The organism is Marinobacterium sp. xm-g-59 (assembly GCF_013283315.1).
In the GTDB taxonomy this organism is placed as follows: Bacteria; Pseudomonadota; Gammaproteobacteria; order Pseudomonadales; family Balneatricaceae; genus Marinobacterium_E.
Genome location: NZ_WBYR01000002.1, coordinates 1 through 114,039, shown reverse-complemented (window position 1 = coordinate 114,039; position 114,039 = coordinate 1). Strand labels below are relative to the sequence as shown.

Below are 114,039 nucleotides of genomic sequence, written 5' to 3'. Positions count from 1 at the left end.
TGCTACAGCTAAGCGTGCGGTATTTGGTGCTGTTGGTATCGATATGATTGCAGGACCTTCTGAGATTCTTGTGATTTGCGATGGTAAAACGGACCCGGATTGGGTTGCGATGGATCTCTTCTCTCAAGCAGAGCATGATGAAGATGCTCAGCCTATTTTGATCGCAACTGATGCCGATTATATTGATCGTGTTGAACAGAGTATTGCCAAATTGCTACCTACACTTGAGCGTGAGCAGATTATTTCGGCCTCTCTTGCGGATCGTGCTCTATTAATTGAAGTTGCTGATTTGGATGAAGCGGCTGCTCTATCCAATCGAATTGCTCCAGAACACCTTGAACTCTCTGTTGAAGACCCTGTCGCTTTGACTGAAAAGATTAAGCACGCTGGTGCCATCTTTATGGGTCGCTATACTGCAGAGGCTCTAGGTGATTATTGTGCGGGTCCGAACCACGTTCTGCCTACTTCTGGTACTGCGCGATTCAGTTCACCATTAGGAGTCTACGATTTCCAGAAGCGCTCTTCACTGATCATGTTCTCTGCTGAGGGTGCATCAGAGATGGGCAAAGTGGCTTCTGTTTTAGCGCGAGGAGAGGGTCTAACGGCTCACGCTCGTTCTGCTGAGTATCGAATCAAGGACAACACTTAACTTAGTGCTCCAAGCTGATGGTTATCGGCTTGGAGGTCTCTCACTGGTTGTCACCTCAAGTACCAACTCTTTGTTGTCCCTAAAGATCTTCATCTCTGTCACATCACCCGGTTTTACGCGAGCAATCTGATTCATTGATGCCACTCCGGAACCTTTAACGGGTTCACCGTTGATCGCTAATAAAACGTCACCCGGTTGCAGGCCTGCCAGCTCCGCAGGGCTATTGCGATAGATGCCGGTTAATAACAAACCTTTGATCTCTCGTTTCAGACCAGCGGCCTCCGCCTCATTTGGAAGCATCGGACGAGCTTCCACGCCTACCCAGCCGCGAATGACTCGGCCATAACGGACTAGATTGGATAGCACATCTATGACTTGTTCCGTTGGAATGGCAAAGCCAATGCCCTGTGAGCCACCTGATTTAGAAAAAATGGCAGTATTGATGCCAACCAGATCGCCGGTAGCCGTGATCAGTGCACCACCGGAGTTGCCTGGATTAATAGCAGCATCGGTTTGAATAAAGTCCTCATAGGTATTCAGCCCTAAACTGTGTCTGTCCATGCCAGAGATAATTCCTTGGGTAACGGTTTGCCCAACACCGAAAGGGTTTCCGATGGCCAGAACAACATCACCGATCGCTACACTGCTGGTTGGAAGCAGTGTTATGCCGGGTAGATTCTCCAGGTTTACTTTTAACAGTGCCAAATCTGATTCTGGATCGGTGCCGACAATGGAAGCCACTGCCTCACGTCCATCAATTAACGAAACGATGATCTGTTCAGCAGCAGCTACAACGTGGTTATTGGTCATGACGAAACCATCTTTGCTGATAATAACGCCAGAACCTAAACTTTGAGGAAGTGAAATCTGGTTGTTCTCATTAGTCTCTAATGAGCGTCCATAAATACTGACAACCGATGGCGCTGCCTTCTTCACGGCTTCAGAGTAGCTTGTAATCAATTGCGGCCCAGCTTGATCTGCGGGTGTGTTGATCAGCTTAATTTCGGTACTGTTAGAGCCGCTGAGCTGTGGGAAGAATTGAACGATCAATACTGCCGCTAGAATGCCAGCCAGTGTTGGCCAAACCAAGGTGTTCAGATACTTGCCCATGTTAAATTGCTCTTACCAGGTTGTATTGATTACTGATTATAAGGCGATAGCGGGGTAAGATGTAACTTGAACACTATTTTTCTAAGAGGTATCCAGTGTCTGTCGCGTTGAAAGATCTTGTCAGTTACTGCAACGACTATTTATCCGTTGATCGGTTTAAAGACTACTGCCCCAATGGATTGCAAGTTGAGGGTAAGAGAAATGTCTCGAAAATTGTCAGTGGTGTTACAGCAAGCAAAGCGTTGATTGATGCGGCAGTTGAGGCCGGTGCTGATCTTCTGTTGGTTCACCATGGTTACTTTTGGAAAGGGGAGTCCGAGCCATTGACCGGCATTAAAGGCAATCGTATTCGTACCCTGATGAAAAACGATATCAGCCTATTGGCTTATCATCTGCCTCTCGATGCGCATCCTGTTGTGGGAAACAATGCTCAGTTGGCTGAGATTATCGGCATTCAGATAGAAGATGGCATGGATCAGGGTAACCCGTTCAGTGTGGGGAATGTTGGGTCAATATTTCAACCAATGAGTGCTCAATCTTTCTCGGATCTAGTCTCCACGAAGCTTAGTCGTCAGGCTGAATTGATTCTGGGTGACGATCGTTCAGTGCAACGCATTGCCTGGTGCACCGGATCGGCAGAACGCATGATTGAACGTGCTGATCAGCTTGGGGCTGACCTCTTCATTAGTGGCGAGATCTCTGAGCCAGTGGTTCATTATGCGAGAGAAGCGGGTATTCACTACCTGTCAGCCGGACATCACGCAACGGAGCGATACGGTGCAAAGGCGTTGGGAGAGCATTTGTCGAAAACCTTTGGCATCGAACATCAATTTATCGATATCGATAACCCCGCCTGATTTTGACTGGCTGTTTAGGCAATAAAAAAGAGCGCTTAGGCGCTCTTTTCGTCTCGGTTGTAAACCTTGGCGGGGTCCGCTGGGTTCTCAACAATTTCAGAGTGAAGTCCAAAGCTATCTGACAGCGTGCCAGGTTCATCTTCTCTCTTCGGAGCGTAGTCTAGTGGCATAGAGAGAGTCGGTGGCTCTGCTTGAGTTTTAGAGGCTGTAGACTTGTCTTCCAGTTGACTGCCTGCACTGCTCTTTAGACTAGCAACCAATTTTTCATCACGAACCAGTGTTTCAGCACTTTCAGCTAAATGCTGATGCACTTTTTGGTATTGGTTGGTTAAGCCGTTCACAAGTTCAGCTGTCTTGCTGAAATGTTGGTTAACTTCATCACGGTAGCGCTCTAAATCAAGCTGAGCTTTCTCAAGATCGTTCGCAAGTTGTACTTCACGTGAACCGTTAGTGCCACTACGGCCAAACAAGAAACCCAATAAAGTACCGATAATAAGCGCAGCGATTGCAATAACCCAAACAGTATTCTGATCCACGTTAACTCCTTTGTGTGACTCAAGCTCTATCCGATAAGAATAAATGAAAGTCGCGCTAAAGCCCATGCTAAACTGGAGGCTTAATTCAATTATTGCTCAGTAATAAGTATTAATGAGGCTAGTTTTGCTGCTGCGCTTTCTGATTATTCTACTCATTCCTGCTTCGGCTCTAGCAGACCTTCGGTTGGTGGTGTTGTCGCCGGACCTGACTGAAAATATTTATGCACTGGGAAAAGGGGATTGGGTTGTTGGTAGGGTTTCTGCCGCTGATTACCCTAAAGAGCTTCTAGATATTCAAGTGATAGGGGACTACCAATCGCTCGATGCCGAAGCGATTGTGAAGTTAGATCCCGATTATGTATTGGCTTGGCAGGGGGGGAATCCCGAACGGCAGTTAACTTACCTTGAATCTCTGGGTCTGAAGTTGGTTCGGATTAAGGGGGATACTCTCGCTGAGATTCCTTCTCAGCTAACTGAGTTGGGTATTTTGCTGAATGCAGAGGCAGAGGCGAGTAATTTGATTGCCGAGTTTAATCGCCGCTTGGCCAGCAGCGCCGTCAAGGTAAAAGAGCCTAAGAGAGTCTTTTACCAACTATGGTCAGATCCGATGCTCACGCTTAACGCCCAATCGGTGGTTTCAGAAGCTGTGGACCATTGCGGTGGCGTTAATATTTTCAAAGATCGGCCTGAAATGGCACCGCAAGTCAGTATTGAATCAGTCATCAGTATGAATCCAGAGCTAATTTTAGCATCCGATGGTCTTCCTGATACTTGGCAAGAGGCTTGGCAGCAGTGGCCATTTCTTGAGGCGGTTAGGCACCAGAATCTCTATAAAATCAATTCCGATTATCTTCATCGTTTGACGATGAGAACCCTAGATGGAGTGGATGAGGTTTGTGAAATTTTGAGTCGCTCAGATTAATGACTAATCGGTCGACTCATCTTTGGGTTTATCGATCATCCCACCGATAAACAATTTGGTGTTTTCCCAAGCCTTTTTACCCAGATCTTTTGCTTGATCAGCCGTAAAGCCTTCAATAAAGGATTTCGACTCTTCTAGTGCTTCTTCACCAAACTCTTTCGCTTTACCCGCCCCGATTTTAGCCGAACAGAGAGTTCTTTCAGCAACGCAACGTGAGATACAGCCTGCTTTCTCTGCATCATTGGTAATGAAGCGAAGTTTACAGGATGCTTCGCACACATCTTGATCAAAGGCACAGTCTGCATAACTGGTTGTGGTGAATGTAAGAAACGTAAGAAGGGCCAGAAGGCGCATGGTTGGGTTCTCGATAGATTAATTTTTAGGTGAACGTTGTTGCCAGAGTATCTCTTCTTGTCCATCGCGTCGAGCTAGGACTCTGCCTAGTACAAACAGCAGATCCGACAGGCGGTTTATATAGGCTATGGCTTGCGGATTGACGCTACTCTCCTGTGCGAGCTCTACCAAGCCGCGTTCAGCTCGTCGGCAGACCGCTCTGGCGAGATGAGTGTGAGCCGCGTCGGGTGTTCCGCCTGGAAGAATGAAATTCTCTAGTGATGGAAGGGTGTCGTTGTAGTGATCCAACACCTCTTCAAGCCAATTAACCATCTCGGGTGAAATAACCACATAGCTGTCATCAGCAATGGCAATCTCACCACCAAGATCGAACAGATCGTTTTGAATTCTGCGAAAGATTGGCGATAGATCATCAGCTTCTGAAAGGTGTGAATCGACCACACCAATCAGACTATTTAACTCATCAACAGTACCCATCGCTTCAACACGCGGATGTGTCTTATGCACTTCTGCCCCAGTGGCGAGGCGGGTAGTCCCTCTATCGCCAGTGCGTGTATAGACTTTGGTAAGTCGATTAGCCATGAAGCACTCTCTTTTGACGTTGTTAGATAAGTTTACTTCGGTTGATATTGAATCGAAAGGAATGCTCCAAATGGAACGGCATCATAACTGTAAGCTAGTTGATACTCTTCATTGAAAAGGTTTTCGAATTTTAGCTTAGCACTCCAATTATTATTGATCTTTTTACTTACAGAAAAGTTTGTAACGGTATAAGACTTCAGAATTTGGTCATCCCAATACGAGTTATCTCTGTCACCCGAGTGAATGATTTGTGCTAGCCAATCATAGGAGTTGTACAAACCGCTTAGCTCTAATGTTGTGTAGTTCTTAGCTCTGCGAGAAAGTCGTTCACCTGTTTCATCCTTTGGATTTTGGATGACATGGCTTAATTTATAGTTAATCTGGTCAATTGATCCTGACAGATCAAACTCAAAACCCGCGTTATCGTAAGAAATATTCTCGTATCCATTGTTACTATAAATGATGGCATTTGAACTTCGATTTCTAAAATAAGTTAAACCGCTTGTCCAGTTGGAAGATTTGTAATCAATTCCAAGCTCGTAACCTTTGTGTTCTTCTGCGTTTAGATTCGGATTCCCGGCAAATTCATCTGCAGTTGGTACCGCGAAAGAGGTCGAGTAAAGTGCAGTTGCTCGAATAGATTTATGCAAGTCATACCCGCTCCCCAAAAGCCATGTATTTGAGCTCTCTTTTTGGCTGGTTGAAGAGATTTTGTTGTCTGTATCAATCGAGTCATGACGAATATTTAGCTGATAGTCGATAGATTCGCTTAGGTTTCCATTAACACCAGCAAACACACTTTGAGTTATTCTATTAACCGTGTTATAGGCATCAGTGTAATCTGCATCGGATATTTCAGTACCAAAGGTAATAGTGCCTTTTTCCACGTTAACTGAATTGTTTACTGTAAAGACTGTTTGGTTTGCTTTTTTAGGTGTTTGGTCGTCGCCCTCGATAAATTCATGATAGCTATAGTTAGAGCGAGTTATGCTGAGAGAGGTTAATGATTTTTCTGTAACTTTTCCTGAGCCATAAATACTTAGAGAGTCACTTTCTTGGTTTGCGTAAAAATCGCCATCATTGTGGGCAACACTATTAGGATAAGTACCAACATAATATGTGCCATCATAGTCGATTCTGCCTGTTGATTTACTTAAGTTAATACCTAGCTTTTTATCAACTGATGGTGCCCATTCAATACGGCTACTAATTCCCGTGTTCTTGAATGGGTCGGTGTCAGAGTCGGTTGTTGGTTTTTGCAATGGGTTAATAGCAGATCTGTTTTCGGTACTAAACTCATTTACTGAGAGAGTATATGAAATGTCATCTGATTTACCACGGAATGATAGGTCTAGTTCTTGAGTATCACGCGATCCGTAAGTCACTTTAGCGTTGAAAGAATCTGCTGTACTGCCTGATTTGGTAAATATAAGAACGGCACCGCCAACAGCTGAGCTTCCATAAAGCGCACTCATGTTGCCACGTAATATCTCTATACGATCAATTTGGGATAGTGGAATGTTGTTATAGAGTACTGCCCCCAGCGCATTCGTTTGCAATCTTACACCATCCACAAAAACCGCAACGTTTTTACTAGCTTGTCCCCGCATAAATATTGAAGAGACCGTGCCTGGTCCACCATTTCGGCCAATTTCTATCCCAGGTTCAGATTGGATCAAATCAATCACCGTTGCTGCAGGCGACTGCTCGATTTCCCAGCGGGTTATTACGCTTGCTGACGGAAGTACTTCGGCTAAATCTTGCTCAACATTAGCTGCGCTGGTGATGGTTTTGGTGACGAGAATAGTCTCTTCAGCAACAGCAAAAGAGGAAGCAGTCGACGCTGCCAGTAAAAGGGTCGTAAATAATTTCATGATCTCTCTCGATGCGCCCACCGCGCATGGTTGGATGGAATTGAGAGTGGGCCGGTATCCGGGCTTGGAGGTCTCTATCTCAACGCCTTCCCAGCTGTCGCCAGTGGCATGATGTTGAAATAACCGTCCTTACCGTTGCGGGGGCAGCGTCAGTTTTTCACTGAACTTCCCGTTTAACCCCATTAAAGGGCACCTACTCCGATGAGTGACGCGCATTGTATCAGCGCGACTAGGTTAGGCAACTTGAATCGATTCAAGCGATGTTGAATGGCATTCACTCTGTTAACGTTCAGCAAGCGTTAGGCTTTGGATGGTATTAAGCATCTTTTTGTTACAGGGAACTTCGACTGCGTACTTTTTAGCGAGATCCACAATGGCCCCGTTAATATGCTCAACTTCTGTGCGTCGACCCTTTGCGACATCCTGTAACATGGATGACCGGTTTTTATAGGTTAATTCGGCAACGCTTCTAACTTCTTCAATCAGTGGAGTGTGACGATCAATCCCCATCTTGAGCTCAAGCAGCTCAATTTCCTTTGCCAGATTGGTTGTCACTATTACCCGCTCGTCTGTCGAAAATATTTCGCCATTGGTGCATTGATGTGTAGCAGTAACTGGATTTATACAGCAGTTTATCGCGACTTTTCGCCATAAGATGGTATCGATATCATCGATCCAGTCGGCCCCACAAAGCGATGATGCTTTACTATCTACTTTTTTATTAAGGCTTCCGATAAGCGTAGAGCCATTTGCCGCATGAACCGTATGGAAAGGTGCTAGATTAAAAGCACCATCGGTCGTACTGGCAAATAGAATGTTGTGATCTGGAAAGGTCTCTTGAATCGTCTGTTGTACACCGTAGCCATTAATCATAACGATGATGGTGGCATCACTCGCTAACTGATTCTTAACCCTGTTAATGGCATCAAGTGCATCAAACGCTTTAGTAGTGATTAGTATATGTGTAATGGTGTCTGAGAGATTTTCTGCGCAGGTCGCTTTGCATTGAACCACTCTCAACTCTTTATTAGGGCTCTCAACACGAAGTGATTGTCCATTGCGATTGAATGCGTCGACCTGCTCAGAGGAGCGGAGTACTAGTGTAATCGCTTCGCCTTGTCGATGTAATCGATCAGCCCAAAGGCTGCCAATCGCACCGGCACCAATTATATGCCAAGTCACACGTACCACTCCTAATGAAAAAAGGTATTATATCGACCATTCATTCGTTTTAAGAGAGGAGAGGGCGATGCCATCGTTCGATATTGTTTCTGAAGTAGATTCTCATGAAGTGGCTAATGCGGTCGATCAAGCGAATCGTGAGATCTCAACACGTTTTGACTTTAAGGGCGTGGATGCCAGTTTTGAGCTAGACGGTGAGTCGGTTAAAGCGGTTGCTGAAGCGGACTTTCAATTAAAGCAGATGATCGATGTGCTTCGAGCAAAATTGGTTAATCGAAAGATCGATCCAAACTGTATGGACATTCAAAAAGCTGAGCAGAATGGTAAACAGGCTCGCCAGACGATTGTTCTTAAGCAAGGTCTAGATCAGGCAGCGAACAAGAAGCTAGGTAAATTGATCAAGGACTCAAAGCTAAAAGTTCAGACTCAAGTGCAAGGCGAACAACTGCGTGTCACCGGTAAGAAACGTGATGACCTTCAAGCGGTGATGGCGCTGTTGCGTGAGTCAGATTTTGAGCTGCCTCTGCAGTACAAAAACTTCCGCGACTAGAGTTTACGCTCAATAAAAAAGCGACGTCTGAAAAGAGGTCGCTTTTTTGTTTCTTAAGAGTAGTGATCAGCTTTGCTCACGTTGATTCTGTTCTAGAGTCTTAGCTTGAGCTACCTCCAGTTTGTCGCGCAGCATCCACAACATGACCAGTGATGGAATGACCATCAAGAAGGTAATGACAAAGAACAGTGACCAGTTACCATCAAGACCATCTACCATGGTGCCACTGAAGCTCGCCAGCGTTGTGCGACCAAGGTTACCCAACGACGCGAGTAGGGCGTATTGAGTCGCACTGAATGCACGCCCTGTCAGTGCCGTTAGGAAGGCCACAAAGGCAACTGTTGAGAAGGCGGTAGTAAAGTTATCGACGATAATGGTTGCTGCAAACAGCCACTCTACCGGCCCAACTTCTGCTATCAGTGCGAACATTAAGTTAGATGCACCCATTGCGATACCACCAATCATAAGCCCTTTAAGCACACCAAAGCGAACGTTGATGGCACTGCCGATGAGTGTGAACACCACCGTCGCTATCCAGCCTAGCATCTTGGTGTATTCACCAATCTGCTCGTTGGTAAAGCCAACCTCTTTATAGAAGACCACTGACATCCGCCCCAAGAAAGCCTCGCCAATCTTAAACATAAAGATAAAGGCGATTAGGGTGATGGCTACCGATAGACCGTTTCGGCGAATAAAATCGGCAAAGGGTTCAATGACCGTAACTGCGAACCAGCTGGCGAAGCGACCTAAACCAAAGCGGTTTTGGTAGTTCTCTTCCAGTTTGCTCTGAAGGTTAGAGCGGCGATCGACCGGCTCACCCACTAACAGAGTAAATACCATTAATAGGCCCATGATCACTGCCATAACACCGTAGACACCGTTCCATCCCATTGAGTCGGCATTAACGAAGGCTAGGTAGCCTGGAAGCGAGTAGCCAGTCCACCAGCCGACAACGGCCATAGCTGAAGCGGGCGGCATCTTCGTGGTTTCATTGATATCAAACTGGTCGATACGGAAAGCATCCACTGCAATGTCTTGGGTGGCCGATGCGATGGCAATCATCAATGCGATCAGAGAGATATATAGCATGCCTGGCACTTTGCCAGATTCTGTGGTTGGTTCTCCCATCGCAGAATAGGCGCTGCTTGGGTCTGCCTGAGTGATCAGCAGAATCATAAACAGCATGATACCCTGACATAAAAATATCCAAGATCGGCGTTGTCCTAAACGGCTTAAAACCGGCAGGCGAACACGATCGACCAAAGGGGCCCATAAAAAGTTAAATGCATAAACGGCAAAGATAGAACCGAAGAAGCCGATGGCGGTTCGAGATAGGCCTTCATCTTTGAGCCAGCCACTCATGTTGGAGCCGATTAGAACCCAGGGGAAGCCGGAACTACACCCCATCAAGAAGACCCAAAGTAGGCGCTTATCTTTATAAACCCGAAGAGTGTCAATCCAGTTTGATAGCATTTTTATAGCTTCCTTAAAAAACTCTGTCAGATGCTATCAATTTGTGTATGAACGGTAAATGAAGCAATAAAAAAGCCGGCAGAAGCCAGCTTTTTTAGAGAGCGATTCGAATTAGATTCGAAGACCGCCATCAACCTCGAAACAACGACCTGATACATAGTCGTTTTCAAGGATGAAAGAGACTGTGTGAGCGATCTCTTCAGGTTTACCAAGACGTTTAGCCGGGATGCCCGCAGCGATTTTCTCGCGTGCTTCCTCTTTCATCGCCATGACCATCTCAGTACCGATGTAGCCTGGTGCAATCGATGCTGCACGGATACCGTATCGAGCAAGCTCTTTCGCCCAAGTAACGGCCATTGCTTCTACACCTGCCTTAGTCGCGGTGTAGTTGGTCTGGCCCATGTTACCACTGCGCGAGATAGAAGAGATGTTGATAATGCAGCCTTCTTGCTTGTTTTTGATCATTTGTGCAGCAGCTTCACGTGCACATAAGAAGGTACCAGTAAGGTTTACATCCATTACCAGGTTCCACTGATCCATGCTCATTTTCGAGACGATTTCGCCATCTTTTACTTTGATGAATAGACCGTCACGTGTGATGCCAGCATTGTTAACAAGACCGTTTAAGCCACCCATGTCGGCAACCACCGATTCGAATAGAGCTTCAACTTCAGCCTCTTTAGAGACATTGCATACGTAAGTGCGGCCATCGCTGCCAGCAGCTTTTACTTGATTGAGAGTCTCATCAAGGTCTTCTTGGTTAAGGTCTACCAGTGCAAGACGTGCACCTTTGTTTGCTAGCTCAAGTGCCATTGCACGGCCAAGACCACGACCACCACCAGTGATCACTACTACTTTATCTTTTAGATCCATTTCCGGACTCCTACCAACAATCTAATATTTTCAGCGCTTAACGCTGATTGCTGCCTGTTTTTATTTTGCGGTGCAATTATTTTTGCATAGCAGCTATTGCACTGCACAAACTAAGCCTTCTGCAGTGCAAAATCCATAGCTTTTGTGGAGTTTTTTAAAAATTGAAAAGAATTGTTTGCAGAGGTTCGGGTCAAACCCTTTTTTGTGCATTTAAGTAATTGAATTTATTGTTTATTCAAGTTGGTTATACCCGCCATCTAAGGTATTAGACATAGGTAAAAGATCACTGCACAAAAGTGATATTGCGCTGCAAAAGCCCAGTTGTAGTCCGGTTGTGGCTCGAATGTAGCCCATATGTAAATAGTTGCCTGAATGTAAATTTAAGTTAAACAATCAGCTGTTCACTTTAGATTTCTTCGCAGCCTTGATAGCCTTGGTTAAAACAGAGCGAGAACAGCATGCCAATACTCTTTATTATCTTTGTCGTAATCCCCGTTATTGAAATCACCATCCTTATAAAGGTCGGTCAAGCGATTGGTGGCTGGTATACCGTGGGCCTGGTTCTGCTGTCAGCTTTTATCGGGGTAAATATGTTGCGTTATCAGGGTGTGACGACTCTGTTAAAAGCTCGCAGTCGTATTGAGAGTGGAGAGATTCCGCTATCAGAAATGAGAGATGGGATATTGATAGCGATAGGCGGAGCCCTTTTGGTTACTCCTGGGTTTGTGACCGATGTAATTGGTTTCTCCTGCCTGTTGCCATTCACTCGTGGCCTGTTTTTTAATCTTTTCGGACAACGCATAAGTGATGCGTTTACTAAGAGTGGTGGGCAAGCACACTTTTACTCATCGACCCAGAACTCCCAGGATCCCTTCTCTCAAAATAGAAGTGACATCATTGATGGTGATTTTGTTGAGGTGAATGACCCATCAAGCAATAACGACGACAAACGGTTGCACTAATTTACACTGGGTTGTCCATTAATAAGTCCTGCACTTTCTGCTTATGGCTTGCTAAGACCTAAGTTGGAAATTTAAATTTTTTTCAGCTTGGGTGTTGAAATCTTTTCCCCCCTCCCCAATTAAATATTTCACCTAAGAATTGTCGGTGAATTATTGGTTCACTGGCTTTAAACAAAAAACCAACATCGTATTGGATCCTAGATTCAGGAGAAGAACCAGATGAAAATTCGTCCACTTCATGACCGTGTAGTAGTTCGTCGTAGCGAAGAAGAAGCTACTTCGGCTGGCGGTATCGTATTGCCAGGTGCAGCTGCAGAGAAACCAAACCAAGGTGAGGTTGTCGCAGTAGGCGCTGGTCGTGTCACTAATGATGGCCAGGTTGTTGAGCTGTCTGTCAAAGTCGGTGACAAAGTGATCTTTGGTCAGTACGCGGGCACTAACACTATCAAAGTAGATGGTGAAGAGCTGCTGATCATGCAAGAGAGCGAAATTTACGGCGTACTAGAAGCCTAATTCGTTTTACTGGTAAAGAATTGAATAAATTTAAAGGATTCTAAGAAATGTCTGCTAAAGAAGTACTCTTTGGAAATGATGCTCGTCAGGGCATGCTTGCTGGCGTAAACGTTCTAGCAAATGCGGTTAAAACAACTCTAGGCCCTAAAGGTCGTAACGTTGTACTAGAAAAATCATTTGGTGCACCAACAGTGACTAAAGATGGTGTCTCAGTCGCTAAAGAGATCGAACTTAAAGATAAGTTCGAAAACATGGGCGCACAGATGGTTAAAGAAGTAGCCTCTAAAGCTAACGACGTTGCTGGTGACGGTACTACGACTGCAACTGTTCTAGCTCAAGCGATTGTTAATGAAGGTCTTAAGTCTGTTGCAGCGGGAATGAACCCAATGGATCTTAAGCGTGGTATCGATAAAGCGGCTGCTGCTGTAGTTGCTCAGCTTGCTGAAATGGCTGTGCCATGTGCTGATTCTAAAGCGATTGCTCAGGTTGGTACTATCTCTGCAAACTCTGACGCTGAAGTGGGTAACATCATTGCAGAAGCGATGGAGCGTGTAAGCCAAGATGGTGTCATCACTGTTGAAGAAGGTTCTGGTTTCGAAAACGAACTAGACGTTGTTGAAGGTATGCAGTTCGATCGCGGTTACCTATCTCCTTACTTCGTAACTAACCAAGACTCTATGGTTGCTGAACTAGAAGATCCATTCATTCTTCTAGTTGATAAGAAGATCTCTAACATCCGTGAGCTGCTTCCAGCACTTGAAGGTGTTGCTAAATCATCACGTCCACTGCTTATCGTAGCGGAAGACGTTGAAGGTGAAGCGCTAGCGACTCTTGTAGTGAATACTATGCGCGGCATCGTGAAAGTGTGTGCTGTTAAAGCGCCTGGTTTTGGTGATCGTCGTAAAGCAATGCTAGAAGATATCGCTATTCTTACTGGTGGTCAGGTGATCTCTGAAGAGGTGGGTCTGAGCCTAGATGCAGTTGAACTTGAGCAGCTTGGTCAAGCTAAGCGCGTAGAGATTAGCAAAGAGAATACTACCATTGTTGACGGTGCTGGCGCTAAAGCAAACATCGACGCTCGTGTTCAAGCGATCCGTGTACAGATGGAAGATACTACATCTGAATACGACAAAGAGAAGATGCAAGAGCGTGTTGCTAAGCTAGCAGGCGGTGTTGCAGTGATCAAAGTGGGTGCTGCGACTGAAGTTGAGATGAAAGAGAAGAAAGCTCGTGTAGACGATGCACTTCACGCAACTCGTGCAGCCGTTGAAGAGGGTATCGTTCCTGGCGGTGGTGTTGCTCTGATTCGCTCACTTCAGGCTGTCGAGAGCCTAGAGGGTGACAACCATGATCAGACGATCGGTATTCAGCTAGCACTACGTGCAATGGAAGCACCACTTCGTCAAATCGTAGCAAACGCAGGTGGTGAGCCATCAGTGGTTGTCAACGAAGTTCGTAACGGTAAAGGTAACTACGGTTACAACGCGGGTACAGAAGTCTACGGCGATATGCTTGAGATGGGTATCATCGACCCTGTTAAGGTAACTCGTTCGTCACTTCAGGCGGCAGCGTCAATTGCGGGTCTAATGATTACGACTGAAGCGATGGTTGCTGAGATCCCAGAAGATAAGCCAGCTATGGGTGCACCTGATATGGGTGGCATGGGTGGTATGGGCGGCATGATGTAAGCATCCCCCAAAAATATAAAGCCCCGATCGGTCAGCCGATCGGGGTTTTTTTATGTCTACAATTCAGTAGTTGAAGAGGTTCTTTATACCGCTAAGTTTTTGTATTTGCTTTAATATTTTTACTTTGGTTATAGGTTGGTATGAGATTTCATATCTTGAAAGAGTTTTCCTAGTACATTGGTCTAAATCAACCTTTAGTAGGGTAGTCACTCAGTGTTGACTCTAGTACTTTGCAGTTTCCGATTGTAATAAAAACAAACCCAACAACGGAGTTACAAAGTAATGACTGATAAGACTCAAGGCGTTTCTCGCCGTACGGTACTTAAAGGCACTGCAGCTTCTGCAGCGGCTATCGCAGTACCAAGCTTCTACATCCCAACTGCTTCTGCTGCTGGTTCGTTCCGTAACGACCCTAAAGCTTCAGGTAAGTGTGTCCTAGGTTTTAACGTACCTCAATCAGGCGCTTACGCAGATGAGGGTGCAGACGAACTACGCGCATTCAAACTTGCTGTTAAACACCTTAACGGCGAAGGCGATGGCGGCATGATGCAAACCATGAAACCAATGAACCTTAAAGGTAACGGTATTCTTGGTATGAAAGTTGAGTACGTAACTGGTGATACTCAGACTAAGTCTGACGCAGCACGTGCATCGGCTAAACGTATGATCGAGAAAGATGGCGTTATCATGTTCTCTGGTGGTTCATCATCAGGTGTAGCTATCGCAGTTCAGGCTCTAGCTGAAGAGATGGGTACCATCTTTATGGCTGGTCTAACGCACTCAAACGATACAACTGGTAAAGACCGTCGTCGTCACGGTTTCCGCCACATGTTCAACTGTCACCAATCAGCACTAGCACTTCGTCCAGTACTTAAAAACGAGTACGGTTCAGATCGTCAGGTTTACCATCTAACAGCTGACTACACTTGGGGTTGGTCTCAGCAGGACTCTATCGAGAAAGGTATGGCTGCTGAAGCAAACTGGAACACAGTTGCTAACGTTAAAACACCAGTAGGTGCAGGTGACTTCTCTCAGTACATCACACCAATCCTAAACTCTGGTGCAGATACTCTGATCCTTAACCACTACGGCGGTGACATGGTTAACTCTTTGACTCAGGCGATTCAGTTCGGTCTGAAAGATAAGCAAGTTAACGGTAAGGACTTCCAGATCATCGTTCCTCTATTCTCTCGTCTAATGGCGAAAGGTGCTGGCGACAACATGAAAGGCATCCTAGGTTCTACTAACTGGAACTGGAAGCTAACTGACGAAGGTTCTAAAGCATTCGTTAAGTCGTTCGGTCAGGAATACGGTTTCCCACCATCACAGGCAGCTCACACTTGTTACGTTCAGACTATGCTTTACGCAGATGCTGTTGAGCGTGCAGGTACTTTCGATCCACAAGCAGTTATCGCTGCTCTTGAAGATCACGAGTTCGATGGCATGGGTAACGGTGCTTCTCTATACCGTAAAGCGGACCACCAGGTAATGAAGAATGGCCTAGTTGTACGCGGTAACATGAACCCAACATCTGACTTCGACCGTCTTGAAGTATTGGATGTGGTTTCACGTGAGAAGCTTACATACGATCCAAACGAAGGCCCATTCGCCGGCGGCGCTCAGTGGTCTTAATCCAAGTGTAATTTTAATTACACCTTGGCACGCGAAGGGGTCCAAGGGACCCCTTCGTTTTTTATTAGCTTTTTTGGAGATTCATAGCTGTGGATGCAATAATCCTCCAGATCTTGAACGGTCTAGATAAGGGTGGTGCTTATGCACTGATTGCCCTAGGTCTAACGTTGATTTTCGGTACCTTAGGTGTCGTGAACTTTGCTCACGGTGCTCTTTTCATGTTGGGTGCTTTCGTCGCAGTTTCAGTTCGCGAAGTACTTACTATTTCAACAAAAGTTAAAGATGAGTCGGTTACTTTCTTTGAAGCATTCAAAGAGATCCCATACCTAGAGCTCTGGCTCGGTGATACGGGTAGAGCCATAATCGACTGGTCTGTTCCTATATCGATTTTAATCGCTATACCTATCATGCTTGTGATTGGCCTGGTGATGGAACGTGGCCTCATTCGTCACTTCTACCGTCGCGCACACGCTGATCAGATCCTTGTAACCTTCGGTCTTGCGATCGTTATTCAGGAGATCGTCAAAGCCATTTACGGTGCAAACCCGATTCCACAGCCAGCACCAGAGATGTTTGAGGGTACAGCGAACATCGGCGCACTCTTCGGTCTAGGCGACAATATTGTCTATCCGAAATGGCGTCTTGTTTACTTGGGCTTTGCTGCGATAGTCATTGCTGCAGTGTTTGCCTTCTTGCAGTTTACAACCTTTGGTATGGTGGTTCGTGCCGGTATGGCGGATCGTCAAACGGTTCAGTTGTTGGGTATCAACATCACCAAACGTTTCAGTATCGTCTTCGGTCTAGCTGCTGTCGTCGCAGGTTTGGCAGGTTTGATGTACACACCAATACTCTCTCCTAACTACCACATGGGTATGGACTTCCTAGTTCTGTCATTCGTGGTTGTAGTAGTAGGCGGTATGGGTTCACTACCGGGTGCGGTAGCGGCAGGTTTCCTACTCGGTATCCTCCAATCGTTCGCATCGATGAACGAAATCAAACAAATCATCCCAGGTATCGACCAGGTAATTATCTACCTAGTTGCAATGATCGTACTGCTCGTTCGTCCACGTGGTCTAATGGGTCGCAAGGGTGTAATGGAGGACTAAGATGCATATTGATAAATTTACACCTAAATCAGACATGATGATGCTGCTGGGCTTTGCAGCAGCCGTCCTGCTAATGCCACTTTGGCTTCAGCCATTCGGTGCAGCCTACCCAGACTTAATGCAGCGTTTCGCTATCTTCGGTCTGTTCGCAATTGGCTTTAACATTCTATTCGGTCAGACAGGTTACCTGTCGTTTGGTCACGCAGCGTTTATCGGTGTGGGGTCTTACACAACGGTTTGGATCTTCAAGCTGTTTACACTGAACATCCTTCCAGCGATGGTTGCCGGTGTTGTGGTGTCAGGTATCTTCGCCCTAGTCATTGGTTTCATCTGTCTTCGTCGAACAGGTATCTACTTCTCGATCCTGACACTGGCTTTAGCTCAGATGAGTTACAACCTTGCTTACTCTGTACTCACACCTATTACCATGGGTGAGACAGGTCTGCAGGTTGAAGCGGCTGACCCACGTGCTTGGGATGCGCCTCTAGCTGAAGGTGCGGTACCTCGTACTAACCTATTCGGCATTGAGATGACAGACTTTGGTGGCCTAGCAGGCTTCTACATCTGTGCAGCATTCTTGATTGTTGGTTTTTATGTCGCTCTACGTATCACTCGTTCACCTTTCGGTTCGATGCTACGTGGCCTTAAAACTAACCAAAACCGTATGTCATACACAGGTTTGAACACTCGCCCATATGCACTGGCAGCGTTTGTAATATCAGGTATGTATGCGGGTCTTGCTGGTAGCTTAATGGCAGCGATGGACCCTCTAGCGGGTGCGGAGCGTATGCAGTGGACTGCATCAGGTGAGGTTGTTCTTATGACAATCCTTGGTGGTGTCGGCACATTGGTTGGCCCGTTCCTTGGTGCGGTAGCTATCAAGTACTTCGAGAACATCTTCTCTGCTATCGATGGTGCAGTTCTGACTAGTGCTCTAGATTTCCTACCAGACTTCTTGGTTTCTGGCCTTGTTCCAGTACTGTCTCTGTTCGTAGGTAAAGGTTGGCACCTAACGCTAGGTCTAATCTTCATGCTGGTCGTTATCTTCCTGCCTGGTGGCATCATGGAAGGTTACCGTCGAATCAAAGCTCGCTTCTCGAAGCAGGGCGAAGAGTAACTCAAGCTAACAGGATATTTATATGTCAGTACTAGAAATCTCTGGCGTAAACAAAACATTCGGTGGCTTGAGAGCACTGGATGACGTCAACTTAAAAATTGAAGAGAAAACCGTTCATGCGGTCATCGGTCCGAATGGTGCCGGTAAATCAACACTGCTGAACGCAGTCATTGGTAAGTTGATTCCAGATAACGGCACGATTTCGTTCTCTGGTAACAGCATGATTGGCCTTAAGCCACATAAGATTAACCAGTTGGGTATTTCACGCGTATTTCAGACTCCTGAGATCTTTGCTGATCTTACGATCATGGAAAACATGATGATCCCACTGTTGGCTCACCGCGATGGCGAATTCAAGCTAAATGCTTGGAAACGTTCTGATCAGGATGCAGACCTGCAAGAGAAGGCTGCTAAATACCTAGAGTATGTGAACATGCTAGGTAAATCTGATACTCACGCGGGCAGCATGAGCCGTGGTGATAAGCGTCGTCTTGAGTTGGCAATGTGTCTCTCTCAAGAGCCAAAACTACTACTTCTTGATGAACCAACCGCGGGTATGGCACGTGCCGATACCAACAACACCATCGATCTGTTGAAGAAGATCAAAGCGGATGGAATGACGATGGTCATCATCGAGCACGATATGCATGTAGTCTTCTCACTCGCTGATAAAGTGAGTGTAATGGCAGCAGGTCACGTGATCGTTGAGGGTTCTCCAGATGAAATTAAAGTGAACCCTAAAGTTCGTGAAGCATACTTGGGAGGAGCGGAAGTATGACCAATACAGTCGCAACTGAAGCCGTTAGAACTCAAAACCTGGGTACACCGGTTACCTACTGTTCTATCCACGATATTCATGGTTACTACGGTGAGTCTTACATCGTTCAGGGTGTGAGTTTCAATATCCATGAGGGTGAGATTCTTGCTCTACTTGGCCGTAACGGTGCCGGTAAAACATCAACGTTGCGTACCATCGCACGTTGTGATGACCCAGTATTAAAAAGCGGTGAGATCTGGTTGGATCACCAAAATATTCACGACATGACAGCGTATGAAGCGTCACAAGCGGGTATTGCACTGGTTCCTGAAGATCGCTGTATCATTCCTGGTTTGACGGTAGAAGAGAACCTGCAGCTGGCTCAAATTGCGCCTCCTAAAGGTTGGAATATCGAACGCATCTACGAGCTATTCCCTCGTCTGGGCGAGCGTCGTAACCAAGAGGGCGTCACTCTGTCAGGTGGTGAGCAGCAGATGCTTGCGATCGGTCGCGCGCTCTGTCGAGACATCAAAGTTCTTCTTCTTGATGAACCTTATGAAGGTCTGGCTCCTGTTATCGTTCAAGAGATTGAGCGTACTCTACGTGAGATCAAAGAGCTGGGTATTACTACCGTGATTGTCGAGCAGAATGCAATTGCTGCACTGAAGCTTGCTGATCGCGCAGTGATCCTTGATACCGGTAACGTTGTATTCGACGGAACCGCTCAAGAAGTTCTTGATAACGAAGCGCTTCGTAACGAGTACCTAGCGATTTAATCGCGCTCTTATCAGTACTCCACCTGTGCCCAGCTTTGCTGGGCACTCTTTTTTGGGGGGGATAAAACTGGTAATGTATCACTTTCTAATTGAGTAAGAACCCTCTTCAATGTCTGAACGTCGCGAACCAGGATTCAATTTAGATCAACTGGCCGAGCCAGTGCCCACTCTTGAACCTGAAAAGCAAAAACCTCAAGTGCCTAACAACCCCACTAATGCCGCCGTTAAGCCCTCTTCTAAAAGTAGTGGTTTAGCAACGGGTGTTGCTGTTATTGCACTGTTAGTGGCTGTGGCTATGGCTGTATGGAACTACCAACTGACTCAAAAGATGGATCAACAATCCGTTCTTCTGGAACAGATGAACTTATGGCTTGAGAGTACCGATGCAACGCTGACGAAGACAACGACTTCAGCGTCACAATCAGGTGAAACCCTCTCTTCTCGATTAGAGCAGCTTAATGGTCGTGTTGAAGATCGTATTAAGCATTTTGACTCTGAGATCGCTAAGCTTTGGACCGTTTCGTATCAGCGCAATAAGCCTCAGTTGGAGAAGCAGGGCAAGACGATTGAAGCACAAGCTAAACTGATTAAATCTCAGGCTGAATCGATAAAAAGCATTCAGTCAGGTGTGGATCAAGTTCAAGCACAAGCTAAAAAGAGCGAAGGGTCTGTTAATAAACTGTCCAAATCAGTATCAGAATTTGATAGCAGTTTGAAAAAACGTGACCAGCAACTATCAAAACTTAATGACCTAGTTGCCAGTAAAGATAAGCAGATCGCTCAATTAAGTGAACGGGTAGCTCAACTCAACAGTGACCTTGAGTTTCAGCTCTCTATTGAACGGGACGAGAGAGCAAGGCTTTCAGAGCAGCTTGAACAAGTTAAGGCAGGTTCCAATTCCAGTGATCTTGATGGCCGTTTAGCGACCATTGAAGATCGTCTCCGCTCCATTGATTCTAGTCGCCAGTCGGTCAATGCCGAACTATTGAACATCAAACAACAGCTCAATACGCTGCTGCTTGAAGGAGCTATTCGTTAGTTGAATTATTCGCAACTGATCAATACTTGTCCAAATCCTTGCCAATGGGCACAATACGCGCCACATGAAATGGAGCTGAGTTAAGACGTGAAGCTAAGAACCTTTTTTGCTTTACGCATTCCTGATAGAACGGCTCGAGAGCTCGCTAATCTTTCTGATGAGTTGTGTCAGTTTGATTTAGGGCTGGACGCAACCTGGTTTGATTCATCTGGCTATCACCTGACGCTCTGCTTTTTAGGAGATGTCAGCCTAGAACAGATAGAACAGCTCGAGAAACGTGCCACTCAAATAGATTTTGGTAGTCGTTTTACCGTTCAGCTAGATCAGGTCAGTTATTACGCCGTTAATCCGAGACTCTCCCTGATCGCGGCGATGACCGCGCAGAATAGTCAGCTAACGATGCTCCATGAGCAGTTAGTGGCGTTAGCCGAAGAGGTTGGCATTGTTTGTAAAGATCAGAACTTTATGCCCCACGTCACCTTGGCACGCTTGCCAGCGGACAATCGATTTGCTGTCGACAGAGAGTTGCCGCCTATCGATCATAGCCTGCCGGCTGACTCGATTGTGCTTCTTCAGAGCACTGAGGGTGATCATGGCAGTGTCTATAAGCCGCTTTTCGAAGTGCCACTTACACGCTAAACCGTTTAACCAATTTTGAGAACATGATGCGAAAACCCGAGCTATTGTCCCCTGCAGGGACCTTGCGAAATATGAAGTATGCCTTTGCCTATGGTGCTGATGCGGTCTATGCCGGTCAACCGCGCTATAGCCTTCGTGTACGTAACAACGACTTTACTCTTCAGAACCTTGAAGAGGGGATCAATATTGCGCATCAACTGGGTAAAAAGTTTTTTGTCGCCAGTAACATTCTGCCGCACAATTCAAAGTTGGGTACCTACATGAAGGATATTGATCCTGTTGTAGCGATGAATCCTGATGCCATGATCATGTCCGACCCTGGCCTGATTATGATGGTCAAAGATAAGTATCCAGATCTTCCGATTCACCTCTCTGTTCAGTCGAATACTATGAACTGGGCTGCAGTGAAGTTCTGGGAGCGAGCAGGTATTGAGCGAATCATCCTGTCACGTGAACTCTCGCTAGATGAAGTGGCTGAAATACGTCAACAGTGTCCGGATATTGAGCTTGAGGTCTTTGTTCATGGCTCACTCTGTATCGCCTACTCAGGTCGCTGTCTGCTATCGGGTTACATCAACCACCGAGATCCAAACCAGGGTACTTGCACAAATGCTTGTCGTTGGAAATACGATGCTCATGAAGCTCAGGAAGATGAGTCCGGTGATGTGGTTCCCGTTCAGAGCTTTGATCCAAGCGAAGAGAAGCAGCCTGCCCTAGGTGAAGGTAAGCCATCAGATCAGATCTACCTGCTCCAGGAGGAGACTCGCCCTGGAGAGTATATGCCGGCCTTTGAAGATGAGCACGGTACCTACATCATGAACTCAAAAGATCTGCGCGCCATTCAGCACGTGCATCGCTTGACGGAGATGGGCGTCGACTCTCTGAAAATTGAGGGACGCACTAAGTCGCACTACTACGTTGCCAGAACCGCGCAAGCTTACCGTCAAACCATTGACGATGCAGCGGCTGGTCGCCCATTCGACAAGGGGCTAATGGATGTCCTTGAGAATCTTGCAAACCGAGGATACACCGAAGGTTTCTACCGTCGTCATGTTCACGACGAATACCAGAACTATGAAACGGGTAACTCTGTGGGTGTGCATCAGCAATTTGTCGGTGAAGTGGTTGAGCGTGACGCGGACTCTGGCAAGCTTGTTATCGATGTGAAGAACAAATTTGAGGTGGGTGACACACTTGAGTTGATGACCCCTCAGGGTAATCGTCGCTTCAAGCTTGATGAGCTGTATGACAAGAAAGGTGCTCGAGTCCATGTTGCCCCAGGTTCAGGACACCGTGTGACACTACCACTCGATTTTGATACTGATATGGAATACGCGCTACTGATGCGTGATCTTCCAAACGCTCCAGAGAGGGCGTAAATGATAGCCGGCGACTGAGCCGGCTTTTTTGTCTCTATAGGTTCTGCTTAGCCGTTAGACAAAGTGTGGTCATCCCATCTGATTTGGATGATGTATAATCTGGCTGCACTGCAGGGGTGGAGCCCCCTGATCATCACTATAAATGGAGTTTTCCAATGAGCGTTATTCGCCAAGACGACCTTATTGATAGCGTTGCTGATGCGCTACAGTTCATCTCTTACTACCACCCAATCGACTTTATTGAAGGTGTGCACGAAGCCTACCTGAAAGAGGAGAACCCAGCCGCTAAAGATGCGATGGCGCAGATCCTAATCAACTCGCGCATGTGTGCTGAAGGTAAGCGTCCTATCTGTCAGGACACCGGTATCGTTACCGTATTCCTTAAAGTGGGTATGAACGTTCAGTGGGATGCTTCAATGAGCGTCACCGATATGGTCAATGAAGGTGTTCGTCGAGCCTACATGCACCCAGATAACGTCCTACGTGCCTCGATTCTTGCTGACCCTGCTGGCAAACGTCAGAACACCAAGGACAATACTCCTGCTGTTATCCACTACGAAATTGTAGAGGGCGATGAGGTAGAAGTTCATGTGGCTGCTAAAGGTGGTGGTTCAGAGAATAAATCGAAGATGGTGATGTTGAACCCATCTGACAGCATCGTGGATTGGGTGGTTAAAACGGTACCGACTATGGGTGCTGGTTGGTGTCCACCAGGTATGTTGGGTATTGGTATTGGTGGTACTGCCGAGAAGGCAGCAGTCATGGCCAAAGAGTCTTTGATGGACCCTATCGATATTCATGAGCTACGTGAGCGTGGTCCGCAGAACCGTGTCGAAGAGCTACGTTTAGAGATCATGGATGCGGTCAATGAGCTAGGTATTGGTGCACAGGGTCTTGGTGGTCTGACAACGATTCTAGACGTTAAGATCATGGACTACCCAACGCACGCGGCATCTTTGCCAATCTGTATGATCCCTAACTGTGCTGCGACTCGCCATACTCATTTTACTTTGAAAGGTGATGGGCCGGCCGTTCTCACACCGCCAAGCTTGGATCAGTGGCCAGAAGTGACCTTTGAAGTCGGTGCTAATACACGCCGCGTCAATCTAGATGAGATCACACCTGAGTCGGTTAAAGAGTGGAAGGTTGGTGAGACTATTTTGCTTAATGGTAAAATGTTGACCGGTCGTGATGCCGCCCATAAGCGCATGGTAGAGATGCTTAACAACGGTGAAGAGTTGCCAGTTGATCTGAAAGGGCGATTCATCTACTACGTGGGTCCTGTCGACCCTGTCCGTGATGAGGTTGTAGGCCCTGCTGGCCCAACAACGTCAACACGTATGGATAAGTTCACACGTCAGATTCTAGAGTCAACGGGCCTACTGGGCATGATTGGTAAATCAGAGCGTGGTCCAATCGCTATTGATGCGATCAAAGATAACCAAGCGGTCTACCTAATGGCTGTTGGCGGTGCTGCTTACCTTGTCTCTAAAGCGATCACTGACTCAAAAGTGCTAGCCTTCCCAGAGATGGGCATGGAAGCGATCTATGAGTTTGAAGTCAAAGATATGCCGGTGACTGTGGCTGTAGATGTGAATGGTGAGTCTGTTCATACATCTGGTCCAGCTAAATGGCACGACATAATCGTTAAAGCGAAAGGCTAAACGAAAACTCACATTAAGGGCCGCGTTTATCGCGGCTTTTTTGTTTGTGGAATATAGAAGGCTTGCCGTGTGTCACTATTCTCGCTAAAGTCCCTTGATTACATGACTGTTTGGTTAAGTTTTAATGTCTCAAGATTCACAACCCGCTACTGCGCTTCGCATGATCGATATTCATAAATCCTACGGATCCCTGAACGTTATCAAAGGGGTCTCACTGGAGGCGAAAGATGGCGATGTGATCTCTATTCTCGGTTCGAGTGGCTCGGGTAAGAGTACGCTACTGCGTTGTATTAACCTGCTTGAAAATCCAAGCAAGGGTGAGATCTATCTTGGGGATGAGAAACTTGAGTTGGTGCCATCTAAGAGTGGCGAGTTGCAGGCTAAAAGTCGAAAGCAGCTTGAAAATATGCGTTCGCGTATCGGTTTTGTATTCCAGAACTTTAATCTCTGGCCGCACCGTACTGTGTTAGAGAATATTACAGAAGCTCCCATTCAAGTTTTAAAACAGTCTAAAGATGAGGCGGTGGGGCAGGCAAAACTGATCCTAGAGCAGGTCGGTCTCGTAGATAAGATTGATGCCTATCCTAGTCATCTTTCAGGTGGCCAGCAGCAGCGTATTGCGATAGCACGTGCTTTAGCGATGGATCCACAGCTGTTATTGTTCGATGAGCCAACTTCAGCGCTTGATCCTGAGTTGGTCAATGAAGTGCTGGCGGTCATGCGGGATCTGGCCTCACAGGGACGCACTATGCTGATAGTAACCCATGAAATGCGCTTCGCACGTGATGTTTCGAGCCAGATTGTCTTTCTTCATGAAGGACATATCGAAGAGCAGGGAACACCAGAGAAACTATTCGAAAATCCTTCATCTGCAAGGGTGAAGGCCTTTATGTCGAGTCATCAATAGGACAGTAGATCCTAATAGGAGAAAATAATGAAATTAAAAAACCTCGTCGTTGGTCTTACTTTGAGTGCTGTTGCAGCCTCTTCAGCTTTCGCAGGCGATAAAATCCGTATCGCTACTGAAGGTGCATACGCGCCTTTCAATATGGTCGATGACAAAGGTCAGCTTCAGGGCTTTGACGTAGATATCGCTAATGCACTTTGTGCTGAAATGAAAGCAGACTGTACGCTAGTGGCACAGGATTGGGACGGTATTATCCCTGGTCTTATGAGCCGTAAGTACGATGCAATCATCGCATCAATGTCGATCACAGAAGAGCGTCTAAAAGTTGTCGACTTCACTAACCCATACTACTCAAACGTTCTCGCTTACGTGGGTCCTAAAGGTCAGTCTATGGGTGACATGAAGGGTAAAACGCTTGGTGCGCAGCGTGCGACTATCGCTGGCCAGTACCTTGAAGACAACATGTCAGGAAGCGCGAGCGTAAAACTGTACGATACTCAAGATAACGCATACTTAGACCTTGCTGCCGGCCGTCTTGATGGCATGCTGTCAGATAAGTTCCCAGCATACGACTGGCTACGAACTGATGACGGCAAAGGCTTTGAGTTCAAAGGCCAGGATATCGACATCGACGATAAGATCGGTATCGCAATTCGTAAAAACGATGCTCTAAAAGAGAAGTTCAACAAAGCACTTCAAGCGATTGTTGATAACGGTACTTACGCGAAAATCAACGCTAAGTACTTCCCATTCTCGATCTACTAATCGGGACAGGCTGTGCCTAAATGGCGCAGCCAATATCTTACTCTATGTTTGATCTTCACGGCTTCGGTCACCTTCTTTGGGAGGGTGCCTGGATAACTATTCAGCTTGCGCTCGCTAGCCTATTTTTTGGCCTTATTATTGGGCTTGCTGGTGCCTCTGCGAAACTATCCTCGATTGCGCCACTTCGCTGGTTAGCAACCGGATACACAACGCTGATTCGTGGAATACCGGAACTGCTTTTAGTGCTCACCATCTACTTTGGTGGCTCGATGCTGTTGATGGCTATCGCAGAGCGTTTTGGTTATACAGATTACATAGAGGTGGGTGCTTTTGCAGCGGGTGTCACGGCGCTCTCTATTGCATTTGGTGCCTACGCTACTGAAGTTTTTCGAGCGGCTATTCAAGCGCTCCCGAAGGGCCAGTGGGAGTCAGCCTATGCTTTGGGCTTGCCTCGCCTGACGACCTTCTATCGAATTATTCTGCCCCAGGTTTGGCGTCTTGCGCTGCCAGGTCTTGGCAACCTTTTCCAAGTACTTCTAAAAGATACCGCACTCGTCTCTGTTGTTGGTTTGAACGACATTATGCGACAGGCCTACGTTGCGACGGGGTCTACAAAAGAGCCGTTCACTTTCTACATGGCAGCCGCACTGATCTATCTTGGTCTCACGGCAATATCTACTTTGATAACTACTTATCTTGAGCGCGCATCAAATCCTGCTGAGAAGAGGGTTGCAGCATGAACTGGTCATGGGATGTGATCTGGGAATATTTTCCACGCCTCTTTGATGGCGTTTGGTTAACACTAGAATTGGTTCTCTATTCAGCCTTAACGGGGCTAGCGATTGCAGTGCCTCTTGCGCTGATGCGTGCCTCTAAAAATCGCTTAGTTTCTGCGCTTCCTTGGGCATACATCTATTTCTTCCGTGGCACGCCGTTATTGGTCCAAATATTTTTGATCTACTATGGCTCAGCTCAGTTTGATCTCATTCGAAATACATCCCTTTGGGAAATTTTCAGTGAACCCTTCTGGTGTGCACTGATAGCGTTAACGCTGAACACTGCAGCGTACAGTGCTGAGCTTGTTCGTGGTGCAATCCAGTCTATTCCAAAGGGGGAGATTGAAGCTGCAGAGGCTTTTGGTATGTCGAAACTGGTTCAGATACGACGTATCGTCCTGCCTCGTGCTTTCGGTATTGTGCTTCCTGCTTACGGGAATGAGTTAATTCTGATGTTGAAGGGTAGTGCGCTCGCCTCAACCATTACTCTGTTGGATCTTACGGGTATGGCGAGAACCATTATTGCTCGTACTTATACCCCGCTGGAGATCTTTTTTGCGGCAGGTATGTTGTATCTTGCTATCGCTGCGCTATTTATTTTGGCGTTCCGGTTTATTGAGCGCTGGCTAAATCGCTATCAATACCCGCGATAACTTTTATCGATTCTGAGCAGATCTTCTAACTGCTCTCACGTATAATTTCACCATACTCATTAGATCTCTGGATTGATCATGCAAGCCACTCCAACAATCACCTCGATTGCTCAGCGTAACGATGCTCCGCACGCACCGTTTTTGCCGCTGTCTAAAGCTGAGATGAAGAAGTTGGGTTGGGACCAGTGTGACATCATTATCGTGACCGGTGATGCCTATGTTGATCATCCATCGTTTGGTATGGCCATCATTGGCCGTCTGCTGGAGTCGCAGGGTTTCAAGGTAGGTATTATTGCTCAGCCAGATTGGCAGAGTGCTGAGGCCTTTAAAGTATTGGGTAAGCCTCGCTTATTCTTTGGTGTTGCGGCGGGTAACATGGATTCTATGATCAACCGTTATACGGCCGATCGTAAAATTCGTTCTGATGATGCCTATACGCCGGGTGGTAAAGCCGGTAGCCGACCTGATCGTGCCAGCATTGTCTACAGCCAGCGCTGTCGAGAAGCTTATAAAGAGGTTCCCATTGTATTGGGAGGTATCGAAGCGTCACTGCGTCGTATTGCTCATTATGACTACTGGCAAGACAAAGTTCGTCGCTCAATACTGCTCGACTCCAGGGCGGATATATTGCTCTACGGTAATGCTGAACGTGCCATTGTTGAAGTGGCTCAGCGAATGTCAGCCGGCGAATCGGTTGGCGACTTGACCGATGTCCGAGGCACCGCTTTTATTCGCACGGATACGCCCGAGGGCTGGATGGAGATAGACTCCACTCGTATCGATAGACCGGGCAAAATTGATCGAATGATCAACCCCTATGTTAACACCCGAGACCTTGAACAGTGTGCGTTGGAAAAGGGTTCCAAAGAGGAGCCTGAGGCTGATGAAGTTCAGGTTCTGCATATTGAACCTAAGGTGCACCTTGATCGCAGTAAAACAGTCATTCGCATTCCCCCATTTGAAAAAGTCTCTAAAGATCCTGTTCTCTACGCTCATGCGAGCAGAGTACTCCACTTAGAGACAAATCCCGGTAATGCTCGCGCGTTAGTCCAACAGCATGGTGATCAAGAGGTGTGGTTGAATCCACCTCCGATTCCATTGACCACTGAAGAGATGGATTTCGTTTTCGGGCTTAACTACGCACGTGTTCCACACCCGATCTATAAAGGGCAAGAGATCCCTGCCTACAAGATGATTCGGTTTTCGGTGAACATCATGCGCGGCTGTTTTGGCGGTTGTACTTTCTGCTCCATTACAGAACACGAAGGGCGCATTATTCAGAATCGCTCTCACGAATCGATTTTAAATGAGATTGAAGAGATCAGAGATAAAGTCCCAGGCTTTACAGGGGTTATCTCAGATTTAGGCGGGCCAACGGCCAATATGTATCGAATTGCCTGTAAGTCACCGGAGATCGAAAAGTCCTGTCGTAAGCTCTCTTGTGTCTACCCGGAGATATGCCACAACTTAAATACTGATCACTCCTCATTGACGGAGCTTTATCGCAAAGCACGCAAAACAAAAGGGGTGAAGAAGGTGATGATTGCGTCAGGTCTTCGCTACGATTTGGCTGTGGAAGACCCTGAATACGTGAAAGAGCTGGTGACCCATCATGTTGGTGGTTATCTAAAGATCGCGCCTGAGCATACTGAACGAGGTCCGCTCGATCATATGATGAAGCCGGGCATTGGTACTTACGATGCGTTTAAGAAGATGTTTGAACGCTTCTCTAAAGAGGCAGGGAAGGATCAGTATCTGATTCCTTACTTCATCGCTGCGCACCCCGGTACCACTGACGAAGATATGATGAATCTCGCTGTCTGGTTAAAGCGCAATGACTTTAAAGCGGATCAGGTGCAGGCGTTTTACCCTTCACCGATGGCGACCGCTACCGCCATGTACCATACCGGTCGTAACCCTCTGAAACGTCAAAGCTACAAAAAGTCTTCAGAGCGGGTTGAGACGGTCAAAGGTGAAAAACAGCGTCGTTTACACAAAGCATTCCTACGCTACCACGACCCTGAAAATTGGCCGCTGTTACGTGAGGCTCTGAAGTCGATGGGACGTGCTGACTTGATAGGCGATGGCCCTAATCATTTGATTCCTTCAAACAATTCAGAGGGTGATCAATATAAGAGTCCGCGCCGTAAGAACGTTAATAAGCAAAGTAAGAGTGTTAAAAAAGGTAGATTATTGACTCAGCATACAGGCTTGCCACCTCGTGGTAAGGCTAAAAAAGGGTCATCTAGCGTTAAAAAGCGGCAAAAAGCGTAACATTGATAAAAAATAGTTGTATTCGGCACTAACTGGATTAAACTTAACTCAGTTGTTTACGTTGTGGCGTTTGAAACGTCCAGAGAAACAAGTTGCACTAGAGCTTAACCCTAGGGTTGGCTGGAACACCGAAAGTAAAACTTCGCATCTGATCTTCTGCTCCTTATCCACTCTGAACTAAGCACTAATTTTGTTAGTTTTGAGTGTTGTGTCATCGTTTTGTCACTTCATCCTGCTAATAAATAACTGGGTTACAAGATAGGCTTGTAATTTAGTTCGCGGCACAGGTCGCACTCAGGCCAAGTCATTGACTTGGTAGATAACTCCCCTCGGGGATGCACTAAAGTTCCTAAATGGGACAGGATTAAGAGGCAAGAAATGTCAGAGCAGCTAACTGGTACAGTTAAATGGTTTAACGACGAGAAAGGTTTTGGTTTCATTCAGCAGGAGAACGGCCCAGACGTATTCGTTCACTTCCGTGCTATCAACGGTACTGGTCGTCGTACACTAGCTGAAAACCAGCAAGTAACTTTTGAAGTTACTCAGGGCCAGAAAGGTCCTCAAGCTGACAACGTAACTGTTGTAGCATAAGAGTAAGATTCTTAGAAAAAAGCGCCATATGGCGCTTTTTTTGTGCCTATCAGATTAATCCCAGACGTTAACCGGACTATAATCTAACGATCTTTTTCTGGAGCCTGATATGGATTTCGATCCTCAAGTCGATCAACTGATTGAGTGTTTTAATACTCTCTTTTTGGAATCCCTTAATACCGAACTGGTCCGGGGTGATGGGGAGCCCATCTACCTGCCTGCCGACGCGGATTATCCTCATCATCGAATTATCTTTGCACATGGATTCTTTGCGAGTGCGTTGCATGAGATTGCTCACTGGTGTGTGGCGGGGCCGAAAAGACGACAGCTTGAGGATTTTGGCTACTGGTATAAGCCAGATGGTCGAACAGAAGAGGAGCAGGCCGAGTTTGAGCGAGTGGAGGTTTCCCCCCAAGCTTATGAGTGGATTCTAACGGTATCGGCGGGTCGAAAATTTCATTTCAGTGCCGATAACCTCTCTCAAGGGTTAGGAGCTTCAGATAGCTTTAAAGAGGCTGTTCTTAACAGGGTGCATCAACTGCTCGACAATGGAATGAACCCACGCTTGAAAGCGCTCAGCGAAGCTCTGAGAACACTCTATGCTGTGGAGCCTCTGAGTGTCGATCAGTTCCAATTAGAGAGTTATTCGTGCGCCAGTTAAGCATCACTGCAACCGATTGGCTTTTACAGGCCAAAGGCAATGACTGGTCTCTCTTTGCTAGCGTTACTAATCGCTTTAACTATCTAAGATTGACGCTGCCGACAAAAGAGTATCTTTACGCTGAAGGTGAGCAGGAACTGGGTCAATCAGATCGAGGTGTGTGGGTGCTCGGTGTATTTGATCATGTCGAGCAGTTACAGTACTTTCTTGCGTTGCATAACGACAACCCATTAAAAGTGCCGGCGCTGAAAATTGAGCAGAGTTGGCCAGTGGTGGCATACCAAGAGCAATCTCTAATGGATTATCCACACTACTCAGGGGTCTATCGTGTCGGTTTCAAATCCTATCGGGTGACTCAAGAGATAGACGGATATCGGGTGGAGTATATTGACGGTTATAAAGCGGCACTGCTGGGAGTGTTGGAGTCAGAGGTTGATGCCTGTCTAGCACTCTACAGCCACTTCGACAGTCGTACCCGTGGCTGTAAGATGTGCTGATCGATCAATGCTGCATATCCTGCTTCATCTCTTTTTTCATACCAGGCTTTTGAATCATTTTGACGGGCACTTCTAATGCTTGGCTAGTTCCATCACTGAAATTTAATTTCAGATCGATTGTCTGATCGATGGAGAGTGGCTCCTTTAGTCCGATAAACATCACATGTAGGCCGCCTGGTTTCAAATGAGTGGTGCTGTTTGCTGGCAGATCAATGGCAGGAATTTTTCGCATACGCATCACTTCACCATCTTTGATATGAGTATGCAGCTCGACCACTTTAGAGATAGAGGACTCAGCTGAAACCACTTGAAGATCGGCACCACTGTTTTTGATATCCATGAATGCGCCGGTCATTTTCTGGCCCGGTGGAACAGCACGCACACGCGCATCTGAAATCTCGACCTCGGCCTGGGCAAGGGTGCTTGTTAAAAGTGACGCGATTAACAGTTTTTTCATCTTAGTTTCCTACTGCAAGATGGAACGGATTTTCTCAACAAGTTGGTTGGGATTGTTGTGTGAGACGCTTCCTAGAAACTCACCTTGTTGATCGATTAGATAGATTTTAGAAGAGTGGTCGACGGTGTAGCCCATCGCTGAATCAGGCTGCTCGACCATTCGATAGTAAGCCCCGTACAGTTTAATCGCGCTGTCGATCTGCTGACGGCTGCCGGTCATACCAAGAATGAGAGGCGAGAAAAACTGAGAGTAGACCTGTAGCTGTTCCAGTGAATCCCGATCAGGGTCGACGCTGTAAAAAATGGGTTGAATTTGGTTTAGTTGCTCATCATCGAGTTCATTGAAAGCAAACTTCATACTGGTTAAAGAGGTGGGGCATATATCGGGGCAAGAGGTGTAGCCAAAATAGAGCAGTACCAACTTGCCTCTGAAGTCACTCAGTGACAGATCGCCATCAATACTTTTACCCTGAAACTCACCACCCAGCTGAATCGGTTGGTAACTGTTATTGGGCTTTAGGTAAACCAAGCTAACAATGACGGCTGCCAATATCAGCATCACAATAACGAGTAGATTTTTATTGCGAGTCTTCATCGTGCGTCAAACCTCAATTCAACAATCTCTTGTTTCGAATCCGTTTCAAAAATCACCTTTGCTAGCCAGGTCATCGTCCCTGTGGTGCAGACGGCTAACTGAGTCCGTCCCTGCCAAAGGTGTTCACTCTTTTCCATTTCAAACTGGTTAACGCCCATGTACATATCGGCGCCTTGCAGATCGACCCAAACTCGATTGATCCCAGGTAGATCAGTTTCAGCCGTCAGAGTCATATTGTTCAGAGATCGAGCTGGCATCGGTCCCAGTGTAAAGCGGTACCGAATATCATCGTTAACGACTTCGCATCTGCCGCTGTTGATATCACAATGTGACACCGGTTTCGGTCCCAAAAAGAGTTGAGAAGCCCAAGTTAAAAGTACTATGGAACTGATCAGGAACAGACTGATAACGATTCGCTTAGGTGGATTAGTCACTTAAATTCCTAACTCTATTTTGCGTATGTTTTCATGCTCGAGCCTAACAGTGAACCAACTTTACGTTTATTTACACGGCTTTTTACACCGGATCAGTGGTATCAGTTCAGATCGCACTTTTATCGATAGGCCGTATAATACAGCTCTTCAAAAGGGGTGTTCATGATAAAGCTCAAAAAAGTCATTGTTGCAGATGAGAATATGCCGGCCGTTGAGACATTGTTCTCCTCCTTCGGTGAAGTTCGCCGTGTGGCGGGTCGCTCAATAGAACCCAGTCAGTTGGCTGAAGCTGATACGCTTCTCGTACGTTCTATTACCCAAGTTAATGCACAGTTATTGAGTGAGACTAAGCAGTTAGAATTTGTCGGTTCGGCGACCATAGGTATGGATCATATGGATTCTCACTACTTGACTGAGCGCGCAATTCCCTTTTCTAACGCAGCAGGCTGTAACGCCGATTCAGTTGTGGATTATGCGCTAGCAGCTATTTATGAATATGCCGAACAGAGAGCCTTAGATCCACGGAATCTCTCATACGGGGTGGTCGGTGCTGGTAATGTTGGCTCTCGGTTAGTTAGCCGTTTAACTGCGCTGGGGGTTAATGTCCTTGTATCAGATCCCCCTCGTGCTCTTCGGGACCCAACCTTTATAGATACCCCTCTCGCGCAGTTAATGGCCCAGTCGGATGTTGTCTGTTGTCATCTGCCGTTAACCAACAGCGGTGAGCATGCAACCCATCACTTGATTGGCGAGTCGCTTTTGCAGCAGCTGATTCCAGGAGCACTGCTTTTAAATGCAGGACGGGGGCCCACCATCGATGGTGAAGCGCTCTTAAGCTTTGCCAAGCAGAGAACCGACGTCACCTTGGTGATGGATGTGTGGGAAGAGGAGCCGACAGTCGACCGTGAATTGGCCTGTCGTGTGTTGATCGGTACGCCCCATATAGCGGGTTACAGTTTAGAAGGTAAGTTACGCGGAACTTACATGCTTTATGAGCGTTACTGTGAGATTTTAGGTCTTGAGGTTTCTGCGGCTTTCGACGGCCTTTTGACAGATTACCCGACCCCAAAACTTGAATTAACTCAACAGACAACGATTCAACTGGTGATTCAATCTGTCTACTCCATAAAGGAGGATCATCAGCGTTTTATAGACTCTTTGACCCCTGCGGAAAATCAACCTAAAGCCTTTGATCAATTGAGAAAGAGTTACCCGGTGCGTCGAGAGTTTTCATCGCTGAAGCTGACCGGTCAGACGACAGGCGCGATGAAAGTTCAGCTTGCAGCTTTAGGGTTTAAGGTGGATGAGGTGCAGGTATGAAGTTTCGCTTAGGCGTATTGGTCAACCCTTATGCCGGTATTGGTGGCAGTGTTGCATTGAAAGGGAGTGATGGTGAAGCGATCAGAGATGAGGCTTTAAGCCGAGGTGCTCAGCAGCTTGCTCCGGTCAAAATGCGTCACGCCCTTGAGGCCATAAAGAGTGATCAAATTGAGCTGTTTACCTGGGGCGGTGCCATGGGTGAAGAGTCAATTAAAGAGTTAAAGTTAGAGTGCCTTGTCTTAGGTTCACCGCAGCACTGGCCGACCAGTGCAGAGGATACGTTGATCGCTGCTAGAGCAATGGTTGACGAGGGTGTCGATCTCATTCTGTTTGCGGGTGGTGACGGTACGGCACGCAATATTTATGAAGCCATTGGGCAACAGGTGCCTGTCCTTGGCGTTCCGGCGGGTGTGAAGATTCATTCAGGCGTCTATACCCTGACCCCTTCGCTAGCAGGGTCATTAATTACTGATCTTATCGAAGGGCGTCTGGTTCGCATGGAGCAGGCTGAGGTTCGCGATATTGATGAGTCTGAGTTTAGGCAGGGCCGAGTTCGTGCAAAATATTATGGCGAACTGCTTGTGCCTGCAGAGCATCAGTATGTGCAGTCTGTGAAAGAGGGCGGCAAAGAGGTTGAAGAGCTTGTAGTCGCTGATATCGCGGCCGATTTTGTTGAGCAGATGGATCCCGAACTTCTCTATGTGATGGGATCCGGCACAACCGTCGCGGCGATCATGGATGAGTTGGGACTCGAAAATACGCTGTTGGGTACCGATCTTATTAAAGATGGAGAGGTTGTCGCTAGTGATTGTTCAGCACAGCAGTTACTTGAGCTAGTGGGGGATGCGCCTTTCAAGATTGTCATCACACCGATTGGCGGGCAGGGGCATCTTCTTGGTCGCGGTAATCAACAGTTGAGTCCTGAGTTGATTCAAAAGGTGGGACTGCAAGGTCTCTATGTCGTTGCGACACGCTCTAAAATCGTCGGACTTAATGGGCGCCCGCTTATTATTGACAGTGGTGACCCAGAGCTGGATCGAAAACTAACCGGTGTGGTGACGGTGCACACCGGTTATCGAGACGCCGTTATCTACCGAGTCGGTATTTAACGACGGTTTTGAAGAGCTTCAATACGAGCCGCTAAAGGAGGGTGGCTCGCAAACATCTCCATAAAGCCCTGCTTCTTGATGCTGCTGATGCCAAAGGCCGTTAGCTGTCCGGATAGCTCTTGCGCTTGACCCGATTCAGCCTGCAGTCTCTGAAGAGCATTAATCATGCCCTGCTTGCTTGCTAGGTCTGCACCTGCTTCATCAGCTCGGAACTCACGGCGACGCGAGAACCAAGCCACAATCATATGAGCAAATACGGCAAAGACCATCTCGGCGATAAAGGTCGCGATGTAAAAGCCTATACCAACACCGCCTGAGTTGTCGCCACGGCGCAAGAAGCTATCAACGGCGTAACCGACGATACGAGCTAAGAACATAACAAAGGTATTGATAATTCCTTGAATCAACGACAGCGTAACCATGTCGCCATTCGCAACGTGACCTACCTCGTGTGCCAGTACCGCTTTCACTTCATCGGCTTTGAATCGCGATAAAAGACCGCTACTGACCGCAACCAGTGCGTTGTTCTTATTCCATCCAGTCGCAAAGGCATTCGCTGCATTGGATGGGAATACCCCCACTTCTGGCATGCCAATACCGGCTTTTTGAGCCAGTTCTGCCACCGTTTCAACCAGCCATTTCTCCTCGGCATTGCGAGGTTGCTCAATAATTTGAGTGCCCGTTGTTCTCTTCGCCATCCACTTAGAGATAAACAGAGAGATAAATGAGCCGGCAAAACCAAACACTGCACAAAAGGCTAGTAGAGCGCCAAGGTCTAGGCCGTTCGATGTTAGGTATGGACCAACGCCAAGGATGTTAAGCGTCAAGCTGGCCACCAGAATGATGGCAAGGTTGGTCGCTAAGAAAAGGATTATTCTGAGCATTTAGGTTGCTTCCTCAAACAATTTATCTATTAACACAAATTGTGGCGAAGCAACCTAAATTCAACCTTAAAGGTGAACTCTTAAAGGTTAACGACGCGAGCTTCGATAGCGTTACGCAACTCTTGGTAAGAGTCGATGTTCTCTGGTGCGAAATAGAGTTTGTAGTAGACCTTTTCACGCACGCGGTTGATCCCTTCACGACTATCACCGGTCATCGATGCGTAGGTGTGAGCCATTTGCAAGTGAATGACCAGAGTGCCTGCCGGTTGAGTAAATGAGTGTCCCGCTAGGTCAACGCGCTGGCGCGGTTCATGTTGTGAGTAGAAAGAGATCTCACCAATGTGCGCCATGTTGATTAGAAAGTTTGATGTGATGTCCACAACCAGCTTCTTATCCATGCCGTTGTGGTTCATCTTAATACCGCGATCTTTTTTGATCTTTAAAAACATAACTACTCCTGTTAGTTAGTCGCACTATAGTCGCTAATTGTGACAGTGATACGACATGGCTCCATTCCGTAGAGCTCGGGTTACTGTTTATAGGTTTTCAGGAAGGTGCCAATTCTAGAGATGGCATCTTCCAAGAGTCTTGGTTCCGGTAAAAATACAATCCTAAAGTGCTGAGTATCCGGAAGGTTGAAACCGCTACCATGCACAATGAGCACCTTTTGCTGCTGAAGTAGATCCAGTGCGAATTTCTCATCGTTGCTGATGGGATGGACCTCGGGATCTAACTTCACAAAGCAGTACATTGCCCCTTTGGGTTTAACGCAGCTGACACCGGGGATCTCATTTAGCATCTTGTAGGCGATATCTCGCTGATCGCATAGGCGACCACCAGGAACAATCAGTTCATTGATCGATTGGTAACCGCCTAGCGCGGTTTGAATGGCATTCTGCGCCGGAACGTTGGCACACAGGCGCATGTTCGCCAACATCTCTAAGCCTTCGATGTAGTCGGTTGCCGTGTGCTTAGGTCCACTCATAAACATCCAGCCTGAACGGAAGCCCGCTGCACGGTAGGTTTTGGATAAACCGTTAAACGTACAGACCAGCACATCATCAGTCAGTGATGCGATCGAAGTGTGTTTCGCTTCGTCGTAAAGAATTTTATCGTAGATCTCGTCAGCAAAGATGATCAGATTGTGTTCACGCGCTAGTTCGATAATCTCTTTAAGGACCGATTCTGGGTACAGCGCACCAGTTGGGTTGTTGGGGTTGATCACTACTATCCCACGGGTGTGCTCAGAAATTTTGCTGCGAATATCCTCTATATTTGGGAACCACTCGCGCTCCTCGTCACACTGATAGTGAACCGGTATACCCCCTGCTAGGCTGACGGCTGCGGTCCATAGCGGATAGTCTGGTGCAGGGATTAACATCTCGTCGTTATCGTTGAGAAGCCCCTGCATTGCCATCACGATCAGCTCTGAGACACCGTTCCCAATGTAGATATCTTCAATGGTGACATCTTTGATGCCTTTGCGTTGTGACTCCTGCATGACCGCTTTACGAGCTGCAAACAGCCCTTTTGAATCACAATAACCCTGCGCGCTTGGCAAGTTGTAGATTACGTCTTGAACAATCTCGTCAGGGGCATCGAAGCCCCATGGGGCCGGGTTACCGATATTCAGTTTTAAAATTTTGTGGCCATCCTCTTCCAAGCGTTTTGCTTCTTGAAGGACAGGTCCACGAATGTCGTAACATACATTGTTGAGTTTGTTGGACTTTCTAATCTGAGACATCGGTAGAGCTCTTCTCACGGGGAGATTAATTTAAAGGGGATCGATTTGAGTAGAATACGTCGTACTACCAACGTGTTGATAAGCAAACCGTGTTAGTTGTAACTATACGACTTTGCTCGGTTTGGGTATAGAGTTTACCGAGCTCTTAGAGAGGTTTTTCACAATGCAATATGATGATTTAAAAGACGATGAGTACTGGCGAGATAAATTGTCACCTGAAGAGTTCTACATATGTCGCCAGAAAGGGACAGAGCGCGCTTTCACTGGGGCCTATTTTGATGAGAAGCGATCAGGTCTTTATCGCTGTAAATGCTGTGATGCTGAACTCTTTGATAGCTCTCTGAAATATGATTCTGGATGTGGTTGGCCTAGCTTCTTTGATGAGTTGGGTGAGGGTAGGGTGGATCAGCATCCCGACCATTCACATGGTATGGTGCGTACAGAAATCACCTGCAGTCAGTGTGGATCTCATTTGGGGCATATATTCCCCGATGGTCCACAGCCAACCGGTGTTCGCTACTGTGTTAACTCTGCATCTCTTAACTTTGAACCGGATCACTGATGAAACCTTTTTCACACCTTCTGCAACAGGCTAAGCATTTTTACCCCGATTGGAGCGATGCCGAGCTGCTGGGTCCACGGGCGGCTAATCGGACAGAACTTATGGCAACACCGGACGATCGTATATTGTCGGCGATGACCTGGCGTATCTTCTGTGCAGGGCTCAAGCGCTCGTTAGTGGACGGTAAGTGGCCCGCTTTTGAGAAAGCATTCTTTGGTTTCGATCCTGAAAAGGTCTCGTTGATGAGTGATGATCACCTTGATGCCTTAATGCAGAACAGGGATCTCATTCGCCACTTTGGAAAAATTAAAGCAACTCGTATCAACGCTTTGATGATTCATGAGGTCAGTCAAAAACAGGGTAGCTTTGGTCAGTTTTTGGCTGATTGGCCGGTCGAGGACACCGTCGTTGGCTTATGGGCCTATCTGAAAAAAGAGGGATCACAGTTGGGTGGTAACTCAGGAGCCTATGCACTTCGAATTGTCGGTCGCGACAGTCCAGTCCTGACAGATGATGTAGTGGTCGCGTTAAAGGCGCAGGGCGTTGTTGATAAGCGTCCCTCGGCTAAACGTGATCTACTTCTGGTTCAAGAAGCATTTAACCAGTGGCGTAGCGAATCTGGCGTTGATCTGTGCCAAATCAGTCGTCTTTTGGCTAGGTCGATTGGTTAATCGATCTCCTAATCAGTTGGGTCACTGGTGATGGATACAATTCACCTGGCTGAGAAAGCTCTCTAGATCTTCAGCAATGACACTGAACTTTTTCTGTCCTGGCTTCTCTAGAAGCACACGACCTGTCTCGCTCTCCACCGAAAGAATCTGATCGCCATCCGGTTCAGTAGTAGCAAAGAAGAAGCTGATGTTTTGTCGCAAGCGTCTTTTGTTCAGAGCATGGCCAATGAGGTTCTCTCTTAAGCGCTCCAGATCCTCAGGGTTCCAGACAAAGATGAGACTTAATTCGCCCTCGGTATGGGTTGCTAAGATGGGTTGTGACCAATAACTGGTGTAGTAATCAATGATCGATTGGGGAATCTCTATCTCTAGAGCTTCTGAAAGTCGCTCAAACATGTCCAGAGTCGAGTTATTGATAGGGCTGGGTAACCACTCAGACTCTTGGTCAACCTCATAGCCTGGCAGCAGTGCAGGGCTCAACCAATCCTCTTCAACCAGAAGTGTTGGATTACCCTGTTGTTTGCATTCGGTTTTGAATTCGTCGAAGAGGCGAGTCAATTGAGCGGTAACGGCGGACATGTCATTTCTCTCTAATTTATCCAGCGCGTAGGTTAACAAATAATCAACCTTCAGTTTGGTTAAAAAAAATCGCTATTTTTTAGAAAAATATCGGATAAAGGTTTGACTCTGATCGAAAAGCCATTAAAATTCGCACCCTGTTCTTGAGCAGCAATGCTCAGTTACTGCTGGAGCGGTAGTTCAGTTGGTTAGAATACCTGCCTGTCACGCAGGGGGTCGCGGGTTCGAGTCCCGTCCGTTCCGCCATCTTTCATGAATTGGTTTGAAAGATTACGTCGCAAGACAAACCACCGTTATGGGCGAATAGCTCAGTTGGGAGAGCATCTGCCTTACAAGCAGAGGGTCGGGGGTTCGAACCCCTCTTCGCCCACCATAACGGAGCGGTAGTTCAGTTGGTTAGAATACCTGCCTGTCACGCAGGGGGTCGCGGGTTCGAGTCCCGTCCGTTCCGCCATTTTGAGATTGACAAGTTAGAATACCTGCCTGTCAGCTCATGTGGGATGTTCAGGGTCGCTAAGTCCCGTCCGTTCCGCCATTTACGAGTTCGCAGTTCTCTGATTCTGCAGCTTTTGTTGGAGCGATCTTGAAAAGGTCGCGATTCATCGCATCGTCGATGACAATGCTCCAACGAATTAGCACACGCCTACGATATGGGCGAATAGCTCAGTTGGGAGAGCATCTGCCTTACAAGCAGAGGGTCGGGGGTTCGAACCCCTCTTCGCCCACCATATCGAGTTCTGATTCATGCAGACACCTTCAATCTCTATCGAAACTATAAATCTACCTAACGGCTTTAGTTTTGATTTATTGCGTCTAGATCAAACTGATCGTCTGATTTCGGGCAATAAGTGGTTCAAACTGCTCCCTAATCTCTCTAAACTCAACCTTGGTGATCTAGTGGCCAGCTTTGGAGGTCCTCACTCCAACCATATTCACGCACTGGCCTACGCGGCACAGAATCTAGAGCTTAAGTCGGTTGGTTTTATTCGCGGTGAACCTCAATCCACACCAACACTTGAGGATGCTAAAGCCTGCGGCATGCAGTTGATATTCATCGATCGTGACACCTATCGTGAAAAGCCTACTCAGTCGCTGGCGGATCAATATCAGTTAATCAATCCCTACTGGATACCGGAAGGGGGAAGTAATCATAGCGCCGTCGAAGGCTGTGCCTCTATCTGGCATCAAGCCTGTTTGCAGAATCGCGTCTACGATCAGGTCTATGTGGCGGTGGGATCTGGGGGAACTTTGGCGGGTTTAGTCGCTGGAGCGCCTGATGGAGTCGAGCTGATTGGGTTGTCTGCTCTAGGAAGCCTCGCCGACCTAAATGAACGTGTCAGTGAGCTGCTGACACAAGCAGGTCATCTTCAAACGGAGCAATCCGTGCAGTGGTCTATTGAGGTGGCTCTGCAGCAACGCTATGGCAAGGTGACTGCTGAACTAGCGGCCACTCAGGTTCGAGCTCAGATTCTAGGTCTACTGCTAGACCCAATCTATACCTTGCGAGTATTCCACTATCTGAATCGTCAGTATCTCAAGCATCGTTTAACAGGGAAGCGTCTACTGATGGTTCATACCGGAGGTTTGCAAGGTCTTAGGGCTCAGCAAGAACGTATCAACCGTCTGGCAAATGAGTTTGTCGGCCCTCTCCCTTTTTAACGGCTTTTAACACCTAGGTCGGCTAACGTTCTCCCTCTACAAGCTTTATACTGCTGTCTAATCATTCATTGATATCCGCAGGGAAACGCACAGGGTATGTATCAATTTCGCAATATTGGTCTTATAGGCCGCTTAGGAAGTAAAAAAGTCATCGATACCATGAAGCAGCTCATTCGCTTTCTTGAGCAGCGTCATTTGAACATTGTCATTGACGATAAGATTTCAGAGATAATGCCTGGCCATGGTCTGCAGGTCTCGCCGCAAAAGCTGATGGGCGAAGTGGCTGATCTTGTGATCGTAGTGGGTGGTGACGGAAGTCTGCTTGGGGCTGCACGCTCATTGGCGTCGTCAAATGTGCCTGTGTTGGGTGTTAACCGCGGTAATCTTGGCTTCCTAACGGATATTAAACCTGAAGAGATCGAAGAGATGGTCGATCAGGTTCTAGAAGGCCACTACGTAGTTGATAAGCGTTTCTTGCTGGATGTCACCGTGAAGCGCAATGGCGAACCCATCGCCGAGACAACGGCCCTTAACGACTGTGTGTTGCACCCAGGTAAAGCGACTCGAATGATTGAGTTTGAACTCTGGATTGAAGGTCAGTATGTCTACACCCAGCGTTCAGATGGTTTGATCGTCGCAACACCAACAGGATCTACCGCCTACTCACTGTCAGCCGGTGGTCCTCTGATGCACCCTAAACTGGACGCGTTGGTCTTAGTTCCAATGTTCCCGCATACACTATCAAGCCGCCCAATTGTGGTAGACGGTAACTCTGAGCTGAAACTGGTGATCAGTGAAAATAATGAAACATACCCGTCCGTAGCCTGTGATGGCCAAAGTAACATCGCTTTGGCGCCTGGTGATACCGTGACGATCAGTAAGAAGCCACAAAAGCTGCGCCTGCTCCACCCAGAAAACTACGATTTTTACAGCACCTGCCGGACCAAGCTCGGTTGGAGCTCAAAGCTCTGGGATAAGTAGTTTTGCAGAGACAGGGTATAGATTTAATTGGCGATATCCACGGCTGCGGCGAGAGTTTAAAGCTTCTGCTCAACCGCATGGGATACAGGGAAATTGATGGTGCATACCGTCACCCTAACCGCCGCGTTATTTTCCTCGGTGATGTAATCGATCGTGGTCCACGCATTGTTGAGACCTATGAGATCGTTCGGGCCATGGTGGAAAAGTCGGGCGCCGAAATTGTCATGGGTAACCACGAATACAACTACTATTGTTATAAAACGCCTAAGGGTGATGGTAGTGGTGACTTTCTTCGTGAGCACACGCCCAGACACCAACGCATTGTTCAAGAGACTTTAGATCAATTTGCTCATCGTCAATCGGATGAACAAGAGCTGTTGGATTGGATTGAGTCGATTCCACTGTTCATCGAGCATGATGATCTGCGAGTGGTGCATGCCTGTTGGCACTCAACCTTGATCAACCGTTTAAAAGAGCGAGTAGGTTCTGCTCCAGTCGTGGATAAGCAATTTCTTTTGAACTCTGTCAAACCGCACAGTTTTGAGTTCTTGGTCATGGATCGATTGACCCGTGGCACCCATTTGCGACTGCCCAACAATGAAGTGATGATCAGCAAAGATGGATTTAGACGCCACTTCTTCAGAACTCGTTTCTGGGCGCAAGAGCCTAAACGAATGGGGGATGTGGTGTTTCAACCTGATCCTTTGCCGGAGCATATAGCTCGTACCGAGCTAACACCCGCTGATTACGTGGATCTGCAGTTCTATTCGCGCGATGAGCGGCCACTGTTTATCGGCCACTACTGGTGTGAAGGTGAACCTAAACCGGTTGCCGATAACATCGCCTGCCTAGATTACAGTGCGGTTAAATACGGTAAGTTGGTGGCCTACCGATTCGATGGTGAAAAGACGCTCGATAGCAGCAAGTTCATCTGGGTCGATGTCGATGCGGAGTTCCCGCGCTAGTGGTTCCTGTGGTTAAAACCGATCTAACGGTCGATCTAACAGAGTTCACCCAATTTTTATGGGCTAACGCCATTCCTCATCGGGTGGTGGAAGAGGGTGACAGCCAAACACTCTTTGTTGCGGCCCACATTAACCGCGAAAAAGTCCTCGAACTCTTTCAATATTGGCGAGAGGGTGGGGATCTCGCTAGCATCAATGTGCAAGTTCACAACCCTAAAAGCCGATCCCCCTTTAAAATTTCAGAGCTAAAACAACTGCCTGCGACGGCTTTACTGATTTTCCTATCGGCCATCATCACGCTGCTCATCGATTTCGGTGGCAATGCCAGCTGGATGGTGAGATTCAGTTTTGCCGACTTTACACTCAGCTCCAGCCAGATTGAGTATCACACACTGAGTACTATGCTCTCATCGGGAGAGTTGTGGCGGATTTGGACTCCGATGTTTATGCACTTCTCTCTGCTACATATCTTGTTTAACCTGCTTTGGGTCTGGATGATCGGTGGTTCGATAGAGCGCCTTCAGGGGACGACCCACTTCTTGCTGCTGGTGCTTTTCTCGGCAGCTCTCTCTAATCTGGCTCAGTTTTGGGTGACGGGCCCGCTCTTTGGTGGCCTCTCTGGTGTCGTCTTTGCTGTGTTGGGTTACACCTGGTTATGGGATCAATTGAGCAGTAGGCCATTGTTTAGGCTCCCTAAAGCGCTGTTTGGGTTCATGATTTTTTGGTTGGCTCTGGGATATACCGGAGCGCTGGAATTCATAGGTTTAGGGGCTATTGCTAATACCGCTCATTTGGCCGGTCTGCTGTCGGGTTTGGCCTTCGCACTGATTAGCCGAGTTTGGCTGCCCAAATCCTCTTAAAAGCCAGTATCAAAAGCCCTCTCAAACGATCCTCTCTATGGTATTCTGAACGCTTGAAATTTGAATGAATGGGTAGCGGTTTGAATTACGAAAAAATGATCGAAACCATGACGCCTGATGTCTATCAGGCGCTCAAAGTGGCCGTTGAAATTGGTAAATGGCCCAATGGTGAAAAACTATCTCCTGAACAGCGTGAGACCAGTATGCGTGCGGTCATTGCCTATGAGGTGGCGCGTGATATTCCAGAGGATCAGCGTGTAGGTTTCATCGATCGTACTCGTCCTGATGGAAAACAGCATGGTTCGGATCCAATGCAGCCTGACGTGTTGAGAATCCTAACCGATGACTAATGACGCTTTATCGCTGCGAGCAGAGGGTATATTGGAGAAGATGCGAGTGCATCTCGACTCTCCTGTCCGTTATGAGCTATCCCTGAACGGCGAGGCTGGTCCGTTAGTGAATGATTTTATTGGCCAACCCATTCGCCTTGAATACATCGGACAAATCAACTGCCTCTCCTGTGGTCGTAAATCCAATAAAAGTTTCAATCAAGGTTTCTGTTACCCCTGTTTCAAAAAACTTCCGGGCTGTGACACCTGTATCGTTAAGCCTGAAACCTGTCACTTTGCCGAAGGAACCTGTCGTGATGAAAGCTGGGGTTTGAAGAACTGTTTTGCCCCGCATATCGTCTATCTTGCCAACTCTTCAGGGCTCAAGGTGGGCATTACTCGCCAAACCCAGATCCCGACTCGCTGGATTGATCAGGGTGCTGTGCAAGCACTTCCGATTATGGAGGTCGATAACCGCCTGCAGTCAGGTCTTGTTGAAACGATATTTGCTAAACAGGTGGCCGATAAAACCAATTGGCGTGCCATGTTGAAAGGCGATGTTCTGCCTCTTGATCTGAAACAGGAGCGCGATCGTCTGTTTGAACTCTGTGATGAGCCCTTGCAACAGCTCATCAGTGCTCAATCTGGCGATGCGATCCGTAAGCTGGATGCAGAGGTCGTTGAAATTAACTTCCCAGTGCGTAACCACCCCACCAAGGTAACCAGTTTTAACTTTGATAAAACGCCCATTGTAGAGGGCATCCTAGAAGGGGTTAAAGGCCAGTACCTCATGTTAGATACGGGCGTGATCAACCTGCGCAAGTTTGGCGCGTACAACATTAAATTTTTCGCGTGATTGGAGAGACAATCTTGAGTGAACAACCCAACACAATTTATCTAAAAGATTACCGTGTTCCTGAATTTTTGATCGACTCAGTAGCGCTTCGTTTTGAATTGGATGAAGAGGAGACGTTAGTCTTTGCAACATTGCAGATGCGCCGTAACCCCGAATCTCATCTTCGCAACGCCCCTCTGATTTTAAATGGCGATAAAGACCTTCAGCTCAAACGAATCTGCATTAATGACCAACAGGTGCCTGAAGGCGAGTATAAGGTCACGGATGAGTCACTGACGATTGAGGTTGTTCCTGATCAATTTACTCTGCAAACGCTCTGTCGCATTCAGCCACAGCTGAACACTGCATTGGAGGGTCTCTACCGTTCGGATGGTGTCTTCTGTACCCAATGTGAGGCAGAGGGCTTTAGACGCATCACCTATTACCTTGATCGCCCTGATGTGATGTCCCTGTTTGAGACAACCATCATTGCTGATCCCGAACAGTATCCCGTGTTGCTATCAAACGGTAATGCCGTTGATAAAGGGGTCACTGATGACGGACGTCATTGGGCTACTTGGCAGGATCCACACCCCAAACCCGCCTACCTGTTTGCTTTAGTGGCGGGTGATTTAAGCTGCATTGAAGATCAGTTCACAACAGCCTCTGGACGTGAAGTTCAGCTGCAAATTTTTGCTGAACCTAAAGATCACGACAAGCTTGCCTATGCGATGGACTCCCTAAAGAGATCGATGCGCTGGGATGAAGAGGTCTATGGCCGTGAGTACGATCTTGATATCTACATGATCGTGGCCGTCGACTTCTTCAACATGGGTGCGATGGAGAATAAAGGCCTCAATATCTTCAACACCAGTTGTGTATTAGCCAGTCAAAAGACCACTACAGACCTTGGGTTTCAGCGAGTAGAGGCGGTGGTTGCTCATGAGTACTTCCATAACTGGTCAGGCAACCGTGTCACCTGTCGTGACTGGTTCCAGTTAAGTCTTAAAGAGGGCTTTACCGTCTTTCGTGATGCGGAGTTCTCGGCCGATATGAACTCGCGAACCGTGAAGCGAATCGAAGATGTGACACTGCTGAGAACGGCACAATTTGCTGAAGACGCTGGCCCCATGGCGCATGCGGTGAGACCGGAATCGTTTATCGAGATCTCAAACTTTTACACGCTGACCGTCTATGAGAAAGGCGCAGAAGTGGTGCGCATGATCCATCAGCTTTTGGGTGAAGAGACCTTCAGAAAAGGGACGGATCTCTACTTTGATCGTCATGATGGCCAGGCCGTTACGACGGATGACTTTGTGGCCGCGATGGAAGAGGCTTCAGGACGCGACTTAACACAGTTTAAACGCTGGTATTCCCAAGCAGGTACTCCTGTGGTTGAGGTCTCTGATCAGTGGGATGCTGCATCAGGAACCTACCAGCTGACCTTTAAACAGAGCTGCCCAAGCACTCCAGGTCAAGATCATAAAGCACCCTTCCATATGCCCATCCGTTTTGGACTGCTCACACAGGAGGGGACGGAACTCTCTTCAGGTGTTTTGGAACTTACGGAAGAGGTACAGAGCATTAGTTTCGAAGGCCTTTCTGAACAGCCAACTCCGTCTCTGCTTCGCGGCTTCTCAGCACCGATTAAGTTGCGTTTTAACTACACGGATGAGCAACTGCTGCATCTGATGCGTTTTGATACTGACGGCTTTAACCGTTGGGAGTCGGGACAGCGCTACTTAGTGAACAAACTGCAAGCAGGCATTGCGGGTGCGGCGGTCGAATCCAACGCAGCGCTTTTAGATGCTTGGCGAGCGTTACTGGAAGATGAGTCCTTAGATGAGGCGATGCTCGCTAAGTTATGCACCTTGCCGAGCGAAGCCTATCTGAGTGAATTAGCTGAGGTCATTGACGTTGAAGCGATTCACGCGACTCGTAAAGCTTTTGTCAAAGCCCTAGGCAAAGCCCTAGCACCAGAGTGGTTGGCAGTCTATCAGCGTTGCACCTCTAAAGAGGCTTACCAACCAACTGCAGATCAAGTGGCTAAGCGCAGTCTGAAAAATTTAGCCTTGAGTTACCTGATCGCGGCTAACTATGAAGGCGCCATTGAGTTAGCAATGGAGCAGTTCAACAGCGCTGATAATATGACCGATCAACAGTCTGCACTGGCGGCACTGGTTCACTCTGAAGATGCCCAAGCAGCTAAACAGGCGCTTGCGGCATTCAAGCAGCAGTGGTCAGGTGAAGCGCTGGTGATGAACAGTTGGTTCTCACTGCAGGCCTGTGACTCCAAAGAGGGCGCTCTGGATCGAGTTAAAGCACTTGAAAACGATGAGCTATTTGATGCAAAAAACCCCAATAAACTGCGCAGTCTGATTGGTGCTTTTGCCAGTGCAAACCCAGTTCAATTCCATGCGCCGGATGGCTCGGGTTACCAATACTTGGCTGATTGGATCATTCGCTTGAATGAGCAGAACCCTCAAATTGCATCGCGAATGTTAACGCCTTTAACTCGCTGGAAGCGCTATACTAGTGATAAGCAAAAGTTAATGAGAGCTCAACTGGAACGCATCATGAAGCAGAAGGCGCTGTCGCCCGATGTTTATGAAGTCGTCAGTAAGAGCTTGGTGTAATAGGAGTCATTGGTATGGCTATCTCTATCGATTCTGCGATTAAGTTTGATCTGCAACAGAACTACCGTCGTTACCTGAACTTTCTAGATCAGTACGGGGCTGAAAACGATGCACTGAAAAATGCGCGAAGCTCTAAGGTCTGGATTGTTGCATTGGTGCTACTGATCTTCGCTCTAGCCTCTGATTTCTTCTTAGGCGCGAGTGCTGCTCTGTTTGGTATCTTCTTCTATCGAGTCGTGATGGCTTGGTTGGAGGTGAGAAAAGCGGAAGAGGGGCGTGAACAGGCAGAACGCTGGTTCTCGACTAAGGGGTTTAAGTTCGAAGGACGCATACTCTTCTTCAAAGAGGACGAAATGCTGGAAGAGCCTGTAGATCCTTTTGATGAGCGAATCTACAAATAGTCTCAATCCCAAAGGGGCAGATCATTGATCTGCCCCTTTTAGTTTAAGCGTTATCCTCAAGGATCATGTCAGACGCTTTCTCTGCAATCATAGTGATCGGTGCATGAGTATTACCCGAGGTAAGGGTTGGCATCACTGAACCATCCACTACGCGCAGACCGTCAATGCCGTGCACTCTCAATCGCGCATCCACAACGGACATCTCATCACTGCCCATTTTTGCGGTGCCGACCGGGTGGAATATTGTTGTACCGACATCACCTGCGGCCTTCGCGAGCTCTTCATCCGATTGAAGCTGTGCGCCCGGTTTTAACTCAATTGGATTAAATTCACGTAAACGCTGAGTCGCCATTAGCTTGCGAGCGTGGCGTAAGCTATCTGCTGCAACCTTGCGATCGCCGTCCGTCGAAAGGTAGTTCGGTTTAATTGCTGGCGGAACATTAGGATCGGTCGATTGAATATGACAGGTACCGCGGCTCTCTGGACGCAGGTTACAGACCGAGACGGTGATAGCCGGAAACTCGTGCAGATCCTCACCGAATTTCTCAAGCGATAGAGGTTGAACGTGATACTCAATGTTCGCCGTAGCATGCTCATCCGAGGATTTAGTAAAGATACCGAGCTGACTGGGGGCCATTGACATTGGGCCTGAACGTTTTAAGAAGTATTCAGCCGCAATTTGCGCTTTACCCAACAGGGTTGACTGCCACTCATTCAGAGTTTTTGTGTTTTCAACGGTGTAGATGGTTCGCAACTGTAGGTGGTCCTGTAGGTTTTCACCGACACCAGGGAGCTCGTGCACCATCTCGATTTTGTGCTCCGCTAAAACCTTGGCAGGGCCAATGCCAGAAAGCTGTAGAATTTGTGGCGAATTGATCGCACCGGCACTGAGCAGTAGCTCTTTATCGGTCGTTACGCTCGCAACTTGCCCGTTAACGATGAGATCAGCACCCACAACGCGTCGGTTTTCAATACGCAGCTTGGTGACTTGAGCGTGAGTCATAATGGTGAGATTAGGACGTGCTTTAACGGGGTTGATAAAGGCTTTGCGTGCATTCCAGCGAATGCCATTTTTTTGGTTAACTGGGAAATAACCTGACCCCTCATTATCACCACGGTTGAAGTCTGAGGTTTTCGGTACATCAACCTCTTCAGCCGCCTCTCGAACGGCTTCTAGAATCGGCCAGCTCAAGCGCTGCTCTTGAACGAACAGTTCCCCTTTATCATTGTGGAACTCATCAGCGGGTTGGTAGTGTCGTTCAGAGCGTTTGAAATAAGGAAGAACCTCTTGCCAGCTCCAGCCTTCATTGCCTAATGATGCCCACTCATCATAGTCACGCTCTTGCCCACGCATGTAGATCATGCCGTTAATCGAAGAGCAGCCCCCCATTACTTTACCGCGAGGGTAGATAAGTGAACGACCATTAAGCCCCTCTTCGGCATCGGTTGAGAAACACCAGTCAGTTTTTGGGTTGCCTATACAGTAGAGGTAACCCACTGGAACATGTACCCAAAACTGGTTGTCACTGCCACCCGCTTCAAGCAGAAGCACACGAGTATTTGGATCTTGACTCAAACGGTTGGCTAATACACAGCCGGCAGACCCAGCGCCAACGATGACGTAATCGTAAGTTCCAAGATCTTTGACAGTAGACATGGCGTTATCCTTTCTATGCTTATTAGTGTGTGCACCATCTTATGATTATTTGTGCAGTAATTTTTGATTATTTTGCTGGTTTGTTGTGCTAAATTGCACAGATGATGGATGATAAATTGAATTGGAACGATCTGCGTTACTTTCTCGAGGTCGCTCGCGCGGGTCGTTATTTGACTGCAGCAAAACGAATGGGCGTGAACCATACAACGGTGTCGCGTCGAATAGCCGCTCTTGAAGATGCGTTGCAAACCCCACTGTTTGAGGCGGATGATAAAGGCTTGCACCTCACTCCGGCCGGTGAAGCTGTTTTGCCTCTGGCTCAACAGTGTGAAGACATTACTGTCTTGACCAAAGAGAGAGCGGCTTCAGATCAGCGATCCCTATCCGGGAACCTAAGAATTGGGGCGCCAGATGGTTTGGGAAACCTCTTTATAGCAAATCAATTAACCCATTTTGTCCATCGTAACCCTGATCTAAACCTACGCTTGGTACCCGTTCCACAGAGCCTTAACTTGATGAAGCGTGAGGTGGACATAGCGATCACATTGGAGCCCTCTGAGAGGCGGGATATTCATTGTAAGAAACTGACGGACTACCAGCTTTTTCTCTATGTAGGTCGTGAGTATCTGCAGAATAATTCCGTAGATTTAGAGGATATTGAATCGGTTAAACAGCACCCGTTTGCCGGTTATATTCCCGATATACTCTACACTGAGCAGTTAGGGTTTAACCGATTGATCGATGACCAACTGATTGAGCGCTTTCAGGGGGCAACCGTGATGTCCCAATTCCAGTTTATTGCTAATGGTGGAGGGTTTGGGGTGTTACCCCATTATATGGTGCAAGATGACCCGCGTTTTGTTCAGGTTCTGCCAAAGGAGATTAGCTTTATACGAAGCTACTGGCTGCTGACGCCTCTAGAGCTGAGGCGTCGCGCCAATGTTCGTTCTATCTCAACTGAGTTAGAGCAGTTAATCGCGCAGCACAGAGATCAGTTTTTGCCGCGCTCCTGAAGGTATCGTTCGACCGTATCGACAATCGCTTGCGTTTGAGGGTCGATCTCTAGGTTGATCAGATCACCTACCTTAGCTTTGCCAAACAGTGTGCGCTCCAAGGTTTCTGGGATTAGCCAAACAGAGAAACGGTCATCCGTTACTTGCGTCATCGTCAAACTACAGCCATTCAGTCCGACAAACCCTTTATCCAATAGATAGGGTGCCCATTGGCTCGGACGATCAAACTCAACTCGGCAATTGGTCTCTGTCTTTTCGATCGCTGTTATCGCTACTCGGTCGCAAATATGGCCCGACATTAGGTGCCCACCAATCTCATCGCCAATCTTAGCGGCACGTTCAAAATTGACCAGTGACCCGACCTGCAAATCGCCAAGGTTGGTCAGTTCTAGTGTCGATTGGATCGCATCAAACTTGGCTCTGTTACCTTCAAATGAGGTAATCGTTAAACAAGTACCATTAAGTCCGACACTGGCTCCGATCTGGAAGTTATCACAACAGTTTTCCGGGAACTCAAGCTGCAATGTCATAAAATTATCGGCTGGGGTGAGGGCAGTGACTGTCGCCACACCTTGAACAATACCAGTAAACATTATCGATTCTTCCTTTAGCTTTAGCAGTCCGAACGCTAGCATGGGACGTAGATAAAGCAAACAGTTAAGGGTTTAACAGCATGCACATTCTTTTGACAGGCGGTACAGGGTTTATTGGTGATGCAGTCGCTAGAGCGCTCGTCGCTCGAGGTGACCGAGTCACTCTATTGATACACAAACGATCCTCGAAAGTGGCCGGTGTTCAAACAATCTCAAATTTGTCTGACTTGAACACCGCTGTCGATGCCATTGTCAATTTAGCAGGCTTACCGATCGCTGATAAACCTTGGACTCACTCGCGAAAAGTGGCCCTGCGTGCCAGTCGTGAAGGAGTTACGGGGCAGTTAGTGCGTTGGATTGCTCAACAAGAGGTTAAACCCAAGGTGCTAGTCAGTGGCTCAGCGATCGGTTTTTACGGGGCGACTCGCAGTAATCAGACGCTTTCTGAGGCGGATCAACCTCTGGTTCAAGACTTCTCCAGTGAGCTTTGCAAAAGCTGGGAGAACATTGCCTTAAGTGCTGAACAAGAGGGTGTCAGAGTGGCGCTACTCAGAACGGGCATCGTGCTTGGTAAGGGTGGCGCCCTGAAGAAGATGCTACCTGCCTTTAAACTGGGCTTAGGTGGTCGCATTGTCGACGGCCAGCAGATGATGTCCTGGATTCATCTAGACGATCAGGTCAACGCCATTCTATTTTTGATTGATAACCCTGATGCGAGTGGGCCATTCAATTTGACCTCACCTAATCCAGTCTCCAACCAAGTATTTACAGAAGAGCTTGGCAAAGTCTTGAAGCGTCCAACCTTTTTGCCAATGCCAGCTTTTATGCCTAAGTTGATGCTTGGCAAAGAGGGGGCTGCACTGCTGACTGAAGGGTTGGCTGTGATTCCTGCGAAGTTGACTCAGCACGGATTTGATTTCAAATACCCTTCACTCGATCAGGCCTTAACCGCTGTTATCTAATCCGTTAACTTTTTGGTGAGCGTTTTTCAGACTCGAGCGTTTGAATTTGCTCCAACGAAGTCACCGCTTTATTGAGGTTTTGTTCTATTCGCTCTAAACGAGCTTCAAGCATCTGAAGGCGTCGCACCATAGCGTCTTCCCGGTCATTTTTCTCCTCTTCATCTTTTTCGATAAAAAAGACAGAGAAACTAGCGGTCAGCATTGAAAAGATCGCGATGCCAACCAAAATCAGAAGCATGCCAACGATACGCCCCTCAAGGGTGGTTGGAACAAGGTCGCCGTAGCCGACGGTAGTCATCGTGACCCAAGCCCACCAGAAGCCATCGATCGGGTTTTTAAACGCAGGATCCAGTCCAGAGATGAGGAAGGCGGCTAGGATCAGAAATCCCAGTGCGATCGCCAGAGTTACCCCTAGGTTATGCCGGCCCAACACCGAGCGAAGATCGCTAGATAGGCGTGTGAATATACTGGCAAAAATCAGCAGTCTCAGTGATCTTAAGACGCCACTTTGCAGGCCTAAAGCGTTTAATAAAATCGGAATTCCGGTCAGCACGATGACCAGGCTCATCCAGTTGCCTTTTAGGTATCGCAGTCTGTTGTCTACTAACACCAACATAACTACCAGATCTAAGGTAAAAAAGCCCCAGATCACCCAGTCGTTGAGACCGATAATGGCGAGCTGTTCGTGATGGTTTGTGGTTTGAAAATACCAGTCGATCAGTATCCAAAACGCCAGAAACAGGAGCGGCCACTCAAAAATACTCCCCCACTGTTTGGCTCTGTGGTTCTCTCGAACATCAACGCCTTGGACCCCTAAAATGCCCATTAAACGGTTGTGCTTATTGTGCTGAGTCACCGGCTGATCTCCTGAATAGATAGATGAATATTATTTATGACACCAGTGACTTAAGCAAACTGTCATTCAGAATGACCACTCTGTATAATTCGCCCAACTAAAATTTCGATTGGATAATCATGTTATACGACCTAGCCCGCTCTTTGATGTTTCGCTTAGATGCTGAGAAGTCTCACGACCTTGCACTGAGCAGTATGAACTTGGCTGCCGATCTGGGTATGCCGAAGCTTCTTGGTGCGAAAATGGTGGAAGCACCAACAGAAGTCATGGGCATTCGTTTTCCAAACCCCGTTGGATTGGCGGCTGGTCTGGACAAGAATGCGGGTGCTATTAACGGTTTGGCGGCTATGGGTTTTGGTTTTGTTGAAGTCGGTACCGTGACTCCTCGTCCTCAACCGGGCAACCCTAAACCCCGTCTATTCCGCATACCTGAGCACAGCGCGATCATCAATCGCATGGGGTTTAATAACCTGGGTGTAGATCGACTGATCGAGAATGTTGAGGCGTCGAACTTTAAAGGCGTACTGGGTATCAACATTGGTAAGAACAAAGATACCCCTAATGAAAATGCGGCCGATGATTACCTAATCTGTTTGCGTAAGGTGTATCCCTACGCTACTTACATAACGGTTAATATCTCTTCACCAAACACGCCTGGTCTTCGTGACCTTCAGCAGGGTGATAGTCTCAACTTGCTTTTGGACATGCTGAAGAATGAACAGGCCCGCTTGGCAGGTATTCACGGCAAATACGTCCCGATCGCGATCAAAATTGCGCCCGACATGGATGAAGAGGGTTTTGTAACAACTGCTAATCTACTTAAAACCTACGAGATGGATGGGGTGATTGCGACCAATACCACCATTGAACGAGGTGGTGTAGAGAGCTCTGAATTTGCCAAAGAGGCGGGTGGTTTGAGCGGTGCTCCAGTTCGCAACCTATCGACTCGTGCGATCCAAATCTTGGCGCGTGAGTTGGATGGTGCTTTGCCTATCATAGGTGCTGGTGGTATCACTGAAGGTTTTGACGCTGTCGAGAAGATCGAGGCGGGTGCTAGTTTGGTTCAGGTCTACACAGGTTTTATCTACCGTGGTCCTAAACTGATCACTGAAGCGGCTGAAGCGATTCGTGATCGTCGTTTATTAGGACACCGTTAAGCTCAACGCTTTGACACTGAATAGCCGCTATCGATTAGCGGCTTTTTTGTATTTATAGAGCAGTGCTAGCGGGATGTGGCAGAAACTATGATCCTCTGGATGACGTGTCAGTCGGTCCTGGTGCTCGTCATCACTTTTGACGTAGTTGGATAGGGGGAGTACCTCAATAGCCAGCTGTTTATAATCTTCGCGGCTTTTCAGAATTCGTTTTGCCTCGTCCAAGTGTTTGCGTTCTCGACTGTAGATCCCTGTTCTGTATTTAGGCCCAACATCTTGGCCTTGTTGGTTGATGCTGTAGGGGTCGATTATTTCAAACAAGCACTCTATCAGCTCGACTAGGGCTATCTGTTCAGGGTCGAAGTCGATCTGTACACACTCCGCATAGCCATCATACTCAACGTCTGTCCTGTTAGACGTGCCATTGGCTCGACCTGCTTGCGTGGAGATGACGCCAGGAACATGCCGCATGAACTCTTGGACACCCCATAGGCAGCCCCCAGCAAAGTAAATCTGTTCCATTAGCCCTGCTTAACATTGGTGTTTAACTGTGAAGAGAGGATCTTAAAACGAAAAAGGCTCCTATGGGTATCATTAGGAGCCTTACTTGATTAAATGTTGTTAGTGATAACTTGGATTGACCTGTATCGCTGAAACACCTGATTGGCCATTCCAGTGGGCTTCTCGCCCTTCGCGCCATCCTGTCATCCAGTGGCTGCGTAAGTCTGTCGTTGATACCGGACAATCTGACTGTGATTTACCCTCCAGTCCGGCAGTAAAACCGCGTTTGTATAGTGAATTGCTACGTTCTCGTTTCTGTCTTTTCATATATACGCCTCGTATTGAGTGAGTATCTGCTTTCGCAGTGATGTTTTGGCGACAACAATTGGTAGTCACAACCTAGTAATAGACCAGATTGGCAATTTTAAGTAATTGTATTGCTCAATTTAAATTCACCTTCTAATAGGTTTAACCTTTTCGCGTCAGCAGCAAAGTCGGCTGAATCAGTGACTTACAGATGAAGCGTAATGCTTTAAAATAGGGCCAATATAGCGGATGAAAATTTTTCATTTCATTCGGCGTTAACCAAATTGAGTGTTGAAATGAAATTATTCGTTACCTGCCCCAAGGGCGTTGAGTCTTTACTGCTAGCCGAGTTGAAGTCGATCGGTATAGAGGGGTTAAAAGAGACTCAAGCAGGGGTTCAGGTAGAGGGTGATCTCGCCACAGCCTACACGATCTGTTTGTGGTCACGTCTTGCAAACAGAGTACTGTTGCTATTGAAAGAGGCTGATGCGACTTCGACAGAAGCACTCTATAACGATATTAAGTCGATTAATTGGCTGGAGCACATCCGGGCTGAGGGGACTTTGGCCGTTGATTTTAACGGCCGTAATGAGTCGATCAATAACACCCATTTTGGCGCTCTTAAAGTGAAAGATGCGATTGTTGACTCCGTTCGTGAAGAGACCGGCAGTCGTCCCTCCGTTGCCAAACAGTACCCTGATCTGCGCATCAACGTTCATCTGCGCAGAACGACAGCTCAGGTAGCAATTGATCTGTCCGGTGAGAGTCTGCACCGCCGTGGATACCGACTTCAAACCGGTGCTGCGCCGCTTAAAGAGAACCTTGCAGTAGCGCTATTGATGCGTGCGGGTTGGCCCAATCAAGGTGACTTTAAACAGCTAGTTGATCCTATGTGTGGTTCTGGAACCTTAATCACTGAAGCTGCATTGATGATGGCGGATATTGCGCCGGGTCTGTTACGTCGTCGCTGGGGCTTTGATCGTTGGTGCCAACACCAGCCGTCTATCTGGCAAGAGATCTACCAAGATGCAAAACAGCGCCGTGAAGCAGGGCTAAACAGAGAGGGTTACCCTCGTCTAACTGGTTTTGATGCCGATTCAAATGTTCTGCAGCGTGCAAACAACAACGCTCAAGCCTTAGGTGTCGAGTCACTCGTCCATTTTGAACGTTGTGATCTGGCTAGCTTGTCACTTCCTTCGCCAGAAGATAAAGGGTTGTTAATTACTAACCCCCCTTATGGTGAACGATTGGGTGATCGTTCAAGCCTAAGATTTTTGTATAGCCAGCTGGGTGATTTCTTAAAAGCCCAAGCGCATCACTGGCGTGTGGGGGTGTTTACTTCGAACCCTGAGCTTGGCAAGGTGATGGGTCTGCGTGCAGACAAGCTCTACAAGCTCTTTAATGGCGCACTGCCCAGTCAATTACTGCTATTTACCGTCTACCCGCAGGAGGGTGTGCCGCAAAACAGTGCAGATTCCGATTCGGATGTTGTGCACCAAGATAGTGCACCCCTGTCTGAAGGGGCGCTGATGTTAGAGAACCGACTTAAGAAAAACCTTAAACAGCTCTCTAAGTGGGTGAAACGTGAGTCAATCGAGGCATACCGAGTCTATGACGCTGATTTGCCAGAGTACGCGGTCGCAATCGATCGATACGCTGATCAGATTGTGGTTCAGGAGTATGCGCCGCCTGCGAAAGTCGATCCTGTAAAGGCCTTTAAGCGACTTCAAGATGTGATGGCCGTTGTAGGAAGAGTGTTTGCTTTGGGCACAGACTCGATTGTATTGAAACAACGCAAGCGTCAGCAGGGCAGCGATCAGTATCAACGACAGACCGAACAGGGTGAGACGCTGACAGTACAAGAGCATGGCTGTCTGTTCGAGGTCAACCTAAGAGATTACCTAGATACAGGTCTTTTCCTAGACCATCGTCCTGTTAGGCAACAGATTCAGTCTCTCGCTAAGGGTAAACGTTTCCTAAATCTTTTCTGTTACACCGCTACCGCCAGTGTCCATGCGGCTGCCGGTGGTGCGATCAGCACGACCAGTGTCGATATGTCGGCAACCTACCTCGATTGGGCCCGACGCAATTTTGAACTGAACAAACTTGACGCTAAACGTGCTGATTTTGTTCAAGCGGACTGTATTCAGTGGCTTGATCGCCCTCGTTCAGAGACCTTCGATCTCATCTTTATGGATCCACCCACCTTCTCTAACTCTAAGAGAATGTCTGACATCCTAGATGTGCAGCGTGACCACGTTATGCTGATTAAAGGGGCAATGGCGTTGCTTGAACCCGGTGGGCTTCTGATCTTTTCAAATAACTATCGCCGCTTTAAGTTGGACTACGAGCAGCTCGACGCTTTTGAGATTGTGGATACTTCTCATCGTACGATTGATCCTGATTTCAAACGTAACTCGAAGATTCACTACAGCTTTGAGATCCGCCATAAGGCATAAAATTCGTTTAATGCCCAAAGTTGGTACGTTACTTGCTAACTAATGCACAGTCTTGCAGCACGGAGTTTGCTGAAAGTGAGTGATTAGTTTTTAAGTTATTGAAAGTAGATAGAAAAAACATTTTATCTTTTTTTATTAAGCCGTCTAAAACTCATCGCATAGTCATTAAATGCACCAAAAGTGTGCATGAAATATAGAGCTGCACCCTATATGTGCATTTCTAAGCAATTTGAGGAGATTAAGGGTGGAAACGATCAACAGTGCCGTTGAAACACTGGTACAAAGTTCCAATACACTATTCATTTTGATGGGTGCCATCATGGTATTCGCGATGCATGCTGGCTTCGCATTCCTTGAGGTAGGTACTGTCCGTCATAAAAACCAGGTCAACGCACTGGTTAAGATCATGACCGACTTCGGTTTCTCTGCAGTGGTCTACTTCTTTGTTGGCTACTGGATTGCCTACGACGTCACCTTCTTTGCCGATGCAGCCACTTTAGCGGAAGGTAACGGCTATGAGTTGGTGAAATTCTTCTTCCTAATGACCTTTGCGGCAGCGATTCCTGCAATTATCTCGGGTGGTGTGGCTGAGCGTGCTCGCTTCTACCCAATGCTTATCGCAGCTGCACTCTGTGTGGGTCTAGTCTACCCGTTCTTCGAGGGCATCATCTGGAACGGTAACTTCGGTTTCCAGGGCTGGCTTGAAGAGACCTTTGGTGCAGGCTTCCACGACTTCGCTGGTTCTGTCGTAGTCCACGGTGTCGGTGGTTGGATCGGCCTAGCGGCTGTTTTGGTTCTAGGTTCACGTAAAGGTCGTTACCGTAACGATCGTGTTGTGGCGTTCCCACCATCAAACATTCCATTCCTCGCTCTAGGTGCATGGATCCTATGTATCGGTTGGTTCGGCTTCAACGTGATGTCGGCTCAAACACTGGACGGTATCTCTGGTCTGGTTGCAGTCAACAGCTTGATGGCAATGGTCGGCGGCATCATCGTTGCGACCCTTCTTGGTAAGAACGACCCAGGCTTCATTCACAACGGTCCGCTTGCGGGTCTTGTTGCGATCTGTGCTGGTTCTGACGTTCTACACCCAATGGGCTCGCTGTTTGTAGGTGGTATTGCCGGTGCACTATTTGTTTGGCTGTTCACACTGGCTCAGAATAAGTGGAAGATCGATGACGTACTGGGTGTATGGCCTCTACACGGTCTATGTGGCGCCTGGGGTGGTATTGCAGCAGGTATCTTCGGTAGCGAAGCACTAGGCGGTCTTGGTGGCGTAAGCCTAGGTGCTCAGGTTGTGGGTACTCTTGCAGGTATCGCAGTGGCCTTGATCGGTGGCTTCCTGGTTTACGGTATTGTGAATGCAGTAGCGGGCATCCGTCTGGATGAAGAGGACGAGTTCCGTGGTGCGGATCTAAGTATTCACCGTATCGAAGCCACTTCGGATGATCGCAAATAAGCGATTGATCCCGTTGCTCTAGGGAACCTGCGAATAAGTCCATGGCATCTCAGGCTTACAGTCGAATTCATCATCAAGGCGTGGTTTCGAAGGCCTAGCGGGCTAAGTCAAGAAAGCGCAACACAGAGGGTGGATTTGACTGTAAGCCCCCAAGGGCGTGGCCTGCAATATGCATCTACGGCGTTGCTCCTCTTGCTAAGGGCTACGGCCATTAGCGGCGAGAAGCGCCTTGTATCTGCACATTTCAGGTCTCGCTGAGATACTATGGACTTGTTCGCAGGTTCCCTTGCAACAATCACAAAAAAGCCGAGTTACTTAACTCGGCTTTTTTAATGTTAGATCGATGGTGGATTAGTGGTGGTGACCGCCAGCTCCATGAACATGACCGTGCTCAACTTCTTCAGCGGTTGCTTCACGTACTTCAACCACTTCAACATCAAAGTTGAGCGTTTCACCAGCAAGCTGGTGGTTGCCATCAAGAGTGATCTGGTCGCCTTCAACTTTAACAACGGTTACAGGCTGCTCCCCCCAAGGTGTTTGAGCCATAAACTGCATGCCAACATCGATATCATCAACGCCTTGGAACGCGCTGCGATCAACTTCTTGGATCAATTCATCACGAATCTCGCCATAGCCTTCAGCCGGTTCAACGGTAACCTGAAGTGCATCACCAACCGCTTTACCAGTTAGGGCGTTTTCTAGACCGGGAATGATGTTTTGAGCACCTTGTAGGTAGACAAGAGGATCCTGTCCTACAGAGCTATCAATCGTCTCGCCCAGAGCATTGGTAAGAGTGTAGTGAATAGAGACAACAGTTTTGTCAGCGATTTGCATCTTTCTCTCCTTATATTGGAGATGCAGACCATTAGTGAATCGCAGTGCTCCGTGAATGTAGGCGACTATGCTAACAAACTACAAGGGCAGGTTGTAGGGTAAATCACCGATGACTAAGAGCCGATGACAGGCTGAAGCCAGTCACGGTTACTCCGTAGATAGTTCAAAGCACCGGTGACAGTAATTTGCTCCTGCAATTACCGCATACAGCACATCCGTGTACTTAACAGGTTTCAACCTGTCATCCTCTGTATCGGTCATCCGAAACCTCTATCTGAGCGTAAATATTGAAGTAAAAATCAACACCGAGGCGCACAATGAAGCTTATGAAAATATTAACCCTACTGGCAGCCGTTTTTGGCTTTAAAACAGCCTCAGCTGATACTTGCACTAACGTGCTGAATCATACCGTTCGTGAGCTAGCCGGTGAAAAAGAGGTCAACCTCTGCGAAGAGTACAAAGACAAAGTGGTCTTGATCGTCAATACAGCCAGTAAGTGTGGTTTTACCGGGCAGTATGAAGGTCTTGAAGCGATGCATGCTAAGTACAAAGACCAAGGCTTTGCAGTGTTAGGTTTCCCTAGCGGTGATTTCGCCAATCAGGAGTATCGTGAGGAGGGGCAGATCAGAGAGTTTTGTCGTTTAACTTACGGTGTTAAGTTCCCGATGTTTGAGAAGTCAGTGGTTCGTGGGGATCAAGCGAGCCCTCTATGGGCGGATTTGATTGCTGCGACAGGAACCGCCCCGAAATGGAATTTCTACAAGTACCTGATTGGCCGTGATGGTAAAGTCATTGATGTCTACTCAAGTGTCACATCGCCCGAAAACAGAGGCTTCATTAATACCGTTGAAAAGGCCATTGCGGTAGAGCCCAATTCATAGGATCAATATGCCAAGGATAGCTATTATCGGCGCTGGTTTAGCCGGTGCTACACTCGCCAATAGATTGACCACTTCAGGTTTTACTGTTGATCTGTTTGAGAAATCACGAGGAACGGGTGGGCGTTTAGCCTCTTCTCGCGTGGGTCAACTCTCTGCTGATCTAGGTGCTCCCTATCTAGATGGCTGTTCCAGCGAGTTTGAGCGTTTCTTAAATGCCTATGTCGACACCGGTGTGATTGAGACCTGGAGTACCACGCGCTCGGATTTTAGCCTCACACAACATGAGTCCGTTGAGTACAAGATCGGCGCGGGTCGTAACAGTCTGTTTACTCGTGAACTTCTCAAAGGTACTACTCTCCACACTGAAACCCGTATAGGTGTCGTGTGGAGCGATAAGCAGGGTGTACTGATTCGAGATGATCAAGGTGAACTGATCGACTATTTTGATGCGGTAGTTGTTGCCGCGCCCGCGCCACAGGCGGTGCCACTTCTTGAAACCTCACCACGCTTTGCTCATCGCGCTGAGCAAGCAGCAACCTCAGCCAATTGGATTGCACTGTTTCAGTTAGAGACGCGACCATCGCGCTTAGACGGAGTCTCTGTGATTGAGGGAGAGCATCCAGAGTTCTACCGTATCGTGGTCGAGAGTGACAAACCTGGCCGAGAGGGGCTGTTGGTTCGAGTTGAAATGCGTGAATCTTGGAGCGAATCACACATTGATGATGATCGGGGGGCTCTGCTGAAAAAAATAGAGGGCTTATTGTCTGATTGGCTGGGTGAATCGATAGAGCCTAGCGCCTCAAAAATTCACCGTTGGCTCTACAGTCGAACTCTGCAGAGTGCTCAATTAACGGAACCTTTGTGGGATGCTGAACTTTCGATTGGCGCCTGTGGAGACTGGATTAATGAGCCCGGTTTGGCAGGAGCTTGGAAGAGTGCCAATGAATTGGCCGATGTCATTATTGACTCTTATAGTACAAGCGGTAGTCTGTCCTAACACCCGCATAGTTAAGATGGCACAGATTGATTGAGTTCGAATATACCCTAGAGCGATCCAGTAGACGTCGAACTCTGTCGATTCAAATCGACAGGGGTAGAGTCGTTGTCAAAGCACCACTATTCATTAGTGAGGCTGATATTCAGCAATGGGTTCTGAGCAAACAGGCCTGGGTCACTCCTAGGCTAGTACAACAGCAGAAAGCATTGAGTAAGCACTCCATTGATCTGCATTCAGAGACTCTGGTCGTTAATGGCATCAACTACCAACTTGAGAAGGTCTCTCAATTAACACCCGAAGAGAAAACAATCTGTCACACTGGCCGTTGCGTCAGGGTTAAAGTCAATGCGCGCTCAACAGACCAGTCGATCAGACGCCAGCTTCAATCTTCACTAAAGGGGGCTGCCCAACAGCAGTTAATTGCACGTTCTGAGCAGTTATCGAGTTTCACTGGTCTAAAGCCCTCATCCGTCAATATAGGCAGCTATACGAGTAAATGGGGGCAGTGTTCCAGTCGCGGTGAGATCTCGCTTAACTGGCGATTGATACACCTTTCACACACTCTGCAGGACTATGTAATCATTCACGAACTCTGTCATTTGAAAGAGATGAACCACAGTCCACGCTTTTGGGCCCTGGTCAGCCGCTTCTTTCCAGAGTATCAATTGGCCAAACAAGAGATAAAAGATCGCTTCGCCTACTTAAAGTGGTAGAAGTAAGTTGTTAGACTGGCGTGACTGTTTATTAGAGGTGTACGGTGCAATCGTTTCTATTTTCGACTGAAGATGATCGTGGTGGTGTGATTTTGTGTGATATCGACACCCTTGAAGAGGTCGTACCTTACCTTCAAGCACGATTCAAAGGTGTTATTCGTGTCGAGCAGGGGCGTCGTGCATGGACCATTGAAAATGGGATCGCAGACTTTACGCCACGTCCCATTACCGATGAAGACTTAGCTTAGCGGCGACGCTTTTTCTGGCTGCGCTCTTCGATACGAATCGGCTGCAGAACAGGCTTTTTAGACTGAATATTTGTGCTGATGATGTACAGTGCTGCAGCAATACACAGAGCGCCTAGAATAACCATTTCCATAATCACTTCTCTCTGTTTTTGTTAATTAAAACCACTCATCCTGTCTCTTCTTACGACGAGGAAGGTGGGGAAGGATCAATCCAACGACCAAACCTGCTAAGGCGATCAGTCCGCCATGGGTTAACCAGCGCATTAGGTTTGATTGATCCATATTAGCGACTTGAAACTCAAGTTCGCGAATCCGTTTATCTTTGATGACAAGCTCTGTGGTCGAGTCAGTCGCTTCATCGCGGTAGCTTGCCAACTCTGTTTCGAGTTGGGTAATTTGATCGTTTCTCTTTGCCAAATCTTCACTAAGCGACGCGACCTGCTGCTTTAGATCCGGTAGCTCAGTTTGTAGAGCTGTCAATTTACTTTGCCCCTCAGCTAGGTAGCGAGTGAGAACATAACCCTCTTTGCCATCGGCCAGTTTAATCTTGGTGTAATCTTTGCCGCGCTCTAACAGAGTAACGGGATCGCCACTGCGAACTCTAGAGACGATGCGGTATTCGTAAGAGGGACCGCTGTGCATGAAGAGTTGAACATCATCGGCGATATGGTAATCAGCCGCATAGAGTGGGCTTGACATAAGAAGAGCAAATAGAGAAAAAAATGAACGCATAGATGGGAAACTGCTTTACCTAGGTTATAGTGTAGATATGGGGGTGAATTTATCACTATCAACCTTACCCGCAGCTTAAATTTAGCCTTTTGGACGATTAACTATGCCTGATTTGCAATCTCTTATGGATACCTACTTAGTCCCTTGGTCTATCAATATCGCCACGGCTTTGGCCATCTTTGTGGTGGGTCGTTGGTTGGTCAAATTTGCAACCCGACTGCTTGAGAGAGGGCTGCACCGTACATCAATGGACAATATGCTGGTCAACTTTGTCCGCTCCGTCATCAGCATTCTGTTGACGCTGCTGGTTATCGTTGCCGCGCTGGGTCAATTGGGTGTTGATACCACCTCATTGATCGCTCTGGTCGGTGCCGCAGGTTTGGCAATCGGTCTGGCACTGCAGGACTCGTTGAAAAACTTTGCTGCGGGTGTCTTGCTGATCTTCTTCCGCCCATTCAAAGAGGGTGACTTTGTCGAAGTGGCTGGCATATCCGGCGTAGCTGAAGAGATCACGATTTTTAATACGGTGATGCGTACCGGAGATAACCGCGAAGTGATTGTGCCAAATGGTTCGATCTATTCAGGGATCATCACGAACTACAACCGTAGACCGACACGTCGTATCGATATGATCTTTGGTATCAGTTATGACAATGATCTGCGTAAAGCAAAACAGATCTTAACAGAGGTTGTGACGGCCGATAGTCGAGTCTTGGAGGATCCTGCCCCTAAAATTGCGGTATCAGAATTGGCCGATAGCAGCGTTAATTTCATTGTGCGCCCATGGGTTAAAACCGAAGACTATTGGGAGGTCCGTTGGGCACTGACTGAAGAGATTAAAGTGCGTTTTGATGCTGAGGGAATCTCCATTCCTTACCCGCAAATGGATGTTCATCTTAAAAAAGAGGAGGCCTAAAGCCTCCTCTGATTCTTTACCCTGCGGGTACTAACTCTCATCAGTTGAGAGCCCCAATCGTGCTTTCAGTGTCTGGTTTTCATGGGTTAGCTTCTGTATCTCCAAGCGATGTCCATGAATCACTTCGTACTGACGATCAACCTTCTCCTCTAATACCTTGTTCGCATTTTTTAGCTTAGCGAGCTCGTTGTTAAGCTGTTCGTTATTGTCTTGCAGCGACTCAAACAGAGGGCTGTTTTCGGTTTCTGAGCTGCTCAGCTTTAATTCGCTAGCAATGTGAGAGAAGAGCGCTTTCAGATCGGCGGATTCTCGATCAGAGTAGCGAATAGACTCTTCAATTGCTGAATGTGCACCTGCTGCACCGATAGATCCGGCTAATCGTTGCTCGAGTAGTCGATGAAACTCCATCAATTCGACAATGGTGAAATGAGTGCGAGCACCTAGCTGGAGGTCCGTCAAAATGCTGCCAAGTACCTGATCCGCCGCATCACTGCTTAGAAAACGGTTGAGAAGAAGCTCAGCCTCTTGGGTTTTCGGCTCACGCTCAATATAGGCTTCAAGCCCAGTGGGGCGGGCATTGCGATATCGGTCCGTTAACATCTCGTTAGTGGCGTTAAACAGCTCTTCTGTCTGAGCTCTCTCAACCTTACGAGGCTTGTAGAGTTTACTGCCAACCACATACAGCGTGATGTTAAACAAGAGTGACCAGAATACGCCGTGGGCGAGTGGGGGTAAAAATTCCAGTCCAAACAGTGCATTAGGACGCAGCCATGAGTGGCCAAACAGTCCATTCGTCATAACACTGGCATCGATCCAGCCCTCACCAACCATAGGCGGTAGCACTAAGGTGAAGCCCCAGAGAATAAAGCCAGACAATAAGCCCAGTGCTGCGCCTAAACTATTCCCTTTACGCCAAAATAGACCGATTAACCCAGCGGGTGCTAACTGCAGAACTGCCGCGAACGAGATTAAACCCAATGCAACTAACAAGTAAGGTGCATCGAGTTGGTTGGCAAACAGATGGGCAATTAACGCAATGCCTAGAATGAGTATCCAGCGCAGATGGAGCAGTGAGGCGCCTAAATTGAGATCCGGTTTAAAACGACGCCAGATGGGAATCACCAAGTGGTTTGATGTCATCGTCGCTAGGGTAATTAGGGTAACGATGACCATACCCGTGGCGGCGGCGAATCCGCCTAGGTAACCCACCAGGGCCATCACCTCACTATTAGCGAGCTTAGGTATCAATAGAACGAACTGATCACCAGAGCTTTTTGGAAGCCCGAGCAACAGCCCGGCCAGTGCGATAGGAATAACAAATAGGTTGATGCCAAGCGTGTAGATAGGAAAGAGCGTCAGGGCGCTCTTGATGTGTGTCGTACCCGGATTTTCAACGACCGTGACATGAAACTGTCTTGGCAGCATCAGGATGGCGGCTGCGCCTAGTATGATTAGGGCAACCCAGGTTAAGAAACTGTCCGATCCACCAAAGCTGTAAACCGACTGTAAGTTGGCCTGCTCCGCTTGCTTGAGGAGATCGTCAAACCCATCAAACAGACCAAAGGTGACAAACAGACCCAGGGCAATGAAGGCAAACAACTTTACCAGACACTCGGCGGCTAACACGGCAATAATGCCCTGGTGACGTTCAGTCGGATCAATTTTTCGGGCACCGAAAAGAATCGTAATAAACGCGAGCGTCAGTGTGATGATGGCAGCCGACCAGCTACCTTGGGTTGCTGAGTCGTTGGTCAGTACATCAAACGCACTATTGATCGCACGCAACTGAAGAACGATGTAAGGCAGCAGCCCTAGAATCGCAATGATGGTCACCAGAGCGGCAATGCGCTGAGAGCGTCTGTAACGCGTTGATATGAAATCGGCAATGGACGTTAAACGAAAACTCTCTTTGGCCAGAACCATTTTTTTGATCGCTTTGGCACCAAAGAGTAGACCTAAAATGGCACCGATATAGATGGCAAAGAACTGGAGTCCGTTCTCGAGCGCGAATCCAACGCTGCCATAGAAGGTCCAAGAGGTAAAAAAGACCGCTAATGAGAGGGCGTAGATGGGTCCCTGGAAGCTAAGACCAGACTGTTTCCTTACCTTACGCTCAACAAAAATCGCTAATGTAAACAGAAGAGCCATGTAGAGCAGAGCAATGCCTGTAAGGCTGGCAGTAGAAAACACGATCAGTGCTCCTTGTTCTCAGGGTGTGAACAGCCGCAGCTTTGTTCGGCAAGTTCTTGTTGATAACTGCTCTCAAGCTCACTGCCTGGAACCGGATCTATCCCACCATCAGACCCTGGATGGCAGCGTCCAATGCGTTTTAAACCGAGCAGTGTGCCTTTGAGGGGGCCGTACAGTTGAATCGCTTCGATCATATAGCTAGAGCAGGTTGGGTAGAATCGACAGCGCGGACCCAGTACAGGACTGATGAACAGTTGATAGAACCGAACCGTCAGTACGAGAAGATGTTCAAAAAAATGTTTAACCACACCGGACTCCTTATTGACGCAATGGTAGTCCTTTAACGCCAATAAACCAATCCGGTGGGGTCCCAGAAATAGAAAGAGTTAGGCCGCTTGAGAGGCCTTTTTCTCATCCAGTTGTAGTGTCTCAAGCGTTTTAGCCCGCACCGTACGAAGAAGATCGCTATTGGTCGCCAATGATTCACCGTAGGATGGAATCATCTGTTTTAGCTTCTCGGACCAGTTCGACTTCTGCATGCGCTCAGCAAAGCACTCTTCGATGATCGAGATCATCGTGCTGGTTGCCGTTGATGCACCCGGTGATGCGCCCAATAGTGCCGCTATCGAACCATCAGCTGCAGAGATCACCTCTGTACCGAACTCTAGCTTACCCTTGGTTTCATTGCCCGGTTTGATGATTTGGACACGCTGACCGGCGTAAGAGAGTTCCCAATCGTTCTCTTCAGCATCTGGGAAGAAGTTGCGAAGTGACTCTACACGTGAACCGTGCGTCTGCATTACTTCACTGATTAGATATTTGGTCAGATCCATGTTGTTGCGGGCAACTGACATCATTGGCATCAAGTTGTCTGGGCTCAATGACATCGGCAGATCCATCAACGAGCCATTTTTTAGGAACTTAGTAGTGAACCCTGCAAAAGGACCGAACAGCAGTGCTTTTTCACCATTGATAACACGGGTATCCAAGTGGGGTACTGACATGGGTGGCGCACCAATGGGGGCCATGCCGTATACCTTGGCTTGGTGACGCTCGATGACCTCTTTGTTCTTACAGATCAACCACTGACCACTAACTGGGAAGCCGCCGTACCCTTCACCTTCAGGGATGCCAGATTTTTGCAACAGAGGTAGAGCTCCACCACCGGCACCGAGGAAGACAAACTTCGCACGGACTTTGTAGGTGTCTGGCTTAGCAGAGTGTTTCAGTTTGACGCACCAACGGCCATCCTCTTCCTGTTTAAGATCTTGGACTGTTGACGACAGTTTGAGTTCGAAGTTGCCACTAACTTCAAGGAAATTGACCATGAAGCGCGCAAGTTCACCAAAGTTAACGTCCGATCCATATCGCACGCGAGTAGCAGCAATCGGCTGGTTATCTTCGCGGTTTTGCATCACTAGAGGCATCCACTCGCGAATTTGCTCAGGATCTTCGCTGTACTCCATCGCCTCAAAAAGAGGGTGCTGTGAAAGTGCTTGGTGGCGCTTACGAAGGAAATCGACGTTATCTTCACCCCAGACAAAACTGCAGTGGGGCGTTGTGTTGATGAACTTCTTAGGATGAGGAAGCGCACCTTTATTCACAAGGTATGACCAAAACTGCAAGCTGATCTCAAAACATTCGTTAATTGAGAAAGCTTTGCTGCAGTTAATTGAGCCGTCAGCCTGGCGAGGGGTGTAATTCAACTCACAATAGGCTGCGTGCCCAGTACCCGCGTTATTAAGACCATCGGTGCTTTCGCTAGCCACGTGGTTGAGACGTTCGACCATCATCATTTTCAGATTAGGGTCCAGCTCCTGGAGCATAACGGCAAGCGTCGTACTCATCGCTCCTGCGCCAACTAACAATACATCTACTTCTGAATCCATAACTCGACTACCATCTGTGTGTTGAACAAATGTGCCTTACGACTCAATCTCCTATAAGCTTTTGGCAAATAGGCCTTGGAAGTGAGGCGGTGGGTAACAGATAAATGTGTCACCCATATTTCAGTGGTGCCAATTATATTGCGCCGCATCATGGTTTCTAGTCTCTATCGCCTAACTGTTTTGTTATACAGCTATGACAGATAACTATAAGCCACGTAGTTACTGGACTTCGGCGAAATGGACGGTTTTTCAAGATAGACCAATGTCTCAGATGGATGTATCCAATGATCGACTTAAAAAGTCTAAAACCCCTTGAATTGTGGGGATTTGTTGAAGATGCGCTGGTGGAAAAAGGGCACCCTTGGAGGGTGTTTACTCTCTCTACAGTGGATGATGCTGGTCGACCGCAATCACGCTCTGTTGTCTTAAGAGAGATCGAATCGAATAACTGGCTTTTGCGTTTCTATAGTGACTCCCGATCACCAAAAATTTTGCAGCTGCAACATAATCCAAATGTCTCACTCTGCTTCTGGAATCCACAGTTAAAACAGCAGTTACGAGCTGAAGGGTTAGCGACGTTAATGAGTGACAAGGAAGCCATTGATGAACGTTGGGATAGGGTCAAAGAGGGGCCGACGGTTGCGGACTACACGACCAAGTTACCACCGGGTTCAGAAATTGATCCACTGGTGGAATTTGTCGAACAGAACTGGTTCTGTGTGGTGGAGATTAAGATCAGCTCGTTTGATCTTCTGCAGCTAAATCGCGAGGGTCATCAAAGAGTGGCCGTGACCCCAGATGGAGTCACAGCACTGGTACCCTAAAACGGGATGTTTAGAGATGCTCTTCGGCGTATTCGGCCAGTTTAGAGCGGAAGATTCCCTCAAAGTGAACGCTGGCAGAGCCCTCATAGTCTCTAAAGCGTTCAACAATGTAAGTTAAGCCCGACGTGAGTGCTGTTAGGTAGTTTGAATCAATCTGGGCCAAGTTTCCTAGGCAGACCATCTTGGTGTTTTTACCACAGCGAGTCAGGATCGTTTTCATCTGTTGCGGCGTTAGGTTTTGGGCTTCATCAATCAAAACAATGGCGTTCTGAATGCTTCGCCCACGTATGAAGTTGAGAGACTTGAACTGAATGTTAGCCTTCTCAATCGCATACTTAACACTGCTTTGCGGGCGTTCGTCCTGTTCGTGCATCGCTTCTAAGTTATCGTTAATCGCACTCATCCATGGAGTCATCTTCTCCTCTTCGGTGCCTGGTAAAAAGCCGATATCTTCAGCGACCGGTGGCGTCGAGCGAGTGACAATAATTTTATTGTAGCGACGCTGTTCAATAACCAACTCCAGAGCACTGGCTAGGGCAACCAAGGTTTTACCCGAACCGGCGGACCCAAGCAGAACGGCTAGATCAATATTAGGATCCAGCATCGCTTCCATGGCAAAGGCTTGTTGAATATTGATGGGTGAAATGCCCCAGCAGTTTTGCTGCATCAGGTTTTGGTAGCCCAGATCCTGAAGGATGACCTTGTCACCTTCGACACGGCTGGTTTTAGCGGCAAAATCCTGCGAGTCGTCCCAAATATATTCATTAGGGTAGGTCTCTGGCAGCACCTCGCGGTCTACTCTGTGACAGGTGTGCTCGTTTTCGTGATAGCTTTCAACGGAATCAACCCCCTCCCAAAAAGGGGTCTCTAAATGAAGATGGCCCGCAGGGAGTAGATCGATGTCCGAGACGAGCTGGTCGGTACGGTAATCCTCAACGCGTTTTAAGCCAGCTCCCATCGCCTTAAGACGCATATTCAAATCTTTAGTGACCAGAATCACCTGGCGCTTAGGAAGCACTCGCTGTAAGTGAAGGGCGCAGTTAATGATTCGGTTGTCTTTATTGTGGTCTGCTGGCAAGAACCCTTTGTCATGAGCCAGTTCATGATCAGGGTAGATGGAGAGCTTACCAAATACGATCTCGCGCTCTTTACCATCCAATAAAATCTGCACACCGTCTAGAATCTCTGAAGGGTCTTTGGCGTTGCTCAGAATTTTATCAATTTCGCGAATCGCAGCACGCGCTTCTGCCGCTACGTTCTTCTTCCGATCTTTGATGTCGTCGAGCTCTTCAAGCACGGTCATCGGAATGGCAATATCTTGCTCTTTAAATTCGACAAGACACTTGGGGTCGTGCAACAGCACGTTGGTATCAAGGATATAAAGCTTGGATGCGCTCATTGGCGGTTCCTTCTGCAGCAGAGAGGGATCGATGAAAAACTCACCGATAACTTTAAACTAATCGATGCATTCGCCTTTGGCAAATATGTTCTGCCGATTAGCTGAATGTCATCTATCCTTCATGTATAAACGTAAATAATGACATCGTGATTACGCGAAGGAGAGTGTTATGAGCGATCTATTTGTCAGTGCCAGTGTCAAACCTCTTGAGAGTTTGGATATGCTCTCACCCTATGAAGTAGAGCGTATTCGGGATCGAAGCGATTCTGGGCTATACCCTCTATTTCGCCAATGCGCTTTGGCGGTACTCAACTGCGGTAGTGAGATGGACTGTACGGCCGAAGTGCTTGAGAAATACCAAGATTTTGATGTGCACATCGTCAATAAACACCGTGGTGTGCAGCTGGATCTGATCAATGCACCAGCGTCGGCTTTTGTGGATGGTGAGTTGGTCGATGGTATTCGTGAGCACCTTTTCTCGGTGTTACGAGACCTTGTCTATGTAGTAGACGAGCTTAATGATGTCTGTGAGGGCTTAACGCCAGGTGAGAAACTGACCAATACAGTATTTCACATTTTAAGACACGCTAAATCGCTAAGACCCAACATTAAACCCAACATTGTGGTCTGTTGGGGCGGTCACTCTATTGCTCGCCATGAGTACGCCTACACCAAAAAAGTGGGTTACGAACTGGGCTTAAGAGGCCTCAATATCTGTACCGGCTGTGGCCCGGGTGCTATGAAAGGTCCAATGAAAGGGGCCACCATTGCACACGCTAAACAGCGCATTAGCGACCCAAGATACATAGGCATTACTGAACCCGGCATCATTGCGGCTGAATCGCCCAATCCGATTGTCTCTGAACTGATTACCATGCCGGACATTGAGAAACGCCTAGAAGCTTTTGTGCGACTCGGTCATGGCGTCATTGTATTCCCAGGCGGAGCGGGCACAGCAGAAGAGATTCTCTACATGCTTGGCATCTTGCTTCAAGAACAGAATCGCAATGTAGAGATGCCCTTTATCTTTACAGGCCCTGCAGGTAGCGAGGCCTACTTCGAGCAGATCGATCAGTTTGTTAAAGCGACGCTCGGTGAAGAGGCCAGCAAGCTGTATCAGGTTGTGATTGATCATCCGTCGAAAGTGGCTGCATTGATGAAAGAGGGTCTCAACCGAGTCACCGAACAGCGTAAAGAGTCCGGTGAGGCTTACCACTTCAACTGGCAACTGCAGATACCTTACGAGTTGCAACTGCCTTTTGAACCGACACACGACAATATGGCCGCGCTGAATCTTCACAAAGGTCAGCCGATCTCTGAACTGGCGTCAGAACTTCGTAAAGCACTATCGGGTATTGTCTCAGGCAACGTTAAAGAGCCTGCTGTTAAAGCGGTTGCGGAAAAGGGGCCTTTCATCCTAGATGGCGATCCCGAGGTGATCACTGCACTCGATAAATTGTTGAATGGATTCATTGAGCAGCGTCGAATGAAGATTGATTTTGCGGGTTACGTTCCCTGCTTTAAGCTTGCTAGTTAACTTAGAAGGATGACTGGCTTTAGCCTGTCATCCGCAATCCAGTTAAGCTCCATGTTTTGGAAAGCTCCAAAATAGAGGTCAGACCCCGGTCGTTTAATCAGTTATACTTCCACTAGCTTAAAGACAGGGAGTCGCTATGTGTGAGTTAATGGGTATGAGTGCTAATGTACCCACCGATATCTGTTTCAGTTTCGCCGGCTTGATGCAGCGTGGCGGTGGTACTGGACCGCACAAGGATGGATGGGGTATCGGTTTCTACGAAGGAAAGGCTCAGCGAGCCTTTCATGACCCGCAACCCAGTGTCGACTCACCCATTGCTCAGTTGGTCTGTCACTACCCGATCAAAAGCAAGAACGTCATCAGCCATATTCGCCAAGCCAATGTAGGTTCAGTCAATCTAGAAAATACCCACCCATTCAGTCGCGAACTCTGGGGTTTTACCTGGACCTTTGCCCACAACGGACAGTTGGATCCGGTGATTTTTGATTGGCCTCTACGCTTTTACAAACCAGTGGGTACCACCGATTCGGAGTATGCCTTCTGTTGGTTGTTGGATCAGGTTCGACTAGCCTTTCCAGAACCTCCCCAAAAATCGGAACCTCTGTTTGAATTGATTACCCAGTGCTGTCATAAGCTTCGTGCGCTAGGGGTTTTCAATATGCTGCTGTGTGACTCCGACTGGCTCTTCTCATACTGCACTACTAAATTGCATTGGATTACCCGGCGCGCGCCTTTTGGTGTCGCTCAGCTAAAAGATTGTGATTTGACGGTCGATTTTAGAGGGGAGACACAGGAGAACGATATCGTCACAGTGATCGCGACAGAGCCACTGACCGATAACGAGGTATGGCAGCCTATTCAGTCAGGTGAAGCTCGGGTATTCAAAGAGGGAGAGACCTGCTTCTATCGCAGTGAATAAGATGTCTCAATTGCCCCTCTCAATAAACAGCCTTTCGCAACTGCCTCAATGGTTATCAAACCAATACGCCAATGCACCTGCCGTACGGGAGGGTAATACACAGCTATCCTTCTCTGAGCTGAATGGTCACTGCCGCGCCGTGTCACAATGGTTTGTCGAGGTTCTAAACCTCTCAGCAGGGGATAGAGTCATTGTTCAGATGCCCAATGGTGCTCACTACCCGGTGCTGTTAATGTCGCTTTGGCGTGTCGGTTTGGTTCCAGTCTGTTTGACAACCTCCGCTGATATCACCGAGTTAGAGCGGGTCGCGAAACTGACGCAAGCCAAGGCACTGATTGCCTGTCACTCACACTCTAACTTAGCCGAATTAGCAGTCCGTCGAGGCCATGGCCTAACCACTGTAAGCTGCTCCCCTGAAGACTTTTCAAATTGGTTTCTGTTTCCACTTAAGCGACTTTGGCGCCATATATGCAAACGCTCACCCAATTTGGCGGATTTTCAATTTCGTGAAGCGATTGTCTATCACTCAGACTCCTTGATGCTCAGTGCACGATCAGAGGTGGATGAGGTGGCAATGATACAGCTGACCAGCGCTACCACGGGGCAGGCAAAAGCGGTGCAATTGAGTCACAGAAACCTGCTCAGTAATGTTGGGCAGTTAAATCATCGGCTTGTAGATATCGGTATCTCTGGCCCGCAAAGATTACTGATGCCCTTGCCGATCTATCATAGCTACCCCTCAATGATCTGTTTAATGACCTGGTGTCAGGGTGGGGTGGTTGAGATGGCATCGGATGTCAAAGAGATCAATCACATTGCAGAGCTGTTTGATCGTTTTCGCCCGACCCTGTTTGCCGGTGTGGCTCCACTCTTTATGGGCTTAGTACAGCATCCGCTCTTTCCTCAACTCGACTTCTCAATGCTCAAATGCACTCTGTCAGGTGGTGCACCACTCAATCAAGCCATTGGTGATCAATGGCAAGCGATCACTCACTGCGTTATCTCGCAGGGCTATGGCCTAACCGAGTGTTCACCCGTTGTGACGCTGGACTCGAGTGGCAGGTTCGTGACCGGCGCAGTCGGTCGACCGCTGCAAGAGACTGAGGTACGTATTCAAGATGAGTCTGGCAGTGAACTGCCTCAAGGCAGTGCAGGAGAGATCTGCATTAGAGGCCCCCAAGTGATGTTGGGGTATGCCGGTCAAGTTGACACCCAGTTTGAGCAAGGTTGGTTTAGGACAGGTGATATAGGACGTGTGGACCCAGATGGTTCACTGCATATGATTGAGCGCCAGTCTGATGTCATCTCACTGGTTGGAAACTTTAAGATTTACCCCTCTGAAGTCGAAGCGCTCATCTCCCAGCACCCTGACATCACCGATTGTGCCTTCGGCAGTTATCAGGAGGATGGCGAAATCAAGCTCCGTCTATTCGTAGTGACCAACAACCGTCGTTTGACGCAGAAAATGATCCGTAACTACTGTCGTCAACGTTTAACGGCCTATAAAGTCCCACATCTTATTGAGCTGAGACGGGCTCTGCCCCATAGCTCTGTCGGTCGAGTATTACGATCGGGACTGGTTGATTAACCCTAACCCTTGGGCCAAACCAACTATTTAATCGCTTCTCTGGCAGCCTTTTTACCAGTTGGGTAAAATTCGCGGCTATCAAAAATTATGAGTCCCATTGTGCATCCGACATTAAAACCGTTTATTGACCGCCTCGAGCGTTGCCAAATACGCGACCAATACCCTATTCGTCGTGCATTGGAACGACTCTCCGAGGCAGCAGAAATCGATGAAACGGCACTGCAAAAGGCGGTTGAACGCATAGAGCGATCGGAAGCGATAGTGGCGCAGAAGACCGAAAAAGCTCTGCTACCGATCGACTACCCAGACCTGCCGGTGACGGGTGCACGCCAAGAGATACTCGATGCAATCCAGCATAACCAAGTGGTGGTGGTCGCAGGTGAAACCGGGTCCGGTAAAACGACCCAGTTGCCAAAACTCTGCCTAGAGTTGGGGTTAGGCTGTAAAGGGTTGATTGGACATACACAGCCACGACGATTAGCCGCGCGCACGGTTGCCAGTCGCATTGCTGAAGAGTTGAAAACTGAACTGGGCTCTAGAGTCGGTTATCAAGTTCGATTCCACGATCAGATTGGCGAAGAGACTCAGATTAAACTGATGACGGACGGTATCCTTCTGGCCGAAACTCAGCACGATCGATACCTGAACAAATACGAAGTCATCATCATCGATGAGGCGCATGAGCGCAGCCTCAATATCGACTTCTTATTGGGCTACTTCAAACGAATTTTGCCTAAACGCCCCGATCTTAAGTTGATCATTACCTCTGCAACCATCGATGTGCAGCGTTTCTCGAAACACTTTGGTGATGCACCTGTGATAGAGGTCTCCGGAAGAACCTTCCCGGTAGAGACACTCTACCGCCCATTGAACGAATCCACGGATGAGGATGATGAGGCGAGTGGTGATATTCAGCAGGGCATTCTCAACGCTGTCGATGAACTCATTGCCATCGACAGAGCTAAACCGAGTGGTATGCCTGGCGACATTCTGATCTTTTTACCGGGTGAACGAGAGATTCGAGAGAGTGCAGAGAAATTGCGCAGGGCTGATCTCAGAGATGTCGAGATTATGCCGCTCTATGCAAGGCTGTCGTTAGCGGAACAGAACAAGGTCTTTACCTCGGGTCGCTCAGCAGGGCGTCGTATCGTCTTAGCCACCAACGTGGCAGAGACCTCCGTGACAGTGCCGGGGATTCGTTATGTCATTGACCCCGGTCTGGTTCGCATGTCGCGCTACAGTTATCGATCTAAGGTACAGCGCTTACCGATTGAGCCAGTGTCACAAGCGAGCGCCAACCAGCGTGCAGGTCGCTGTGGGCGAGTAGCTCCCGGCACCTGCATTCGACTCTACTCGGAAGAGGATTTTCTCTCTCGTCCTGAGTTCACCGATGCGGAAATTCGTAGAACCAATCTCGCCTCCGTTATTCTGCAGATGCTGCAACTTCGATTGGGTGATATTGATCGTTTTCCCTTTATCGATCCACCCGATAAACGCTTCATCAATGATGGTTATAAACTGCTTGAAGAACTGCAAGCGGTCGATGCAAAGCGTTCAATCACCAATTTGGGTAAACAGCTGGCGCGCTTGCCTGTCGACCCAAGGATTGCACGTATTATTGTTGAAGCGGGTCGTCAGCACTCACTGCGTGAGATATTGATCGTTACCAGTGCACTGAGTGTCCAAGACCCTCGCGAGCGTCCGCAGAATAAGCGCCAAGCAGCCGATGAAAAACACAAGTTGTTCCATGACGAGAAGTCCGATTTCATCACTCTGATTAATTTGTGGAATGCCTTTGAGGAGCAACGCCTTGAGCTGAGCCAGAATCAACTGCGCAAGTGGTGTACTAAACACTACCTTAGCTACCTAAGAATGCGAGAGTGGCGAGATCTGCATCGACAGCTGCATCTGAGCATCAAGTCGCTTGATCTGAAAGAGAACAGTGAACCGGCCAGTTACGATCAGGTTCATCGAGCAATTATCTCGGGTTTCTTGGGACACCTCGGTTTCAAGCAGGAGCGTGGTGAGTATCTTGGTGCGCGTAACCGCCGCTTTAAAATATTCCCTGGCTCAGGCGTATTTAAGCAGGCACCGAAGTGGGTGGTCGCTGCAGAGATGATTGAGACCAGTCAGCTGTTTGCTCATACCCTTGCCGAGATTAACCCAGAGTGGGTTGAGCCCTTGGCTAAGCACCTCATCAAACGTAGCTACTTAGAGCCGCATTGGGAGAAAAAACGTGCTCAGGTAGTGGCCAGTGAGCAGGTCAGACTTTACGGCCTAGTTATTGTGCCTAAACGTAAGGTGCACTATGGTCCGATCGATCGCGAAGTCTCCCATGAAATTTTCATTCGAAGTGCACTGGTCGAGGGTGAATATCAGACTAAGGCGCCGTTTTTCCAACACAATCGAGATCTTTTAGAGTCCGTTGCCGCGCTTGAGGATAAGTCGCGCCGACGCGATCTGTTGGTCGATGAAGAGACACTGTTTCAGTTCTACTTAGAGCGTCTGGATCAACACGCGGGATCAGATATCGTCAACGGAGCTGGGTTTGAATCTTGGCGCAAAAAAGCAGAACAGGCCTCCCCTAAGCTGCTCTTTTTGACCGAGCAGGATGTGCTGCAACGCTCGGCAGATCATGTTCGAGATGAACAGTACCCAGAAGTATTGTTGATCGAGGGTGCGCCTTTAAAACTGAGCTACAAATTTGAGTTAGGTGCGGTCGATGATGGCTTGAGTATTGATTGCCCTCTGCCACTGCTGCCCAGACTCAGTACCGAACGTCTAGCCTGGCTGGTACCGGGTATGTTGGCCGCCAAGCTTGAGGCGTTGCTGCGTGGCCTGCCTAAGGCTGAGCGTAAACAGTTTGTGCCGATCCCCAACTATGTCACTGAGTTAATGGAGAAACTGGCGTTTGGTGATGGTGACCTGTTTGAGGCTGTGTCACTGCAGCTGCTGCGTCTGACTGGGCACCGTGTTCAGGTGGATCAGCTGAAAAGTGTGCAGCTTGAACCGATTCATCAAGCCAATATTCGCGTAATCGATGAACAGGGGAACCTATTAGGGCAGGGGCGTGATTGGTCCGAGCTACAACGTAAACTGGGTGATGCGGCACAGACAGCGATTCAGCAAGCACCTAAACAGAGTTGGGGTGAGACAGAACTAACGGAGTGGAGTTTTGGCAAACTCGATAAACAGAAAACCGTTAAACATGCAGGCGGTATCGAAGTTGAAGCCTACCCTGCACTGATCGATAAGGGTGAGAATGTCGAGCTGACCCTATTGAGCCAGCCCTTGGATGCACAACGCCAGTCACATCGAGGTGTGGCACGTTTGGTGCTGATCTCACTGCAAACTCAGGTTAAAGATATTCGTAAAAGCCTGCCTAATTTGGCGCAAGCGATTCTGCAGGCGGGTAAGAAATATAATGAACGCTTCCTGCAAGAGCAGATCATCATGGCCGCGGCATTGAGCCTGATCGATCAGGATAATCTGCCTACCAGTGAGTCGGAGTTTAGCCAAACTCGAGATCGGGTGAGAGCCGATCTGCATGAGCAGGCCAAAACCATTGCAGCCTTTGTCATAGAACTTCATCAACGCGTGCATCGCATATCGAAGACGTTGAACGGTAAGGTCTCATTAGAGACGGTACCGGTACTGAATGACATTCGTGCGCAACTTGATCGATTGATTGATAAAACCTACCTCACCGAGACGCCACCGCAGTGGCTGGCACATCTACCGCGCTACCTCAAAGCGATTGAAGTGCGATTAGATAAGTACCAAAGAACCCTACGCCAGCAGGTTTTGTGGTCGGATGAGCTGGTTAAATGGCAACAACAGTATGAAGCAGCCGTTGCCAAAGCGCGTGATACTGGCGAAGTGGGTAGCGAGTTGATCGACTTTAAGTGGTGGATCGAAGAGTACCGAGTCTCACTGTTTGCTCAAGAGCTTGGCACAGAATTTAAAATTTCTGAGAAGCGTCTTAAGCAGAGGTTCACAGAAGTTTCTGGATAATAGATCCATTAAAGAATTCTTGGCCTATACTTCATAAATCATTGGTTAGGCGCTAACGGATAATTAGGTAGTTTTTAATGAACGTTTTAAATAAGTTGTTGGCTCTTTTTGTACTGAGTCTGTCACTCAATTCGGTCACAGCAGTGGCTCAAGATTCGGAGTTAAATGACCCTTGGGAAGGCTTTAACCGTGGTGTCTTCAACTTTAATGAATCCCTAGATCGCGCCATTCTTAAGCCGGTTGCTCAAGGTTACCGTTTTATCATGCCAGATGTGGCCGAGCAGGGCGTCAGTAACTTCTTTGATAATCTGCGTGATGTGGTCACCTTCTTTAATAACGTTCTTCAGCTTAAACCCGTTGAAGCAACCCAGGATCTATCGCGCGTTCTCATCAACACCACCATCGGTATTGGTGGTCTGTTTGATGTGGCATCAGCCATGGATATTCCTAAAAACGATGAAGACTTTGGACAAACCTTAGGTGCATGGGGTGTTGAATCAGGCCCTTACCTTGTTCTGCCTCTGTTTGGACCTTCCACTGTTCGTGATGGGGTAGGTATTATTCCCGATATGTACCTAGACCCACTGAACCAGGTTGAGTCTGAAGAGCTACGCTACGGCTTAAAAGCGCTGAAAGTGGTTGATAAGCGTGCGTCGTTGCTTGATCGTGAAGGGGTTGTTACGGGTGATCGTTACACGTTCATTCGAGATGCCTACCTGCAGAAGCGTGAATTCGAAGTCAATGATGGTCGTGTAGAGTACAACGCAGACGACTTCTAACAGCAGTTTACTTCACACCTTCGCAGGAGTAGTCTCGGTACTTAATATGTTGCTACTTGTTTGACGAAACCTGCGATGGATTCACAAGAGACTCGAATTTTAATCTACTCCTCGGATACCGAGACCATAGATGCTATTTTTGATCTTTGTGAATTGAGCCAGGTGGATGGTCTTAGATTGGCCACCTGCGCGACACTCGATGCCGTCGAAGATTATCTAGAACACCACTCTACCTCGCTTCTCTTTTTCGATTTCCACTCCTTTCCTGAAACTCAGCAACTCAGTGAATTAGCGCAACGAGTCAGTCCAAAACCGACCATCGCATTTATCTCTCAGCTTGAACAAAACACGCTCGTGCGAGCCCTTCGTAATGGGGCCGATGGTGTGTTCAGTCTTGATGAAGTGCGCAATGACCCGTTAAGTCTGGTGCGCTCATTAGATCGCCAACTAGACCGTGCCATCGCGATTGAATCGGCGCGCTACTTAAGAGATTCACTGAGCCAGAGTTTAGAAGAGCTAAAAGCCGATCAGGATGCGGCTGCGCAAATTCAGCAGCGACTGCTGCCGCCTACTCATCAATCGCTTGATGAATCGCTTAGCTGCGAATATCTGTTGCGACCCTCACTTCTGTTGAGCGGTGACTTTATCGATCTGATTCCGCTGAAAAACGATCAGTATCTATTCTATTTGGCTGATGTGTCAGGACACGGAGCCTCGTCCGCACTGGTGACAGTACTACTGAAAAACATGACCAATCGCCTACAACGAGCCTACTTTAAAGGCGAAAGTGATCGGTTGGAGAATCCACAACAGCTGTTAGAGCACTTCAATAAAGAGATTCTACTGACCAGTTTTGGTAAGCACATGACGATGTTGATTGGTGTGGTTGATACCAAAGCCGCAAAACTGACCTATAGTATAGGTGGGCATCACCCCTCTATGGTGTTAGTGCAGGGCGATAAAGCGCACTACTTAGAAGGGCGGGGAATGCCAGTGGGGCTGTTTGAAGAGCCGCTCTATGAAGAGCACCGCTGCGAATTGGCTTCTGACTTCTCAATCTACCTCTTTTCGGACGGTATTTTAGAGATCATAAAGGGTGACAAACTCGAAGAGAAAGAGCAGAATCTGCTCCGGTTGTGTCAGGCTGAACAGCCCTCTCCAGAGACTTTGTTAAAACGGGTCGTAGATGAAGAGGCGGAGTTGCCTGATGATGTTGCAATAATGATGGTTTCACGTCGATGTTAACGACAGATGGCGGCTTGTTGTTCGCCTTTCAAGATGGCCACTATGTGGTTAAATTTATTGGTGATGTGCGTCTGACGCTCTGCTCAACAATAGATCAACACCTGCGCTCAATGCTCAGTCGAGATGATGTCACTCATACATTGATCGATCTGACCGAGACCACCAATATCGACAGCACCTCTCTTGGACTGATCGCAAAGCTGGCCGTTAAAAGCGCCAAATGTGATATGCCCCGTCCAACCATCGTATCAACCAACCCAGACATCACCAAAATCCTATACGCCATGGGATTCGATCACATCTTCCTGCTTCTAGAAGAGCTGCCCACCAGTAAGAAAGATCTAACCGAAGTGCCATTCGTTCAAGAGTCCGACGAAGCCGTGCGCGCTAAAATCATCGAAGCCCACCGCATTCTCATTGACCTAAACGACAAAAACCGAGACGAGTTCAAAGGCCTAGTCGAAGTCCTAGAGTGCCAAAAATAACGCCTGCCCCACCGTAGGAGCGGTCTAGAATAGGCCGCGAAAAATCCAGATTCAAGCTCAATCGCCTCATCTGCGATAAGGCTCCAACAGTTAAACCCGCTCCCCAGTTATAGCAGTCTTGCAAAGGCCGCGATACTCTCGATTTAAGTCTTAATCGCCTCATCTACGATAAGGCTCCAACAGTTCGTCCCGTTCCCTAGTTGGAGCGGTCTAGAATAGGCCGCGAAGTTCTCGGTTAAAGTTCCAATCGCCTCATCTGCGATAAGGCTCCAACAGTTAAACCAGCTTAGGAACGCGTTTTAGCTGATGTCTAAGGCGATGCTGTGCATGCTCGACAGAGATCGGGTAGAAGAAAACCTCGGTCCCAGGTGTGGCTTGGGCTAGAAGTGCTAGATCGGCTCGGCAGGTCGAGCCGATCTTCATATATCCCCCGATCGTTTGGTGATCATTGAGCATAATGATGGGGTGGCCATCGGCCGGTATTTGAACGGCGCCTAGATTGATACCTTCTGATCGAATACCACCGATAGGTGGCTTGATAGGGGTGTCGGCTATCAATCGACAACCCATTCGATCCGTCAGTGGAGAGACTTCAAAACGCGTTTGGAAAAAACGATTAAAAGCCTGCCAGTCATAAAGGTGGCTCTGTAACCCTTTCACTAAGCCCAATCGAATCGAGCGTTTAAACTGTGGAATTTGATCGACTGAAAGAGCCACCGAATCAGTGATGGTTGGAATTAATAGCGTTAGATTATCACCGACTGATAAAGCATAGCCTAAGCCTTCTCGGGTGCAGGTCGAGGCGCTGCCAAACAGTCTCTCTGTATCAAACCCACCCGATGCCGCTAAATAGAGGCGAGCCCCTTGTGAAGCGGGTTTGATTTCAAACCGATCACCTTTGTGCAGTTTAATGGTCTGATACTGGTCTACTGGAGTGTCGTTAAGAAGCAGAGGCGCTTTTGCACCGGTGACGGCCAGACTGACGTCACAACCACTGGTAAACGCAAAACCACCTAGCGTGATCTCTAAAACTGGTTCAGATTCCGCATTACCCACCAGTGCATTGGCGCAGCGCATCGCCCACTTATCGGCCGCGCCTGATTCGGTTATCCCTAAATGAGCAAATCCGGTTCGTCCGTTATCTTGAATCGCAACCTGACCAAGTACCTTAGTGATCGTCCAGCTAGACATAACTGCCCTCCGACAGAGACCAGTGTTCTGGGCACTGTTTGATCCGCTCAAATGTATCCTGATTGACGGAGACAAATCGAACCCGATCGGCAGGCTGAATCAGAGAGTAGGGTGCTTGAGTTGGATTAAACAGCTCAACCGGACATTGACCAATAATATTCCAGCCACCCGGTGACGCAGCAGGGTAGACAGCCGTCTGTTGATCGGCGATGGCAACAGACCCAGCAGGTACAGAGACTCTTGGCGTTTCCAGTCTTGGAGTTGCGATGCGTTGGTCTACTTCGCCTAGATAAGCAAACCCAGGAGCAAACCCCAGTGCAAAGGCTCGGTAGTCAGTACCGCTGTGGATCTTAATCACCTGATCAACTTCCAGGCGGGACTGTTGTGCCACACGCTCTAGATCCTGACCGACCTCTTCAGAGTACCAGACCGGCAGGTGGACCAATGATGGGTTAATCGATTGACCGGCTTCTAAAGGCTCCTGTTGCAGAAGGATTAGAGCCTGTTTGAGCTCGGACTCACTTATTTTACAGACATCATAGCTCAGCAAAATAGAGCTATAGGATGGAACCAAATCGATAAGAATAGGCGCTAGTCGCTCTATAAGTAGTGAGTTGAGCTGCCCAACAGACTCATTTAATGAAACACTCAGCTCACCATCAAAGTAGATCATGATGGCGCACTCTGAGGCGGTCTCAAATCGCCACTGTGCCATTAGATTAGCGCTCGAATCTGTTGCACAACCTTAAGCGCCTCTGGATTATCACCATGCACGCAGATTGATTCGACAGGGAATATTAAAGGGTGGCTGTTTTCAGACAGGATAACCCCTTCCTCAACTAATCGAAGCACTTGATTAATTGCATCAGACGCCGCATGGACCGCATGGGCTTGGCCTCTGGAGACCAACTGACCTTGGTCAGTGTAAGCGCGATCGGCAAAGGCTTCAAAGATCAGTTCAACCTTTTTACGATCGGCCAAAGCCGAAAACTCAGTGTGTTTGTCGTTGGCTAATAGCATCAGTTTGAGTGGTTTTGAGCAGCGCTTGATAGCATCCAAAACAGTATCAAACAGCTCACTATCAGCCATCATATCGTTATAAAGTGCACCGTGTGGCTTCACGTAGTGAATCGGGTATTGCTCCTCTTCAGCTATCTGACTGAGGGTATCGACCTGATGGGTGATCACCTCAATCAACTCTTCCCTAGGCAGAGTCATAGAGGTGCGACCAAAGTTTTCAGAGTCAGGGTAGGAGGGGTGTGCGCCTACTTCGACGCCGTACTCTTTTGCGAGTCGCAGGGTGTCGCGCATGGTCTTCAGATCGCCAGCATGCACGCCGCAAGCGATATTAGCCTGATCAAGCAGCGGCATAAGCTCAGCATCCATGCCAAGCAGTTTACCGTTAACGCGTTCGCCTAAATCTGCATTTAATTTCATGCACTCAGTTTAATCGCCCCCAACTTTTGAGTCTATCTACGACTACGTTGGAGCCTTATCGAAGATGAGGCGATAGAAAATCTAATAAAATAAATCGCGGCCTTTATAAGACCGCTCCAACAGGTGGTTTTAGTTTTATCGCAGATGCAGCGATTAGATCTAGAGTGATCCCAGCTTTAGCGAGCTTCCTCTAACGAATTGCAGAATCAAAAACTAATGTCTAGTATAAAGGTTCTATTAACAGGTCCAGCTAAAAGGTTTCTTAATGCGTTTCTCAGAAGATATCGTCCCGCTGAAGGATTTAAAGGTTAATCCAGGAAAAGTGGTCACACATACACAAACAGCCAAACGTCCTGTTCTGTTAACCAGTCGCGGTCGTGGTGTTGCTGTTATTCAAAGCTTAGCTGAGTTTGAAGAGCAGAGTGATCAGTTAGAGTTTGTTAAAGCCGTCGCTAAAGGTTTGTTGGAAGAAAAGCAGGAGAAAACTCTAACCCTCGATGAGCTTAAAGCGGATCTCGGGATCTAAATCGTGCAGATCAAATTCACTTACTCAGCTCGAACGGATCTAAAAGAGATATTGGAACACTTCAAATCTGAAGGTTTAGAGGTGAGAGGCGAAGAGATAGTGGGTGATCTTATTCACGCAATGGAGTTGGTGTTAGAAAACCCTAAAATGGGGCGAGTTGTTCCTGAGTTCCAAGTCGATACACTGAGGGAGCTCATCCGTCCTCCATATCGAGTCGTTTATCGAATCACAGAAAATTGGATTACAGTCGTCAGAGTTTGGCGCTCAGAGAGGTTGATGAAGCCAATTTCAGAGTAGCCTAAAATATCATCGCGGCCTTTGAAAGACCGCTCCAACCCTTAAGCTTTTGAAGCTAACAGCTTCTCTAACTTAACCTGATCGATCGCGAAGTTACGAATACCCTCTGACAGCTTTTCAGTCGCCATAGCGTCTTCGTTCATGCCCCAACGGAACGCTGATTCGGTTGGGCCCACTTTGGCATCCTGGCTGCTAGCATTCGCTGCAACGAGACGCTGTTCGATAGAACCTGTCGCAGCAGCTAGCTCTTCAAGTAGGCTTGGACCAATGGTGAGACGATCACAACCCGCTAAAGAGATGATCTCGCCGGTATTACGGAAGCTGGCGCCCATGACAACGGTGTCGTAGCCATTCGCTTTGTAGTAGTTGTAGATGCGAGTTACTGACTGCACACCAGGATCATTTTCACCAGAGAAGTCTGCTTCTGGGTTCTGTTTTTTGTACCAATCAAGAATACGACCAACAAAGGGTGAAATTAGGTAAGCACCGGCATCGGCACACGCCTGAGCCTGAACAAAACCGAATAGAAGTGTCAGGTTGCAACGGATACCGTTCTTCTCCAGTTCGCGTGCTGCCTGAATGCCTTCCCAAGTTGAAGCAATCTTAATCAGTACACGGTCTTTGCTAATGCCCTGCGCTTCATATAGCTCAATCAGACGGTAGGCCTTTTTAAGCGTTGCTTGAGTATCGAACGAGAATCGTGCATCGACCTCTGTAGAGATATAGCCCGGTACAATTTTAGTGATCTCACTGCCAATCAAAACTGCGAGGTAGTCGGTCATATTAGCTAACTGCTCACTGTCGCTTCCACCCTGTGCTTTGGCCCAGTTGATCGACTGTTCTAGCAGGTGAGCGTACTTAGGATCTTCACTCGCTTTCAGAAGCAGCGAGGGGTTAGTGGTTGCATCCTGTGGCGTGAACTGTCGAATAGCATCAATGTCACCGGTGTCGGCAACGACGGTGGTCATGGATTTAAGTTGGTCTAGTTGATTCATCTATCTCGTCCTTGTAGCTAATCGACTTAGAGTATCGTTACTCTGTTACAAATTTAAGAGCTTCGCGGAAGGTTTCAACACCCGCTTCGCGTTTATGTCCGTTTTGACTGAGATGGCGTCTAAACTGCTTACCACCGCGCTCGCCATGAAATAGTCCTAGCAAATGTTTCACCACACCATAGAGCGAATTGCCATTGGCCATGGCACGTTCAATGTAAGGGATGAACTGTTCTGCCACTTCGGTTCTAGCAAGCGGTGTGCCAGTTTCACCAAAGAGTCTCGACTCTACTTGGCTCAGAAGCGGGTAGGGGTTTTGGTAAGCTTCACGCCCAATCATCACACCATCTACATGCTGCAGGTGCTCTTCGCACTCATCCAATGTTTTGATGCCACCGTTGATCACAACCTCTAACTCTGGAAAGCGCTGTTTGATCTTATAGACATTGTCGTAGATAAGCGGTGGTACTTCGCGGTTCTGTTTAGGGCTTAAGCCATCCAGAATGGCTTTACGAGCGTGGATGGTGAAGCTGGTGATGCCACTCTCTGCAACCGTCTCGACGAACTGTTCTAACAACTCGTAGCTGTCGAGATCATCTATGCCTAAACGGTGCTTAACGGTCACAGGAATCGATACCGCAGCCTGCATCTCTCCCAAACACTCTTTAACTAACTGAGGGTGTGCCATTAAGCAGGCACCGATCATATTGTTCTGGACACGATCCGATGGGCAGCCCACATTAAGGTTAACCTCATCGTAACCCCACTCTTCGGCAAACTTGGAGCACTTGGCGAGATCCGCAGGGTTGCTACCGCCAAGTTGCAGAGCAAGCGGGTGCTCTTCCGCGTTGTAGTCCAACCAGCGAGCAGGGTCGTTATGAATCAGCGCACCCGTCGTCACCATCTCGGTATACAGCAAAGTATGGCGCGACATCAGACGATGGAAAAATCGACAATCACGTGTCGTCCAATCCATCATAGGTGCGACAGAAAATTTGCGGGAAAAGCTTGTTGTAGTCATTAAACACACCAGGGTCTGACCTTCGGTCTGACCCTACTCTCTAATTACACTGTATCTGTTGGAGCCTTATCGAAGATGAGGCGATCAGACTTGCAAGAATCGCGGCCTTTTCAAGACCGCTCCAACATCGGTTAACTCAAATCACCAAAACGCGCTGAAATATCGGCAAGCATTGGCAAATCACCACCATTTCGCTCACAGGTTACTGCCGCAGCATGGGCTGCAAATTTTATCAGTTTTGCCGCATCAAGGTTATCCAGATTATCAGGGCCACCTTGTTGGAATATTTCGTGAATTAATCCAGCCTGGAAGGTATCACCTGCCCCAACGGTATCTTGAACGGTAATCTTTGGTGCCGGTGAGTGGAAGTACTCTCCGTTGGCTCCAAAAGCATGTGCTCCATCACCACCCTGTGTAACAAACACCCAGCGTGGACCTAAAGCCAAACAAGCCTTGGCGTAATCTTCGATAGAACTGCCAGGTGATAGAAACTCGATATCCTCATCGGACATCTTCATGACGTGAGCAATTTTGCCTAAGCGATCAACCTTTGCCTGCCATACAGCAGGGTCGGGTTGAATGCTTGGGCGTACATTGGGGTCATAGGCAATTAACGCACCCGCGTTACGTGCCTCACTGGCAAACCACTCCAGTGTGCTTGCACCTGGTTCAACAACCGTGCTGTAGGAACCTAAAGAGATGGCAGTAAACAGAGACGGATCTGGGCACTGTTCTTGAGTCAAAGAGACGTCTGCACAACCATCAATGTAAAAAGAGTAGGCAGGGTGGCCATTTTCGTTGAGGGCGATCATTGCCAGTGACGTGTTTAGATCGCTATTGGCTAGGAACTTAGTCTCTACGCCGTTAGCAGCAAGGTGCCCCGCCAACTTTTGACCCAAAGGATCGGAGGAGTTAGCCGTTAAATACCCGGTAGGGTTGCCCATGCGTGCTAGGCCGATAGCGACATTCAGGGGGGATCCACCCACCGTCGCATTTAATGTCACCTGACCAGTAGAGGCAGAATCGCCAGGGAAAACGTCATACAAGGCATCGCCGCAACACAAAAACATCAAAACTCCTTAAGTAGAGCGTTATAACGCTCTATAATGTCAAACTTTAGTTTTATAAGTGGATTTTAACCTCATGGAATGGTTGCTTGATAGTGCTGACGTAAAAGATTGGAAGAGAGTATCACCAACTGGCCTATTTTCGGCCGTTACGACCAATCCACTTCTTATTCAGAGAGCCGGTCTGCACTGCTCAATCGACATCTATAAAGCGCTGCTTGATCAAGCGATGGATCTAGGGTTTAACCACCTTCAGCTACAGGTGTTTGGTGATGATTGGGAAGCAATGGCGGAGAAGATTCTTTCGATCAGTGATAACACCCTCGTCAAAATCCCAGCCAATGAAAAAGGCTTCGCTCTGGCAACCCAATTAGCCGTGCCTGAGCGTACGACCATTACCGGTGTCTACTCAGTCCATTTAGGAGCTGCAGCAGAACGCCTAGGCGCTGCTTATGCTGCGCCTTATTATGCCCGATTGGCTGAGTCGAATCGTGATGTGGAAGTTATCTTAGCTGGCTTGCGCGCTGCCTGCCAGAATACAAAGATCCTAGTCGCAAGCCTGCGCTCGATCGATCAGTTCGAGCATTTGGTCACGCTCGGTCATCGTTGCTTTACGATTCCGGGTGCCTTGCTGAATGATCTATTGAGTGATGAGATGACGGAAGCAGCCATCGCGCAGTTTGAAGAGGCCGCGAAGAGCTGAAATGTCGGTTTAAGATCAGACAACAGTTCTTTATAATTCACGCCATTATTAATTTTCGGATCTATTAAGTTTATGACCGTTCGTACACGTGTTGCTCCATCTCCAACAGGCGATCCACACGTAGGTACTGCCTACATCGCACTGTTTAACCTTGCCTTTGCTCGCCAGCATGGCGGCCAATTTATTCTGCGAATCGAAGATACCGATCAGACTCGTTCAACGCCTGAGTCTGAGCAGGCAATCCTCGACTCTATGCGCTGGTTAGGTTTGGAATGGGATGAGGGTCCAGATGTGGGTGGTCCGCACGGTCCTTACCGTCAGTCTGAGCGAAAAGATGCCTACAAAGACTTTGCGATGCGTCTTGTTGAAGAGGGTAATGCCTTCATCTGTTACCGTACCGGAGAGGAGCTTGATCAGCTACGTGCATCTCTAAAAGAGCAGGGCATAAATCGTGCGCTTAAAGAGTGTGATTTGGCTCTACCTGCAGATGAGGTTGAGAAACGTCAGGCTGCGGGTGCGCCATTCGTTGTTCGTATGAAGGTGCCTGTTGACGGTGTGTGTGAAGTTGATGACATGCTTCGCGGTACCATTGAGCTTGACTGGGCTTTAGTAGACGCGCAGATTCTTCTGAAATCTGATGGCATGCCAACCTATCATTTAGCGAACGTAGTTGATGATCACTTAATGGAGATCACGCACGTGATTCGTGGTGAGGAGTGGATTAACTCGGCGCCTAAGCACAAGTTGCTATACCAGTACTTTGGCTGGGATATGCCTCAGCTTTGCCACATGCCGTTGTTGCGTAACCCTGATAAGTCAAAGCTCTCCAAGCGCAAGAACCCAACTTCGATCCTGTTCTACAAACGCATGGGTTACCTACCAGAAGCGTTGTTGAACTACCTTGGCCGTATGGGTTGGTCGATGCCAGACGAGTCTGAGAAGTTCACTCGTGATCAGATGTTCGAAAACTTCGATATCCAGCGTGTATCACTCGGTGGTCCTGTTTTCGATCAGGAGAAGCTGAGCTGGTTGAACGGCCTATGGATTCGTGAAGAGTTGGATCCTGCTGCATTTGCCGCTGAGTTCCAGAAGTGGGCACTTAATCCAGAGTATCTGATGCAGATTATTCCACTGATCCAACCACGTGTTGAGAAGTTCTCTGATGTGGCACCTTTAGCGAGTTTCTTCCTGTCGGGCATGATGCCAATCACCTTAGAGAGCTTTGCTCATAAGTCGCTTCAAGAGGAAGATGTTCGTCGTATTCTGCAATTTGCAGTATGGCATCTTGATCAGCAGCGCGAATGGGATCGTGACTCACTCTTTAATAGCCTAAAAGGCTTGAGTGATGCGATGGAGTTCAAGATCCGTGACTTCCTATTCCCGCTGTTTGTCGCGATTGCAGGTACGTCACAGTCTGTCTCTGTCGTAGATTCAATGTCGATTCTGGGTCCGGATATGAGCCGTGCTCGCTTGCGTCATGCGTTGGACATCGTCGGTGGCCCGTCCAAGAAGCAGACGAAGGCTTGGGAGAAAGAGTTTCGCTCGATCGTTTAATGAGAAAACCAGACAGGTTTAAATGCCTGTCTGGTGCTCAACTAAGATCTAAACCCCAACTGCTCAGAAATTCGCTCTCCCGTTGCCTTTAGGTCAGCGATCCACTCCTCTTTGCGTCGTTCGATAGGCGCTGAAACAGAAAGTCCTGCAGCCACCTTACCGTTGCGATCGTAAATCAGCACGCCAATACAGCCCACACCAATTTCGGCCTCTTCATCGTCCAGTGAATAGCCTCGTTCAACCGATTCGTGACAAACTCTTTTAAGGGCGTCTATGTCGCTAAGTGTGTTGCGAGTGTATGCAGGTAGGTTAGTTCGTTTTGCATAACCATCGATACTGGAGTCGCCTCCCAAGCCTAGCATCAGCTTTCCGACTGCTGTGACATGCAGTGGTGCACGGCTGCCGATCAGTTGGTTAACGTGCATCATACGATTAGGTGTCGCTTTCTCAAAATAGATAACGACATCGCCTTCGCGCAATGTCAGGTTCACCGTTTCGCCGGTACGATCACGCAGTGCTTCCATGTGGGGTAGGGCAACGGCTCTAATATCGACTTCTGAGTGCAAGCCGCTAGTCAGCTGGATCAGTTTTTGGCCAAGGCGATATTCACCATTACCACTGGCTTCAACGAATTTGTTGTCGCTAAGAGAGTGCAAAATACGGTGAACAGTCGATGGGTGAAGTCCCGTTTCGGCGCTAAGGATCTTTAATTTAACCGGTTTTGAGTAGCGAGCCAGTGCTTCTAAGATTTGAACAGCACGATCGATTACCTGTATTTTAGATCCGGAATTATCACTCATTTTGGGCTTCTCAATAATATTGTCATCTAGTTAGTGTATTTTTCATGATGCAGTAAGTTTTTCAAATAGTGAATATTTCATATTGTGAATTTATTTCAGAATGAAAATTATTATCTCTCTCGCACTCTTGAGAGATTAGCAGTTGCAAGGGCTGTTCGGTTTGATTAATATCCTGCTTGCTCTGATGGGGCCTTAGCTCAGCTGGGAGAGCGCTTCGCTGGCAGCGAAGAGGTCAGGAGTTCGATCCTCCTAGGCTCCACCAAATAAAAATGGCTACCGTAAGGTGGCCTTTTTTGTTTGAACTTCACTGAACTCGAACGTATGAATCTTTTATGATTTTTCTAAATCGTTCAGAGGTTGTAGACCAGTCTACAACGTCTACCGGCCAAACTAGGTCACACCGATCAAATGCGTCTTTGATCGAAGCAATTTTGCTCAAGCCAAGAGGGGTCTCAGTCATAATAGCTAAATCTAGATCTGAGTAGGGTCGAGATTTTCCAGTTACTCTGGAGCCAAATGCTATGACTGAAATGCCAGAGACTTCCGATTCAAGGATGCCTCTTACCGTTTCTAATTCGTGCTCACTGATCCGTAAATGATCTAGATTGAGTTCTGGCATTTGTTCGTTAATATCTTTTGCAGGTGAACAGCTTCATCAATAAATGCTGGAATTCCTTCCACTACTTGGATGGCAACGCTTTCGTCATAAGTATGGCTAGTTTTACCCCTCATCTCTCGATAAGTGCTCCAATCTGACCAGTTGCCTTTAATTAATTTCTTATCAGAAGCCGTGCGAATTAAACCCTGAAAACTGAGTTCATTAATACTGTCACTGTTGGCGGAACTCTCAACAAGGTACCGGCGAATCATCTTATGTGCGAGTTCGTACGTGAATTCAAAGCGTTGAATTAAACCGTCACGGACTTGATCGTCTGAGGTATCAAGCTGATAACGCTCCAATCCTTCTATTAGCTTCTTAAGAGCGTTGTTAAATGGTGTTAGATCTAATTCCATAATCATCACATTGTTTGAACTAAGTCTTATTTAAACACACTTTCCACTCAAATTGATGCCCAGACAACTTCAAATAGTTGCCCATAAAAAAGCCCCGGCAACTCAGTTACCAGGGCTCTTTCAAAGCAATTTCAGCTTATTGTGGGATAGAACCTTTTAGGCCTTCTACGTAGAAGTTCATGCCTGCAAGAGTACCATCATCCGCTGTTTCGCCTTCAGCCAACCAAGCAGAACCGTCTTGCTTGTTGATTGGGCCAGTGAATGCGTGGTATTCGCCAGAAGCTAGTGCATCACGTAGTGCGATTGCTTCAGCTTTCACGTCTGCAGGTACTGCAGACGAGATCTCGCCGATGCCAACCATGCCAGCGCCGATACCGTCCCAAGTGTTTACTGATTCCCAAGTACCGTCTAGAACTGCTTGAGTACGTGCGATGTAGTATGGTGCCCAGTTATCGATGATCGATGAAACGCGTGGCATTGGACCGTATTCAGCCATGTCAGATGCCTGACCGAAAGTGATTACGTTGCCCGCTTCCTGTGCAGCAGCCTGTGGTGCAGTTGAGTCAGTGTGCTGAAGGATAACGTCAGCGCCTTGCTCGATTAGAGCTTTAGCTGCATCTGCTTCTTTAGCTGGATCGAACCAAGTGTAAGCCCAAACAACGTTGAACTCGACATTTGGATTCGCTTTCTTAGCGTGGATGTAAGCCGAGTTAATGCCACGGATAACTTCTGGGATTGGGAATGAACCGATGTAACCAACTTTGTTGGTTTTAGTCATTTTACCCGCGATGTGACCCTGAACTGCACGGCCTTCATAGAAACGAGCAGAGTAGACAGATACGTTGTCTGCTTGCTTGTAGCCAGTCGCGTGCTCGAACTTCACTTTAGGGAACTTCTTAGCAACGTTGATGGTTGGATCCATGTAACCGAAAGAGGTTGTGAAGATCAGATCAGCGCCTTGAAGAGCCATCTGAGTCATAACACGCTCAGAGTCAGCACCTTCTGGAACGCTCTCTTGGTAGATCGTTTCAACGCGATCACCGAAGTGCTTCTCAACCGCTAGGCGGCCTTGGTTGTGCTCGTAAGTCCAACCACCGTCACCCACAGGGCCAACGTAGACGAAACCAACTTTAACGTCGGCTGCGATTGCTGCAGAGCTAAGCGTGATCGCCGCAGCCGCAGTAGTAAGGATTGATTTAAGTTTCATAGGGTCTCCCTAGTGAGTTTTTTAACCTCAGTTTGAGGCGTGGAACAGGCGGCCAAGGGAGGCGGGTGCCCCGTGATTCCCTTTTGCCGAAATAATGACCAGTACGAGAATTGTTATCAAAAACGGTGACATAGACAAGTACTCAACTGGAATTGCGACACCAGCTGCTTGCAGATTAAGCTGCAGCACGGTGATGCCACCAAATAGATAAGCGCCCAATAGTGCTCGCCAAGGCTTCCAGCTGGCGAATACAACAATTGCCAGTGCGATCCAACCCGCACCCGCTGTCATACCCTCGGTCCACTGTGGGACACGAACCAGACTGATGTATGCACCGCCCAAGCCAGCACAAGCACCACCGAACATGATCGCCATGAAGCGGATACGGATAACCTTATAGCCCAGGGCGTGAGCAGCATCGTGATTTTCACCTACTGCGCGAAGTACCAAACCGATGCGCGTGTACTTAAGAACAAACCAAACGGCTGCCACGATCAGAATAGAGATATAGACCATTGGATCGTGTGAGAACAGCATAGGCCCCAATACAGGGATGTCTGATAGAACGGGAATCTCGAAGGCTTGAAGGGTGGGTGACTTGATCCCTTCATAAGGTTTACCCAACAGCGCAGAGATACCTAAGCCGACTAAGGTTAACCCCAAGCCAGTCGCCACTTGGTTCGATTTAAAGAAGAGCACCAAGGTTGCGAAGATAGTCGATAGCAACGCACCGGCAATAGCCGCCGTTACAAACCCCAGTGCAGGACTAGTCGTATTAACGGCCGTTATAAAACCGACCACCGCACCGACAATCATCATGCCTTCAACACCTAGGTTAAGCACGCCGGACTTTTCTACGACGGTCTCACCAATGGCAGCCAGCAAGATCGGAGTGGCTGATACCATTAAAGAGGCGATCAAAAGGACGGGGCTGATTCCTGAAAGATCCATTATTGAGCCGCTCCCAATCGAATTCGGTAGTTGGTAAACATATCCGTCGCCAGCAAGAATAGAAGCAACATACCTTGGAATAGCTGGATGGAGGCGCCGGGAAGTTCCAACATCAACTGTGCTAATTCACCGCCGATGTAAGTCAGTGCCATTAATAGACCAGCTAACAGAATACCCACTGGGTGAAGTCGTCCTAAGAAGGCAACGATGATGGCTGTAAAGCCGTATCCAGAGTTGAAGTCGATGGTGATTTGGCCTGCTGGGCCTGCCACTTCAAACATTCCTGCTAGACCCGCCAAGGCTCCAGAGAAACCAAGACAGAAGACAATTAGACGTGTCGTAGAGACACCGGCAAATTGGGCTGCTTTAGGTGCTTCACCCATTAGACGAACTTCAAATCCGCGAATGTGACGAGTCATCATGACGTAGGTAAAGATCACCGCAATAAATGCAGTGATGACGCCCCAGTGCATGCCGGAATTGGCAATCACTTCACCATTGAACGCACTTGGGTACTGTTGCAGGTTGCGTGAACCCGGGAATCCATATCCGTCAGGGTTCTTTAAAAGCCCTTGCGCTACGGAAGCTAGAATCGATTCAGCTACGTAGACCAGCATTAACGAGACGAGAATCTCATTCGTTTTAAACTTGGTTCTAAGAACTGCAGGGATCATAGCCCAGAGCCATCCGCCGAAAGCGCCAGCAATGATCATGGTGGGGAAAATAAACGGTGATTCAGCAGGGTAGACGGCCAGTGCAGCAGCGGCACCAAAGATAGCCCCCATAATGTACTGACCCTCAGCGCCAATATTCCAGATGCCCGCTTTAAATCCGACCGACAGACCAATAGCAATCAGAATCAGTGGGCCTGCTTTAACCAGTAGTTGTGGTCGTGAGTAGGAGGCGAAGTTCTCATCAAAGAGTGGATCCCAAAAGATGATGCGTATGGCTTCAAACGGATCTTTACCCAAGGCTGCAAACATAATGCCGCCGGCAATCATGGTAAGGATGACTGCGATAATTGGAGTCAGGATGGTGGTTGTTCGTGACGGCGCTAACCGTTTTTCAAAACGTATCACTGTGCACTCTCCTCAACAGAGGCAGTCGATCCGCCCATCATCAAACCTATTTGATCCATACCTAACCCTGCAGTGGGAACGATTTCAGAGAGTGAGCCCTCATTTAGCGCACAGAAGTGATCACTGATCTCTAACAGTTCATCCAAATCTTGGCTGATCACTACGACACCCGCACCATTATCAGCAAGGTCCAATAGTTTTTGCCGAATAGAAGCCGCTGCAGCCGCATCGACTCCCCAAGTAGGTTGGTTAATGACCAGCACTTCTGGCTTTTGCAAAACCTCACGGCCCACGACAAATTTTTGTAAGTTACCGCCTGATAAAGAGCCGGCTGGAGTGTGAGTGCCAGGGGTGCGCACGTCAAAGTCTTCAATAACCTCTTCGGCATAGTCATTGGCGCTAGACCAGTTCACAAAACCACTTTTCAAAAGCCCCATACGGCGAGCTGCAGTAATCACAGTATTCTCTTTCAGTGACATGGCAGGAGCGGCTGCATGGCCTAGTCGCTCTTCGGGTGCACTCAGAAGACCTAGCTGACGACGTTTGATAGGGCCTAGCTCACCGATGGGTTCGCCATTAAATTGAATGGCATTTGCGTTCGTTTTAAGTTCGCCAGAGAGTGCCGAAAGGAGTTCATCCTGACCATTACCAGCAACTCCGCCAATACCCAGTATCTCACCGGCTTTAAGGTCGATATTGATCGATTTAAGTGAAGTGCCAAATTGATCTTGTGAGGACGAAGAGAGGGCTTTAACAGAGAGTATGGTTTCACCAATATTTCGGCTGGATTTAACCGGGTTTGCAAAGCTGGCACCCACCATCATCTCCGCCATCTCGCGAGCCGTGGTTTTTGACGGCACACAGGTTGCGACCTTCTCACCATGGCGAAGTACGGTCGCTTCATCACACAGAGCACGAATCTCTTCAAGCTTGTGTGAAATGTAAAGAATGGAGGTGCCTTCCTCTTTAAGCTGGCGCAAAGTTTTGAATAGGATCTCGACCTCTTGGGGAGTCAGAACCGACGTGGGTTCATCCATAATCAAAAGCTCAGGGTTTTGTAACAAGCAGCGAATAATCTCAACGCGTTGACGTTCACCCGCCGACAGGGTCCCTACAATACGGTTTGGCTCAAGCGGTAATCCATAGGCATGTGAGACGAGCTCAATACTTTTGGATAGCTCACGTGGCTTGGGTGCGTCATCCATGCCCAGTGCAATGTTTTCAGCAACGGTTAACGCATCGAAAAGGGAGAAGTGCTGAAACACCATCGCAACACCTGATGAGCGAGCCGCGTTGGGCGACACTGGCGAGTAGTCGGAGTTGTTGAGTGTCATTTGGCCAGAGTCAGGTTTAACCAGGCCGTAGATCATCTTAACCAGTGTGCTTTTACCGGCACCGTTCTCACCTAAAAGGGCATGAACTTCGCCCTTTTTGATTTCGAAAGAGACATTGTTATTGGCGACAACACCCGGGTATGCCTTCGTCAGGCCATTAATCTTTAAGAGCGCATCTGCCATTAAATCGCTTTCTCTTGGTGGCTGAAAGAACAGTCGCTGTCTGACTGTCTGGTTAACAATTGAGTAAGAATACCTAGGGAAGGATCATATGTCATCACTCTGTCACTGAGTGATTCTATATTTAGGGGTTAGATAAAGTATTTGGTAACTGGGAAGGTTTTCTTAGTAATTTTAGGCATAAAAAAACACGACGCGTGGTCGTGTTTTCTCTAGATGCTCTCTTTGTACCTAATGAATGGTACCGATGGTCGGACTTAGAGACTGCCCAAGTACACCACCTTTCCTTGCAAAACATATACTTACATACCTTAGGTTCACCCTCAAGAGACCTTTTTGTGTCTACGGTTTTGTCTACGGATAAGTCCCTTTACCCGTAGGACGCTCTAACTCTCTTTCTGAGCTAAATTCACCGAAAATCTTTAAGACACTCATCAATTGAATCGGATAATGAGTAACCCCCCTTCACCCTGGGCTTTATAGATTTGTACCAATCATCAACAGGGCTGCTTTTCTGACTTAAAGGCATGCCACGATACATTAGCAATGGATTTACTTGCACTAGGCTCAATTGCTTAGGAAGCCGTGTTTTAACGTTGCGCAAGAAATTGAATCTGGTCAACTCAAGCTTAGCTTTTCTATAGGCGTCTCCAACGTATGCCGTCAGGTCACTAATGTTTACCAAACAGTAATTTCTTCCTAATACATTATCTTGTAGATAAGTAAGGTATTTGCGCGCAGCTTTGCTAAGGTTCTCAGTCAAAGCATAGGACATGCGATCGACAGTTAACTCCATATGTTGATAGGTTTTAAAATAGAGCCTGACATGGTCTTCCTGAGAAAGAGACCATATTGGATGGGACTGTCTAAAGTTGACTACTTCGTCCTTTAAATTGCATGGTCTAACATCTAGAACCAAACCAGTATTAATTGAGTAGGTTACTAGTTGTTCATTTGCTTCATTATCTAGACAAACTTGTGATGCGATATCTGGCTCTCCTTCCTGCTTGAGACATTCAACGATCTTACGCTGCATAGAATGGTTATATCTTCCCCAAGATCGTTCTTCATATGGAAATGTTGGTTCTGCAACTTCAAAAACGGAAGCATCTAGTCTACAAGTCAATTTTTTATCCCCTTTAGTATCTAATTGAAAGAAACTAGAAAGTCAGGTTTCATGCGGGTTGCAATGATTTAAGTGTTCCATATAGAGAACACTTACGAGCTAACTTTCTATCGTTAGGGGAACTTAAGAATCTGAATTTCAATCTACTTGCTAATTAGTGCTTGCGATTTTTGATAGGGTGAAGGGGGGTTACTCATTATCCGATTCAATTGATGAGTGTCTTAAAGATTTTCGGTGAATTTAGCTCAGAAAGAGAGTTAGAGCGTCCTACGGGTAAAGGGACTTATCCGTAGACAAAACCGTAGACACAAAAAGGTCTCTTGAGGGTGAACCTAAGGTATGTAAGTATATGTTTTGCAAGGAAAGGTGGTGTACTTGGGCAGTCTCTAAGTCCGACCATCGGTACCATTTATTTGGTATAGATTACAGAGAGACACTTTAGAAACCTTGAGATCCCTTAAGGTATCCCATTGTTTTCCTTGCGAATCCTCATGATCCGCGTCCAAGGAGTAGACAATGGGTCCCCAAAGGTAGCTAGTGTTACTTGCCCAATATTTTCCTAGTTACTAGCGTGATATAAAGATGAACCAAGCTCTTCAAATTTACCTGACATCTCTTTCATACCATGTGCTTTGATATCAGCATATTCTTTTACTTCCTGGCTGATCTTCATTGAACAGAATTTAGGACCACACATTGAGCAAAAATGGGCTACCTTTGCTGCGGGTGCAGGCATCGTTTCATCATGAAACTCTCTAGCCCTGTATGGATCAAGCGAGAGATTAAATTGATCTTCCCAGCGAAACTCAAATCGAGCTTTTGACAGGGCGTTATCTCTAACCTGTGCGCCAGGGAAGCCTTTAGCGAGATCAGCGGCGTGAGCTGCAATTTTATATGTTATCAGCCCGTCCTTCACATCCTCCTTGTTAGGTAGGCCTAGGTGTTCTTTCGGGGTCACGTAACAGAGCATAGCGCATCCATACCAACCAATTTGAGCTGCACCAATCCCTGAAGTGAAGTGGTCGTAACCAGGTGCTATATCCTGAGTCAGAGGTCCTAGAGTATAAAACGGTGCTTCATGGCAATGTTCTAACTCTTCAGTCATATTTTCCTGAATTCGCTGCATCGGAACATGACCAGGACCTTCGATCATGACCTGAACATCATATTCCCAAGCAATTTTCGTCAACTCACCGAGTGTTCGAAGCTCACTAAATTGAGCCTCATCGTTCGAGTCCATGATTGAGCCTGGACGCAGCCCGTCACCGAGAGATAATGCTACGTCGTAGGCGGCACAGATCTCACATATCTCCCGAAAGTGAGTGTAAAGGAAGTTTTCTTGATGATGAAAGAGACACCATTTAGCCATAATGGAACCACCGCGAGAGACAATCCCTGTTAAACGATTGGCAGTCATAGGTACGTATTCAAGAAGCACCCCTGCGTGGACCGTAAAGTAATCTACGCCCTGTTCTGCTTGTTCAATAAGCGTATCTTTTATGACTTCCCAACTAAGGTTCTCTGTAATCCCGTCAACTTTTTCTAGTGCCTGATAAATGGGTACTGTTCCGATGGGTATGGGTGAATTACGAATAATCCATTCACGCGTCTGATGGATGTCATCGCCAGTTGATAGATCCATCAATGTATCCGCACCCCATCGAGTTGACCATACAAGCTTTTCTACCTCCTCTTCTATTGAAGAAGTAACTGCTGAATTACCAATGTTAGAGTTCACTTTTACTAGGAAGTTGCGCCCAATAATCATAGGTTCAGACTCAGGATGGTTGATGTTAGAGGGTATAATAGCCCTGCCTTCTGCAACTTCTGTACGCACAAACTCTGCTGTTATTTTTTCAGGAATATTGGCTCCGAAGCTCTCACCTGGATGTTGTTTACGTAGCAGCTCGCTTTTTATCGCTTCCAGGTTTTGATTTTCACGGATAGCGATAAACTCCATTTCTGGGGTGATGATCCCTTTTCGCGCATAGTGCATTTGAGTAACACATTTGCTCTTCAAGGCTTTGCGAATACGAACTCGTTTTTGAAAACGCTTTGCTTCTCCTCGAATATCTATCTGTTGTAAGCGAGCATATTCAGAACTTAAAACATCTAAGACCTCTGTGTCTCCACGCTCAGTGATCCATCCCTCACGAAGAGGCTCAAGCCCTTCTGTAACGTCTATGTGCTTATTGGGGTCCGAGTATGCACCCGCTGTTTCGTAAACATAGATAGGTTCGTTCTGCTCCCAATTTGAGGCATCTTTCTCATCAGCTATCGGTGTTGGATTACAACTAATTTTTCGCATGGGAACTTGTATGTCCGCTCGAGATCCTTGGACATAGATTCTCTCCGAACCCGGCAAAGGGTTAGATGATAGTGAGTAGATAAAGTCTCTCGCAGACTCTTGAGCTGTTTGTGAGCTGGTAGGTTTTGTATTTTCTGACATAAGCACTCCTGAACTAACTGGATTGCTTGTCGAGTGGTATCGAATAGATACGTGGCGACCCAAGATAAGGGTGACTGCAGAATCAAGAAATCTTGTTCCCTACGCGGGTTCTAACCCGTTCAGGTTCTGCGGATCCCGCACAATGTGCGATCTCAGCCAATAAGGCACTCCGACAAGTTTTTTTAAAATAAACACAAAAATGAAACAAATCAACAGAGATCTATTTACAAATGCGAGCGTAAAAAATACATTGAAAAAAGACAGGGGCGCCAAAAGGCTGAGAAGCACCCTTAGTACCTGAACCAGATAATGCTGGCGTAGGGAGTCGAGAATCCACTAGTCATAAAGCTAGGATTCCCCGTCTCTCTGTGGCCTTGGAGAGACCATGGAAAATATCGGACACTACCTTGATCAGATGCGTTCTGCATCACCACTAGTTCACAACATCACTAATTTTGTAGCCATGAACAGTATGGCAAATGTTTTGCTGTCTGCCGGTGCATCACCAGCTATGGTGCATAGCCTAGAAGAAGTTGAAGACTTTGCAGCAATTTCAAATGCACTGACTGTGAATATTGGAACCCTAGAGCCTGCTTGGTTGGAAGCTATGTGTAAAGCAGCCAAGCAGATGAATTCTCAGAGTAAGCCCTGGGTATTTGACCCTGTAGGCGTTGGTGCAACCAAGTATCGACAACAAGCCTCTAAACAATTACTGGCTTTAAAACCAACCGTAATACGTGGTAATGCGTCTGAAATCATGGCTCTCGCAGGTCTTGAAAGTTCGGGCCAAGGCGTTGATGGGCGAGATTCAGTAGATTCAGCTGTTGATGCAGCAGGAACCTTAGCTAAGCAGTTCGGATCTGTTGTCGCAGTTACCGGGGCGATTGATATCGTCACTGATGGTGAACGAATTGTAGAGATTCCTCATGGCAGCTATTTTATGAGTAAAGTAACGACTATGGGCTGCTCCTTGAATGGCGTTATTGCTGCATTCTGTTCTGGTCAACCGTCATTTGAAGCTACTGTTTCAGCTTTAACGTACTACGGCATAGCGGGTGAGATAGCTGAGAATAAATGTAATGGTCCTGGTTCGTTCTGGGTAGAGTTCATAGATACTCTTACATCTCTTTCTGGGGATGCAGTGACTAGTCGTTCACAGGCTACATTGTGAACCGACTTGGCCCTATTTATGTCATCACCGATACTGAATCACCCTGGTCTATTAGAGATCAGGTTAACTTTGCGGCTGAAGGCGGTGCGCATTTAATTCAGTATCGTGACAAACATATCAGTGATGCTGGCTATTTCAGTAAAGCTGTTCTGCTTATCAAAGACCTCAAGGGATATGATTGTGAGCTAATTCTGAATGACCGAGTAAATGTGGCTAAAGAGTTATCTCATTGCGGACTTCATGTAGGTCAGAGTGATGGTGAATTAGCTGCTATCAAAGCATCACTTGCCCCAACTCAAATTTTAGGTCTGTCCATTGAGCATAGTTCTCAAATCAATGAAGCGAATCAGCAGATTGCTGATTACTTCGGTATAGGCCCTATCAGAGCAACTCAAACAAAGTCAGATCATGCTCCACCTATTGGGTTTGATGGTTTGAAAGATGCTGTCAAGCAGTCATCTATTCCAACATATGCGATAGGAGGAATGTCATCATCTGATATCCCTAATCTTAAAGCCATTGGAGTTTTAGGTATAGCAGTTGTATCAACAGTTACACGTTCGGATGATCCAAAACAATCGGTAGAAAACCTTAGAAAAGAGTGGAACAAAACATGATCAAGAACATTCTTACTATTGCTGGCTCAGATTCATCAGGAGGGGCGGGCATTCAAGCAGATATTAAAACTATTTCTGCATTAGGTGGTTACGCAATGTCTGTTGTCACAGCAGTGACTGCACAGAATACCTCTGGGGTTAAGGCTGTAAAGTTGATAGAAGCTAGTTTAATCAAAGCTCAGCTAGATGTTATTTTTGATGATATTCGTGTGGATGCCATCAAAATTGGAATGCTAGGATCAAGCGAAATAATTACAACTGTCGCAGAGTGTTTGAAAACTAAAAATATTCCTATCGTTTTAGATCCTGTGATGGTCGCCAAAAGTGGTGATCCTTTGTTGGATTCAAATGCCGTAAATGCACTAAAAGATACGCTTCTACCACTAGCCACTTTAATAACGCCAAATCTTCCGGAGGCTGCTGTGCTTCTGGGTCAAAAAGAAGCTATTAGTAGAGCTGAAATGGAAGATCAAGCAAAAGACCTTTTGAATCAGGGAGTAGAATCAATTTTACTTAAGGGAGGACATCTAAAGGGTAAAGACAGTCCAGATCTTTTAGCATCCGACGGCAGTCTTATATGGTTTGAGGAAAAGCGTTTTGAAACGAAAAACACTCATGGAACAGGATGCACTCTTAGTTCAGCACTAGCCACCTTTATTGGTAAGAATTACTCGATCCAAGAAGCCATTTTAGAGTCTAAAGGTTATATTACCAACGCCATTAAAGCAGCAGATAGGCTTTGCGTAGGCAATGGTCATGGCCCCACTAATCACTTTTGGAGTCTTGCAGAATAATAGTTTGAACCTAACTTGGTTACTTCAACATAGCAGTTGTCTGTTTTCGACCCTAAGCAGTCTCTGAAGTGTGTTAGTAATTTTTTCAGTTAATAGTCAGCTACTGACTATTAAATAATGTTTAAGTGTTATTTATGCTCGTGCCATTTAAATGAAGTTTATCATCACCACATTTTTTGCTTTAGTTTTGCTTGCAGGGTTTGCCCCTTCATTCGCATCTACTACAGTTGATGGTATGTCAATGCACGAGCACTCTGTGGTCCATTCCTTATCTATTGAAAAAGTTAACTGCTGCGACCAGTCTCAGCCAAGCTGTGGTTCTCACTGTGCATCTTCCGTAGGTTTATCTAGTCTCATCCGAAACTATTCGCCATCTATCAGCGAGTATTTTATACCCACTCCACAAACTAAAGCCCCTCAAGCGGGATTTTATCTAGAGTCCACTCGTCCTCCGCGCGTATAACTTCTCTTGAATTGTACAAATTTGGTCGATCTTAAGTGTCGATTAATCACTGTTTTAGGAGTAGTTATGTTTAGATTGTCGTATTCATTATTTGCCATTTTTTTTATCTCGTTTCTTCAACTTCAAACGGCAAGTGCTTCTGATCAAGCAGCTCAAATAGAGCTGTTAGTGGATCAACGCTTAGAGGCTTATCTTAAGAGTGAAGAGTTCGATAAACGAGTAGAAGAATCTATTAATAGATATGTGGCTAAGCAAGCCAATCAGAGAGCTAAAAGAGAACAGGAAGCTCTAGAAAAGATAGCGGCTAATTTAGCTCCAGTTAACCCTGAGAGTGATCATATTCGTGGAGACACAAACGCTCAGTTTTCTTTAATTGAGTATTCCGATTATGAGTGCCCATTCTGTAAACGCTTTCATTCAACAGCGATTGAATTTACAAACAAACATCCAGAGGTTAACTGGGTCTATAGACACTTCCCGTTGGATTTTCATAACCCTGGTGCGCAGACCGAAGCTGAAGCAGCAGAGTGTGCGGGTTATCTAGGTGGAACAAAGGTATTTTGGGCTTACTCAGATGCGATATATGCACGTACTAAATCAAATGGTAAGGGGTTTCCAATTTCAAACCTAACTCCATTAGCAGTAGAGCTTGGAATTGAAAAAAACGCATTTGAACAATGTCTAGCCGATAGACGATTCCAAGAAAAGGTTTTGAGTGATTACAAAAATGGTGTTGCCTCGGGAGTTAGTGGAACACCGGGTAATTTCCTTGTTAACCATGCATCTGGACGGATTATTCCAGTTAGCGGAGCCCAGCCTCTAGAAAAATTGGAGCAGGTCCTAGAACAACTTAAACAGGTTCAGTAATGAAAATATCTAGAAGAAAGTTACTCGCATACAGTGTTTTGGGTTTGGCTGCAAAGCCAGTTCTAGCTGCACTACCTTCTAATGATGGTGTTCGACGTTTTTCTCTTGTGTTGCGTTCAGAACAGAGAAATTGGTTTGATGACATTGAGAACCAAATAAATTTATGGGGGTTTGGCCAAGATCTTCTTCGCTTAAAGCAAGGCGAGCCTGTTGAGATTGAAGTCTGGAATAGCTTACCCGTTCCAAGTACGGTTCATTGGCATGGTTTTCGTATTGAGAATGCTATGGACGGGGTGAGCGGATTAACACAAGCCCCAATTCCGGCTGGGGAGCGCTTTACCTATCGTTTTACACCTACAGATGCAGGTACATTTTGGGCACATTCACACCATAAAACTTATGAACAACTTGCTAGGGGACTGTACTTACCTATTATTGTTGAAGAAAACTCGCCGGTGGACGTTGATCAAGATATTCACTTAGCAATTGATGACTGGCGAATTAATCAGTCAAAACAGCTTGATTTAGAAAGTCTTGGTGCCATGCATGAATGGGCACATGGAGGGCGTTTAGGTAATTTCCTAACGGTTAACAAACAGGTACGTCCAAGCTATATCGTTAAAGCCGGCTCCAGAGTTAGGTTGCGACTGCTTAACACAGCCAATGCTCGCATCTTTGCTGTTAATGTTCCTGTTAAAGCTACATGGATTTTAGCTAAAGACGGCCAGCCTTTAGTTACTCCAAAACCTCTAGATGAATCCCTACTTCTTGCTCCCGCAGAGAGGTATGACTTGGCTATCGATATTCCACAAAATGCCAGCGGTAGCATTGCTATTCAAATGCCAACCGATTCAGGACCCATAGATATGGCTTTGCTGGATGTTGTTGGAACCGTTCAAAATGTTAGGGACTATCCACCAATCACTCTACCCTCAAATCCCATCGATGAAGTTAGTTTTATTAATAAGCCTAAAATCTCGGCGGTATTAGATATGCAGGGAGGGGCCATGGGATCGCTGAGACAAGCTATCTATGATGGGAAAAATATGAGCATGCAGGAACTGATTAGCCATAATCAGATCTGGGCTTTTAATGGAGTGGCTAATCGCCCTATAGAGCCGTTGTTAGAGGTCCGTTCCGGTGATTTAGTTGAAATAGATATTAGAAACAACACTGCTTGGGCTCATAGCATGCATCTCCATGGTCATCATTTTAAGGCTGAATCACCTAGGTATAGTTCTGGTATTTGGCATGACACATTGCTTATGGATAGCAAAGAGAATGCAAAAATAAGGTTTGTTGCAGGCAAGCCGGGGAGTTGGTTGTTGCACTGTCACATGATAGAACATCAAGCCGCCGGCATGGTTAGCTGGATAAAAGTGGTTAGTTAATCATGGAAGCTCTAAATCAACTCGGTTTATTGGCAGCTTTTACAGGCGGGCTTATATCCTTTTTATCTCCATGTACGTTGCCATTAGTACCTGGGTACTTATCTTTTGTTGCAGGGGCAAATAACAAATCATCTACAGAGCATCACTGGCCTCATATGCTTCTGAGTTTATTTTTTGTTATGGGTTTCTCAATCGTATTTGTATCTTTGGGTGCAAGTACTAGTTTCTTAGGAATGCTTTTAACTGAATATCGTTATGAGGCTAACATTGTTGGAGGAGGCCTCGTAATAATCTTTGGCCTATTTATGGCAGGTGTCCTCAAGATAAATTGGTTATATCGTGACTTAAGAATCCATCCAGCTATTCGTTCAAGTAATCCAACAACTGCTTTTCTTTTAGGAATCTCGTTTGCATTGGGATGGACCCCATGTATTGGGCCAATATTAGCTGTGATTTTGACGTTGAGCTCTATTAACGCTGATCCTCAGGCAGCGGTCCTTCTTTTAACTTTTTATGCATTAGGGTTGGCAATTCCATTTTTGTTGGTTGCAATGTTTATGGGGGCGTTCAAAAAGCGGATGACGAAATTAAGTCGATTTAGCCGTCAGCTTCATGTCACTGCTGGTATCACTATGGTCATTATGGGTATTGCTATGGTGACAGGGCGATTAACACTTTTTGCTGTTTGGATGATGGATGCTTTCCCAGTGTTAGATACGTTGGGATAAAAGAGAAACTCATTAATTTCTTAGGTGAGAATTGGAAGTAGGTTTATGAAAGTAAAATATTACATAAAAAGTCTTTTTTTAGTTTTTATAGCTAGCGCAGCCGTTACCGCAAAGGCTGATCATCGGGAGGGGCACGTTGACGTTCAAGTGGGCGAGTTATCCCAACGTGCGGCCTATGGGCAGCAAGTATTTAACGAGACTTGTGCAGCATGTCATGGAAATAATGGGGCAGGAACATTAAAGGGACCTCCATTAATCCATGATATTTATAATCCAGGACACCACTCAAATCAGGCAATTATTAGTGCGATCAAAAATGGCGTTAGACAGCATCACTGGCCCTACGGTGATATGCCTGCTCAAGAAAAAATCGGATTTGCAAAAACCATGGCTGTGATCGAATTTATTCGCGAGGTTCAGGTTCAAAATGGCGTGGAGCGCCGGGCACACAATATGTAATGGGCGGGTACATCCAAACTAAATCAGGAGAAAAGAGATGAAACGATTGAAACTGGGGCTTCTAAGCTCAGTTCTGGGGCTATCTACCAACGTTTTCGCGCATGGCGTTATGCATGAAACCGTTCCCGCCAATGGCGCGTCAATGTCGGAACCGACAGATCGCGTTGAGCTGACCTTCAAGAATCCTACGAAGCTGATCAGTATCAAGGTACTCGATTCAGAAGAGAATTCTGTACCGGTTAATTTTGAGCGTTCTACGGAAGCTGGGACTCACTTTGAGTCGATGTTTCAAGCGCTACAACCCGGTAGTTATACCGTTCAATGGAAAGCCATGGGCGAGGATGGTCATATGATGAAGGGAGATTTTGGATTTATGCAGGAGTAACTCTACAAAGTAGGGCGGCCATAAGAAAGCGAGTAAAGGGAGTTAACGTATGGAATTGAGTGTCTGGGACGGTCTTGTTGTTGGTACACGCTGGTTACTTTATCTGGGCGCTGCGGCCGCGATTGGCGGTACAGCCAGTCTGTGGCTGATGCAGCAGCAGGCTTTGCTTAAACCGGCGCTGATGCGTTACTCCCTGATAGCGACACTGTTAGCGGTCAGTGCCGCGATTCTTCATTTTCTGGTCCGGGTGGGCGAGGCCTATGACGAAGGGTTAAGCGGGATGTTCGATCCCGATATGATCGGATTTCTGTGGGAGTCGCCGCTGGGCGAAGCACTGTTTCTGAGAAGCATCGGTTTGTTAATGCTTCTTGTGGGTCTTCTGTTTCTCGCATTAGTTCGCAGTAAAAGCCGTGAGCAACGTATTGAGCTCGGATTGATTGAGGGGCTCTTTGTGCTGGCCGGTATGGGCCTTATGGCGTTGTCTTTCAGTGAGGCAGGGCATGCAGTTGAACAGCCGCTGTTATTTCAAAGTGTTCTGACAATCCATGTTGTTTTGACCGCCTGGTGGATGGGTTCGCTCTTTCCACTCTGGTTGGCCTGTCATCACCTTGAATTTAGCGAAGCCTACCGGTTGCTTGATCGGTTCGGTCAATTAGCGGTAACGGCCGTACTGGTGCTGTTTGCTGGTGGCGTGTATATGAGCTACCAGTTGACCGGTTGGTCGAATCTTTTTACCAGCGATTATGGCATTTTACTTCTGGTTAAAGTCGCTCTGGTAGGGGTAATTCTGTCGCTGGCCGCGATTCATAAATTGGTGTTGGTACCCCGGCTTCAACACACCCAGGATGCGGGTGTATTGAAGCGTTCTATCTTTCTGGAAAAGATCATCGGGGCATCAATCTTTGCAATAACAACTGTTTTAACCACCTTAGTGGGACCGGTTCACTGATGCATCCGTGATAGCTCAGACGATCATTTATCTTTGAAAATCTGGGTGTGCCGTTGTGCTATCTCCTGAGGCCACTGGGCTTTGATATACGCCAAAACCGACCAGATTTGGTCATCGGTCAGCTTTCCGGCGAAAGCTGGCATCTTTGACTTATAATCCGCACCGGCGATCGACTGCACACCCTCTTTGGTTAACTGGAACAGAAGCGCATCGTCGTGATGCCAGGTGTGTCCCGTTTCGTCGTGCGGTGGTGCTGGCAGATAGTCATTCTCGTCACGCTTCTGCCAATCTGCCTCTCCCCTCAGATCGGCACCGTGGCAACTGGCACACTCGTTTTGATAAATCGTTTTACCTGCACTCACAGCTTTGGCATCAGTGTAGGGAATTTTGCCCTGAGCACTGTTCGTCAGAAGGAATGCAGCGGTGGTTCCTAACACCACTACAACGGCTGCTAGCCCAATTTTTGTTCCATTGTTCATAATTCACCAGATAGCATCTTTACTGACTTCTTTAGTGCTTATAAGTGTATTTATAGGGGCTCTGATTATCTGAAACAACAACCTCAGAGCCCAAGAAGTAGAGGTTACTTACTGTGATTCATCATTGTATCTTTGCCACCAGCTGGCATCTCTTCAATATTCATCATCTCTTCGTCAAGCTTCATGCCGTTAGCACGCATATTATTACCCATACCTGACTCTCGCATCATATCCATATTTTGTTTCATCATATCGATATGTTGAGCCATCATTTCATGCATCTTCTCCATTTGAGTCATCATTTCGTCGCAGTGTTCCGGATCCATCATTTCGCTTGATTGATCCATCGAGGCTGGATTGGCTTCACTCCCCTTGTGATGATCCTCATTGGCGAATGTTAATGAAGTGGCTGAAACTGCGAAGACGAACGCTGGAATGGTGATTAGTTTTCTCATGATAATTTTCCTCTAAGGTAGTTACTTAAAATTTAAAACGTTTTGCTATCTTGGTTGTCAACCGAACTCTTATGAGAGTGGTTGTGTCCGCGATGCATAAACAGATGCATTAGCGGGCAGAGTAAAAAAATTAGAAAGGGTAAATACTCAATCAGGTGTGTTTGATGTTCGCTAAACAAATAGTAGCCACCGATCGCCGCGATCGTGATGAGTAGCCATTTATTTATGCTCAGCCCCATGCAGCAGAACTTCTTATTCATCATTACCTCCTTGACCTATCAGACTATTCAACCGTGATATCCCCGCGGTACATCTGCATCTGACAATGAAACGCGTAGTTACCCGCAGGGCTCGCCGGAATATGGATCGCTTTTACCTTGTTTATCGGTAGCGATTCGCTAATGGCGAGGTCTGGTACCAGCAGCATTTCAGAGCAGGGCGCTTTATCTTCGCGCAAAAAATTGAGCGTTACAGGTTTGCCTGCCGGTATCTTGATATGTGCGGGTGTATACACACCGTCAGCGACTTTTATGGTCTGCTTCTCTGACGCAACCGAGGCTACAGGCTTGTAGAGCCAGAACCACCAAATAATCAGCCCGATTAGTACTAGGCCTGCTATGTTAATGAGTATCATCGGTTACTCCTCCCCAGCGCTTTAGCGCCTAAAAATTAATGCTGCTGCGCTTTAAACAGGCGCAATCGATTGGCATTGGTGACGACCGTTAGAGACGAAAAGGCCATCGCGCCACCGGCTATAATTGGACTGAGTAGTACGCCAAAGATTGGGTACAGCAGGCCCGCAGCGATCGGTATGCCCGCAACGTTGTAGATAAATGCGCCCACCAGATTCTGTTTAATGTTCTGCAAGGTCGCCTTGCTGACTGCAACGGCATCGGCCAGTCCGTGAAGTGAACCGCGCATTAGGGTGATATCCGCGCTCTCGATCGCAATATCCGTACCGGTGCCGATCGCAAAGCCCACGTTAGCCTTAGCAAGCGCCGGTGCATCGTTAATACCATCCCCCGTCATGCCGACAATCTCACCCGCCATTTGCAGTGCTTCGATATGGGCAAGCTTATCCTCAGGCATCACTTCGGCATGATATTCATCGATACCCACCTGGGCGGCTACGGCTTTAGCCGTTGCACTGTTATCACCGGTTAGCATAATGACCCTCATGCCCTGAGCTTGCAGGCGCTGAATGGCCAGTTTGGAATCAGCTTTGATAGGATCAGCGACGGCAACAATTCCCGCGAACTGATTGTCGATTGCAATAAACATCGGCGTTTTCGCCTGACTGGCCAGGCGCTGGGCTTCATCGACCTGAGCACTGACGTCGATCTCGTTATGCTTCATAAATGATGCGTTACCCAGTAACACCGTTTTCCCACTGACTTTGCCAGAGACGCCCTGACCGGAGTGCGCGTGAAAATCTGTGACTTTCTCCAGGCTCAGGCTTTGCGCTTTTGCTGCTTCGACAATCGCTTCTGCCAGTGGATGCTCTGAACCAGTCTCAAGGCTGGCGACCAGCGCTAACAGATCTGCTTTGTCGAGGTCCGTTAACGGTAAAATATCGGTCACAGCTGGCTTTCCTTCAGTGATAGTGCCGGTTTTATCAAGGACCATCGCCGTGATCTGAGAGGCGGTTTGCAGCGCTTCCCCGTTGCGGATCAGTACACCCGCCTCAGCCGCTTTACCCATCCCAACCATGACGGACATCGGTGTTGCCAGCCCAAGCGCACAGGGACAGGCGATAATCAGTACGGTTGTCGCTGAGATAATCGCGAAGGCAATGGTGGGTTCGGGTCCAAAGTTGGCCCAGATCAGCGCGCTGACGATGGCGATGATCATAATCGCGGGTACAAAGTACTCGCTGATCTTATCGGCAAGGCGTCCAATCGGCGGTTTGGAGTTCTGTGCCTTTTTAACTGAAGCGATAATCTGTGACAGTGCCGTGTTCTTGCCCACACGCGTCGCTTCATAGAGTAGCGATCCACTCTTGTTTAGCGTGCCGGCAATGATCTCATCACCGATCTCTTTGACGACTGGAATAGGTTCACCAGTCAGCATCGATTCATCAATTGAAGAATGCCCTTCGACAACGCGGCCATCGACGGCAATCTTTTCGCCTGGGCGAACGCGTAGCTTGTCGCCCATAACGACATCATCGATAGGGAGATCTACCTCTTCATCACCACGGAGGACACGGGCTGTTTTTGGTTGCAGGCCGATTAACCGCTTTATCGCTTCCGAGGTGCGTCCACGCGCTTTAACTTCCAGTGCCAGACCCAGATTGATTAGACCAATGATCATCGTTGTCGCTTCAAAGTAGATGTGTCGTGCCATTTCTGGGAAAAGCGAGGGTGCTGTCACTACCGCAAACGAGTAGAGCCAGGCGGCTCCTGTTCCGAGCGCGATCAAAGTATCCATATTGGCTGAGTGGGTTCGAAACGCCTTCCAGGCTCCGATATAGAAACCACGACCGGCGAGTACCATAGTTGCCAGCGTAACCAGGCCGATAATGCCCCAAACGAGTCTCTCCGTGCTGGTGGTGACAGACATTTCACCGATGAATAGTCCATAGATCATCAGCGGTACACCGATGCTCAAGGAGACCACGACGTTGCGCATCAGCTGCCGGTAATACTGTGCGTCAGCGGCTTCTTTCTCCGCCAAGCTGTCAGCTTCGGACTCGTTTTCGGATTCTTTTGCACCGTACCCTGCCTGAGTAACCGCAACTATCAGCGTATCAGACTCTACGTCGCCTTCAATCGTCGCGGTGCGATCAGCAAAGTTCATTTCAGCCGAAGTCACCCCGGGTACTGCTTTCAACGATTTCTCGATTTTAGCGACGCATCCAGCGCAACTGGCACCTTGAATATCCAGAATAATTGGATGCTTCGCGACCTTAATGCTGTTCATGAGCTTCATCCTCTGTAAACGTTTCAATGAGGTGGCAAATAGACTCGTTGGTAGGACACTGGTCTTCCATTTCGTTCCAGGTTTTAGCGGCTGCAATCATGCGGTTTCTTAGCGCGACCATGTCACGGAACCTGGCTTCAGTCTCTTCCAGACGCTGGTTGATAATGTCCCTAACCAAACCACAGGCCGAATGCTGATTATCCGTCCGCGCGAATATCTCTCTAACATCATCGATACTGAATCCCAGGCTACGCGCTGCCAGGATGAACTTGAGCCGGTTGATGTCCGATGGACAAAAAAGCTTGTACCCGTTGTCTGGATTGATCTGAGGTTTCAGCAGACCAGCGCGAGAGTAAAACCGCACGGTATCGGGCGTGATAGACAGTAGCTTTGCAACTTCATTTACCTGCATGAAAGACTCCATTTTATTTCTCGACTCACAAAACTGGATCAATGTCCTGGTGGCGGTTTACTACAGCAGTGAGGCACATGCTTGGCATTATCGCGAACGTTCTGGTCGATTTGTCGATCCCACCCCAGCTTATATTGGTTCCACCAGCCTTTTTTTGGTTCGACGCTGTGTTGTTTAAGTACCTGTAGGATGGAATCTATACTTGTGATGGATGCATCATATGACACTTGCATCCGCTCACGTGTCGAGTCAAACCCCACAGTATCGATACCTCTTATCAGTTGGATCTCAGCGGTAAGTTCCTCCAGATTTTGTTCCTTCAGACCACTGAGCTTTAGTTTGCGTTTAACCAAAAATGCTTCGTTAATACCAATTTTATGCGTATCCATATCGCCTCCCTTAATCTGACTCGAAGTCACTGAGTACACGTTTACGCTTCGCATATTCCTCTTCATCAATCTCGCCGCGAGCGTAGCGTTCATCGAGAATCCGGCGGGCATTATTGGATTCTTTGGGTCCAGTTCGAACAGATTTGACGGCCAGTACGATGATAAAAATGAGAATGCCCCAGAACACTAGCATTCCGAAACCACCAAACATTCCAAATCCCCAGGCCATAGGGTGGTAATCACCGTCGGGGTCTGCGACCGCAATTCCGCTGAGGAGCATTGACGTTGCTGCGTATAGCCTTAATCTTTTATCCATAAGTCGTTCTCCTGCTTGCGCATTACTATAGGAAATAGTCGATATAATCTTAGCTTAAACCTGTGAGTCGCTCATAGGTCAAGGATTGAAGACGAAAAAGTTGGAAATCCATATGAACGAGCGGTATCAAAATCGTGTGTATGAGGAACTCTCATGGACAGTGGACAGATCTTTCGTTGAATGGGATCGAAAGTTTGGTGATGAAACAAGCTCGAATAGTTTTACCTGCGAGAGTCTCAAAACTCGTAAATCGCTAGTTCCCTGTTTATCTTGTAGCTTTTCGAAAGTCTGCTTTTGAGTGCTTGTCCCAGTCGTGTTAGGGCGGCTATGTGCCGTTAGTCGTCATCATTAACGCGCATAGCTCTGGTCATCCAGTTGTGCAAGGTTTTAAGTGGGTAGCCATTACCATAGCCTTGCCCAACACTTTGAACACTCCAGCCACCTAACTGGTCTATAAGTTCTGAAGGTGCATCTGCTGCTCTCAATCTATCTCTAAAACTGTGGCGTAGTCCGTGAATAACGGCGTCCTTTCCTGCAATTATTTTTATCCACTTGTTCAAAGCGGCGCTTGCAGAGTTTGTTTTACATTCATTTTGGTTTGCATATCTTGGGAAGCAAAACTCATTTAGGGGGCTCTCTAGGAGTCGTTTAGCAGCCCATGTAATCCTCCCGAAAAATAATTGGGGTTTTAAGTAGAGCGTTTTATGATCTATGAATCAGGAGCGATCTATGAAGAAGTCACGTTTTACCGAAAGCCAGATAGTGGCGATTCTCAAACAACATGAG

General features: G+C 47.5%; 118 protein-coding genes, 5 tRNA genes and 3 riboswitches (1 of these 126 only partly in view). Of the genes, 72 read left to right on the top strand and 51 right to left on the bottom strand.

Features of this window, described 5'->3' with window-relative positions:
• A protein-coding gene (gene hisD, locus XMG59_RS02995; RefSeq protein ID WP_173483923.1) for a histidinol dehydrogenase crosses the window boundary here: on the top strand, nt 1-649 show its end. It extends 662 nt beyond the left edge of the window; 649 of the gene's 1,311 nt are visible here — the last part of the coding sequence; its start codon lies off the left edge, out of view; it ends in the stop codon at nt 647-649.
• Between the two features lie 21 nt (nt 650-670).
• Here hisD and XMG59_RS02990 read toward each other — a convergent pair whose 3' ends face one another.
• Complete coding sequence (locus XMG59_RS02990) at nt 671-1,759, bottom strand: S1C family serine protease (protein ID WP_173498189.1); 1,089 nt, start codon at nt 1,757-1,759, stop codon at nt 671-673.
• Nucleotides 1,760-1,854: 95 nt separating this feature from the next.
• On the opposite strand from XMG59_RS02990, the gene XMG59_RS02985 reads away from it, so the two are divergent.
• A complete protein-coding gene (locus tag XMG59_RS02985) occupies nt 1,855-2,616 on the top strand; it encodes a Nif3-like dinuclear metal center hexameric protein (protein WP_173498188.1) in 762 nt (253 codons plus the stop codon).
• A 35-nt stretch (nt 2,617-2,651) separates the two neighbouring features.
• On the opposite strand, the gene XMG59_RS02980 is transcribed toward XMG59_RS02985, so the two are convergent.
• Entirely contained in the window at nt 2,652-3,152 is a 501-nt protein-coding gene (locus tag XMG59_RS02980) for a ZapG family protein (protein WP_173498187.1), read from the bottom strand.
• Nucleotides 3,153-3,276: 124 nt separating this feature from the next.
• Between XMG59_RS02980 and XMG59_RS02975 the strand changes: the two genes are divergently transcribed.
• Complete coding sequence (locus XMG59_RS02975) at nt 3,277-4,074, top strand: helical backbone metal receptor (protein WP_173498186.1); 798 nt, start codon at nt 3,277-3,279, stop codon at nt 4,072-4,074.
• A 3-nt stretch (nt 4,075-4,077) separates the two neighbouring features.
• Here the strand turns inward: XMG59_RS02975 and XMG59_RS02970 are convergent, their stop codons facing one another.
• From XMG59_RS02970 to XMG59_RS02955, 4 genes are all read right to left on the bottom strand, one after another.
• Nucleotides 4,078-4,428: a hypothetical protein gene (locus XMG59_RS02970; protein WP_173498185.1), complete on the bottom strand. Its 351-nt coding sequence runs from the start codon at nt 4,426-4,428 to the stop codon at nt 4,078-4,080.
• 18 nt (nt 4,429-4,446) lie between these two features.
• On the bottom strand, nt 4,447-5,010 hold the full coding sequence (locus tag XMG59_RS02965) for a cob(I)yrinic acid a,c-diamide adenosyltransferase (RefSeq protein ID WP_173498184.1): 564 nt from the start codon (nt 5,008-5,010) through the stop codon (nt 4,447-4,449).
• Between the two features lie 32 nt (nt 5,011-5,042).
• Nucleotides 5,043-6,884, bottom strand: a complete 1,842-nt coding sequence (locus XMG59_RS02960; RefSeq protein ID WP_173498183.1) for a TonB-dependent receptor domain-containing protein — start codon at nt 6,882-6,884, stop codon at nt 5,043-5,045.
• 31 nt (nt 6,885-6,915) lie between these two features.
• Nucleotides 6,916-7,096, bottom strand: a riboswitch (cobalamin riboswitch).
• Nucleotides 7,097-7,166: 70 nt separating this feature from the next.
• Nucleotides 7,167-8,066 carry a ketopantoate reductase family protein gene (locus tag XMG59_RS02955; protein WP_173498182.1) on the bottom strand — a complete coding sequence of 300 codons (900 nt, stop codon included), beginning with the start codon at nt 8,064-8,066 and terminating at the stop codon, nt 7,167-7,169.
• A 67-nt stretch (nt 8,067-8,133) separates the two neighbouring features.
• On the opposite strand from XMG59_RS02955, the gene XMG59_RS02950 reads away from it, so the two are divergent.
• Entirely contained in the window at nt 8,134-8,616 is a 483-nt protein-coding gene (locus tag XMG59_RS02950; protein WP_173480538.1) for a YajQ family cyclic di-GMP-binding protein, read from the top strand.
• A gap of 66 nt (nt 8,617-8,682) precedes the next feature.
• Here XMG59_RS02950 and XMG59_RS02945 read toward each other — a convergent pair whose 3' ends face one another.
• A complete protein-coding gene (locus tag XMG59_RS02945) occupies nt 8,683-10,089 on the bottom strand; it encodes an MFS transporter (RefSeq protein WP_173498181.1) in 1,407 nt (468 codons plus the stop codon).
• Nucleotides 10,090-10,200: 111 nt separating this feature from the next.
• Nucleotides 10,201-10,962: an SDR family oxidoreductase gene (locus XMG59_RS02940; RefSeq protein WP_173483302.1), complete on the bottom strand. Its 762-nt coding sequence runs from the start codon at nt 10,960-10,962 to the stop codon at nt 10,201-10,203.
• 458 nt (nt 10,963-11,420) lie between these two features.
• Between XMG59_RS02940 and XMG59_RS02935 the strand changes: the two genes are divergently transcribed.
• From XMG59_RS02935 to XMG59_RS02840, 20 genes are all read left to right on the top strand, one after another.
• Nucleotides 11,421-11,924, top strand: a complete 504-nt coding sequence (locus XMG59_RS02935) for an FxsA family protein (protein ID WP_173483301.1) — start codon at nt 11,421-11,423, stop codon at nt 11,922-11,924.
• Between the two features lie 219 nt (nt 11,925-12,143).
• Nucleotides 12,144-12,437, top strand: coding sequence for a co-chaperone GroES (locus tag XMG59_RS02930; RefSeq protein ID WP_173480542.1), 294 nt, complete (start codon nt 12,144-12,146; stop codon nt 12,435-12,437).
• Nucleotides 12,438-12,484: 47 nt separating this feature from the next.
• Entirely contained in the window at nt 12,485-14,125 is a 1,641-nt protein-coding gene (gene groL / locus XMG59_RS02925) for a chaperonin GroEL (protein ID WP_173480543.1), read from the top strand.
• A 282-nt stretch (nt 14,126-14,407) separates the two neighbouring features.
• The gene (locus XMG59_RS02920) at nt 14,408-15,757 is read left to right on the top strand and encodes a substrate-binding protein (protein WP_173498180.1); all 1,350 of its coding nucleotides are present in this window, start codon (nt 14,408-14,410) and stop codon (nt 15,755-15,757) included.
• Nucleotides 15,758-15,846: 89 nt separating this feature from the next.
• The gene (locus XMG59_RS02915; protein ID WP_173484639.1) at nt 15,847-16,863 is read left to right on the top strand and encodes a branched-chain amino acid ABC transporter permease; all 1,017 of its coding nucleotides are present in this window, start codon (nt 15,847-15,849) and stop codon (nt 16,861-16,863) included.
• A gap of 1 nt (nt 16,864) precedes the next feature.
• Complete coding sequence (locus tag XMG59_RS02910) at nt 16,865-17,980, top strand: branched-chain amino acid ABC transporter permease (RefSeq protein WP_173480546.1); 1,116 nt, start codon at nt 16,865-16,867, stop codon at nt 17,978-17,980.
• 22 nt (nt 17,981-18,002) lie between these two features.
• Nucleotides 18,003-18,758, top strand: coding sequence for an ABC transporter ATP-binding protein (locus XMG59_RS02905; protein ID WP_173483300.1), 756 nt, complete (start codon nt 18,003-18,005; stop codon nt 18,756-18,758).
• On the top strand, nt 18,755-19,513 hold the full coding sequence (locus XMG59_RS02900) for an ABC transporter ATP-binding protein (protein ID WP_173480548.1): 759 nt from the start codon (nt 18,755-18,757) through the stop codon (nt 19,511-19,513). Before XMG59_RS02905 ends, XMG59_RS02900 begins: the two co-directional genes overlap by 4 nt.
• 109 nt (nt 19,514-19,622) lie before the next feature.
• Entirely contained in the window at nt 19,623-20,552 is a 930-nt protein-coding gene (locus XMG59_RS02895; RefSeq protein WP_173480549.1) for a hypothetical protein, read from the top strand.
• A gap of 87 nt (nt 20,553-20,639) precedes the next feature.
• Entirely contained in the window at nt 20,640-21,191 is a 552-nt protein-coding gene (gene thpR / locus XMG59_RS02890; protein ID WP_173480550.1) for an RNA 2',3'-cyclic phosphodiesterase, read from the top strand.
• Between the two features lie 26 nt (nt 21,192-21,217).
• Entirely contained in the window at nt 21,218-22,570 is a 1,353-nt protein-coding gene (gene yegQ / locus XMG59_RS02885; protein ID WP_173483372.1) for a tRNA 5-hydroxyuridine modification protein YegQ, read from the top strand.
• 155 nt (nt 22,571-22,725) lie between these two features.
• Nucleotides 22,726-24,234, top strand: coding sequence for a fumarate hydratase (locus XMG59_RS02880; RefSeq protein ID WP_173480551.1), 1,509 nt, complete (start codon nt 22,726-22,728; stop codon nt 24,232-24,234).
• Between the two features lie 124 nt (nt 24,235-24,358).
• Entirely contained in the window at nt 24,359-25,141 is a 783-nt protein-coding gene (locus XMG59_RS02875) for an ABC transporter ATP-binding protein (protein ID WP_173483299.1), read from the top strand.
• Nucleotides 25,142-25,168: 27 nt separating this feature from the next.
• Nucleotides 25,169-25,906, top strand: a complete 738-nt coding sequence (locus tag XMG59_RS02870; protein ID WP_169450310.1) for an ABC transporter substrate-binding protein — start codon at nt 25,169-25,171, stop codon at nt 25,904-25,906.
• Between the two features lie 20 nt (nt 25,907-25,926).
• The gene (locus XMG59_RS02865; RefSeq protein ID WP_254447044.1) at nt 25,927-26,646 is read left to right on the top strand and encodes an ABC transporter permease; all 720 of its coding nucleotides are present in this window, start codon (nt 25,927-25,929) and stop codon (nt 26,644-26,646) included.
• On the top strand, nt 26,643-27,335 hold the full coding sequence (locus XMG59_RS02860; protein WP_173480553.1) for an ABC transporter permease: 693 nt from the start codon (nt 26,643-26,645) through the stop codon (nt 27,333-27,335). Before XMG59_RS02865 ends, XMG59_RS02860 begins: the two co-directional genes overlap by 4 nt.
• Before the next feature lie 78 nt (nt 27,336-27,413).
• Nucleotides 27,414-29,609, top strand: coding sequence for a YgiQ family radical SAM protein (locus XMG59_RS02855; protein ID WP_173480554.1), 2,196 nt, complete (start codon nt 27,414-27,416; stop codon nt 29,607-29,609).
• Between the two features lie 378 nt (nt 29,610-29,987).
• The gene (locus XMG59_RS02850; RefSeq protein WP_173480555.1) at nt 29,988-30,200 is read left to right on the top strand and encodes a cold-shock protein; all 213 of its coding nucleotides are present in this window, start codon (nt 29,988-29,990) and stop codon (nt 30,198-30,200) included.
• 109 nt (nt 30,201-30,309) lie between these two features.
• Complete coding sequence (locus XMG59_RS02845) at nt 30,310-30,861, top strand: elongation factor P hydroxylase (RefSeq protein ID WP_173498179.1); 552 nt, start codon at nt 30,310-30,312, stop codon at nt 30,859-30,861.
• Entirely contained in the window at nt 30,849-31,358 is a 510-nt protein-coding gene (locus XMG59_RS02840; protein WP_173498178.1) for a hypothetical protein, read from the top strand. Before XMG59_RS02845 ends, XMG59_RS02840 begins: the two co-directional genes overlap by 13 nt.
• Nucleotides 31,359-31,362: 4 nt before the next feature.
• On the opposite strand, the gene XMG59_RS02835 is transcribed toward XMG59_RS02840, so the two are convergent.
• Genes XMG59_RS02835 through XMG59_RS02825 form a run of 3 tightly spaced genes read right to left on the bottom strand, consistent with a single transcriptional unit; the run spans nt 31,363 to nt 32,843 of the window.
• On the bottom strand, nt 31,363-31,815 hold the full coding sequence (locus tag XMG59_RS02835; RefSeq protein WP_173494672.1) for a copper chaperone PCu(A)C: 453 nt from the start codon (nt 31,813-31,815) through the stop codon (nt 31,363-31,365).
• Nucleotides 31,816-31,824: 9 nt separating this feature from the next.
• A complete protein-coding gene (locus tag XMG59_RS02830) occupies nt 31,825-32,409 on the bottom strand; it encodes an SCO family protein (RefSeq protein ID WP_173480559.1) in 585 nt (194 codons plus the stop codon).
• Nucleotides 32,406-32,843 (bottom strand): hypothetical protein, encoded by a 438-nt coding sequence (locus XMG59_RS02825; RefSeq protein WP_173480560.1) that lies wholly within the window; start codon nt 32,841-32,843, stop codon nt 32,406-32,408. The genes XMG59_RS02830 and XMG59_RS02825 overlap by 4 nt, the downstream gene beginning before the upstream one ends.
• Before the next feature lie 162 nt (nt 32,844-33,005).
• Here XMG59_RS02825 and XMG59_RS02820 point away from each other — a divergent pair, with 162 nt between their 5' ends.
• On the top strand, nt 33,006-34,163 hold the full coding sequence (locus XMG59_RS02820; protein WP_173498177.1) for a 4-phosphoerythronate dehydrogenase: 1,158 nt from the start codon (nt 33,006-33,008) through the stop codon (nt 34,161-34,163).
• Nucleotides 34,160-35,272 (top strand): ATP-NAD kinase family protein, encoded by a 1,113-nt coding sequence (locus tag XMG59_RS02815; RefSeq protein WP_173498176.1) that lies wholly within the window; start codon nt 34,160-34,162, stop codon nt 35,270-35,272. Before XMG59_RS02820 ends, XMG59_RS02815 begins: the two co-directional genes overlap by 4 nt.
• On the opposite strand, the gene htpX is transcribed toward XMG59_RS02815, so the two are convergent.
• The 3 genes from htpX to XMG59_RS02800 form a co-directional block, all read right to left on the bottom strand.
• Nucleotides 35,269-36,156: a protease HtpX gene (gene htpX, locus XMG59_RS02810; RefSeq protein ID WP_173480563.1), complete on the bottom strand. Its 888-nt coding sequence runs from the start codon at nt 36,154-36,156 to the stop codon at nt 35,269-35,271. The two genes, XMG59_RS02815 and htpX, sit on opposite strands and share 4 nt — an antisense overlap.
• A gap of 80 nt (nt 36,157-36,236) precedes the next feature.
• Nucleotides 36,237-36,605, bottom strand: coding sequence for a hypothetical protein (locus XMG59_RS02805; RefSeq protein ID WP_173480564.1), 369 nt, complete (start codon nt 36,603-36,605; stop codon nt 36,237-36,239).
• A gap of 80 nt (nt 36,606-36,685) precedes the next feature.
• Nucleotides 36,686-37,900 (bottom strand): pyridoxal phosphate-dependent aminotransferase, encoded by a 1,215-nt coding sequence (locus XMG59_RS02800; RefSeq protein ID WP_173498175.1) that lies wholly within the window; start codon nt 37,898-37,900, stop codon nt 36,686-36,688.
• 163 nt (nt 37,901-38,063) lie between these two features.
• Here XMG59_RS02800 and msrB point away from each other — a divergent pair, with 163 nt between their 5' ends.
• The gene (gene msrB / locus XMG59_RS02795) at nt 38,064-38,462 is read left to right on the top strand and encodes a peptide-methionine (R)-S-oxide reductase MsrB (protein ID WP_173480566.1); all 399 of its coding nucleotides are present in this window, start codon (nt 38,064-38,066) and stop codon (nt 38,460-38,462) included.
• Nucleotides 38,462-39,133 carry a DNA-3-methyladenine glycosylase I gene (locus tag XMG59_RS02790; protein WP_173480567.1) on the top strand — a complete coding sequence of 224 codons (672 nt, stop codon included), beginning with the start codon at nt 38,462-38,464 and terminating at the stop codon, nt 39,131-39,133. The genes msrB and XMG59_RS02790 overlap by 1 nt, the downstream gene beginning before the upstream one ends.
• Before the next feature lie 21 nt (nt 39,134-39,154).
• Here the strand turns inward: XMG59_RS02790 and XMG59_RS02785 are convergent, their stop codons facing one another.
• The gene (locus XMG59_RS02785) at nt 39,155-39,712 is read right to left on the bottom strand and encodes a SecY-interacting protein Syd (protein WP_173488586.1); all 558 of its coding nucleotides are present in this window, start codon (nt 39,710-39,712) and stop codon (nt 39,155-39,157) included.
• Nucleotides 39,713-39,881: 169 nt separating this feature from the next.
• On the opposite strand from XMG59_RS02785, the gene XMG59_RS02780 reads away from it, so the two are divergent.
• The 12 genes from XMG59_RS02780 (at nt 39,882) to XMG59_RS02725 (ending at nt 48,378) form a co-directional block, all read left to right on the top strand.
• A tRNA-Asp gene (locus XMG59_RS02780) sits at nt 39,882-39,958 on the top strand.
• A gap of 51 nt (nt 39,959-40,009) precedes the next feature.
• Nucleotides 40,010-40,085 (top strand) — tRNA-Val (locus XMG59_RS02775).
• Between the two features lie 4 nt (nt 40,086-40,089).
• A tRNA-Asp gene (locus tag XMG59_RS02770) sits at nt 40,090-40,166 on the top strand.
• Nucleotides 40,167-40,364: 198 nt separating this feature from the next.
• Nucleotides 40,365-40,440: transfer RNA gene (locus XMG59_RS02765), tRNA-Val, on the top strand.
• A gap of 16 nt (nt 40,441-40,456) precedes the next feature.
• Nucleotides 40,457-41,371 carry a 1-aminocyclopropane-1-carboxylate deaminase/D-cysteine desulfhydrase gene (locus XMG59_RS02760; RefSeq protein WP_173494670.1) on the top strand — a complete coding sequence of 305 codons (915 nt, stop codon included), beginning with the start codon at nt 40,457-40,459 and terminating at the stop codon, nt 41,369-41,371.
• Nucleotides 41,372-41,467: 96 nt separating this feature from the next.
• A complete protein-coding gene (locus XMG59_RS02755; RefSeq protein ID WP_173498174.1) occupies nt 41,468-42,352 on the top strand; it encodes an NAD(+) kinase in 885 nt (294 codons plus the stop codon).
• Nucleotides 42,353-42,354: 2 nt separating this feature from the next.
• Nucleotides 42,355-43,317 (top strand): metallophosphoesterase, encoded by a 963-nt coding sequence (locus XMG59_RS02750; RefSeq protein WP_173483293.1) that lies wholly within the window; start codon nt 42,355-42,357, stop codon nt 43,315-43,317.
• Nucleotides 43,317-44,177, top strand: coding sequence for a rhomboid family intramembrane serine protease (locus XMG59_RS02745; RefSeq protein WP_173480572.1), 861 nt, complete (start codon nt 43,317-43,319; stop codon nt 44,175-44,177). The genes XMG59_RS02750 and XMG59_RS02745 overlap by 1 nt, the downstream gene beginning before the upstream one ends.
• A gap of 80 nt (nt 44,178-44,257) precedes the next feature.
• Entirely contained in the window at nt 44,258-44,527 is a 270-nt protein-coding gene (locus XMG59_RS02740; protein WP_173480573.1) for a YeaC family protein, read from the top strand.
• Nucleotides 44,520-45,362, top strand: coding sequence for a DUF2797 domain-containing protein (locus XMG59_RS02735; protein WP_173484650.1), 843 nt, complete (start codon nt 44,520-44,522; stop codon nt 45,360-45,362). The genes XMG59_RS02740 and XMG59_RS02735 overlap by 8 nt, the downstream gene beginning before the upstream one ends.
• 11 nt (nt 45,363-45,373) lie before the next feature.
• A complete protein-coding gene (pepN, locus tag XMG59_RS02730) occupies nt 45,374-47,977 on the top strand; it encodes an aminopeptidase N (protein WP_173498281.1) in 2,604 nt (867 codons plus the stop codon).
• Nucleotides 47,978-47,991: 14 nt separating this feature from the next.
• Nucleotides 47,992-48,378 carry a hypothetical protein gene (locus XMG59_RS02725; protein ID WP_173498173.1) on the top strand — a complete coding sequence of 129 codons (387 nt, stop codon included), beginning with the start codon at nt 47,992-47,994 and terminating at the stop codon, nt 48,376-48,378.
• Between the two features lie 43 nt (nt 48,379-48,421).
• Here the strand turns inward: XMG59_RS02725 and XMG59_RS02720 are convergent, their stop codons facing one another.
• Entirely contained in the window at nt 48,422-50,035 is a 1,614-nt protein-coding gene (locus XMG59_RS02720) for a GMC family oxidoreductase (RefSeq protein ID WP_173484652.1), read from the bottom strand.
• Nucleotides 50,036-50,151: 116 nt separating this feature from the next.
• Here XMG59_RS02720 and XMG59_RS02715 point away from each other — a divergent pair, with 116 nt between their 5' ends.
• Nucleotides 50,152-51,048: a LysR family transcriptional regulator gene (locus tag XMG59_RS02715; protein ID WP_173480577.1), complete on the top strand. Its 897-nt coding sequence runs from the start codon at nt 50,152-50,154 to the stop codon at nt 51,046-51,048.
• Here the strand turns inward: XMG59_RS02715 and XMG59_RS02710 are convergent.
• Nucleotides 51,027-51,641 carry a riboflavin synthase subunit alpha gene (locus XMG59_RS02710; protein ID WP_173480578.1) on the bottom strand — a complete coding sequence of 205 codons (615 nt, stop codon included), beginning with the start codon at nt 51,639-51,641 and terminating at the stop codon, nt 51,027-51,029. The genes XMG59_RS02715 and XMG59_RS02710 overlap by 22 nt on opposite strands.
• An 80-nt stretch (nt 51,642-51,721) precedes the next feature.
• On the opposite strand from XMG59_RS02710, the gene XMG59_RS02705 reads away from it, so the two are divergent.
• Nucleotides 51,722-52,603: a TIGR01777 family oxidoreductase gene (locus XMG59_RS02705; RefSeq protein WP_173483288.1), complete on the top strand. Its 882-nt coding sequence runs from the start codon at nt 51,722-51,724 to the stop codon at nt 52,601-52,603.
• 4 nt (nt 52,604-52,607) lie between these two features.
• On the opposite strand, the gene XMG59_RS02700 is transcribed toward XMG59_RS02705, so the two are convergent.
• A complete protein-coding gene (locus XMG59_RS02700) occupies nt 52,608-53,459 on the bottom strand; it encodes an ion channel (RefSeq protein ID WP_173484653.1) in 852 nt (283 codons plus the stop codon).
• 119 nt (nt 53,460-53,578) lie between these two features.
• Here XMG59_RS02700 and XMG59_RS02695 point away from each other — a divergent pair, with 119 nt between their 5' ends.
• The gene (locus XMG59_RS02695; protein ID WP_173483286.1) at nt 53,579-54,616 is read left to right on the top strand and encodes a quinone-dependent dihydroorotate dehydrogenase; all 1,038 of its coding nucleotides are present in this window, start codon (nt 53,579-53,581) and stop codon (nt 54,614-54,616) included.
• 27 nt (nt 54,617-54,643) lie between these two features.
• Here XMG59_RS02695 and XMG59_RS02690 read toward each other — a convergent pair whose 3' ends face one another.
• Entirely contained in the window at nt 54,644-55,135 is a 492-nt protein-coding gene (locus tag XMG59_RS02690) for a peptide-methionine (S)-S-oxide reductase (RefSeq protein ID WP_173484654.1), read from the bottom strand.
• Between the two features lie 99 nt (nt 55,136-55,234).
• The gene (gene rmf / locus XMG59_RS02685; RefSeq protein WP_173480583.1) at nt 55,235-55,441 is read right to left on the bottom strand and encodes a ribosome modulation factor; all 207 of its coding nucleotides are present in this window, start codon (nt 55,439-55,441) and stop codon (nt 55,235-55,237) included.
• Nucleotides 55,442-55,716: 275 nt separating this feature from the next.
• Between rmf and rlmKL the strand changes: the two genes are divergently transcribed.
• Complete coding sequence (rlmKL, locus tag XMG59_RS02680) at nt 55,717-57,879, top strand: bifunctional 23S rRNA (guanine(2069)-N(7))-methyltransferase RlmK/23S rRNA (guanine(2445)-N(2))-methyltransferase RlmL (RefSeq protein WP_173483284.1); 2,163 nt, start codon at nt 55,717-55,719, stop codon at nt 57,877-57,879.
• 244 nt (nt 57,880-58,123) lie between these two features.
• Nucleotides 58,124-59,338, top strand: a complete 1,215-nt coding sequence (locus XMG59_RS02675; RefSeq protein WP_173498172.1) for an ammonium transporter — start codon at nt 58,124-58,126, stop codon at nt 59,336-59,338.
• Nucleotides 59,339-59,689: 351 nt separating this feature from the next.
• Here XMG59_RS02675 and XMG59_RS02670 read toward each other — a convergent pair whose 3' ends face one another.
• Complete coding sequence (locus tag XMG59_RS02670; RefSeq protein WP_173480586.1) at nt 59,690-60,172, bottom strand: peptidylprolyl isomerase; 483 nt, start codon at nt 60,170-60,172, stop codon at nt 59,690-59,692.
• 317 nt (nt 60,173-60,489) lie between these two features.
• On the opposite strand from XMG59_RS02670, the gene XMG59_RS02665 reads away from it, so the two are divergent.
• From XMG59_RS02665 to XMG59_RS02650, 4 genes are read left to right on the top strand one after another with little or no spacing between them, the layout of a single operon-like run.
• Complete coding sequence (locus XMG59_RS02665) at nt 60,490-61,053, top strand: glutathione peroxidase (RefSeq protein ID WP_173480587.1); 564 nt, start codon at nt 60,490-60,492, stop codon at nt 61,051-61,053.
• A 7-nt stretch (nt 61,054-61,060) separates the two neighbouring features.
• Nucleotides 61,061-62,050 carry an NAD(P)/FAD-dependent oxidoreductase gene (locus XMG59_RS02660; protein WP_173480588.1) on the top strand — a complete coding sequence of 330 codons (990 nt, stop codon included), beginning with the start codon at nt 61,061-61,063 and terminating at the stop codon, nt 62,048-62,050.
• 26 nt (nt 62,051-62,076) lie between these two features.
• Nucleotides 62,077-62,763 carry a M48 family metallopeptidase gene (locus XMG59_RS02655; protein WP_173498171.1) on the top strand — a complete coding sequence of 229 codons (687 nt, stop codon included), beginning with the start codon at nt 62,077-62,079 and terminating at the stop codon, nt 62,761-62,763.
• Between the two features lie 44 nt (nt 62,764-62,807).
• Nucleotides 62,808-63,011, top strand: coding sequence for a hypothetical protein (locus XMG59_RS02650; RefSeq protein ID WP_173480590.1), 204 nt, complete (start codon nt 62,808-62,810; stop codon nt 63,009-63,011).
• Here the strand turns inward: XMG59_RS02650 and XMG59_RS12165 are convergent.
• Nucleotides 63,008-63,142 (bottom strand): hypothetical protein, encoded by a 135-nt coding sequence (locus XMG59_RS12165; protein WP_256368146.1) that lies wholly within the window; start codon nt 63,140-63,142, stop codon nt 63,008-63,010. The genes XMG59_RS02650 and XMG59_RS12165 overlap by 4 nt on opposite strands.
• Before the next feature lie 25 nt (nt 63,143-63,167).
• Nucleotides 63,168-63,743, bottom strand: coding sequence for a TIGR04211 family SH3 domain-containing protein (locus XMG59_RS02645; RefSeq protein WP_173498170.1), 576 nt, complete (start codon nt 63,741-63,743; stop codon nt 63,168-63,170).
• Between the two features lie 103 nt (nt 63,744-63,846).
• Between XMG59_RS02645 and XMG59_RS02640 the strand changes: the two genes are divergently transcribed.
• On the top strand, nt 63,847-64,659 hold the full coding sequence (locus tag XMG59_RS02640; protein WP_173498169.1) for a mechanosensitive ion channel family protein: 813 nt from the start codon (nt 63,847-63,849) through the stop codon (nt 64,657-64,659).
• Between the two features lie 30 nt (nt 64,660-64,689).
• Here XMG59_RS02640 and XMG59_RS02635 read toward each other — a convergent pair whose 3' ends face one another.
• From XMG59_RS02635 to mqo, 3 genes are all read right to left on the bottom strand, one after another.
• On the bottom strand, nt 64,690-66,849 hold the full coding sequence (locus XMG59_RS02635; protein WP_371743720.1) for a hypothetical protein: 2,160 nt from the start codon (nt 66,847-66,849) through the stop codon (nt 64,690-64,692).
• Between the two features lie 2 nt (nt 66,850-66,851).
• Entirely contained in the window at nt 66,852-67,157 is a 306-nt protein-coding gene (gene yidD, locus XMG59_RS02630) for a membrane protein insertion efficiency factor YidD (protein ID WP_371731412.1), read from the bottom strand.
• Between the two features lie 78 nt (nt 67,158-67,235).
• A complete protein-coding gene (gene mqo / locus XMG59_RS02625; protein WP_173480594.1) occupies nt 67,236-68,738 on the bottom strand; it encodes a malate dehydrogenase (quinone) in 1,503 nt (500 codons plus the stop codon).
• Between the two features lie 284 nt (nt 68,739-69,022).
• Here mqo and XMG59_RS02620 point away from each other — a divergent pair, with 284 nt between their 5' ends.
• Nucleotides 69,023-69,562 carry a pyridoxamine 5'-phosphate oxidase family protein gene (locus tag XMG59_RS02620; protein WP_173480595.1) on the top strand — a complete coding sequence of 180 codons (540 nt, stop codon included), beginning with the start codon at nt 69,023-69,025 and terminating at the stop codon, nt 69,560-69,562.
• Between the two features lie 10 nt (nt 69,563-69,572).
• Here XMG59_RS02620 and XMG59_RS02615 read toward each other — a convergent pair whose 3' ends face one another.
• Nucleotides 69,573-70,961, bottom strand: a complete 1,389-nt coding sequence (locus XMG59_RS02615; protein WP_173480596.1) for a PhoH family protein — start codon at nt 70,959-70,961, stop codon at nt 69,573-69,575.
• Between the two features lie 169 nt (nt 70,962-71,130).
• On the opposite strand from XMG59_RS02615, the gene ppnN reads away from it, so the two are divergent.
• From ppnN to XMG59_RS02580, 7 genes are all read left to right on the top strand, one after another.
• On the top strand, nt 71,131-72,498 hold the full coding sequence (gene ppnN / locus XMG59_RS02610; RefSeq protein ID WP_173480597.1) for a nucleotide 5'-monophosphate nucleosidase PpnN: 1,368 nt from the start codon (nt 71,131-71,133) through the stop codon (nt 72,496-72,498).
• 136 nt (nt 72,499-72,634) lie between these two features.
• Nucleotides 72,635-73,417, top strand: a complete 783-nt coding sequence (locus tag XMG59_RS02605) for a class II glutamine amidotransferase (protein WP_173480598.1) — start codon at nt 72,635-72,637, stop codon at nt 73,415-73,417.
• Between the two features lies 1 nt (nt 73,418).
• On the top strand, nt 73,419-75,005 hold the full coding sequence (locus tag XMG59_RS02600; RefSeq protein ID WP_173480599.1) for an AMP-binding protein: 1,587 nt from the start codon (nt 73,419-73,421) through the stop codon (nt 75,003-75,005).
• A gap of 99 nt (nt 75,006-75,104) precedes the next feature.
• Nucleotides 75,105-79,019: an ATP-dependent RNA helicase HrpA gene (hrpA, locus tag XMG59_RS02595; RefSeq protein ID WP_371731411.1), complete on the top strand. Its 3,915-nt coding sequence runs from the start codon at nt 75,105-75,107 to the stop codon at nt 79,017-79,019.
• A gap of 77 nt (nt 79,020-79,096) precedes the next feature.
• Complete coding sequence (locus tag XMG59_RS02590; RefSeq protein ID WP_173498168.1) at nt 79,097-79,798, top strand: VacJ family lipoprotein; 702 nt, start codon at nt 79,097-79,099, stop codon at nt 79,796-79,798.
• Nucleotides 79,799-79,873: 75 nt separating this feature from the next.
• Nucleotides 79,874-81,043, top strand: a complete 1,170-nt coding sequence (locus tag XMG59_RS02585) for a PP2C family protein-serine/threonine phosphatase (RefSeq protein ID WP_173498167.1) — start codon at nt 79,874-79,876, stop codon at nt 81,041-81,043.
• Nucleotides 81,037-81,528, top strand: a complete 492-nt coding sequence (locus XMG59_RS02580; RefSeq protein ID WP_173480603.1) for an STAS domain-containing protein — start codon at nt 81,037-81,039, stop codon at nt 81,526-81,528. Before XMG59_RS02585 ends, XMG59_RS02580 begins: the two co-directional genes overlap by 7 nt.
• Before the next feature lie 276 nt (nt 81,529-81,804).
• Here the strand turns inward: XMG59_RS02580 and XMG59_RS02575 are convergent, their stop codons facing one another.
• From XMG59_RS02575 to XMG59_RS02565, 3 genes are read right to left on the bottom strand one after another with little or no spacing between them, the layout of a single operon-like run.
• Entirely contained in the window at nt 81,805-82,719 is a 915-nt protein-coding gene (locus tag XMG59_RS02575; RefSeq protein ID WP_173498166.1) for a biotin-dependent carboxyltransferase family protein, read from the bottom strand.
• Nucleotides 82,712-83,434 (bottom strand): 5-oxoprolinase subunit PxpB, encoded by a 723-nt coding sequence (gene pxpB / locus XMG59_RS02570; RefSeq protein ID WP_173480606.1) that lies wholly within the window; start codon nt 83,432-83,434, stop codon nt 82,712-82,714. Before pxpB ends, XMG59_RS02575 begins: the two co-directional genes overlap by 8 nt.
• Nucleotides 83,434-84,156: a 5-oxoprolinase subunit PxpA gene (locus XMG59_RS02565; protein WP_173480607.1), complete on the bottom strand. Its 723-nt coding sequence runs from the start codon at nt 84,154-84,156 to the stop codon at nt 83,434-83,436. Before XMG59_RS02565 ends, pxpB begins: the two co-directional genes overlap by 1 nt.
• 265 nt (nt 84,157-84,421) lie before the next feature.
• On the opposite strand from XMG59_RS02565, the gene XMG59_RS02560 reads away from it, so the two are divergent.
• Both XMG59_RS02560 and XMG59_RS02555 read left to right on the top strand, forming a co-directional pair.
• Nucleotides 84,422-84,682 (top strand): type II toxin-antitoxin system Phd/YefM family antitoxin, encoded by a 261-nt coding sequence (locus XMG59_RS02560; RefSeq protein WP_173480608.1) that lies wholly within the window; start codon nt 84,422-84,424, stop codon nt 84,680-84,682.
• 3 nt (nt 84,683-84,685) lie between these two features.
• On the top strand, nt 84,686-84,979 hold the full coding sequence (locus tag XMG59_RS02555; RefSeq protein ID WP_173488610.1) for a type II toxin-antitoxin system RelE/ParE family toxin: 294 nt from the start codon (nt 84,686-84,688) through the stop codon (nt 84,977-84,979).
• A gap of 41 nt (nt 84,980-85,020) precedes the next feature.
• Here the strand turns inward: XMG59_RS02555 and tal are convergent, their stop codons facing one another.
• From tal to XMG59_RS02540, 3 genes are all read right to left on the bottom strand, one after another.
• Nucleotides 85,021-85,974: a transaldolase gene (gene tal / locus XMG59_RS02550; protein WP_173498165.1), complete on the bottom strand. Its 954-nt coding sequence runs from the start codon at nt 85,972-85,974 to the stop codon at nt 85,021-85,023.
• A gap of 37 nt (nt 85,975-86,011) precedes the next feature.
• Nucleotides 86,012-86,992, bottom strand: a complete 981-nt coding sequence (dusA, locus tag XMG59_RS02545; RefSeq protein WP_173498164.1) for a tRNA dihydrouridine(20/20a) synthase DusA — start codon at nt 86,990-86,992, stop codon at nt 86,012-86,014.
• Between the two features lie 131 nt (nt 86,993-87,123).
• A complete protein-coding gene (locus XMG59_RS02540) occupies nt 87,124-88,062 on the bottom strand; it encodes a carbohydrate kinase (RefSeq protein ID WP_173498163.1) in 939 nt (312 codons plus the stop codon).
• Nucleotides 88,063-88,135: 73 nt separating this feature from the next.
• Between XMG59_RS02540 and XMG59_RS02535 the strand changes: the two genes are divergently transcribed.
• On the top strand, nt 88,136-88,762 hold the full coding sequence (locus XMG59_RS02535) for a transaldolase family protein (RefSeq protein ID WP_173498162.1): 627 nt from the start codon (nt 88,136-88,138) through the stop codon (nt 88,760-88,762).
• Nucleotides 88,763-88,834: 72 nt separating this feature from the next.
• The gene (gene gltX, locus XMG59_RS02530; RefSeq protein WP_173480614.1) at nt 88,835-90,316 is read left to right on the top strand and encodes a glutamate--tRNA ligase; all 1,482 of its coding nucleotides are present in this window, start codon (nt 88,835-88,837) and stop codon (nt 90,314-90,316) included.
• A 41-nt stretch (nt 90,317-90,357) separates the two neighbouring features.
• Here gltX and XMG59_RS02525 read toward each other — a convergent pair whose 3' ends face one another.
• Nucleotides 90,358-91,116: an IclR family transcriptional regulator gene (locus XMG59_RS02525; protein ID WP_173480615.1), complete on the bottom strand. Its 759-nt coding sequence runs from the start codon at nt 91,114-91,116 to the stop codon at nt 90,358-90,360.
• Between the two features lie 186 nt (nt 91,117-91,302).
• Here XMG59_RS02525 and XMG59_RS02520 point away from each other — a divergent pair.
• Nucleotides 91,303-91,378: transfer RNA gene (locus XMG59_RS02520), tRNA-Ala, on the top strand.
• Nucleotides 91,379-91,420: 42 nt separating this feature from the next.
• Here the strand turns inward: XMG59_RS02520 and XMG59_RS02515 are convergent.
• The 8 genes from XMG59_RS02515 to thiC form a co-directional block, all read right to left on the bottom strand.
• Entirely contained in the window at nt 91,421-91,735 is a 315-nt protein-coding gene (locus XMG59_RS02515) for a nucleotidyltransferase family protein (protein ID WP_173480616.1), read from the bottom strand.
• The gene (locus tag XMG59_RS02510) at nt 91,717-92,130 is read right to left on the bottom strand and encodes a nucleotidyltransferase substrate binding protein (RefSeq protein WP_217361984.1); all 414 of its coding nucleotides are present in this window, start codon (nt 92,128-92,130) and stop codon (nt 91,717-91,719) included. Before XMG59_RS02510 ends, XMG59_RS02515 begins: the two co-directional genes overlap by 19 nt.
• A gap of 136 nt (nt 92,131-92,266) precedes the next feature.
• Nucleotides 92,267-93,337 (bottom strand): BMP family ABC transporter substrate-binding protein, encoded by a 1,071-nt coding sequence (locus XMG59_RS02505; protein WP_173480617.1) that lies wholly within the window; start codon nt 93,335-93,337, stop codon nt 92,267-92,269.
• Nucleotides 93,338-93,364: 27 nt separating this feature from the next.
• Nucleotides 93,365-94,288 carry an ABC transporter permease gene (locus tag XMG59_RS02500; RefSeq protein ID WP_173483627.1) on the bottom strand — a complete coding sequence of 308 codons (924 nt, stop codon included), beginning with the start codon at nt 94,286-94,288 and terminating at the stop codon, nt 93,365-93,367.
• Nucleotides 94,288-95,367 carry an ABC transporter permease gene (locus tag XMG59_RS02495; protein ID WP_173498161.1) on the bottom strand — a complete coding sequence of 360 codons (1,080 nt, stop codon included), beginning with the start codon at nt 95,365-95,367 and terminating at the stop codon, nt 94,288-94,290. The genes XMG59_RS02500 and XMG59_RS02495 overlap by 1 nt, the downstream gene beginning before the upstream one ends.
• Nucleotides 95,364-96,884, bottom strand: a complete 1,521-nt coding sequence (locus tag XMG59_RS02490) for an ABC transporter ATP-binding protein (protein ID WP_173480620.1) — start codon at nt 96,882-96,884, stop codon at nt 95,364-95,366. Before XMG59_RS02490 ends, XMG59_RS02495 begins: the two co-directional genes overlap by 4 nt.
• A gap of 406 nt (nt 96,885-97,290) precedes the next feature.
• The gene (locus XMG59_RS02485; RefSeq protein WP_173483624.1) at nt 97,291-97,917 is read right to left on the bottom strand and encodes a hypothetical protein; all 627 of its coding nucleotides are present in this window, start codon (nt 97,915-97,917) and stop codon (nt 97,291-97,293) included.
• Nucleotides 97,918-98,566: 649 nt separating this feature from the next.
• A complete protein-coding gene (gene thiC, locus XMG59_RS02480; protein ID WP_173480622.1) occupies nt 98,567-100,456 on the bottom strand; it encodes a phosphomethylpyrimidine synthase ThiC in 1,890 nt (629 codons plus the stop codon).
• Nucleotides 100,457-100,535: 79 nt separating this feature from the next.
• Nucleotides 100,536-100,638: riboswitch (TPP riboswitch) on the bottom strand.
• Between the two features lie 70 nt (nt 100,639-100,708).
• Nucleotides 100,709-100,797, top strand: a riboswitch (TPP riboswitch).
• Nucleotides 100,798-100,841: 44 nt separating this feature from the next.
• On the opposite strand from thiC, the gene thiM reads away from it, so the two are divergent.
• The 9 genes from thiM (at nt 100,842) to XMG59_RS02435 (ending at nt 108,280) form a co-directional block, all read left to right on the top strand.
• Nucleotides 100,842-101,627, top strand: a complete 786-nt coding sequence (gene thiM / locus XMG59_RS02475; RefSeq protein ID WP_173498160.1) for a hydroxyethylthiazole kinase — start codon at nt 100,842-100,844, stop codon at nt 101,625-101,627.
• Nucleotides 101,624-102,244 carry a thiamine phosphate synthase gene (gene thiE, locus XMG59_RS02470; RefSeq protein ID WP_173498159.1) on the top strand — a complete coding sequence of 207 codons (621 nt, stop codon included), beginning with the start codon at nt 101,624-101,626 and terminating at the stop codon, nt 102,242-102,244. The genes thiM and thiE overlap by 4 nt, the downstream gene beginning before the upstream one ends.
• On the top strand, nt 102,241-103,038 hold the full coding sequence (gene thiD / locus XMG59_RS02465) for a bifunctional hydroxymethylpyrimidine kinase/phosphomethylpyrimidine kinase (protein WP_173498158.1): 798 nt from the start codon (nt 102,241-102,243) through the stop codon (nt 103,036-103,038). The genes thiE and thiD overlap by 4 nt, the downstream gene beginning before the upstream one ends.
• A 529-nt stretch (nt 103,039-103,567) precedes the next feature.
• Complete coding sequence (locus XMG59_RS02460) at nt 103,568-104,368, top strand: DsbA family protein (protein ID WP_173489084.1); 801 nt, start codon at nt 103,568-103,570, stop codon at nt 104,366-104,368.
• Nucleotides 104,368-105,759 (top strand): multicopper oxidase family protein, encoded by a 1,392-nt coding sequence (locus tag XMG59_RS02455; RefSeq protein WP_173489085.1) that lies wholly within the window; start codon nt 104,368-104,370, stop codon nt 105,757-105,759. The genes XMG59_RS02460 and XMG59_RS02455 overlap by 1 nt, the downstream gene beginning before the upstream one ends.
• 2 nt (nt 105,760-105,761) lie before the next feature.
• Complete coding sequence (locus XMG59_RS02450; protein WP_173489086.1) at nt 105,762-106,487, top strand: cytochrome c biogenesis CcdA family protein; 726 nt, start codon at nt 105,762-105,764, stop codon at nt 106,485-106,487.
• Between the two features lie 45 nt (nt 106,488-106,532).
• On the top strand, nt 106,533-106,946 hold the full coding sequence (locus tag XMG59_RS02445; RefSeq protein WP_173489087.1) for a cytochrome c: 414 nt from the start codon (nt 106,533-106,535) through the stop codon (nt 106,944-106,946).
• A gap of 37 nt (nt 106,947-106,983) precedes the next feature.
• Entirely contained in the window at nt 106,984-107,331 is a 348-nt protein-coding gene (locus XMG59_RS02440) for a copper resistance CopC family protein (protein WP_173489088.1), read from the top strand.
• 49 nt (nt 107,332-107,380) lie between these two features.
• Nucleotides 107,381-108,280: a copper resistance D family protein gene (locus XMG59_RS02435; RefSeq protein WP_173489089.1), complete on the top strand. Its 900-nt coding sequence runs from the start codon at nt 107,381-107,383 to the stop codon at nt 108,278-108,280.
• Nucleotides 108,281-108,303: 23 nt separating this feature from the next.
• On the opposite strand, the gene XMG59_RS02430 is transcribed toward XMG59_RS02435, so the two are convergent.
• The 9 genes from XMG59_RS02430 to XMG59_RS12265 all read right to left on the bottom strand — a co-directional run bounded on the left by XMG59_RS02430 (nt 108,304) and on the right by XMG59_RS12265 (nt 113,918).
• Nucleotides 108,304-108,759: a c-type cytochrome gene (locus XMG59_RS02430; protein ID WP_173489090.1), complete on the bottom strand. Its 456-nt coding sequence runs from the start codon at nt 108,757-108,759 to the stop codon at nt 108,304-108,306.
• Between the two features lie 104 nt (nt 108,760-108,863).
• Nucleotides 108,864-109,214, bottom strand: a complete 351-nt coding sequence (locus XMG59_RS02425) for a hypothetical protein (protein WP_173483737.1) — start codon at nt 109,212-109,214, stop codon at nt 108,864-108,866.
• 32 nt (nt 109,215-109,246) lie between these two features.
• Nucleotides 109,247-109,453: a DUF2933 domain-containing protein gene (locus XMG59_RS02420; protein WP_173483750.1), complete on the bottom strand. Its 207-nt coding sequence runs from the start codon at nt 109,451-109,453 to the stop codon at nt 109,247-109,249.
• 44 nt (nt 109,454-109,497) lie between these two features.
• Nucleotides 109,498-109,848 (bottom strand): cupredoxin domain-containing protein, encoded by a 351-nt coding sequence (locus XMG59_RS02415; RefSeq protein WP_173483736.1) that lies wholly within the window; start codon nt 109,846-109,848, stop codon nt 109,498-109,500.
• Nucleotides 109,849-109,883: 35 nt separating this feature from the next.
• Nucleotides 109,884-112,136, bottom strand: coding sequence for a heavy metal translocating P-type ATPase (locus XMG59_RS02410; RefSeq protein WP_217363672.1), 2,253 nt, complete (start codon nt 112,134-112,136; stop codon nt 109,884-109,886).
• Nucleotides 112,123-112,548, bottom strand: a complete 426-nt coding sequence (locus tag XMG59_RS02405) for a MerR family DNA-binding protein (protein ID WP_173489092.1) — start codon at nt 112,546-112,548, stop codon at nt 112,123-112,125. Before XMG59_RS02405 ends, XMG59_RS02410 begins: the two co-directional genes overlap by 14 nt.
• A 38-nt stretch (nt 112,549-112,586) precedes the next feature.
• The gene (locus tag XMG59_RS02400) at nt 112,587-112,937 is read right to left on the bottom strand and encodes a hypothetical protein (RefSeq protein ID WP_173489093.1); all 351 of its coding nucleotides are present in this window, start codon (nt 112,935-112,937) and stop codon (nt 112,587-112,589) included.
• A 10-nt stretch (nt 112,938-112,947) separates the two neighbouring features.
• On the bottom strand, nt 112,948-113,253 hold the full coding sequence (locus XMG59_RS02395) for an SHOCT domain-containing protein (RefSeq protein WP_217363671.1): 306 nt from the start codon (nt 113,251-113,253) through the stop codon (nt 112,948-112,950).
• Between the two features lie 335 nt (nt 113,254-113,588).
• Nucleotides 113,589-113,918, bottom strand: a complete 330-nt coding sequence (locus tag XMG59_RS12265; RefSeq protein ID WP_371743726.1) for a tyrosine-type recombinase/integrase — start codon at nt 113,916-113,918, stop codon at nt 113,589-113,591.
• Nucleotides 113,919-114,039: the final 121 nt, after the last annotated feature.

What these genes read in the sequence shown, in the direction of transcription:
- XMG59_RS02990 (WP_173498189.1), bottom strand. Translation starts at nt 1,759, where the DNA reads ATGGGCAAGTATCTGAACACCTTGGTTTGGCCAACACTGGCTGGCATT.
- XMG59_RS02970 (WP_173498185.1), bottom strand. Translation starts at nt 4,428, where the DNA reads ATGCGCCTTCTGGCCCTTCTTACGTTTCTTACATTCACCACAACCAGT.
- XMG59_RS02965 (WP_173498184.1), bottom strand. Translation starts at nt 5,010, where the DNA reads ATGGCTAATCGACTTACCAAAGTCTATACACGCACTGGCGATAGAGGG.
- XMG59_RS02960 (WP_173498183.1), bottom strand. Translation starts at nt 6,884, where the DNA reads ATGAAATTATTTACGACCCTTTTACTGGCAGCGTCGACTGCTTCCTCT.
- XMG59_RS02950 (WP_173480538.1), top strand. Translation starts at nt 8,134, where the DNA reads ATGCCATCGTTCGATATTGTTTCTGAAGTAGATTCTCATGAAGTGGCT.
- XMG59_RS02945 (WP_173498181.1), bottom strand. Translation starts at nt 10,089, where the DNA reads ATGCTATCAAACTGGATTGACACTCTTCGGGTTTATAAAGATAAGCGC.
- XMG59_RS02940 (WP_173483302.1), bottom strand. Translation starts at nt 10,962, where the DNA reads ATGGATCTAAAAGATAAAGTAGTAGTGATCACTGGTGGTGGTCGTGGT.
- XMG59_RS02935 (WP_173483301.1), top strand. Translation starts at nt 11,421, where the DNA reads ATGCCAATACTCTTTATTATCTTTGTCGTAATCCCCGTTATTGAAATC.
- XMG59_RS02930 (WP_173480542.1), top strand. Translation starts at nt 12,144, where the DNA reads ATGAAAATTCGTCCACTTCATGACCGTGTAGTAGTTCGTCGTAGCGAA.
- groL (WP_173480543.1), top strand. Translation starts at nt 12,485, where the DNA reads ATGTCTGCTAAAGAAGTACTCTTTGGAAATGATGCTCGTCAGGGCATG.
- XMG59_RS02920 (WP_173498180.1), top strand. Translation starts at nt 14,408, where the DNA reads ATGACTGATAAGACTCAAGGCGTTTCTCGCCGTACGGTACTTAAAGGC.
- XMG59_RS02910 (WP_173480546.1), top strand. Translation starts at nt 16,865, where the DNA reads ATGCATATTGATAAATTTACACCTAAATCAGACATGATGATGCTGCTG.
- XMG59_RS02905 (WP_173483300.1), top strand. Translation starts at nt 18,003, where the DNA reads ATGTCAGTACTAGAAATCTCTGGCGTAAACAAAACATTCGGTGGCTTG.
- XMG59_RS02900 (WP_173480548.1), top strand. Translation starts at nt 18,755, where the DNA reads ATGACCAATACAGTCGCAACTGAAGCCGTTAGAACTCAAAACCTGGGT.
- XMG59_RS02895 (WP_173480549.1), top strand. Translation starts at nt 19,623, where the DNA reads ATGTCTGAACGTCGCGAACCAGGATTCAATTTAGATCAACTGGCCGAG.
- yegQ (WP_173483372.1), top strand. Translation starts at nt 21,218, where the DNA reads ATGCGAAAACCCGAGCTATTGTCCCCTGCAGGGACCTTGCGAAATATG.
- XMG59_RS02880 (WP_173480551.1), top strand. Translation starts at nt 22,726, where the DNA reads ATGAGCGTTATTCGCCAAGACGACCTTATTGATAGCGTTGCTGATGCG.
- XMG59_RS02875 (WP_173483299.1), top strand. Translation starts at nt 24,359, where the DNA reads ATGTCTCAAGATTCACAACCCGCTACTGCGCTTCGCATGATCGATATT.
- XMG59_RS02870 (WP_169450310.1), top strand. Translation starts at nt 25,169, where the DNA reads ATGAAATTAAAAAACCTCGTCGTTGGTCTTACTTTGAGTGCTGTTGCA.
- XMG59_RS02865 (WP_254447044.1), top strand. Translation starts at nt 25,927, where the DNA reads ATGGCGCAGCCAATATCTTACTCTATGTTTGATCTTCACGGCTTCGGT.
- XMG59_RS02860 (WP_173480553.1), top strand. Translation starts at nt 26,643, where the DNA reads ATGAACTGGTCATGGGATGTGATCTGGGAATATTTTCCACGCCTCTTT.
- XMG59_RS02855 (WP_173480554.1), top strand. Translation starts at nt 27,414, where the DNA reads ATGCAAGCCACTCCAACAATCACCTCGATTGCTCAGCGTAACGATGCT.
- XMG59_RS02850 (WP_173480555.1), top strand. Translation starts at nt 29,988, where the DNA reads ATGTCAGAGCAGCTAACTGGTACAGTTAAATGGTTTAACGACGAGAAA.
- XMG59_RS02845 (WP_173498179.1), top strand. Translation starts at nt 30,310, where the DNA reads ATGGATTTCGATCCTCAAGTCGATCAACTGATTGAGTGTTTTAATACT.
- XMG59_RS02835 (WP_173494672.1), bottom strand. Translation starts at nt 31,815, where the DNA reads ATGAAAAAACTGTTAATCGCGTCACTTTTAACAAGCACCCTTGCCCAG.
- XMG59_RS02830 (WP_173480559.1), bottom strand. Translation starts at nt 32,409, where the DNA reads ATGAAGACTCGCAATAAAAATCTACTCGTTATTGTGATGCTGATATTG.
- XMG59_RS02820 (WP_173498177.1), top strand. Translation starts at nt 33,006, where the DNA reads ATGATAAAGCTCAAAAAAGTCATTGTTGCAGATGAGAATATGCCGGCC.
- XMG59_RS02815 (WP_173498176.1), top strand. Translation starts at nt 34,160, where the DNA reads ATGAAGTTTCGCTTAGGCGTATTGGTCAACCCTTATGCCGGTATTGGT.
- htpX (WP_173480563.1), bottom strand. Translation starts at nt 36,156, where the DNA reads ATGCTCAGAATAATCCTTTTCTTAGCGACCAACCTTGCCATCATTCTG.
- XMG59_RS02805 (WP_173480564.1), bottom strand. Translation starts at nt 36,605, where the DNA reads ATGTTTTTAAAGATCAAAAAAGATCGCGGTATTAAGATGAACCACAAC.
- XMG59_RS02800 (WP_173498175.1), bottom strand. Translation starts at nt 37,900, where the DNA reads ATGTCTCAGATTAGAAAGTCCAACAAACTCAACAATGTATGTTACGAC.
- msrB (WP_173480566.1), top strand. Translation starts at nt 38,064, where the DNA reads ATGCAATATGATGATTTAAAAGACGATGAGTACTGGCGAGATAAATTG.
- XMG59_RS02790 (WP_173480567.1), top strand. Translation starts at nt 38,462, where the DNA reads ATGAAACCTTTTTCACACCTTCTGCAACAGGCTAAGCATTTTTACCCC.
- XMG59_RS02785 (WP_173488586.1), bottom strand. Translation starts at nt 39,712, where the DNA reads ATGTCCGCCGTTACCGCTCAATTGACTCGCCTCTTCGACGAATTCAAA.
- XMG59_RS02760 (WP_173494670.1), top strand. Translation starts at nt 40,457, where the DNA reads ATGCAGACACCTTCAATCTCTATCGAAACTATAAATCTACCTAACGGC.
- XMG59_RS02755 (WP_173498174.1), top strand. Translation starts at nt 41,468, where the DNA reads ATGTATCAATTTCGCAATATTGGTCTTATAGGCCGCTTAGGAAGTAAA.
- XMG59_RS02735 (WP_173484650.1), top strand. Translation starts at nt 44,520, where the DNA reads ATGACTAATGACGCTTTATCGCTGCGAGCAGAGGGTATATTGGAGAAG.
- XMG59_RS02725 (WP_173498173.1), top strand. Translation starts at nt 47,992, where the DNA reads ATGGCTATCTCTATCGATTCTGCGATTAAGTTTGATCTGCAACAGAAC.
- XMG59_RS02720 (WP_173484652.1), bottom strand. Translation starts at nt 50,035, where the DNA reads ATGTCTACTGTCAAAGATCTTGGAACTTACGATTACGTCATCGTTGGC.
- XMG59_RS02710 (WP_173480578.1), bottom strand. Translation starts at nt 51,641, where the DNA reads ATGTTTACTGGTATTGTTCAAGGTGTGGCGACAGTCACTGCCCTCACC.
- XMG59_RS02705 (WP_173483288.1), top strand. Translation starts at nt 51,722, where the DNA reads ATGCACATTCTTTTGACAGGCGGTACAGGGTTTATTGGTGATGCAGTC.
- XMG59_RS02695 (WP_173483286.1), top strand. Translation starts at nt 53,579, where the DNA reads ATGTTATACGACCTAGCCCGCTCTTTGATGTTTCGCTTAGATGCTGAG.
- XMG59_RS02690 (WP_173484654.1), bottom strand. Translation starts at nt 55,135, where the DNA reads ATGGAACAGATTTACTTTGCTGGGGGCTGCCTATGGGGTGTCCAAGAG.
- rmf (WP_173480583.1), bottom strand. Translation starts at nt 55,441, where the DNA reads ATGAAAAGACAGAAACGAGAACGTAGCAATTCACTATACAAACGCGGT.
- rlmKL (WP_173483284.1), top strand. Translation starts at nt 55,717, where the DNA reads ATGAAATTATTCGTTACCTGCCCCAAGGGCGTTGAGTCTTTACTGCTA.
- XMG59_RS02670 (WP_173480586.1), bottom strand. Translation starts at nt 60,172, where the DNA reads ATGCAAATCGCTGACAAAACTGTTGTCTCTATTCACTACACTCTTACC.
- XMG59_RS02665 (WP_173480587.1), top strand. Translation starts at nt 60,490, where the DNA reads ATGAAGCTTATGAAAATATTAACCCTACTGGCAGCCGTTTTTGGCTTT.
- XMG59_RS02660 (WP_173480588.1), top strand. Translation starts at nt 61,061, where the DNA reads ATGCCAAGGATAGCTATTATCGGCGCTGGTTTAGCCGGTGCTACACTC.
- XMG59_RS12165 (WP_256368146.1), bottom strand. Translation starts at nt 63,142, where the DNA reads ATGGAAATGGTTATTCTAGGCGCTCTGTGTATTGCTGCAGCACTGTAC.
- XMG59_RS02645 (WP_173498170.1), bottom strand. Translation starts at nt 63,743, where the DNA reads ATGCGTTCATTTTTTTCTCTATTTGCTCTTCTTATGTCAAGCCCACTC.
- XMG59_RS02640 (WP_173498169.1), top strand. Translation starts at nt 63,847, where the DNA reads ATGCCTGATTTGCAATCTCTTATGGATACCTACTTAGTCCCTTGGTCT.
- mqo (WP_173480594.1), bottom strand. Translation starts at nt 68,738, where the DNA reads ATGGATTCAGAAGTAGATGTATTGTTAGTTGGCGCAGGAGCGATGAGT.
- XMG59_RS02620 (WP_173480595.1), top strand. Translation starts at nt 69,023, where the DNA reads ATGATCGACTTAAAAAGTCTAAAACCCCTTGAATTGTGGGGATTTGTT.
- XMG59_RS02615 (WP_173480596.1), bottom strand. Translation starts at nt 70,961, where the DNA reads ATGAGCGCATCCAAGCTTTATATCCTTGATACCAACGTGCTGTTGCAC.
- ppnN (WP_173480597.1), top strand. Translation starts at nt 71,131, where the DNA reads ATGAGCGATCTATTTGTCAGTGCCAGTGTCAAACCTCTTGAGAGTTTG.
- XMG59_RS02605 (WP_173480598.1), top strand. Translation starts at nt 72,635, where the DNA reads ATGTGTGAGTTAATGGGTATGAGTGCTAATGTACCCACCGATATCTGT.
- XMG59_RS02600 (WP_173480599.1), top strand. Translation starts at nt 73,419, where the DNA reads ATGTCTCAATTGCCCCTCTCAATAAACAGCCTTTCGCAACTGCCTCAA.
- XMG59_RS02590 (WP_173498168.1), top strand. Translation starts at nt 79,097, where the DNA reads ATGAACGTTTTAAATAAGTTGTTGGCTCTTTTTGTACTGAGTCTGTCA.
- XMG59_RS02585 (WP_173498167.1), top strand. Translation starts at nt 79,874, where the DNA reads ATGGATTCACAAGAGACTCGAATTTTAATCTACTCCTCGGATACCGAG.
- XMG59_RS02580 (WP_173480603.1), top strand. Translation starts at nt 81,037, where the DNA reads ATGTTAACGACAGATGGCGGCTTGTTGTTCGCCTTTCAAGATGGCCAC.
- XMG59_RS02575 (WP_173498166.1), bottom strand. Translation starts at nt 82,719, where the DNA reads ATGTCTAGCTGGACGATCACTAAGGTACTTGGTCAGGTTGCGATTCAA.
- pxpB (WP_173480606.1), bottom strand. Translation starts at nt 83,434, where the DNA reads ATGGCACAGTGGCGATTTGAGACCGCCTCAGAGTGCGCCATCATGATC.
- XMG59_RS02565 (WP_173480607.1), bottom strand. Translation starts at nt 84,156, where the DNA reads ATGAAATTAAATGCAGATTTAGGCGAACGCGTTAACGGTAAACTGCTT.
- XMG59_RS02560 (WP_173480608.1), top strand. Translation starts at nt 84,422, where the DNA reads ATGCGTTTCTCAGAAGATATCGTCCCGCTGAAGGATTTAAAGGTTAAT.
- tal (WP_173498165.1), bottom strand. Translation starts at nt 85,974, where the DNA reads ATGAATCAACTAGACCAACTTAAATCCATGACCACCGTCGTTGCCGAC.
- dusA (WP_173498164.1), bottom strand. Translation starts at nt 86,992, where the DNA reads ATGACTACAACAAGCTTTTCCCGCAAATTTTCTGTCGCACCTATGATG.
- XMG59_RS02540 (WP_173498163.1), bottom strand. Translation starts at nt 88,062, where the DNA reads ATGTTTTTGTGTTGCGGCGATGCCTTGTATGACGTTTTCCCTGGCGAT.
- XMG59_RS02535 (WP_173498162.1), top strand. Translation starts at nt 88,136, where the DNA reads ATGGAATGGTTGCTTGATAGTGCTGACGTAAAAGATTGGAAGAGAGTA.
- gltX (WP_173480614.1), top strand. Translation starts at nt 88,835, where the DNA reads ATGACCGTTCGTACACGTGTTGCTCCATCTCCAACAGGCGATCCACAC.
- XMG59_RS02525 (WP_173480615.1), bottom strand. Translation starts at nt 91,116, where the DNA reads ATGAGTGATAATTCCGGATCTAAAATACAGGTAATCGATCGTGCTGTT.
- XMG59_RS02515 (WP_173480616.1), bottom strand. Translation starts at nt 91,735, where the DNA reads ATGCCAGAACTCAATCTAGATCATTTACGGATCAGTGAGCACGAATTA.
- XMG59_RS02510 (WP_217361984.1), bottom strand. Translation starts at nt 92,130, where the DNA reads ATGGAATTAGATCTAACACCATTTAACAACGCTCTTAAGAAGCTAATA.
- XMG59_RS02505 (WP_173480617.1), bottom strand. Translation starts at nt 93,337, where the DNA reads ATGAAACTTAAATCAATCCTTACTACTGCGGCTGCGGCGATCACGCTT.
- XMG59_RS02500 (WP_173483627.1), bottom strand. Translation starts at nt 94,288, where the DNA reads ATGGATCTTTCAGGAATCAGCCCCGTCCTTTTGATCGCCTCTTTAATG.
- XMG59_RS02490 (WP_173480620.1), bottom strand. Translation starts at nt 96,884, where the DNA reads ATGGCAGATGCGCTCTTAAAGATTAATGGCCTGACGAAGGCATACCCG.
- XMG59_RS02485 (WP_173483624.1), bottom strand. Translation starts at nt 97,917, where the DNA reads ATGCAGCGTAAGATCGTTGAATGTCTCAAGCAGGAAGGAGAGCCAGAT.
- thiC (WP_173480622.1), bottom strand. Translation starts at nt 100,456, where the DNA reads ATGTCAGAAAATACAAAACCTACCAGCTCACAAACAGCTCAAGAGTCT.
- thiM (WP_173498160.1), top strand. Translation starts at nt 100,842, where the DNA reads ATGGAAAATATCGGACACTACCTTGATCAGATGCGTTCTGCATCACCA.
- thiD (WP_173498158.1), top strand. Translation starts at nt 102,241, where the DNA reads ATGATCAAGAACATTCTTACTATTGCTGGCTCAGATTCATCAGGAGGG.
- XMG59_RS02460 (WP_173489084.1), top strand. Translation starts at nt 103,568, where the DNA reads ATGTTTAGATTGTCGTATTCATTATTTGCCATTTTTTTTATCTCGTTT.
- XMG59_RS02455 (WP_173489085.1), top strand. Translation starts at nt 104,368, where the DNA reads ATGAAAATATCTAGAAGAAAGTTACTCGCATACAGTGTTTTGGGTTTG.
- XMG59_RS02450 (WP_173489086.1), top strand. Translation starts at nt 105,762, where the DNA reads ATGGAAGCTCTAAATCAACTCGGTTTATTGGCAGCTTTTACAGGCGGG.
- XMG59_RS02445 (WP_173489087.1), top strand. Translation starts at nt 106,533, where the DNA reads ATGAAAGTAAAATATTACATAAAAAGTCTTTTTTTAGTTTTTATAGCT.
- XMG59_RS02440 (WP_173489088.1), top strand. Translation starts at nt 106,984, where the DNA reads ATGAAACGATTGAAACTGGGGCTTCTAAGCTCAGTTCTGGGGCTATCT.
- XMG59_RS02435 (WP_173489089.1), top strand. Translation starts at nt 107,381, where the DNA reads ATGGAATTGAGTGTCTGGGACGGTCTTGTTGTTGGTACACGCTGGTTA.
- XMG59_RS02430 (WP_173489090.1), bottom strand. Translation starts at nt 108,759, where the DNA reads ATGAACAATGGAACAAAAATTGGGCTAGCAGCCGTTGTAGTGGTGTTA.
- XMG59_RS02425 (WP_173483737.1), bottom strand. Translation starts at nt 109,214, where the DNA reads ATGAGAAAACTAATCACCATTCCAGCGTTCGTCTTCGCAGTTTCAGCC.
- XMG59_RS02420 (WP_173483750.1), bottom strand. Translation starts at nt 109,453, where the DNA reads ATGGGGCTGAGCATAAATAAATGGCTACTCATCACGATCGCGGCGATC.
- XMG59_RS02415 (WP_173483736.1), bottom strand. Translation starts at nt 109,848, where the DNA reads ATGATACTCATTAACATAGCAGGCCTAGTACTAATCGGGCTGATTATT.
- XMG59_RS02410 (WP_217363672.1), bottom strand. Translation starts at nt 112,136, where the DNA reads ATGAACAGCATTAAGGTCGCGAAGCATCCAATTATTCTGGATATTCAA.
- XMG59_RS02405 (WP_173489092.1), bottom strand. Translation starts at nt 112,548, where the DNA reads ATGCAGGTAAATGAAGTTGCAAAGCTACTGTCTATCACGCCCGATACC.
- XMG59_RS02400 (WP_173489093.1), bottom strand. Translation starts at nt 112,937, where the DNA reads ATGGATACGCATAAAATTGGTATTAACGAAGCATTTTTGGTTAAACGC.
- XMG59_RS02395 (WP_217363671.1), bottom strand. Translation starts at nt 113,253, where the DNA reads ATGGATAAAAGATTAAGGCTATACGCAGCAACGTCAATGCTCCTCAGC.